Annotated in this window: 72 protein-coding genes, 8 tRNA genes, 3 rRNA genes, 1 pseudogene and 1 other annotated feature (1 of these 85 running past the window's edge); of the genes and pseudogenes, 53 read left to right on the top strand and 31 right to left on the bottom strand. The window is 35.9% G+C overall.

The window, feature by feature from the left end:
• The first annotated feature begins 828 nt into the window (after window positions 1-828).
• From rpmH to jag, 4 genes are all read left to right on the top strand, one after another.
• Window positions 829-963, top strand: coding sequence for a 50S ribosomal protein L34 (gene rpmH, locus AC4BC4_RS15790; protein ID WP_010762140.1), 135 nt, complete (start codon window positions 829-831; stop codon window positions 961-963).
• A gap of 408 nt (window positions 964-1371) precedes the next feature.
• Window positions 1372-1710: a ribonuclease P protein component gene (rnpA, locus tag AC4BC4_RS15785; RefSeq protein ID WP_438757783.1), complete on the top strand. Its 339-nt coding sequence runs from the start codon at window positions 1372-1374 to the stop codon at window positions 1708-1710.
• A 15-nt stretch (window positions 1711-1725) separates the two neighbouring features.
• Window positions 1726-2553 (top strand): YidC/Oxa1 family membrane protein insertase, encoded by an 828-nt coding sequence (locus AC4BC4_RS15780; RefSeq protein WP_438757784.1) that lies wholly within the window; start codon window positions 1726-1728, stop codon window positions 2551-2553.
• A gap of 15 nt (window positions 2554-2568) precedes the next feature.
• Window positions 2569-3345 (top strand): RNA-binding cell elongation regulator Jag/EloR, encoded by a 777-nt coding sequence (jag, locus tag AC4BC4_RS15775; RefSeq protein WP_490476338.1) that lies wholly within the window; start codon window positions 2569-2571, stop codon window positions 3343-3345.
• Between the two features lie 219 nt (window positions 3346-3564).
• Here jag and AC4BC4_RS15770 read toward each other — a convergent pair whose 3' ends face one another.
• The gene (locus tag AC4BC4_RS15770) at window positions 3565-3906 is read right to left on the bottom strand and encodes a hypothetical protein (protein ID WP_490476337.1); all 342 of its coding nucleotides are present in this window, start codon (window positions 3904-3906) and stop codon (window positions 3565-3567) included.
• 312 nt (window positions 3907-4218) lie between these two features.
• Here AC4BC4_RS15770 and mnmE point away from each other — a divergent pair, with 312 nt between their 5' ends.
• Together mnmE and mnmG are read left to right on the top strand one after the other, a co-directional pair.
• Complete coding sequence (gene mnmE / locus AC4BC4_RS15765; protein ID WP_490476336.1) at window positions 4219-5616, top strand: tRNA uridine-5-carboxymethylaminomethyl(34) synthesis GTPase MnmE; 1398 nt, start codon at window positions 4219-4221, stop codon at window positions 5614-5616.
• A 13-nt stretch (window positions 5617-5629) separates the two neighbouring features.
• Entirely contained in the window at window positions 5630-7537 is a 1908-nt protein-coding gene (gene mnmG, locus AC4BC4_RS15760; protein WP_490476335.1) for a tRNA uridine-5-carboxymethylaminomethyl(34) synthesis enzyme MnmG, read from the top strand.
• Between the two features lie 66 nt (window positions 7538-7603).
• On the opposite strand, the gene AC4BC4_RS15755 is transcribed toward mnmG, so the two are convergent.
• The 9 genes from AC4BC4_RS15755 to AC4BC4_RS15715 form a co-directional block, all read right to left on the bottom strand.
• Entirely contained in the window at window positions 7604-8305 is a 702-nt protein-coding gene (locus tag AC4BC4_RS15755) for a site-specific integrase (protein WP_490476334.1), read from the bottom strand.
• Between the two features lie 93 nt (window positions 8306-8398).
• Complete coding sequence (locus tag AC4BC4_RS15750) at window positions 8399-8776, bottom strand: tyrosine-type recombinase/integrase (RefSeq protein WP_490476333.1); 378 nt, start codon at window positions 8774-8776, stop codon at window positions 8399-8401.
• A 152-nt stretch (window positions 8777-8928) separates the two neighbouring features.
• Complete coding sequence (locus AC4BC4_RS15745) at window positions 8929-9195, bottom strand: hypothetical protein (protein WP_490476332.1); 267 nt, start codon at window positions 9193-9195, stop codon at window positions 8929-8931.
• Between the two features lie 814 nt (window positions 9196-10009).
• The gene (locus AC4BC4_RS15740; RefSeq protein ID WP_490476331.1) at window positions 10010-10495 is read right to left on the bottom strand and encodes a hypothetical protein; all 486 of its coding nucleotides are present in this window, start codon (window positions 10493-10495) and stop codon (window positions 10010-10012) included.
• Window positions 10496-10503: 8 nt separating this feature from the next.
• Complete coding sequence (locus AC4BC4_RS15735) at window positions 10504-11220, bottom strand: hypothetical protein (RefSeq protein WP_490476330.1); 717 nt, start codon at window positions 11218-11220, stop codon at window positions 10504-10506.
• A gap of 441 nt (window positions 11221-11661) precedes the next feature.
• Complete coding sequence (locus AC4BC4_RS15730; RefSeq protein WP_086314430.1) at window positions 11662-12003, bottom strand: hypothetical protein; 342 nt, start codon at window positions 12001-12003, stop codon at window positions 11662-11664.
• 15 nt (window positions 12004-12018) lie between these two features.
• Window positions 12019-13806, bottom strand: coding sequence for a polymorphic toxin-type HINT domain-containing protein (locus AC4BC4_RS15725; protein WP_490476329.1), 1788 nt, complete (start codon window positions 13804-13806; stop codon window positions 12019-12021).
• Complete coding sequence (locus AC4BC4_RS15720) at window positions 13797-14150, bottom strand: hypothetical protein (protein ID WP_490476328.1); 354 nt, start codon at window positions 14148-14150, stop codon at window positions 13797-13799. The genes AC4BC4_RS15725 and AC4BC4_RS15720 overlap by 10 nt, the downstream gene beginning before the upstream one ends.
• Before the next feature lie 11 nt (window positions 14151-14161).
• On the bottom strand, window positions 14162-14413 hold the full coding sequence (locus AC4BC4_RS15715; protein ID WP_490476327.1) for a hypothetical protein: 252 nt from the start codon (window positions 14411-14413) through the stop codon (window positions 14162-14164).
• A gap of 1554 nt (window positions 14414-15967) precedes the next feature.
• Here AC4BC4_RS15715 and AC4BC4_RS15710 point away from each other — a divergent pair.
• The 5 genes from AC4BC4_RS15710 (at window position 15968) to AC4BC4_RS15690 (ending at window position 19381) form a co-directional block, all read left to right on the top strand.
• The gene (locus AC4BC4_RS15710) at window positions 15968-16426 is read left to right on the top strand and encodes a hypothetical protein (protein WP_490476326.1); all 459 of its coding nucleotides are present in this window, start codon (window positions 15968-15970) and stop codon (window positions 16424-16426) included.
• A 119-nt stretch (window positions 16427-16545) separates the two neighbouring features.
• Complete coding sequence (locus AC4BC4_RS15705) at window positions 16546-17163, top strand: hypothetical protein (RefSeq protein ID WP_490476325.1); 618 nt, start codon at window positions 16546-16548, stop codon at window positions 17161-17163.
• A 14-nt stretch (window positions 17164-17177) separates the two neighbouring features.
• Window positions 17178-17423, top strand: coding sequence for a hypothetical protein (locus AC4BC4_RS15700; RefSeq protein WP_490476324.1), 246 nt, complete (start codon window positions 17178-17180; stop codon window positions 17421-17423).
• A 554-nt stretch (window positions 17424-17977) separates the two neighbouring features.
• On the top strand, window positions 17978-18322 hold the full coding sequence (locus tag AC4BC4_RS15695) for a hypothetical protein (protein ID WP_438757802.1): 345 nt from the start codon (window positions 17978-17980) through the stop codon (window positions 18320-18322).
• A gap of 294 nt (window positions 18323-18616) precedes the next feature.
• The gene (locus AC4BC4_RS15690; protein WP_490476323.1) at window positions 18617-19381 is read left to right on the top strand and encodes a peptidoglycan amidohydrolase family protein; all 765 of its coding nucleotides are present in this window, start codon (window positions 18617-18619) and stop codon (window positions 19379-19381) included.
• A 733-nt stretch (window positions 19382-20114) separates the two neighbouring features.
• Here AC4BC4_RS15690 and AC4BC4_RS15685 read toward each other — a convergent pair.
• Window positions 20115-24422: an LPXTG cell wall anchor domain-containing protein gene (locus AC4BC4_RS15685; protein ID WP_490476322.1), complete on the bottom strand. Its 4308-nt coding sequence runs from the start codon at window positions 24420-24422 to the stop codon at window positions 20115-20117.
• An 836-nt stretch (window positions 24423-25258) separates the two neighbouring features.
• On the opposite strand from AC4BC4_RS15685, the gene AC4BC4_RS15680 reads away from it, so the two are divergent.
• Both AC4BC4_RS15680 and AC4BC4_RS15675 read left to right on the top strand, forming a co-directional pair.
• A complete protein-coding gene (locus tag AC4BC4_RS15680; protein ID WP_490476321.1) occupies window positions 25259-26086 on the top strand; it encodes an isocitrate lyase/PEP mutase family protein in 828 nt (275 codons plus the stop codon).
• Window positions 26087-26101: 15 nt separating this feature from the next.
• The gene (locus tag AC4BC4_RS15675) at window positions 26102-27151 is read left to right on the top strand and encodes a bifunctional transcriptional activator/DNA repair enzyme AdaA (protein WP_490476320.1); all 1050 of its coding nucleotides are present in this window, start codon (window positions 26102-26104) and stop codon (window positions 27149-27151) included.
• Between the two features lie 58 nt (window positions 27152-27209).
• On the opposite strand, the gene AC4BC4_RS15670 is transcribed toward AC4BC4_RS15675, so the two are convergent.
• The 3 genes from AC4BC4_RS15670 to AC4BC4_RS15660 all read right to left on the bottom strand — a co-directional run bounded on the left by AC4BC4_RS15670 (window position 27210) and on the right by AC4BC4_RS15660 (window position 30242).
• A complete protein-coding gene (locus AC4BC4_RS15670) occupies window positions 27210-28838 on the bottom strand; it encodes a TPM domain-containing protein (protein ID WP_490476319.1) in 1629 nt (542 codons plus the stop codon).
• A gap of 14 nt (window positions 28839-28852) precedes the next feature.
• Window positions 28853-29134, bottom strand: a complete 282-nt coding sequence (locus AC4BC4_RS15665) for a hypothetical protein (RefSeq protein ID WP_490476318.1) — start codon at window positions 29132-29134, stop codon at window positions 28853-28855.
• Window positions 29135-29507: 373 nt separating this feature from the next.
• Window positions 29508-30242, bottom strand: coding sequence for a LytR/AlgR family response regulator transcription factor (locus tag AC4BC4_RS15660; RefSeq protein ID WP_490476317.1), 735 nt, complete (start codon window positions 30240-30242; stop codon window positions 29508-29510).
• 248 nt (window positions 30243-30490) lie between these two features.
• Between AC4BC4_RS15660 and AC4BC4_RS15655 the strand changes: the two genes are divergently transcribed.
• On the top strand, window positions 30491-31198 hold the full coding sequence (locus AC4BC4_RS15655; RefSeq protein WP_490476316.1) for a GNAT family N-acetyltransferase: 708 nt from the start codon (window positions 30491-30493) through the stop codon (window positions 31196-31198).
• Between the two features lie 36 nt (window positions 31199-31234).
• Entirely contained in the window at window positions 31235-32632 is a 1398-nt protein-coding gene (locus AC4BC4_RS15650; protein WP_490476315.1) for a M24 family metallopeptidase, read from the top strand.
• A gap of 426 nt (window positions 32633-33058) precedes the next feature.
• On the opposite strand, the gene AC4BC4_RS15645 is transcribed toward AC4BC4_RS15650, so the two are convergent.
• Window positions 33059-33193: a DUF3850 domain-containing protein gene (locus tag AC4BC4_RS15645; protein ID WP_490477387.1), complete on the bottom strand. Its 135-nt coding sequence runs from the start codon at window positions 33191-33193 to the stop codon at window positions 33059-33061.
• 810 nt (window positions 33194-34003) lie between these two features.
• Here AC4BC4_RS15645 and rsmG point away from each other — a divergent pair.
• The 8 genes from rsmG to AC4BC4_RS15605 all read left to right on the top strand — a co-directional run bounded on the left by rsmG (window position 34004) and on the right by AC4BC4_RS15605 (window position 43508).
• Window positions 34004-34720 (top strand): 16S rRNA (guanine(527)-N(7))-methyltransferase RsmG, encoded by a 717-nt coding sequence (rsmG, locus tag AC4BC4_RS15640; protein ID WP_490476314.1) that lies wholly within the window; start codon window positions 34004-34006, stop codon window positions 34718-34720.
• Between the two features lie 15 nt (window positions 34721-34735).
• A complete protein-coding gene (locus AC4BC4_RS15635) occupies window positions 34736-35497 on the top strand; it encodes a ParA family protein (RefSeq protein ID WP_438757814.1) in 762 nt (253 codons plus the stop codon).
• Complete coding sequence (locus tag AC4BC4_RS15630; RefSeq protein ID WP_438757815.1) at window positions 35490-36383, top strand: ParB/RepB/Spo0J family partition protein; 894 nt, start codon at window positions 35490-35492, stop codon at window positions 36381-36383. Before AC4BC4_RS15635 ends, AC4BC4_RS15630 begins: the two co-directional genes overlap by 8 nt.
• 1077 nt (window positions 36384-37460) lie before the next feature.
• Entirely contained in the window at window positions 37461-38288 is an 828-nt protein-coding gene (locus AC4BC4_RS15625) for a helix-turn-helix domain-containing protein (protein ID WP_490476313.1), read from the top strand.
• Window positions 38289-38324: 36 nt separating this feature from the next.
• A complete protein-coding gene (locus AC4BC4_RS15620) occupies window positions 38325-39086 on the top strand; it encodes a hypothetical protein (protein ID WP_490476312.1) in 762 nt (253 codons plus the stop codon).
• A gap of 17 nt (window positions 39087-39103) precedes the next feature.
• Window positions 39104-40219: a hypothetical protein gene (locus tag AC4BC4_RS15615; RefSeq protein WP_438757818.1), complete on the top strand. Its 1116-nt coding sequence runs from the start codon at window positions 39104-39106 to the stop codon at window positions 40217-40219.
• 600 nt (window positions 40220-40819) lie between these two features.
• Window positions 40820-42031 carry a hypothetical protein gene (locus AC4BC4_RS15610; protein ID WP_490476311.1) on the top strand — a complete coding sequence of 404 codons (1212 nt, stop codon included), beginning with the start codon at window positions 40820-40822 and terminating at the stop codon, window positions 42029-42031.
• Window positions 42032-42404: 373 nt separating this feature from the next.
• Window positions 42405-43508, top strand: a complete 1104-nt coding sequence (locus tag AC4BC4_RS15605) for a tyrosine-type recombinase/integrase (protein WP_490476310.1) — start codon at window positions 42405-42407, stop codon at window positions 43506-43508.
• A gap of 78 nt (window positions 43509-43586) precedes the next feature.
• Here the strand turns inward: AC4BC4_RS15605 and AC4BC4_RS15600 are convergent, their stop codons facing one another.
• Window positions 43587-45095 (bottom strand): AcpB/EbpR/MafR family transcriptional regulator, encoded by a 1509-nt coding sequence (locus AC4BC4_RS15600; protein WP_490476309.1) that lies wholly within the window; start codon window positions 45093-45095, stop codon window positions 43587-43589.
• A gap of 291 nt (window positions 45096-45386) precedes the next feature.
• On the opposite strand from AC4BC4_RS15600, the gene AC4BC4_RS15595 reads away from it, so the two are divergent.
• The 5 genes from AC4BC4_RS15595 to guaB all read left to right on the top strand — a co-directional run bounded on the left by AC4BC4_RS15595 (window position 45387) and on the right by guaB (window position 50989).
• Window positions 45387-45584 (top strand): DUF951 domain-containing protein, encoded by a 198-nt coding sequence (locus AC4BC4_RS15595; protein WP_438757822.1) that lies wholly within the window; start codon window positions 45387-45389, stop codon window positions 45582-45584.
• Window positions 45585-45587: 3 nt separating this feature from the next.
• Window positions 45588-46688 carry a redox-regulated ATPase YchF gene (ychF, locus tag AC4BC4_RS15590; RefSeq protein WP_069640167.1) on the top strand — a complete coding sequence of 367 codons (1101 nt, stop codon included), beginning with the start codon at window positions 45588-45590 and terminating at the stop codon, window positions 46686-46688.
• Between the two features lie 102 nt (window positions 46689-46790).
• Window positions 46791-47474: a DUF1129 domain-containing protein gene (locus tag AC4BC4_RS15585; RefSeq protein WP_438757823.1), complete on the top strand. Its 684-nt coding sequence runs from the start codon at window positions 46791-46793 to the stop codon at window positions 47472-47474.
• Window positions 47475-47669: 195 nt separating this feature from the next.
• A complete protein-coding gene (locus AC4BC4_RS15580) occupies window positions 47670-49337 on the top strand; it encodes a 6-pyruvoyl-tetrahydropterin synthase-related protein (RefSeq protein WP_490476308.1) in 1668 nt (555 codons plus the stop codon).
• Window positions 49338-49504: 167 nt separating this feature from the next.
• Window positions 49505-50989 (top strand): IMP dehydrogenase, encoded by a 1485-nt coding sequence (gene guaB / locus AC4BC4_RS15575; RefSeq protein ID WP_490476307.1) that lies wholly within the window; start codon window positions 49505-49507, stop codon window positions 50987-50989.
• A gap of 50 nt (window positions 50990-51039) precedes the next feature.
• Here the strand turns inward: guaB and AC4BC4_RS15570 are convergent, their stop codons facing one another.
• From AC4BC4_RS15570 to croR, 4 genes are all read right to left on the bottom strand, one after another.
• Window positions 51040-52533 carry a polysaccharide deacetylase family protein gene (locus tag AC4BC4_RS15570; protein ID WP_490476306.1) on the bottom strand — a complete coding sequence of 498 codons (1494 nt, stop codon included), beginning with the start codon at window positions 52531-52533 and terminating at the stop codon, window positions 51040-51042.
• Window positions 52534-52636: 103 nt separating this feature from the next.
• On the bottom strand, window positions 52637-53908 hold the full coding sequence (gene serS / locus AC4BC4_RS15565; RefSeq protein WP_490476305.1) for a serine--tRNA ligase: 1272 nt from the start codon (window positions 53906-53908) through the stop codon (window positions 52637-52639).
• 180 nt (window positions 53909-54088) lie between these two features.
• Window positions 54089-54301 (bottom strand) — a binding site (T-box leader).
• 38 nt (window positions 54302-54339) lie between these two features.
• Window positions 54340-55491, bottom strand: coding sequence for a sensor histidine kinase CroS (croS, locus tag AC4BC4_RS15560; protein WP_438757829.1), 1152 nt, complete (start codon window positions 55489-55491; stop codon window positions 54340-54342).
• Window positions 55481-56170, bottom strand: a complete 690-nt coding sequence (gene croR, locus AC4BC4_RS15555; RefSeq protein WP_438757830.1) for a response regulator transcription factor CroR — start codon at window positions 56168-56170, stop codon at window positions 55481-55483. Before croR ends, croS begins: the two co-directional genes overlap by 11 nt.
• Before the next feature lie 777 nt (window positions 56171-56947).
• Between croR and AC4BC4_RS15550 the strand changes: the two genes are divergently transcribed.
• From AC4BC4_RS15550 to AC4BC4_RS15500, 11 genes are all read left to right on the top strand, one after another.
• A 16S ribosomal RNA gene (locus AC4BC4_RS15550) occupies window positions 56948-58508 on the top strand.
• A 286-nt stretch (window positions 58509-58794) separates the two neighbouring features.
• Window positions 58795-61706: ribosomal RNA gene (locus tag AC4BC4_RS15545) — 23S ribosomal RNA — on the top strand.
• 95 nt (window positions 61707-61801) lie between these two features.
• Window positions 61802-61917 (top strand): 5S ribosomal RNA (rrf, locus tag AC4BC4_RS15540).
• The 16S, 23S and 5S rRNA genes sit together here with 8 tRNA genes alongside, the layout of an rRNA operon.
• A gap of 14 nt (window positions 61918-61931) precedes the next feature.
• Window positions 61932-62004 (top strand) — tRNA-Val (locus AC4BC4_RS15535).
• Between the two features lie 6 nt (window positions 62005-62010).
• A tRNA-Lys gene (locus tag AC4BC4_RS15530) sits at window positions 62011-62083 on the top strand.
• 12 nt (window positions 62084-62095) lie between these two features.
• A tRNA-Leu gene (locus AC4BC4_RS15525) sits at window positions 62096-62177 on the top strand.
• A gap of 35 nt (window positions 62178-62212) precedes the next feature.
• Window positions 62213-62285: transfer RNA gene (locus AC4BC4_RS15520), tRNA-Thr, on the top strand.
• 8 nt (window positions 62286-62293) lie between these two features.
• A tRNA-Gly gene (locus AC4BC4_RS15515) sits at window positions 62294-62365 on the top strand.
• 14 nt (window positions 62366-62379) lie between these two features.
• Window positions 62380-62465: transfer RNA gene (locus AC4BC4_RS15510), tRNA-Leu, on the top strand.
• An 11-nt stretch (window positions 62466-62476) separates the two neighbouring features.
• Window positions 62477-62550 (top strand) — tRNA-Arg (locus AC4BC4_RS15505).
• Between the two features lie 85 nt (window positions 62551-62635).
• Window positions 62636-62709: transfer RNA gene (locus AC4BC4_RS15500), tRNA-Pro, on the top strand.
• A gap of 149 nt (window positions 62710-62858) precedes the next feature.
• On the opposite strand, the gene AC4BC4_RS15495 is transcribed toward AC4BC4_RS15500, so the two are convergent.
• Complete coding sequence (locus tag AC4BC4_RS15495; protein WP_490476304.1) at window positions 62859-64163, bottom strand: ISL3 family transposase; 1305 nt, start codon at window positions 64161-64163, stop codon at window positions 62859-62861.
• A 403-nt stretch (window positions 64164-64566) separates the two neighbouring features.
• On the opposite strand from AC4BC4_RS15495, the gene AC4BC4_RS15490 reads away from it, so the two are divergent.
• The 7 genes from AC4BC4_RS15490 (at window position 64567) to AC4BC4_RS15460 (ending at window position 73542) form a co-directional block, all read left to right on the top strand.
• Complete coding sequence (locus AC4BC4_RS15490; RefSeq protein ID WP_438757831.1) at window positions 64567-65034, top strand: CtsR family transcriptional regulator; 468 nt, start codon at window positions 64567-64569, stop codon at window positions 65032-65034.
• A gap of 4 nt (window positions 65035-65038) precedes the next feature.
• Window positions 65039-67528, top strand: a complete 2490-nt coding sequence (locus AC4BC4_RS15485) for an ATP-dependent Clp protease ATP-binding subunit (protein ID WP_490476303.1) — start codon at window positions 65039-65041, stop codon at window positions 67526-67528.
• Window positions 67529-67838: 310 nt separating this feature from the next.
• Window positions 67839-68759 (top strand): peptidase U32 family protein, encoded by a 921-nt coding sequence (locus AC4BC4_RS15480; protein WP_490476302.1) that lies wholly within the window; start codon window positions 67839-67841, stop codon window positions 68757-68759.
• Window positions 68760-68772: 13 nt separating this feature from the next.
• On the top strand, window positions 68773-70014 hold the full coding sequence (locus tag AC4BC4_RS15475) for a peptidase U32 family protein (RefSeq protein WP_490476301.1): 1242 nt from the start codon (window positions 68773-68775) through the stop codon (window positions 70012-70014).
• 65 nt (window positions 70015-70079) lie between these two features.
• The gene (gene gor, locus AC4BC4_RS15470; protein WP_490476300.1) at window positions 70080-71432 is read left to right on the top strand and encodes a glutathione-disulfide reductase; all 1353 of its coding nucleotides are present in this window, start codon (window positions 70080-70082) and stop codon (window positions 71430-71432) included.
• Window positions 71433-71542: 110 nt separating this feature from the next.
• Window positions 71543-72094, top strand: a complete 552-nt coding sequence (locus AC4BC4_RS15465; protein WP_490476299.1) for a hypothetical protein — start codon at window positions 71543-71545, stop codon at window positions 72092-72094.
• A 143-nt stretch (window positions 72095-72237) separates the two neighbouring features.
• Window positions 72238-73542 carry an ISL3 family transposase gene (locus tag AC4BC4_RS15460; protein ID WP_438755906.1) on the top strand — a complete coding sequence of 435 codons (1305 nt, stop codon included), beginning with the start codon at window positions 72238-72240 and terminating at the stop codon, window positions 73540-73542.
• Window positions 73543-73647: 105 nt separating this feature from the next.
• On the opposite strand, the gene AC4BC4_RS15455 is transcribed toward AC4BC4_RS15460, so the two are convergent.
• The 4 genes from AC4BC4_RS15455 to AC4BC4_RS15440 form a co-directional block, all read right to left on the bottom strand.
• Window positions 73648-74634 (bottom strand): polyprenyl synthetase family protein, encoded by a 987-nt coding sequence (locus AC4BC4_RS15455; protein ID WP_490476298.1) that lies wholly within the window; start codon window positions 74632-74634, stop codon window positions 73648-73650.
• Window positions 74635-74673: 39 nt separating this feature from the next.
• The gene (locus AC4BC4_RS15450) at window positions 74674-75234 is read right to left on the bottom strand and encodes a Gx transporter family protein (RefSeq protein WP_034683622.1); all 561 of its coding nucleotides are present in this window, start codon (window positions 75232-75234) and stop codon (window positions 74674-74676) included.
• Between the two features lie 16 nt (window positions 75235-75250).
• Window positions 75251-75673, bottom strand: a complete 423-nt coding sequence (locus AC4BC4_RS15445) for a NusG domain II-containing protein (protein ID WP_438757838.1) — start codon at window positions 75671-75673, stop codon at window positions 75251-75253.
• Between the two features lie 107 nt (window positions 75674-75780).
• Window positions 75781-77676 (bottom strand): FAD-dependent oxidoreductase, encoded by a 1896-nt coding sequence (locus AC4BC4_RS15440; protein WP_438757839.1) that lies wholly within the window; start codon window positions 77674-77676, stop codon window positions 75781-75783.
• A 263-nt stretch (window positions 77677-77939) separates the two neighbouring features.
• Here AC4BC4_RS15440 and pplA point away from each other — a divergent pair, with 263 nt between their 5' ends.
• The 3 genes from pplA (at window position 77940) to menA (ending at window position 81276) form a co-directional block, all read left to right on the top strand.
• The gene (gene pplA, locus AC4BC4_RS15435) at window positions 77940-78869 is read left to right on the top strand and encodes an extracellular electron transfer flavoprotein PplA (protein WP_490476297.1); all 930 of its coding nucleotides are present in this window, start codon (window positions 77940-77942) and stop codon (window positions 78867-78869) included.
• 365 nt (window positions 78870-79234) lie between these two features.
• On the top strand, window positions 79235-80311 hold the full coding sequence (locus AC4BC4_RS15430; protein ID WP_490476296.1) for an FAD:protein FMN transferase: 1077 nt from the start codon (window positions 79235-79237) through the stop codon (window positions 80309-80311).
• An 11-nt stretch (window positions 80312-80322) separates the two neighbouring features.
• Window positions 80323-81276: a 1,4-dihydroxy-2-naphthoate polyprenyltransferase gene (gene menA / locus AC4BC4_RS15425; protein WP_490476295.1), complete on the top strand. Its 954-nt coding sequence runs from the start codon at window positions 80323-80325 to the stop codon at window positions 81274-81276.
• A 109-nt stretch (window positions 81277-81385) separates the two neighbouring features.
• Here menA and AC4BC4_RS15420 read toward each other — a convergent pair whose 3' ends face one another.
• The 4 genes and pseudogenes from AC4BC4_RS15420 to AC4BC4_RS15405 all read right to left on the bottom strand — a co-directional run bounded on the left by AC4BC4_RS15420 (window position 81386) and on the right by AC4BC4_RS15405 (window position 85024).
• Window positions 81386-82372, bottom strand: coding sequence for a biotin--[acetyl-CoA-carboxylase] ligase (locus tag AC4BC4_RS15420; protein WP_490476294.1), 987 nt, complete (start codon window positions 82370-82372; stop codon window positions 81386-81388).
• A gap of 248 nt (window positions 82373-82620) precedes the next feature.
• Window positions 82621-83293 (bottom strand): annotated as a pseudogene (locus AC4BC4_RS15415) (IS6 family transposase).
• A gap of 112 nt (window positions 83294-83405) precedes the next feature.
• Window positions 83406-83816: a hypothetical protein gene (locus AC4BC4_RS15410; protein ID WP_490476293.1), complete on the bottom strand. Its 411-nt coding sequence runs from the start codon at window positions 83814-83816 to the stop codon at window positions 83406-83408.
• 14 nt (window positions 83817-83830) lie between these two features.
• On the bottom strand, window positions 83831-85024 hold the full coding sequence (locus tag AC4BC4_RS15405) for a lipase family protein (protein WP_490476292.1): 1194 nt from the start codon (window positions 85022-85024) through the stop codon (window positions 83831-83833).
• Window positions 85025-85084: 60 nt separating this feature from the next.
• On the opposite strand from AC4BC4_RS15405, the gene AC4BC4_RS15400 reads away from it, so the two are divergent.
• Window positions 85085-85528 (top strand): DUF1433 domain-containing protein, encoded by a 444-nt coding sequence (locus tag AC4BC4_RS15400; RefSeq protein WP_490476291.1) that lies wholly within the window; start codon window positions 85085-85087, stop codon window positions 85526-85528.
• A gap of 219 nt (window positions 85529-85747) precedes the next feature.
• Here the strand turns inward: AC4BC4_RS15400 and AC4BC4_RS15395 are convergent, their stop codons facing one another.
• Together AC4BC4_RS15395 and AC4BC4_RS15390 are read right to left on the bottom strand one after the other, a co-directional pair.
• Window positions 85748-85918, bottom strand: coding sequence for a hypothetical protein (locus AC4BC4_RS15395; protein WP_490476290.1), 171 nt, complete (start codon window positions 85916-85918; stop codon window positions 85748-85750).
• Window positions 85915-86064: a hypothetical protein gene (locus AC4BC4_RS15390; protein ID WP_438757847.1), complete on the bottom strand. Its 150-nt coding sequence runs from the start codon at window positions 86062-86064 to the stop codon at window positions 85915-85917. Before AC4BC4_RS15390 ends, AC4BC4_RS15395 begins: the two co-directional genes overlap by 4 nt.
• A gap of 199 nt (window positions 86065-86263) precedes the next feature.
• On the opposite strand from AC4BC4_RS15390, the gene AC4BC4_RS15385 reads away from it, so the two are divergent.
• The 3 genes in view from AC4BC4_RS15385 to AC4BC4_RS15375 are tightly spaced (at most 3 nt apart) and all read left to right on the top strand, a layout consistent with a single transcriptional unit that may run on beyond the window.
• Window positions 86264-86566, top strand: a complete 303-nt coding sequence (locus tag AC4BC4_RS15385; protein WP_438757848.1) for a TIGR04197 family type VII secretion effector — start codon at window positions 86264-86266, stop codon at window positions 86564-86566.
• Entirely contained in the window at window positions 86566-86904 is a 339-nt protein-coding gene (locus AC4BC4_RS15380; RefSeq protein ID WP_438757849.1) for a hypothetical protein, read from the top strand. Before AC4BC4_RS15385 ends, AC4BC4_RS15380 begins: the two co-directional genes overlap by 1 nt.
• Before the next feature lie 3 nt (window positions 86905-86907).
• Window positions 86908-87953, top strand: partial view of a T7SS effector LXG polymorphic toxin gene (locus AC4BC4_RS15375; protein WP_490476289.1) — the 5' portion only. Its footprint extends 235 nt past the window's final position; only the first 1046 of its 1281 coding nucleotides appear in the window; it begins with the start codon at window positions 86908-86910; its stop codon lies off the right edge, out of view.

Below are 87953 nucleotides of genomic sequence, written 5' to 3'. Positions count from 1 at the left end.
ATGGTGACCTCCTTAATTTAAAAGCGGAACAAGCCATTTAGCTCTAACAGAAAAATAGAAAATTATGACTAAGATGCTTTTTATCTTATTCATAATTTTTCTTTTTTCCAAAGAGCTAGCTTGTACAGCCAGATAGAATAAAAGCGTAGTGGGCTTGTTTAGCCCAGAAAGCTAGATAATATACGATAATAACGTTCTTCATTTCATCTTGTACTTTGAAACACTAGCACATTTCTTTGCTGTGCTTCAAGTAGATACTTAGTGGACTCGTTCAGTTTTACTAGGAAAATGATCGTTGTAGCAATTTTTGTCACAAATATAGTATAACTTTTTCTATATAAAAACCTGAACAAATATAAATAGATAAGCAAATAGAATTTTAGCATTTTTTTAGAACTTTTTCCACAGGCAAATTGTGAATTGTGGAAAAAAGATACACATAGGGTTATAAACTTATCCACATACAAAGATAAAACAGTGGATTTCTTTTTGTTATTTTATTTATCCACAAGATCTTCTGTAAAACAAACGCTGTCAATCATGGATTTCCAAAGAGTTATACACAAGCTGAAAACGAAATGTGCATAACTTTTTAACATCCTGTTTTTTTGTGTAAAAGTGTGGAAGAAACTAAAAATAAAATACGGCAACAGAAAAAGCTATCCACAACTTATTCACGAATATTTCCTTTTTGTGGATAACTTATTTACATAAGAAGAAAAATTTATTCCAGAAAATTTATTGACAAATCGACCCAATACTAGTTATACTATCAAAGTATGTCTATGTATTGATGGATAGTTACAATTTCAGGAGGTGGAACAAGAGATGAAAAGAACGTATCAACCAAACAAACGCAAACGTCAAAAAGTTCACGGTTTCCGTAAACGCATGAGCACAAAAAATGGTCGCAACGTATTAGCGAGCAGACGTCGTAAAGGCAGAAAAGTTATTTCAGCATAATCTATGTTGACTTTAAATAACGAATCAAGTTTAAACTAAGAACCCTTTATTATCTTCACAATGTATGTGTGGAAATAATAAAGGGTTCTTTTGTTGTGAATCACCAAACGCTTAACAAAAAAATAGCAGCAATGAAAATCGCAATATATAAGAGACTAAAAAACGATCAGGTTATAAATTACGTCCATTGTATTTCAACTTCACCAATTTCTAAAAGCTAACTAACCTCCAAAAAATCTTTCAATCCTATAAAATAAAGTGAAAAAAAACTAAAAAAATGATAAGATATTAAATTAGAGTCATTATCACCAAAATCTCTGGAGATTTTCCATCAAATTTGGAAAAAAAGGGCTGAAATATGCTATTATTGTAGAGTGAGTAAAAAATGAAAGAAACAAAGGGATGCAGATGAAGAAATCCTATAGAGTAAAAAAAGAAAAAGAATTCCAAGCAGTGTTTCAGCATAAACAATCCTGTGCCAACCGAAGATTTGTTGTTTATGTACTTGAAAAACCAGAACAAAAACATTTCCGAGTCGGAATTTCTGTAGGGAAAAAAATTGGAAATGCGGTCGTTAGAAATGCTGTTAAGCGTAAAATCCGTACGTCGATCTACCAATTAAAAGAATCAATCGATCCAACTTGTGATTTTATTATCATCGCAAGACCTGGTGTCGACAAGTTGACATCAGAAGAAATTCACAGCAACCTGACGCATGTTTTAAAACTTGCAAAAATTTTGAAATAAGAGAGGAACAGTTTTGTGAAGAAGTATAAACGCCTATTATTGATGGCAGGTCTAGTAACACTTGTTTTTGTGTTGTCTGCCTGTGGAACAGCCCCGATTAACGAGAGCAGTACAGGAATTTGGGACCGCTATATTGTCTATTATTTCGCGGAAGCGATCAAATTCTTATCCATTTCAGCAAATACTGGTATTGGGATCATCCTATTTACTTTAGTGATTCGAATCATTTTATTACCTTTGATGCATTTTCAAACGAAAAGCATGCGTAAGACGCAAGAATTGCAACCTAAACTAAAAGCATTACAAAAACAATATTCATCAAAAGATCCAGAAACACAACGTTTGTTCCGTGAAGAACAACAAAAATTATATGCTGAAAATAATGTAAATCCGTATGCCGGATGTTTACCATTATTGATTCAAATGCCAATCATGATGGCACTATATCAGTCGATTTCCCGTGTACCAGAATTAAAACAGGGAAGCTTTATGTGGTTGAACTTAGGCAAACCCGATCCATATCTGATTTTACCGATTTTAGCGGCGATCTTTACATTTGCCAGCACTTATTTAACGAGTATGAGTCAAATAGAATCGAATGCGTCATTGAAAATCATGAACTTCGCAATGCCAGTTATGATCTTTGTAATGGGGATGAACTTAGCCAGCGGATTATCACTTTACTGGGTAGTCTCGAATGCTTTCCAAGTAGGGCAAACGCTCTTACTCAATAATCCATTTAAAATCCGCAGAGAGCGTGCAGAAGCAGAACAACAAGTGAAAGAACGCGAACGAGCATTAAAGAAAGCAATGAATCCTAAGAAAAAAAATAAGAAAAAATAAAAGGAGGTTTTCCAGATGCCGGTATATGAGGGAAACACAATTGAAGACGCAACAACTAAAGGCTTAGACGCACTGAATTTGTCAAAAGAAGAAGTGGAGATCAGCGTGATTACAGATGCTAAGAAAGGTTTCTTGGGTTTTGGTAAAAAACTTGCTCAAGTATCGATCGAACCTACTGTCAGTGAACAAATCACAGAAGCAGTTGCTGAGACAGTCGAAGAGATCATTGTGACAGATGAGGAAGTAAAAGTAGAAACAGCAGTTGAAGAACTGCTAGCTGCTAAAACGTCAGATTCTGATCCCTCTAAACCAAAAGTCTTGGAAAATCTAGAAGATGAAGAAACAATCGCTGAATTGGATACGTATTTAACAAGCATTTCAAAAGAATTGAATGCGCCAGCTTCAGTCCGATTAGAACGTAAAGATGGTTTGTTGGTTTTTCATTTAGATACGGACAAACAAGGCATTTTGATTGGGAAACACGGAAAAGTTTTAAATGCATTGCAATACTTAGCGCAAGTGTTCGTTCATCGAGTTGCACTGAACAAATTATCTGTTGTGGTAAATGTTGGTGATTATCGTGAAAAACGTCAAGCAATCTTGCAACGTTTAGCAGAAAGAACAGCAGAAAAAGTCAAACAAACTGGCCGACCTGTTTTTCTAGAACCAATGCCAGCATTTGAGCGAAAACAAATTCATTTTACCTTGAGTAAAGATGATCATATCAAAACGCATTCTGAAGGCGATGAACCTTATCGCTATTTGGTTGTTGAACCTGTGAAAAAGTACTAGCAGACAATAAAAGACCCTTTAAAAAGTAATTTTTTTAAAGGGTCTTTTATTGTTTAAATTGAACAATTACGTGAAAAAAATGCATTGACAAATACAGTTAAACAAAGTATATTTTAAACGAAATCATTCTTATCAACGTATAAAATACGATGATAAAGTAGTTGGAGCATTCGTGCTTCTTCCAGCCTGGTTCTTTTCGAATCAGGTTTTTTTATTCATTTAACCTATCGTTGTTTGAGTAAACTGGACCACGGTGCCATAAGCAAAGATTTCCACGACCCATTTCCCTTGATATTCCACATATTTCTCTTCAAAATGACAATTGATCACAGCATCTGCTTCATATTCAAATGCAATCAATTTAAGTTGACGGTAAACGCCGCTGAAAACATCATTTGGATTGACTTCTGGTGAAAATAAGTCTGTTTCAATTCGATCAGTCGCAAAAATAATATCCCGAACGATATATTTTTTATTCACATTTCCTGTAGACAATGTGATTCCGCTTAAACGATTTTCTAATTCTTGTTCGTTAAATTCAGCTTTTTTTGTTCGTCTCATTGTAGAAACCTCCTCGCCTTATTAAGTTTATTTTAAAGATAAACAAGAAGAAATGCAACGTTAAAGAACGTTTCCAGCAAATAAATAATGTTGCGAAAAAAAAGAAAATATGCTATTCTATGTCATGAAATTAATAGGAATTGATGCAGTGAAAGTGCTAGATCCAACCTGAAAAAACAGGGGTGGAGTGGGCGCTTTTTTTGTAGCCAAAAATAGATGTATACATAGGTTAAAAAATACAAGAGTGGTTTAACGTAGTCATTATTACGAGAAAAACGACTCAATCTATCAATGAAAGGAAGTCTGTCAAAAATGCAACAAATAACGTTAGAATTTGATACGATCGCGGCAATTTCAACGCCTCCTGGAGAGGGTGCAATCAGCATCGTCCGTTTAAGTGGGGATGAAGCAATCGCTATCGCAGATAAAGTATATCATTCTGGTAGTAAACAATTAATGGATGTTCCTACTCACACGATCCATTATGGACATATCCTTGATCCTAAAGATGATAGTTTACTAGATGAAGTGATGGTTTCCGTTATGCGGTCACCGAAAACATTTACCAGAGAAGATGTTGTTGAAATCAATTGTCACGGTGGAATCGTTGTTGTAAATCAGTTATTACAGCTGCTGTTAAGAGAAGGCGCACGTTTAGCTGAACCTGGAGAATTTACCAAGAGAGCTTTTTTAAATGGGCGCATGGACTTATCCCAAGCAGAAGCTGTGATGGATTTGATTCGAGCAAAAACGGATCGAGCAATGCATGTAGCGTTAGACCAACTTGATGGAAATCTCTCTTCACTGATTCGTTCATTAAGACAAGAAATTTTAGAAACGTTAGCTCAAGTTGAAGTTAATATCGATTATCCGGAATACGATGATGTCGAAGAATTAACGACGAGATTGTTACTTGAAAAAGCTGGATTTGTTAAAGCTCAGATCGAAAGCTTACTGACAACGGCAAAGCAAGGAAAAATTTTGCGAGAAGGCTTAAGTACAGCGATTATCGGGCGTCCAAATGTTGGAAAATCAAGTTTATTGAACCATTTACTACGTGAAGAAAAAGCGATTGTGACAGATATCGCAGGAACGACACGTGATGTGATTGAAGAATATGTCAATGTCCGAGGTGTACCACTAAAATTGATCGATACAGCTGGTATCAGAGAAACAGAAGATATCGTTGAACGTATTGGCGTTGAACGTAGCCGTAAAGCATTAGCTGAATCCGATTTGATTTTGCTAGTTCTAAATCAAAATGAGCCGCTAACAGAAGAAGACCGCCAATTAGTAGTAGCGACAGACGGATTAAAACGTGTAATCCTACTGAATAAAATGGACTTGCCTTCTCAAATAGATCGGGAAGAATTAAAACAGCTAGTTAAAGAGGAAGAAATTTTACCAGTATCGGTCTTATCTAATACAGGAATGGAACAATTAGAATTAAAAATCGCAGACTTATTTTTCGGTGGACAAACAGGGGAAAAAGACGCGACATACGTATCTAATACCCGCCATATTGCCTTACTAGATCAATCTACGATAGCGCTGGATGAAGTGATTCGAGGAATCGAAGCCGGTATGCCAGTCGATCTCGTTCAAATGGATATGACCCGTTGTTGGGACTTTTTAGGTGAAATCGTCGGGGACAGTGTCCAAGACGAACTGATCACCCAATTATTCAGCCAATTTTGTTTAGGAAAATAGAGAGGAAGAGTCGATGAATCAATTTAAAGCAGAATCATATGATGTAATCGTAGTTGGAGCAGGACATGCTGGTTCAGAAGCAGCCTTAGCGTCCGCTCGTATGGGCAGTAAAACACTGCTTTTGACAATTAATTTAGATATGGTCGCATTTATGCCATGTAATCCATCTGTCGGAGGTCCAGCCAAAGGAGTTGTGGTCCGAGAAATCGATGCATTAGGTGGAGAAATGGGTCATAATATAGACAAAACATACATCCAAATGCGGATGCTGAACACAGGAAAAGGACCGGCCGTTCGCGCCTTGCGCGCCCAAGCGGACAAACACGCCTACGCTACGGAAATGAAACACACGATCGAACGCACGGATCATTTATCTTTACGTCAAGGGATCGTTGAACGTCTAATCGTAGAAGAGGGTATCTGCCGAGGTGTCGTGACAACAACGGGTGCGAAATACCAAAGTAAAGCCGTGATTATTACAGCTGGAACAGCACTTCGTGGTGAAATCATCATTGGCGAACTAAAATATTCTTCAGGACCTAATAATTCATTACCATCTATTGGTTTAGCGAATCATTTAAAAGAACTAGGACTTGAAATAGATCGCTTCAAAACAGGTACACCACCTCGCGTGAAATCTAGCACGATCGATTATTCTGTTACAGAGGAACAACCAGGTGACGAACAACCCAATCACTTTAGTTTCAGTACACCAGATGATGCGTATAATTTAGAACAACGTTCTTGCTGGCTGACCTATACGAATGAAGGAACCCATGAAATCATTCAAGACAATCTACATCGTGCACCGATGTTTACAGGAATCGTAGAAGGCGTTGGCGCTCGTTATTGCCCTTCCATCGAAGATAAAATTGTTCGATTCTCAGATAAACCTCGCCATCAATTATTTTTGGAGCCGGAAGGATTAAACACAGAAGAGGTTTACGTTCAAGGACTTTCGACGTCATTACCAGAAGATGTTCAAACGGATATCCTACATTCCATTGCTGGTTTGGAGAAAGCTGAGATGATGCGTACAGGTTATGCGATTGAGTATGATGTGGTCGTGCCGCACCAATTGCGTCCAACATTAGAAACAAAAGTGATTGATGGCTTATTTACAGCCGGACAAACAAATGGTACTAGCGGCTATGAAGAAGCAGCAGGCCAAGGTCTGATCGCTGGAATCAATGCAGCATTAAAAGTTCAAGGAAAAGAGCCTTTTGTGATGAAACGCAGCGATGGTTATATCGGTGTTATGATCGATGACTTAGTCACTAAAGGTACGAATGAACCGTATCGTTTACTGACGTCAAGAGCGGAATACCGCTTGATTTTGCGTCATGATAATGCTGATTTACGTTTAACTGAACAAGGACATGAAATTGGATTAGTCAAAGAAGACCAATATAAGGCATATCTTGAAAAGAAAAAAGCAGTCGAAGCAGAAATTGCTCGTTTAAGTTCAGTTAGAGTCAAGCCTACAGCGGACGTACAAGCGTTTTTAGACGCGAAAGGATCTGTTCCACTGAAAGATGGCGTCTTAGCGAGTGACTTCTTAAAACGTCCAGAAATGACCTATCATGAAGTGACACAATTTATCCCCGCATCTGAGGTAGAATTAGACGATAAAGTCATCGAACAAGTGGAGATTCAAATCAAGTACGAAGGCTACATCAAAAAAGCGTTGGAAAAAGTTGATAAACTAAAACGAATGGAAGCTAAACGGATTCCAGAAAATATCGACTATGAAGCAATCAACGGTCTAGCAACAGAAGCAAAGCAAAAATTACAAAAAATTCAACCAGAAACGATTGCCCAAGCAAGCCGAATCAGTGGTGTTAATCCAGCAGATCTATCGATTTTGATGGTTTATATTGAACAAGGGAAGATAGCAAAAGTGAAGACAGAAAAGGCTTGATACTAAGCCTTTTTTTTCATGTGAAACATTTAGAACTCATTGAATGCTATATTGAATGCCATTTGTTTAAAAAGCCATATATTTTGAGAAATTAGCAACAGTCTCAGTTTGTTTAGTAGGTGTGACTTTAACATAAATATCAGTTGTTGTTTTTGTAGATTTATGACCTAAAATTTGTGCCACATCTTTTATACTTGCTCCACTCTCAAATAGTAAAGATGCATTTGTTTTTCTAAAATCATGTACTTTTATTATTTTCATATCTGGAAAGTGTTTCTGTACTTTTGCCATTACATGATTGGGGTAAGATTTTCCAAGATATTGTTTTTCTCTATAAAGTACCGATTGGCTAAAGACTACATTGTCTTCAAAATTATCATTTCTAATGCCCAGAGAGAGTTTACGTTGGAGGATGTTGTTTTTCCATTCTTTTAAGATAGATGCTGTACGATCGTCTATTCTAATTGTTCGATTAGATGAATCAGTCTTTGTAGACTGCACAAGTAGTTTGCCGCTCTGTAACTCCACAAGCGTTTTATCAATAGAGATTACTTGATTTTTGAAATCAATGTCTTTCCATTGTAAAGCCATAGCTTCACCTTTTCTTAAGCCTAAGAATGCTAATACTCTAAAGAAAGTAAAAGTTCGTTTGTCTTCTAACCTTTCTAGGCAGTCAAAAAATTTTTTTAATTCGTCTTTTGTGTAAAAGCTCTCGGCTTCATTTTTGTGGATCTTCAATCTTGATTTAGGTGTAACAGTTCTTATCATAGGATTATCCTTAACAACACCAATAAGTATGCCATATTTGAATACCATGTTTACATAGGTTCGTAATTGCTTGTAAGTAGCAAGTTGCGAAGCCTATTTGTTTAATACTCTTTGGCAATATAATGGTTCAATAGAATTTATTGAAAGTTCACCAAATTTAGGAAGTATGTGATTATCAAAATGTATTCTAATTCGTTGTTGGGTGGTAGCTTTAATGTCTAATGAATGTTGATGAAACCAAATTTCGTAAAGCTGCTTAAATGTTTTAATATTAGTAGAAGAATCATTATACTTTTTTGTTTCAAATTCATTGAGAATTTTATTGAGAACTTTTTTAGCCTCTTTTTTCGTTTTGAAGTCTCTTCTAGTAGTCTTTAGGGACTTTCTAGTCGTTGGATCAATACCTAAATAAGCTTGAAACATCCAACGTACAGAGCCATCCTTTTTTTTATATTGTTTAATAGTTGCCATATCTCTGTATCCCTTCTCTAGTTTAGTTTGACGTAGATGGTAATGATTCACTAGAGAGAAAACTATAACTATAGTAACTATGTTTTAAACATTAATCAATCTTTGTTATAGCTTCACATCTCTAAATCTACCTTGTTTATGAATTGTTTTTTTTATTCTATATTGTTAAGCATAAAACGTTCTAATTCTTTTTTCTGATAATAGACACTGCCATCTTCTATCGGTTTGCATCTTTTTAAACCGTGTTGTTCATACTTATGCAATGTATTGATACTTATTCCATCATAATAATTTTCGACATTTTTTTGTTTAATAAATTCTGGTAAATTATTAGCTTGAATTTCGGCTCTTCGTAGCATGTCCATATGCACTTGTTTAATGTAATTAAACAGTTTTTGTTCAAATTCTGAACTAAACATAGTTTTGTTCCTCCTTTTGTATGTTATAGTAATAATTTTTTTAAATTTTTTCGAACCAAATTTGTAAAAATATGATAACATGGAGAAAACGGTTGCAATACAAAAAATCATAAAAGAAAGCATTCTTTTTGCATTTAGGTAGTTTAAACCTTGTAACAAAGGTGTTTTAGCTTGAAAAAATTTTTTATTTTGACGGTATATGTTTGTGAAATGAATATTCATAAGTGTTGTATACCATTCATTTTGAGTGTTTTTATTTTTTTAACCAGATTTTGTAATTAGAAGTTATATTTTATTTGTATATACTTTCCTTTCTGTTGTTATGAGATCAGATTAATCACATTGTCTACCGAGTTCTTAGTGGGAACCATTCTAAAACTATTAGAAATTGTTTACTGGTCTGTTCTCATTTTCAAAGTATTTTTCCAACACAGGCAACACTTCTTACCATGATTGCGATTGTTCCCATACATCATAAAGCGCATAAATATCTTGGTGACTAATTTCTTTAATTGGTTGCTTATTTTCTATTTGAATTATTTTTTCACTCCTTCAATTTTTTGATATACGAAAAAACGGTATCAGTGGTTGTTTCCTCACTAATACCGTTTCAATAACTTTTACATTTTCTAGTTGAAATGATTGTACACTTAAGAAACGGTCAAAAAAACTAGAAAAGTTCTTTGAATTTTTGTACAATAAATACAGCTAGCTTTCTGTTAGCTATTGGCAACTTGATTAGTGAGCTTGGACTTACTATTCAAGGCTCTATTTTCTCGATTCCCGTCGAGTAGTAGAGTGCCTTTTTTATTTATTAATCCTTTAAATATGATTTAACTATACTTTTTGATGCTGGAATTAAATCATCTTCAATATCAACATGCTTACCATTAATACCAGTGTATAAGCATTCATCACAAAATTTAATAATTTGACTTGTTTTACTAGCTGTTATGGTTAAACGCAAGTTACTATCATGACAACTGGGGCATTCCTCATCTGTCATATATGCACTTAAATCCCAAATAAGCGAAGCAACTTGATTAGATAGTTCTTCTTTATTTAAACCTTTGTTAATTTGATTCATATAGAATGGTATTGCAATCTCAAAATTGTCATCCGAGTGTCCTAAAATTAAATTTTTTGAATCCAATTTTTTAATTGCATCTAAATATTCTAAAGAAGTATATTTTAAAAAGATTGAATCATATTTATTAACATAGCTTATCAATTCATCAAAAAAAGTATCTAGATTATTAATAGAAAAATTGTTATAAATTCTTAAAATTTCTTCTTCCATATATCCTCCTATGGTTTTGGTATAGGATAAGTTGTAATTATATTACCTGCTTTATCCGTTATAATTTTTATCCATGTAGTAGGTTCTCCACCTAAGCTAGGTTTAACTGTTCCAACATTTCTTCCTACATCTACTATCCTTTCAAATCCCCCAGACTCTATTTGTTTCACAGGTGTATTTATAACAGGTTTTGACTGTAGAATATTCTTCAAATCTGTTTCAGGAATAGTAAACTGTCCAGCATTTTTTGATGGGTTAAAATGCCTATCTCTAACATGTTTCATTCCAGCATTTTTTGATGGACTAAATCTCGTTGGATTTTCTGCTACATTAATTCTTGACTGAACAACTCCCACATTCGGTTTCGGAACATCAGACCCACTGGCTTTCTTATTAGTATTTCTAGGTTTAACATTTTGCGTTTTCCCTACATTAACTACGCCTTTGACCATCACACCGATTGTAATCATGCTATTCGCTAACAAGGAAGCTTTTCCAAGCATTTCCGCTTGAGTTAATTTCTTCCCTGTCACGCTATCAATCCCAGTAGCTAATCCTTTTATCAGGGTCGCATTTTGCTCATAGAATAATTCATCTACACCTTTTTGGCGATCGCCTTGAATGAAACTTAAGCCGTATTTATCAATCATTCGACTAAGCCATTTATTATAGGCTAAGGTTACATCAATATCTGCGGCTGTGGCGGAAGTCTTTCCTTTTTTCACCTACATCCACATTTTACCATACCCTAAATCAATTAATCTGTATTCTCGATCACTTACATCCGGTTTTTTGTCCTCATTTAGATTTTTTTCAATTGTTCCCAAATATCATAAAGTGTGTAAATATCTTGGTGACTAATTTCTTTGATTGGTTGATTGTTTTCTGTTTAAATCATTTTTTTCACTCCTTTAATTTTTTGATACACAAAAAACGGTATCAGTGATTGTTTCCTCACTAATACCGTTTCAATAGTCTACAATTAGCTGATTATACTTCAAATAAACATTCGAAAAGACTAGAAAAGTCTCTTGAATTTTTGTACAATAAATACAGCTAGCTTCTGTTAGCTATTGGCAACTTGATTAGTGAGTGTCCACTTACTATCAAGGCTTTACTATCCGACGCCAATCAGATAGTAAAGTGCCCTTTTTATTTTTATGTCGCTAGAAATCTGATGGTTCTGTATATTCAATATAATCTCCTGATAAGCCTTCTGGAAACTGTTCTTCTGGATATTCTCTTTCTAAAAGCTCATTAAAATTCTTTATCGTTTCACTCAACGCTTCCTGCTGAGTTTTACCAAAACCAACAGCAGATTCTGGATAATTATCATCAGATCTCAATTTTATATTAATATCTGTATAACCAGAGAAAGTACCTGAATTATCTTCATAAATTTTCACTTTCATTTTACCATATGGAAGAATTCCTACCATCCATATATTATATTCACCAACACATCGCTCGATTTTTGAAACATTTTTTAAAGATAAATTTTTCCACATAACTTTATTCTCCTTTTATTGTTTTCCAAATGATATTATTTTTCCTGTCGGCTTATGAATATCAATGTATTTCCCATTTTTGTAATATCTTACTACATTAGGTGTAGGATAATCTATTTTTTTTGTTCGTGCGCCTTTTAGTTTACGACTAAAATCTTCCGCTTTATTCAAATATTGCTCAAGAGAGTTAGCTTTAACTTCTGCTCCATGCTTCTCAAAATGCTTTGTCAAAGAGGCTTCCGAATCAGCAAAAGTCCCCTTATGCCATTTATTTAGAGCATCATCACATATGTTATGAACTAATATACTCAAATTAGAAACAAAATAAGTATGAGCATTCTCTACTTCAAAATTATATACCTTAACAGGTTTATTTAAGCTTATAATGTGAATGCCAGTGATTGACAAAGTGTTTCCAAAACGATCAATCAAATCATCATTACATGTTAATTCTTTAGCTTTTATCCAGCCTTTATTTGGCAAATAAAACGGATGCTCTTCCGTTGTTTCAATCATTTCATTGTCAACCGTAATTCTAACAAGTTTGCTAGTTTCACTAACAAATATTTGAACAACTTTTTCATAAGTCTGAACATGAGAATTTTCATGGTTTGCCAAAACTTTTTCACCTATTTGAATAGATTCAATTGGTTTGTGCCCATGTTCTGTTAAAATAAGCGTTCCAGAAACAAAACACTTAGCTCCACTGGCTTTCTTGTTAGTATTTCTAGGTTTAACATTTTGCGTTTTCCCTACATTAACTACGCCTTTGACCATCACACCGATCGTAATCATGCTATTCGCTAACAAGGAAGCTTTTCCAAGCATTTCCGCTTGAGTCAGTTTCTTCCCTGTTACACTATCAATCCCCGTAGCTAATTCTTTTATCAGGGTCGCATTTTGCTCATAGAATAATTCATCCACACCTTTTTGGCGATCGCCTTGAATGAAACTTAAGCCATATTTATCAATCATTCGACTAAGCCATTTATTATAGGCAAGAGTTACATCAATATCTGCGGCTGTAGCGGAAGTCTTTCCTTTTTTCACCCACAGCCACATTTTACCATACCCTAAATCAATTAATCTGTATTCTCGATCGCCTACATCTGGCTGTCTATCCTCATTGAGATCCTTTTCTTTTAATTGATTAAACCAACTCTTATCTGTTCCTTTTGGCAGTTGATACGTCCCGTCACGATTAACAACTGTATTATTCAGTACCATAACACCCTGCATGGCAATCTTCATATCATTTAAGCTATTGGCAAAAAGACCATTAGTCTGTGAAGAAAACTGATGTAGTTTTTCTACCTTCTTTTGTAATTCTCGGATATCATCCTCGAACGTATTCGACATACGATTTAGATTGTTTTGAACATTTAGTAAAGCATCTAAGATTTTCGCAACAGGATTACTTCTTGACAATGCCTTAGCTGCTGCGGCAGAAGCATCAACGGACGCTTTCATTGCTTTTTTAGTGGTAATTTGTTGGTTCAGTTTATCTTCATCTAACATTCCTTCACTTGATATGTTCTGATCAGCGCTCGTGTATGTTTGTAGCTCTTGCTCAATACGATCCATCGCGGATGTTACTTTACTAATAGTCGGTAAAACTAAGTCACTAAAGAGACCTTTTCCTGCGGTATAAGCAGCACCAGAGAGTGTTTTGCCATCTACTGCAGCAATCACTTTTTGACTGCCTGCTTTTAGTTGTTGAGAAGCCTCTTTCCCACTTTGGAGATTCTTTTTTAATGCACTGATTAATTGTGCTGAGTCCGAGCTAGAATAAATTAATCCCAAGGAATTTCACCTCTTTTTCTATAGAGCTCTTCGGTTTCATCATCGAGAATTTTTCTTTGTTTCGTATAACTTTCAGAGAGTTCTTCCACAGCTTCGCTTAATTGACGTTTAAACAAGTGCTCTTGTTCTTCGTTTTTTCTTTGTAATCGCAGGCTTTCTGGGTTTTCACGAAACGCTTCATCATTTAGCATGCTAAGTGTGCGATACCCTCTCTGTAAATCATCTTGCAACTGTTGCAAACTGTCTTCTATTTTTCGTTGGTCATTTTTTAAGTCATCAACGCTGTTTTCTTTCTCGATGATTAAACGATTATACGTTGCTCGTTCTTGTTCACTCTTATCCATGGTACAACTCCTTAAAACTTGATCTTACTATCTTCAATTGCCATAATTTCAGCTATCTTTGGAAATTTTTGACTCTGCTCTTTCACACAATCAATTAACTGCGATAAATCAGATAGTAATTGATTTGTCACTTCAGTTCCTTTTTTCATACTACTGATATTGCTTTTACCTAGAGAAACGTGAGTTCCTTTATTCACGGATACAGCTTTAATTCCTGTGGTTGCTCTAGTGGCAGCTCCAATATCTGAAGCAATATTCACCATGCGTTCCCTCCTTAATCTTGAGCGTAGTTCAAATTAATTTTACCATATAATCAAGATATCTGACATTCGTTGGGAAATTTTTTTACTTATTTCATTCATTTTTCTTAAGATAATTGATAATTTTACTCTGTTTGTAGATTATATTAGAATTATCAGTTTAATTGTTTATACTACAGTTCTTTATTAATCTCCTAAACTCACATTTGCTTGTATTAAATAGCTTCTAAATTTATTTTGATTGCTTTATATTAATCAACGCATTAATTTGTTGTGCTACCAAAAATAAAACAGCTAAAAGATATCATTTAATAGGTTCATCCTTTAGGTGTTCTTTTACTCAGCCGATGATACATTGCTACAAGCACTCATCTTTTAACACTTTCAACTTTCTAATCAACCTCAGCAATTCTTTGTACTCTTTGGTATTTAGGTGTTTTTTTTGAAATTGTTTGCTTTGCTCTACGAGAGTCTGAAACTTATCTATTAGCTTCTGAATGTTTTGTAATTTTTCAATACTTCTATATAATGAAATAATATTAATCGACTATATTAAACAAGGCAAGATAGCGAAAGTTAATAAAGAAAAGGCTTGATATCACTATTCTATTGTGATCGCTAAACAAATAAAAAGTAACTGATTACACAAAATCGTAAAATTAAAAAGACATGTATTTAGCAAAGTTTTTTAGCAGTCTCATTTTGTTTAGCTTAAGTGACTTTAATATAGATACCTGTCCTAATCTTTGTGAAATCTTTTTAATACCAGCACCACTTTAAAAAAGTAAAAAAAATTCGTTTTATGAAAATCATGAGCATTGATTATTTTCATATCTGGAAAATGCTTTTTTACTTTTTTCATTATTTTTATTGGAGTTTTAAGGGCGCTTTATCAACTAATATTGGTGAAGAAAATTCAAAGAATCAAGTCGATTATTATGATTCCTAGAGGAAATTTTCTCTAGGTTTTTTTGTGTACTTGAAAAAAATTTGTGGGTGATAAACAGACCTTAGAGGCGATAGAAGAGGCAAAAATTTTAATTTACTATTATAAAGATAGATAAGAATGATTTTCCTATAGGGATATTAAAAGGATGATTATTTGTAAATAGTTATCAGGGAAGTTTAGCAAAATGCTTAATTTCTCTTTTTTTTAAACATAGATAAAATAATCTTAAAATTGAAAAAAGAATTCCGAAAAAGGAAAAAACAGCCTGTTGCAATGGTGTGATTTTTAGTGGTTAAATATAATTAACAAAAAGTTTTTTTAAAAATGAATAGATTATCAAATGAAATAAAGGAGTAACTGTATGGCAATTGATAGTGGAACTAGTGTTGCTTGAATATTTTGAAGAAGAAAATAATGAATCTCTATGAAATTTAATAATAGACACTATTAGAAAAATTAAATGATAAATATTGTTAGATCAGTATTTTGAAAGCTAGTGAAAGTTAGAACAACGAAACAGAGGTGAAGAATTGAAAAAAAACTGGTGGATAGTAGGAATCGAGGAAAGGAGTTTTTAATAAATAGTACCAGAAAAAGCATTAAGATGGTTGAATCAAGAAGTTTATAAAGTTGATTCTGATTATAAAGAAAATGGAAATAAAATTAAATATACAGATAAAGAAGATAATCAATTGGTGAAGAATGAACGCAACATTGTAAGGAGTCCAGGAGAGGGAAAATTCAAAGTACTTTCAGTTAAAGATGGAGATTACGGATTTCAAGGCATGGCAGTAGCTCCCATAGTGAATGGTACTCCAGACTATGAGCAAGTCACAGTCGTTGCTGCTGGAACGTACCCTAGTGATAGTGAAGACTTTAAAACAGCTGTAAAAGCAATGTCTCCGAACGGTTCTCCTCAAGCAGATGTTGCTTTACAGTATGTAGGTGATCTTATTGACAATAATCCCACTTGGACGATTAATCAATTATCTGGCTATTCCCAATCAGTTTATATGTTAAAAGTTGGCGCTCACTTTAACATACCAACAACAGTTTGTAGCGGCTGATTTCAATATCGTTCCTTAACACCAGCGGAAGAAAAATTTATGAAAGAAAATCATCATTTATTTTTAAATTACCGTCAAAAAAATGATGATGTGACGAAATGGAACGATTTCAATTCTAAATGGGAAATAGTGATGATTTTGGAACGATTGTATGGGTAGATGGCAATAGTCACAAATTAACTAGTTGGGAATTTGATGAAAAGACAGGGAATTTAAAAATTCCGGATAATTTGGGCAATTCTGAAGGTGCCATGATACAAGCCAGTCATTTTCTGATGCATGGATTTTTAGCTCAATTGACGATGTTAGATCAACTAAAAGTCAAACTAAAAGCTAGTGGGGGCGGACTATCAAAGAATGAGAGAATTTATTTAGATGACCAACAGGCATTACTAGCAGTTAATACAGGCCGAGCTACTTATCAAAATGCGATGGCTAATGCCATAAAAGTGTATCAAAATGCTATTACAGAAGCAGAAACTATCTGGCAAGAAACATTAAGGGAAGCACGTTCTCAAATAGAAGTACTATCTGATAATGATATGAGAGACAGTTTAGCAACAGCAGGTGCTACTGAACAACGAATAGTAGGCGAACCAACAGAATTTTTTCAAAAAAAAATCAATAAGGCAAAAACGATGGATGAAAAATTTGAATCGTTAGCGAAAAGAATCAAAAGTAAAATCGACGAAATGGTTCAAACAGATCAACAATTAGCACAACAATTAAAGCCTTAAAAAGGAGCTAATAGATGAAAGAGGAACAGATTACAGCAGATTATCAGCTAAAACGCCGTATGTTAGAAGAGGATGAAGATATTCTAAAAAATACGCAACGAAAAGGAGAACAATTGATACCAGAAACGTTGTCAGATATTTCCCGAATTGTTCAACAATCAGCTGTAGATAGCGAACCTTTCAATCAGGCAAAACAGGCAATTATGCAAGTAGAAAATGACTATCACGAGGAGCTATCAAAGGCAAAAAAACAGCTATAAAAAGTGCTAAACAGGCATTATCTTCTTCCTCTCAAATAGTAGAGAAAGCTGTTAAAGGTCAGTTTGGAAAAAAAGTAACAGAAGTATTTGAAAAGCAACAACAAACTTTAGATAAAATCTAGAGGGAGTTGTTGCTTTTTTTAACAAAAAAAGACTTGCACATCCATTAAAGATGTAGCAAGTTTTCTAGTTGATGAGCTATTAAGGTGTCTCAAGCTCTTTTTTGACTACATTTTTTTAAAAAATTGATCTGTTTGAAAATATATGAAAATCAAAATTCCGACTATATCGAACAAGAAAAAATGGCGAAAATCAACTTTAGACTACTTATGTACCAATATTTACACGCTGTTCAATATAAAACCAACATCTTTCAAACCCATAATTCATTAATAAAATGACAAGAATATAGTCACATTGGGGAGAATAATGACAGTAAAACAAAAGTCTCAAGCGATAAATTTACCGTAAGATGAATACAGGTAAAAAAACGGACGTTCTTATGAACAATTGAAATAGACACACTGGTCAAAATAAAACGAAAGGATAAAACAATGTATAAAATCAAAACAATTGAAGAATTTTGGGAAGCAATAGATGAAATAAGAATCAAAAAAGAACTAAATTGGGCAGACTTAGTGAATGAAAAAGATAAATTAGCTGCAAGTAAAAAGTGGAATCCTACACTGAATCATATCCTTAAAATACAAAAGAAATTGGATGTAGAGCTTATTAGTACTTTGTCTTATCAACTGTTTGAATCAGAGATAGAAATCACTAAAGACCCTGAGACATCCAAGAAAATGAAGCTTATCTACAAATGGATCCAATCAGATGATTGGATGGAGAATGAAGAGATAGTTCAAAAAGTTCAACAAATAGCTGGGACAATTATGTGAGATAAATAATCTAATTGTGCGTGGATGATCTAAAAATTGTTAGAAGTATCTTCATTCTTGTAGTCTGGTACTTAATGGGAACATGGCTATAAATCAGGATACGTTTGTTTCATGTGAAACATTTAAAAATAGATGTAGAAATGCACGTTTGAAAGTGTATTGCTACATCTATTTTTTATGACGGAATAATTTTGGGAGACTTATAACAGAAAATAAAAAGGAATCGGAGAAATATAAAGCGTAAAATTTAGTCATAGATCGTTTATCAAAAAAGATAATAAGGAGTGGAACAAAATGGAGAAAATTGAAAAAATGATTCAATGGATGTCAGATAGACAAGGGAAAATTACGTATTCTATGAATGCTCGCTTAGGCCCAAATAGTTATGATTGTTCTAGCGCCGTATACTTTGCTCTAATTAATGGAAATTTTTTGCCAGTTGGAACAATGGGGAATACAGATACGCTTTTTTCACACCTTGAAAAATCAGGATGGACTCAGATAAAAGCAGATGCAGCAGGTCATTATCCTGCAAAAAAAGGAGATATTTTTATTTGGGGAAATCGTGGATCTTCTGGTGGTGCAGCAGGCCACACTGGAATTTTTATCGATGATCAAGATACAATCATCCATTGTAATTATGGATACAATGGGATTACGAAAAACGATCATGATACAATTTGGGCAATAAATGGGTATCCATCCGTAACAATTTACCGCTATGGGAAAAATGAAAATGATCCGTTAAAACCACAACCAATTACCCCAAAACCGAAACCAGTGCCACAAAAGACACAATCTGAATTAATTCCGATGTCAGGTATTTTTTATCCCGATAGGCAATTAGCAGTAAGTGGAGACACTGATCCAAATGATACAATCAGCCCAGCTCTTGACTACTATTTACCAAAAATGAGTATTCAGTATGATTACTACACACACAGTAATGGATATGTTTGGATCAGTTATAAAGATTTCGGAGGAAATCGACGTTTTGTTGCTGTAGGACCGGATGATGGCCGTACAGATACAACTTGGGGCAAAGGATTTTTTAATTAACAGATGTAACGTAAAATACGATAATAAATAAATGTAGAAATGAACTTTATTGAGAAGAACAAATGAATCGATTAATTCCGCTGAATATTATGAAAAACTAAAAGAAATTCAGATATTTACCAAACAATCGTAATAAATAAACCGAAATTTCAACACAAAAAAGTCACAAATTCGAGTTATTATATATTTATACCAAACAAACAACCCTAACAAAACACTTTTTCATTTTTTAACTCCTTTTCCCACTCTTCCCCAAAGAGTGGGTTCTTTGTTGTGAATCACTACGATTGGCTACGCCAGAGTAGATGATGAACAATACTTGGCGACCAGAGGGAGAGAAGTCTCTTTACTAGTGGATCACGCCACTTCGTTACGATCACATTAAAGCACTAAGAATGGAAGGATTACGACTGGTTTTTCCAGAGTAGATGATGAACAATACAAGGCGTGCAAAGGGAGAGAAGTCCCCTTACAAGTGAACCGCCAAAAGCTTACGTCTAAAAAATAGTAGAAATAAATAGTAACTAAAAAAAGGCCAAACGTACATCATCCTGAATTTGAATTACCAAATATCGTTTCTATATCACCACTTTCAAGGCATTTTAGGACTACGGAAACTAGGTCCTTTAAAATAAAAAAGCCCCGAGAATCAATCAACTTCGCAATGGTTGATTGATTCTCGGGGCTTTTTGTCATTCTAATGATTCTAAAGTATTGAATAGAAAACTAGAACTTATTTACTATGCTTTCCTTTTTTTCTCTTCCAGAAAAGAAGAGATCCAGCTGCTCCTGTCATTAAGGCTCCCATTCCTTGTCCTGTTAGAGAAGTTTCTGTTCCTGTGTTAGGTAATTTTCTTCCAGAACGAGTATTCGGAAGTTTATTACTTGATGGGTCTATGACTGTATTTGTTTTAGTCCCTTCAGTCACAGGGAAAATGGTTTCTTTCTTTTTCTTAGGAGCTACTAGTGGGACAGAAGCTTCAGGTAGCTTATTTGCTACAGGTGCTATTACTGCATTTGGTTCAATTGGTGCGATGATGTTGATCGGTTGCTCTACTGCTGGTGCTATAGGATCCACAGCTTCTGGTGCCGTGATTTCTGGAATAATGGGTATTTCGACTTTTGGCACGTTTTCTAACTCTTTTGGCCGTTCCAAAGGATCTACAGCTGTTACTTCTTCTAAATCATTTAATTCAACAGGAGCGTCAGGTTTAATGCTTCCCTCAGCTTCTTCTGTATTTGGCGTCACATCGGTCACGTCTTGTGAAGTACCCAATTCTACAACGGAATCTGTTGGTTTTGATAGAACCTCAATTGTTAAAGCAGGTAGATTGATACCTGTGATATCTAAAATTACTTTTGTTGAAGCTGTAGTTGGTGCTAAAGCTTTATTTGTTGGTTCTTCTACCGATTTAACTTCTTTAGGCACGCTAATCCCTATTGGTTCCACAGGTTTTATAGGCATATCAGGAACTGTAGGAATATCTGGGGCAGTGATTTTTTTAAGTTCTAATAAATTTAAATCTGGGGTGATAGGTTCTATAGTAAACTCAGGAGCAGGAAGAATAATATCAGCTGCTTGCCCAGTTATGACACCACTATACTCACCGCTTTGTCTGAATTGAGTAGTCAACCACTGATAGATTGATATTGGATAACCTGGTATTACTCTTAGAGGCGTATTTTTCAGACTGCGGATATTCTCAGTAGCAATACTAGAGGTGAGATTACGCATACTTTCAACGGAATTTGGGATAGGATCACCCCAAAAATAATATTCAACCTTACTACCAGTTTGAGTATTAAACGTATCAATTGCTTTTGATAAATCTTCTTGCGCCTGTGCCCATGCAGATGCAACACCTTCTAAATAAGTTCCATAGTTAGAGAAATTTTCTACTTGTTCTAAAATTGCCTTTTCATAAGCATCTACAAATGTATTCCATTCATCTAATGTAGTCATTTTTTGTAGATTTTCTTTTGAGAAGTCTGGAGATATAAGAGTAAAATCTCCTGTATTAAGCGAATTAATAATTGGTTGCCAAAGGTTGGTATAGTCATCGTTAGGATCACCAACATTATTCTTTTGCCAGCCAGAAGTATAGTCTTCGAATGCTTTTTGATAGTTATTATATGATTCAAAATATTGTTGATAAGCATTTGCTTTATCAACATTTTTTTGCATTATTTCTTCCGAATAGGCAATAAAGTCTAATAGTTTATCTTCAAAATTTTCTGGATCATACACAAGATCATATTTATTATCAGGTGCAATTGAGCTAGCATTGTAAATAACATTTTTCGCTTGATATTCTTCAATGATTGGCCAAAAATCTGTTAAAACTGCCGTCAAATCTTGTTTTGATTTGCTATATTCAGCTTTCCAAGTAGCTAAAACATCAGGAATATTTGTTAAGTTTTCTTGTGTAATTTCAGTTGTTGGAAAATTCGTAAGAACTTGACTCATACTAGTAATAGCAGCATTTATTACTCCTTCAGCAGTAACAGCTTTCTCATAAGCTAAAAGAGCATCTTTATAAGGTTTTGCAGCAGTGGTAAAACTTTCTGTCGCAAGGTCATACTGACTCTGTAGTTCATTAAAGAGTTCAAGTGCTGTATCATAGTCAGCTTTAAGTGTAGTAAGTTTGCCATTTGCTACTTTATAGGCAGTATTGGCTGCTTCCCACGCATCATTTGCTTTATTGTATGCTGTATCAATGTCAAGGTAGTTTTTATGAAGTTCTGTAAAAGAGTCGTTTAACTGTTCATACTCTGTTAAAACAGCTTGGTACTCCTCATCATGTGCTTTGTGCTCAACCTCAACTTCACCCAACGTGATCTTTGTAGCGTCATAAGTTTTCAGTGTTTCTTCATATTTCGTTTTAAGACCAACATAGTAAGCAGCTAAATCAGTATACTCTTTTTCGCGAAGTACAAAAGAATCTTTCGCTTTTTCGATAGCTTCTGCTGCACTTGTATAAGCTGTTTTGGCAGTTGTATAGTCTATGCCCAAATCAGCATATTGTTTCTTTATCTCATTGTAATTTTCCATTGTTTCCGTATATTGTGTTTTTAAACCTGTGTATTGCTTTTGCGTAGTTGCTAATAACTCTTCTAAATGGGTGAAAGATGTTTCTGCTAGTAAAAGATCAGATTTTAACTGTGTTAATTCATTCTTTAGTGTTTGGTATTCAGGGAATAGTCGATCATATTCGTCGCGCGCTTGCTCATATTTTTGGGTAACATCTTCATATGTTTTGTTTGCTTCAGTATATTTTTCTGTGGTTGCTTCAAAAACGTTTGAGCCCTCTGTAAACTTCGCTAATAGCGTATTATAGGACAAAGTCAGCTGATCAAATTGCGTTTTTATGTCGTCAGATTCTTTAAGTGCTGTTTTATAAGCTTTTTCTGTTTCAGTGTAGACAGTCATTACGTGAGTATAGCTGGCACTAATTGTTTGATACTCTTTCTCTAATTGCTGATACTTATTTTTGGCTTGCTCATATTGTGTTACAAGAGAATCGTATTTCAGCTTGATTGCTTGATAAGATGTAGCAATTACTTGATACTCACTTGTTGCCTTTTCATATGCTTTGTTGACTTCTTCAAATTCAGCAGTTAATGAATCTACTTTTTCCTTCATTTGCTGGTATTCTTTATTCACTTCATTGTAGCGATCATTATTTTCAGTATAGGCAGCCAAAGCAGTAGCGTATTCAACAGTACCTTCTTCATATTGGGCAAGAATTTTTTGTGCAGCTATACGTTTTTCATTGTAGGTATTCAAATCCGTTTCGTAAGCTGTAAGTTTAGCATCATAGTCAGATTTTTGTTGGTCATAGTTTTTCTTGTCTATTTCATAGGTTTTTGTTTTTTGCTCAAAAGCAGTCTTTTCAGTTTCGTAGGTCGTGCGTTCGGTCTCATATTGACTGGCTAACTCTTTGAGTTGACTTGATAAGGTATCGTAGTTTATTTTTGCTTCTTCGTATGTTTGTTTAGTTGTTTGGTACTCGTCTTTGATTTTATTGTACTCAGTAAGTTTGTTTTCATAGTCATTTATTGATTTTTGTAATGTTGATAGACGCTTTTCATACGTCGTTTTTTCAGTGAGATAGTTTTCTTTCTCTTCGTTATACTCAGTTAACAAAGAATTGTATTCCTTGAGTCCTTGATCATATTCTGTTTTGATTTCAGTGTAATCAGCTTTTGCTAGTTCTAGTTCTGATTTTAAGTTGTTGTATGATGTAGTCGCCAGATTGAATTTTTTTGCTTTTGAATCATACTCCGCTTTTTTAGTAGTATAAGTCTCAAGTAGGTCCTCGTAAGAAAGTTTTTGTGCGTTATAATCCTTCAATTGAGATGTATAATTATCGTTTGCTTTGTTATAGGCTGTTTGAACTGTTTTATAAGCTGTCGCGGCATCTTCATAGATCTTACGCTTATTTTCGTACGCAATACGCAAAGTTTCATATTCTTCTCTTTTTTTCTCTGCATCCTTATTTAATGTTTCATAGTCAGTTTGCGCATTTAAATACTTAGTTTGCATGTCAATAAATGTTGCTTCGGACTCTTCGTAAAGATTTTGCTCTGTTTCATAAGCTTCTTTGGCTGTATTGTACTCATCGATATGTGCTTCATAATCAGACTTGTTTTTTTCATATGTAGTCTTACTTGCCTCATAGCTCTTAGTGGCTTTTTGAAATGCTGCAAATTGTGTTTGGTAGGTTTCTTTTAATTCATCTAAAACTGTTTTGAGCTTTTCTGCCGTTTTATACGTTTTATCTGCTTCACTTTTCGATGTATTATAGTCGTTCAATGCAACAGTGTAGCTTTTTTCTGTTTTCTCGTATTCATTTTTTGCAGTTGTATATTCTTCTAATAAAGTCATGTAATCTTTTTCCAAGACTGTTTGAGTTGATTGGGGTTGAGTGACTAGTCCGACTGTTGCAGCTAATCCTTGTACAGAAGTACCACCTGAGATGAAAAGTGTGCTTGAATATAACAAAAATTTAAACGAACCTTTTCTCCATGAATCATTCATAAAAAAACACGTACCTTCCTTTTTTATCATACTGTTTATATAGTACATATATAAAATCTTTAAGTTTTTTATATATATACAAATGTAATTATACAATAGGTTTAAGTAATTTATTTATCATATTTTTTACTATAATTATAATTTTTTGATAAATAAGGATAAAATATACGCTGAATATAGGAATGATGTTTTTAAGGAATAGGTAAATTCGCTCTTTTAAGAAAAAATAGTAGAGTATTTATAGTACATTTTTCTACTAGGGTATGAATGAAACTTATGTATTTTACAATTATAGAATATAAAAACATTGCAAAATACAATACTCCGAAAAATTCGGATTTTCACCAAACAATCATACTAAATAAACCAAATTTTAAACACAAAATAGTCACAAATTCGAGCTATTATATACTCATACCAAACAAACAACCCTAACAAAACACTTTTTCATTTTTTAACTCCTTTTCCCACTCTTCCCCAAAGAGTGGGTTCTTTGTTGTGAGTCACTACGATTGGCTACGCCAGAGTAGATGATGAACAATACTTGGCGACCAAAGGGAGAGAAGTCTCCTTACTAGTGGATCACGCCACTTCGTTACGATCGCATTAAAGCACTAAGAATGGAAGGATTACGACTGGTTTTTCCAGAGTAGATGATGAACAATACAAGGCGTGCAAAGGGAGAGAAGTAACCCTTGTTCGTAAATCGATAGATGATAAAGATAAAAAATAATAGAAGTGCATATCAACATAAAAAAATTGATGTTCATTTTTCGAAAGAACCTTTTATAAATTAGCAGTAGACTAAAGTGACAATATGAAGGGATGGATGATCAATGAACGAAACTAAAACAGCACAATTCAAAAATGCACATAAAAAAGACAAACCACTCGTCTTACTAAATATTTGGGCTATTACAAGCGCTATTGAACTAAAAAAGAAAAAAATCACGTTGATTCCAACTGGCAGTTACGCAATGTCTGATCATTACGGTTATCAGGATGGTGAAAATATGCCTTTTGACGAACTATTGGGTTATATTGAACAAATGGATACAGTTGCTAACTACGTCACCGCAGATATCGAATCAGGATATGCCAAGAATTTAATAAATCTGTCAGAGAACATTGAAGCACTTATAAATAGCGGTATTGTTGGGATCAATATTGAAGATAAAAGAGTAAATACAGAAATACTTTATTCCATAGAAGAGCAAAAAGAACGACTACTTTGTATCAAACAAACATGTAGTGCTATGAAAAAAGAGCTATTTATCAATGCTAGAACGGATATGTATTTTATCGGAGATATCGCTAAAAATAATCAAGATGAACAGCTCCTGAACCAAACAATCACACGAATCAACGCCTATGAAAAAACAGGAATCGATGGTATTTTTATACCAGGATTAAAAAATAAAGAGCATATCAAGAGAATGACAGCCGAAACAACAGTCCCTCTAAACATCATGCTAGACATTAAAGAAGATTTAATTGCGGATTATCTAAATATAGGAATTTCAAGAATCAGCTTTGGTCCATCGATTTATATGCTTTATAATGAAACTGAAAAGAACGACTTAGATACATTTTATACCTCATTACTAGATGAGCTGATTCAGCGTGAGGAACAGGATCAAATTGAACTGTTCAGAATAAAGTAGAAAGGATAATGCCCGATGATCGGTGAAAAGGAAAAGAAGCAGTATTATCAAGCTTTATTGACAAAAGATTCAACCTATGACGGAATTTTCTTTGTTGGTATCAAGTCAACGGGTGTTTTTTGCCACGCAACATGTCCAGCAAGGAAACCTAAATACGAAAACTGTACCTTTTATGAAACAGCAGAAGAAGCGCTCTTATCTGGTTACAGGCCATGCAAACGATGCAAGCCATTATCTTATCCAAGAGAAATACCGCCGTTGGTTCAACAAATGGTGGAATTAGTAGAAAAAAATCCAGAAAAGCGCTGGAAAGACCAAGATTTCGCAGAATTAGGCATTCACTCAATGACAGCCAGAAGGCAATTTAAAAAAGTCTATGGCATGACATTTGTTCAATATGCGCGTTCAAGAAGGATGGGTATGGCTTTAAAATCTATTAAGAATGGCGAAAAACGAATTGATACCCAGTTGGATGTGGGCTATGACTCTTCCAGCGGATTCTATGATGCTTTTTCAAAAATCATGGGGAGAAATCCAAAACAATCAAAAGAGATTAAAATAGTCTCTGCAGATTGGATCGATACGATACTTGGACCCATGATGAGTATTGCGGATGACGATTATCTATATTTACTAGAATTTGTTGATCGCCGTGGGTTGGAAAGAGAAATCGAGCGTCTGCGAAATCGAATGAATGTGTCAATTGTTCCAGGGAAGACTAAGATCAATGAGCAGATCAAAGAGGAATTAGCGTTGTATTTTGAGAAGAAACTGGACAAATTTCAGACACCTTATCTATGCTTAGGTTCTGACTTTCAGAAAAATGTGTGGCAAGCGTTGACGGAAATCAAACGTGGTGAAACGTCTTCTTATAAAGAATTGGCAGCAGCGATTGGAAATCCCAACGGAATGCGAGCAGTTGGGAATGCCAATGGTGCGAATCAATTGGCGATCATTATCCCGTGTCACCGGGTGATCCAGACGGATGGCAGTATAGGTGGATATGGTGGCGGAGTTGAGCGGAAGAAGTGGCTGTTGAAGCATGAACAGGAATATGATTTGTGAGTAAAAAAAAGCGGTAGCCACGTCTAAATTGTAGCTATCGCTTTTTATGATCATCTATTTACCAGCCGCCAGAAAAACCGCCTCCGCCTGATGAACCACCGCCACCGGAGCTACTCCCACCACTACTAGAAGATCCGCCAGAATCACTACTTCGGTAGCTTGACGTACTAAAATACTGTAGCGTTTGATAATTTGCTAAATTCATGCCAGGTATGGTACCAAGAAATAAACATTTATCAAGATCCATGATCGCTTTTTGATAATAGTCAGATTCGATTTTTTTAAAATCCTTCTCACCTTTTTTAAAAGCTTTGGGCAATTCATTTTCAAAATTACCTGCTTCTGTTAAAAAATCTTCTTTACTGGTATCTTGGCCTTTTAACAGATGATAGGAAACAAGTAAAACTAATAATTTTTCTTTTTGTTTTGTGTAAAATGATTTCGATACATGCTTTTTGACGTAAACTTGCACAATCTTTCTCGTTTCCATGAAAGCAACTCTGGCTTGAACGATTCTTTGTAAAATTTCTAAGTAGTCATTATCTGATTGCTTCAGTTGTAAGTGTAGTTGTTCTTTTGCGTGATTGATTTTCTGTGGGTCTGTGAGGAAATCGCCTAAATATTGGAAATACGCTTCATAGTAACGCTCGCTGATTTCTAAACACATGGTACAATACGTTAGCTTGTTGGCTGGGGTGAGATGATGCATACGATATTTACCAAGTTGTGTTGCATAATCGATGACCTCGCTTGTAAATAAAATTTTAGCTAAGTAGCGTTGTGACGCTTTATATTTATCAAAATTGGCTAGAATCAATACCCAAATAGGCACTTCTTTAATATAAAACATAATCGCTTTTTCTCTCACCGCTACTTTACCGAGCCAACGTACCTGTAATTCTTGGCTAGAATCAAATAGAGGCATCTTCAAAAGCCGTTTTTCTAAGAAACTCCTAAAGGAAAGGAAGCCGATAAACAGAGATACAGCAACAAGGAGCGAAAGGACAAAATGATCCATGATAAAAGCAAAAGCGCTCCCAATATAGTTCGAAATATTCTTTTTTGGTTCTACATAGTGGTATTGATCGTCATCATAAGAGTTATCTGCCTGTTTCAGATCTTGAACTTCATTTTTAGCTGCTTCGTAATTGCCGTAACGTTCATTCACGATCGTTATAATATTGTGGCTGATGATAGTCAAGCCTTGATCATACTTTTCCTCACGAAACAATTGTTCCACGCTTGTAGGCACAATGTCACGCTTCATACTATCTGTGATCACATCTTCTACACCATACCCCACTTCTAAACGATATTTTCGGTCAGAGACTGCAATGACAAATAGAAAGCCATTATCTAAGTCCTTATCGCCGATGCCTAATGTTTGAAAGGTTTCATCTGCGTAAGTTTCGAGCGTTTCGTTTTTAGGTAATTTCTTGATGGTTTTTAAAACAAATTGCGGGCTGCCAGGTAGTTGCTGGAAATCTAATTCGTTTGCTTGGATGATCATTTGTTTTGTTTCCTCACTTAATAGACCAGCTTGATCGTCGACGAAGAAACTTTCGGCTGAGCTGGTTTGTGGGGTGGAGAGAGTGAATAGGAAGAGGGTAGTGAGAAATAGGATTGTTTTAGAAAGGTTTGCTTTGGTAAAGTGTGTGTTTTTTTTATGTGTGTGATTTGAGTTCATTTTGCTCCTTATGATCATTTATTTATCTTTTCTATTTTGTGATGCACATGTTCGAGCTCTATTAATATAGGATCGCTATAATTCCCTGTATCATCAACAAAATGTCTTGTTAAATCCATGAGATTAACATTACTAGTAATTGTTTCACCACCGTCGATTTGTTCTAAAATATGGTTTATGGAACGTTCAATTCTAGCTAAGCTATAGTTTAAATTGTCGTTTGTATGATTGATCTTAATTAATTCTAAAACTTGTTTACAATGATATTCAATATTTTTTAGATTACGAAATTTCATTTTATTACTTACCGTTGAGAACAATTCTTCACTTCCAATCTAATAAAGGGACTTCTAAGGACTGAGGATCTTCTTCTATAAAACCTAACCTGGTAACATATATCTGTTTATTTAAATCTCTCAATATTAAATAATTAATTATTCTATAAACTTCTAATTCTTGTTCGTTTGTCAATTGTATTTGTTGTATGGCCATTAAAACCCTTAAGCTCGTTTCTTATGGCTTTAATTCATTTGAGAAAATGAAAATACGCATTTTTCTGATCAACGGCTTAATCGATATAACATAACAAAAAAATCAGAATAAAAGAGTGAATCCTCTATTCTGATTTTCAATTGATCTAGCCTATCAGTCCTATTTGAAAAAGAGCCATTATAATTTCCTTGTTTTTAGAAATGCTGTATATGTTTTTTTTGGTTCATCTTTAAACGTTCTACTCATCGGTAAAGCAGTCGTTCTTTTTTGTCTCGCTTCATTTTCTAGATGTGTAACAAATACTTCATTTTTAATGATTTTAACAATATAATTTAAGTTCACCACATAACTTCCATGTATCCTAGTAAATATATTTGTATCTAACTTGTCTAGGATTTCAGTCATTGTCAAATATGTTTTGTAAATTTTTTCAGTTGTGTGGATATAGGCGATACGACCGCTTTTAGCGATATAAACGATTTCATTCATTGTTAGTACAATAAACTTTCGATTAAAAGAAAACTCAAAGTAAGCATCAATGGTATTAAAATAATTTTTTGCTCGGTCCATTGTTTCTAGTAGACAGTCATCAGAAACTGGCTTCACTAAATAATCAAACGCGTGGACTTTGAATACATCAGGCATGCGTTGAATATCATTAGATAAAAAAATAATCAATGCATCTAAATCGAAACTGCGTATCTGTTGCGCTAATGCAATGCCATCTATTTCATGTAGCTCAATAGAAATGAAGTAGATGGTATAATTTTCATCAATTTTCTTGAGATGCCTAACTAACTTTTCCCCATTACTAAAAAAATCACATTCACATTCTTGAGAAGTATGTAGATGTATAATTTTTTCGATTTTTCCCATTTCTCTTTGGTTGTTATCACACAATGCAATCTTCAATGTCTCATCTCCCTTGAGTTTCAGATTCGAAATGTATGTTTATATAGTATTTATAATTTTCTGCTTTCTTTTTTTACCAATTCTAATCATATCATATTTTTATTGTAGAAATTCTCAAAAATTTTACTGAAATCCGTTATTTTAGAAAATTTGCTATAAATGCTTATTTTAATGGAAGTAAGTAACGCTGGTTATACAATTTTTCGTCTATTTTTGTTACACTAGAGTAATAGACAGGAGGGGAAGCGATGAAAGAAAAGACTCAATGCAATCAATACAACCAACCAATCGGCTATCCAGTAAACAATTGGGTTAAAAGAAATTATCCGAAAAAAATAATTCTAGAAGGTAGTTACTGTCGATTAGAAAAAATCGATCCAATTAAGCATTTAGATGACTTATATCATGTTTATGGACCAGAAAATAATCCCCAAAATTGGACCTATTTACCAATGACATCTTTTGAGAATAAAATAGAGTTTTCAGCGTATCTCACCTCAATTAGTCAGTCACAAGATCCTTTTCACTATGCAATTATTGATAAAATTAGTGATAAAGCGCTCGGAACAGTGGCTTTGATGCGAATCGATGCAGATCATGGAACAATTGAAGTTGGTTTTGTTATTTATTCTGATCAATTGAAAAAGACGAGAATAGCCACAGAAGCACAATATCTTTTAGCTTGTTATGCGCTAGATGAATTAGGCTATCGACGCTATGAATGGAAGTGCGATGCGTTAAATGAACCTTCTAAACATGCAGCGTTGCGGTTAGGTTTTGTTTTTGAAGGGATTTTTCGTAATGCTACAGTTTATAAAGAACGTAATCGAGATACTGCTTGGTTTTCTATTATTGAAAGTGAATGGCCAAAAAGAAAGGCTCGGATGGCCTCTTGGTTATCTTTTTCCAATTTTAATGAACATGGTGAACAAAAAAGACGTCTGGATGAGTTTTAAGTATAAAAATAATTTATTTGAAGGGAATTCAATGAAATGAAAAAGCCAGAAGTTCAATTAACAAAAATTTCTAAGCCAGTGATTTTTACAAATGTGGCGCCAACTTTTTTAACCGATAAAACGATGGATGAGCGAAAGCAAAAAGTATTAGATAATATGAAAGCAGAAGGGTTTGACGCTTTAGTAATCTATGCAGACAAAGAGCACGGAGGAAACTTTGAATATTTAACAGGGTTTATTCCACGGTTTGAAGAAGGATTGCTTGTATTAGAGGCTACAGGTGAATGTACACTGATCCTTGGAAATGAGAACCTGAAAATGGCGAAAGTTTCCCGAATCGACAATAAATTGATTCATTCACCGCTGTTTTCTTTACCAAATCAACCGATGGATAATGAAGCAAGACTTGAAGAGATATTTGAACATGTTGGTTTATCTAGTAAAAATAAGATTGGCGTTGTTGGCTGGAAAATGTTTACGACAACGGAATCAGATAATGATGCTTATTTTGATTTACCATATTTTATTATTCAAGCACTTTTAACAAGTAAAAAAGAACAAGCAGTGCTTAAAAATGCAGCGCATCTATTTATTAGAGGTGATAAGGGCGCACGTACGACGAATAATGCGAATGAAATTGCACATTATGAGTATGGCGCAAATCTGTCTTCCAGCTGTATGCTAAATGCGATGGATGCAGTTGAAATCGGTGTAACGGAAGCGAGCATAGGGAATGACCTGACTGGGGAAGGGCAAACCAATACCGTTGTAACGATTGCTGCAACAGGGCAACGTTTTGAATATGGGAATGTCTATCCAACACATAAGCAAGTAAAATTGGGAGATCCATTATCTTTAACGACTGCATTCAAAGGTGGTCTATCAAGTCGAACAGGATTTGTGGTAGAAAATCAGACGCAGTTACCAGAGGCACAGCAGGATTACTTAGAGAGAGTTGCCAAGCCTTACTATCAAGCTGTTGCAACTTGGTTAGAGACAATAAAAATCGGAATGCCTGGCAAAGAGCTCTACCAAACGATTGAAACAGTTTTTCCTCAAGCGGAGTACCATTGGCATCTGAATCCAGGACATTTAGTATCAGACGAAGAATGGATGTCTTCACCAATATATGCTGACTCCGTGGAACGATTGAAGAGCGGCATGATTTTACAAATTGATATTATTCCATCTGTGGCAGGGTACACAGGAGTAAGTGCGGAAGAATGTGTTGCCTTAGCAGATAAAAAATTACAACAACAAATCCAAGAAGATTATCCAGAGCTATGGCAACGTATCATGACAAGAAAAAATTACATTAAAGAAACACTGCAGATTGATCTAAGTGAAGATATTATTCCGATGTCTAACACGGTTGGGTATTTAAGACCATTTTATCTGGCAAAGGATCAAGCTTTTCTATGGGGGAAAGAGTAAGTAGAAAGAAGGGTGTGGGACAAAAGGAGCAGTCACTTTTGTTTCACACCTTAAATGCGAATAAATGGAGAAACGGGGTTTCGAAGGCGTGGCTTCTGCTCCAACCGTTTATTCGGATTCCTTAAGATTAGCTTCTTCTCTTGCTTTTATCCTGAAAATACAGTGTTACACGTGAAACATTTGTTTTATTTTCTGTAAAATAATTTTAGATTTCAATGTTTCGACATTCTATAGAAACATATCCTGCAGCTTTTTCAAGAGCATTACTCATCCTATAAGTTATCGATAGCTACATGCATGAGTTCCAAAAACTAATACTAGGAGGGAAATGATGGAACATGATATTAAATTGAACATTCACTATTTCTGCTATTTTAGTATTTGGTATTTTAGTTTTGAATAAAAGTTGTTCAACTAATTTTCTACCTATATACGTCTATACGTCACCTTTTCAAATTCTCTCAAATTTACGATATCATCGACTTTGAAAGTCCTATCATTTCTCCTGATTTCAAAATTTTTCAAGCCTTGAATAACAGCTTTAAGATATTCTGGTGCAATCTTTAAATCGTGATCCGCTCTATTCTCTAAACATGGACTGCAAAGATTATCAGTAACCCAGTAGCAACCGACTACACATGCATTATTCTACACATAGCCACAATCATCACACTTTCTTGTATCTTCAGCAAAAATGGATTCCATTATATTTATCTCTCCTTTATTTTGCTATATCAAAAACCGTCGTATATCGTAATATTAATGATTCTTCTACTCTAGGTTTAATGTAAACACCTGAATAAGCTTATTTTTAATTCATCGATCTAATCATTTAAAAAAAGGCGGTTCTATTTTATTTACTTACTAGAAATTGTATTCGAGATAAATAAAATTATTTTTGTATAAATAAATAGTCCAACATCTTACCATCTTTATCGTTGTAAGCTAAAATCAACTATGTATTTCCAGAAGTAGCGGGTCTTATTACTGCAAAGACACCTGTAATACTTAGTAGGTGGCAAGTATTTACTTCTACAAAATTTTTGAAAAGTTCTATTGCCAAAAAAGTTAAATTCATCAATAAAAAATCTAAATCTTGCAAGTTTTTTAGATAAATTAGTAATGACTACATCTACGGTTTTAGGTCCTCTGTTATCACGAGTACCAGCTTATTGTGCGTCAATTGAACTTGTACATACTCAGATACATTTACACTATTTAGACTAGAAAATGTAAAAATACTGATCTAGTCCAACTACATTTAATAGGAGTTAAAATACGACTAAAACCATTGCAAGTTATACTAATTTACGTTAAAGTAAGAAAAGAGAATTGTGAAACATTTTCTGTTTCACGCAAGGAAGGAAGCCTATGACACCAGAAGAATTTAAACACTTACTAAGTCAAAAAGAGATCCAATTATCGGATAAACAAATGGAACAATTTGTACGTTATTTTGAATTACTTGTTGAGTGGAATGAAAAAATGAACTTAACTGCGATCACCGAAGAAACAGATGTGTATTTAAAACATTTCTACGATTCGATTTCGCTCGCATTTTTTGAAGATTTTTCAACAAATAAATCGATTTGTGATGTAGGAGCCGGTGCGGGATTTCCTAGTATTCCGTTAAAAATTGTTTTCCCTACACTACAAGTAACGATTGTTGATTCATTGAATAAACGAATCACATTTTTAACAGAGCTAGTCAACGAATTGAAGTTAGAAGATGTTTCTTTGTATCATGATCGAGCGGAAACGTTTGGGCAAAAAGAAGAATTTCGTGCAGCATTTGATTACGTAACAGCTCGTGCGGTAGCGCGTTTGAATGTTTTGAGTGAGTTATGCTTACCGTTAGTTAAGAAAGAAGGCTTTTTCTTAGCATTGAAAGCTGCTAAAAGTGAAGAAGAAATTATTGAAGCAAAGCCAGCAATTGCAACTTTAGGTGGTAAATTTCAAAAAGAAGTTTCATTTGAGTTGCCAATAACAGAGGACGAGCGACATATTGTAGTGATTCAAAAGAAAAAAGAAACACCAAAAAAATACCCAAGAAAACCAGGATTACCAAATAAACAACCAATCAAGTAAGATGGAGGGACACAAATGGCACGAATAATTTCTGTAGCAAATCAAAAAGGTGGTGTGGGTAAGACAACCACTACTGTGAATCTAGGTGCGTGTCTTGCCTATTATGGTAAGAAAGTATTACTGATCGATATTGATGCTCAAGGAAATGCAACTAGCGGTATCGGTGTCCGTAAGCCAGATGTTGCGACAGATGTTTATGACGTATTAGTAAATGAAGAGCCAATCAAAAATGTAATTCAGCAAACATCTAGAGAAAATTTAGATATTGTTCCAGCAACCATCCAGCTTGCCGGAGCCGAAATTGAATTAACATCAATGATGGCTAGGGAGTCTCGTTTAAAAGCAGCTATAGAAGAAATAAATGATATGTATGACTTTGTTCTAATCGATTGTCCGCCATCGTTAGGACACTTGACTATCAATGCTTTTACAGCAAGCGATTCGATTTTGATTCCTGTACAATGTGAATACTACGCACTAGAAGGATTAAGTCAGCTATTAAACACTATTCGTTTAGTTCAAAAGCATTTTAATCCTGAATTACGTATTGAAGGTGTATTACTGACTATGTATGATGCGCGAACTAATTTAGGTGCTGAGGTAGTGGAAGAAGTTCGTAAGTATTTTCGTGAAAAAGTATATGATACGATTATTCCTAGAAATGTTCGATTATCTGAAGCGCCAAGTCATGGTTTGTCAATTATTGATTATGATCCTCGTTCACGTGGTGCCGAAGTGTACCAAGCACTAGCAAAGGAAGTGTTGGATAATGAGTAAAGGAAAAGGTTTAGGTAGAGGTATTGATGCATTGTTTCAAGATTTTGCTAGTCTGGAAGATGTTGATGTTCAAAAGGAAGAAGTACTTGAAGTTCCATTAAATGAACTCCGTCCGAATCCTTATCAGCCAAGAAAAACATTTGACGAAGCATCCCTTCAGGAATTAGCAAACTCAATTCAGCAATCAGGTGTTTTTCAGCCAATCATTGTTAGAAAATCAGCTGTTAAAGGATACGAAATCATTGCAGGAGAAAGACGTTTTCGCGCATCAAAATTAGCAGATAAAGAAACAATTCCGGCAATTGTCCGTGAATTCGATGAAGAAGCAATGATGCAAGTCGCAGTGTTAGAAAACTTGCAGCGTGAAGACCTTAATCCGCTAGAAGAAGCAGAAGCGTATGATATGCTGATGAAAAACTTGAAGTTGACACAAGTAGAAGTCGCAGAGCGTTTAGGAAAAAGCCGTCCATACATTGCGAATTATTTACGTCTATTAACATTGCCGACACAAGTCAAAGAAATGGTTCAAGGCGAAATTTTATCAATGGGACAAGCAAGAACACTACTTGGGTTAAAAGACAAAGACGTGATTTTAACATTAGCAAAACGAGTAGTGAAAGAAAACTTAACAGTTCGTCAGCTAGAACAAATCGTCAATGATTTAAATGAGAATCAAGGCAAAAAAATGCCTAAAAAAGAAAAGAAGGATACAAAAGATAAACCTTACTACATTCGTGAGAGCGAAGATCGTTTAATGGATAAATTTGGTACAACTGTTGCGATTCAAGAAAAAGAAGGCAAAGGAAAAATTGAAATAGAGTATCTTTCACAGTCAGATTTGGCTAGAATTTTAGATATTTTAGAGATTCATTTTGATGAAGTTTGATTAATCAAATGAATAATTGAATAAAAAGCGTAATGTAAAACTAGACAGTAGTTTTACATTACGCTTTTTTGTATATGGATTTTTAAATCTTGGCAATAAACACAATAGCACTAAGAAAGTAATTACATCATCTATCTATTGTTTTCTATATAATTCTATATTTTTGACACCTATGTATTTATAAAAATCTTTATATGTAAAAATAACGTATTTTTTCTTGTTTTTATATAAAATAAGAAAAATCTATAATTGTTTAAATTAAACCTTAGGAATCTTGTTTATTCAGATACTCAAGTTAAGTAACCTATACTATGAGTATACAATAAAGAATTTAAGCATGTCAATGAGGAATGGAAAATAACAATACATTTAACTTATATAAATTACAACCTATACAGCATATAAGGGTATCAAATAACGAAAATACAGTGAAAATAGCTTTGCTATTATAAAAATTTAAAGTAGACTGTTCCTGTTTTTTTGCAGTTTATGCTAGATAGAAATGTACAATGAATTTACTTATTTTCTTAAGCCGTCAAATGAACCGTCAACTATAATAGTTAAAATCAGCTAGTTTTCTTTCGTATAGTTGAAAAAATAGTCTATATGAAATCGTTAATTTACTAATAAATAGTTCGGAAAGATCATGATTTTCCGTATTTTTTCAAATTCATTAAAAAATGTGAACTCTCCTCAAGGATCTGAAAAAAATAGTCAAGTGTCGTTGTAATATAAGTGATGCTGAATGAAAACAAATAGAACAGTTAATACCCTTTTTTTAAAGTTATAGATTTTTTTTGATTCGTTTATTTTTATAAAATTCATTATTTTTCAGTTATTTTTTAATAGGCCGTCGATTAACCGTCAACGATAAAGTAAAAATGTTTGTATACCAAACTTTGAAAAATCATTTTTCTTATTTTATATAAGAATAGGAAATTTCTATTTTTAATATGTACAGCTTTATGTAGTACATCATTAAAAGTTCTGTATAACATTTATCTGTACAAGGAATTTTATCAAAAAATAAATGGTTGGAATTTACTATATATAAAAATTAAGAGGAGGATTTTCTTTATGAGGAAAAAAATTATTATATTGACCGATACACTAAGCGCTAATGGACTATTACAAAATAGTTTATTAAATATGGATTATGAAATAATGGTTTCAAAAGATATATTGACGCAACCAAAAGATAAAGAGTTTTATTTTTTGCAAAATTTTGATCTCATTATCTATCAACAGTCTATGTATAGCAGTTTAAAGGAGTCGTTTTTAGATAACTTAGCATTATTGAACAAACCAATTATTGTGTTGACGTTTGAATCGGAACAGGGCAGCAAATCTAAGTATCTGAATAACGCTAATGTGAGTTTTGTACGCTATCCAATATCTGTTACGAATCTAGCCAGCAGATTGGCGACTATTTTTGAGGATGTTACCAACCGCTCTGGCAAAAATAATCAAGAAAGAGAAGTAAATTCTTCTATAAAGAATGAAGGAGCTTCTCGAAATACATCATCAACTTCAAATTTAGTCAAGGTAAAGAAACAGTATTCTTTCCAATTAAAGGACCGTACATTGATTATCGATAACTGGCTGATTCCATTGACTAAAAAAGAACATCAAGTACTAGAACATTTCATTGAATCTGATCAAAGAGTTTTTTCAAGTCAAGCACTATGCGAAGCGATTTGGACAAATGCTAATCAAAAAAACAAACAAGCATTGTTGAGTAATTTGATTAATCGTATCAAGCAAAAAATAATGGAAAAAACATCGATTTTTGATCCATTTATTCTAAATAAAAAAGGGATAGGCTATTACTTGAACCAAGAATTTGTGTCCCTAGACGAACAAAATGGCGAAAAGATTAAAGATCTACTGGTAGGTAGTGTCTAATTTAAACTGGATATGATAAGAAGGGAAGCGAAAAAATTGGCAATATTCACTAAAAAAAGCAAAAAAAGCAATCATGATGGTGAGTACGAAGAATACTATGATGAATATGACGAGTACGATGAGTATGAAGAAGAACCCTATGAGCCACCTAAAAAAAGCCGTCCAGATACTTCAACGAAAAGAGAGCGTTTGGAAAATACTATGAGAAAAAAAGAGAAAGAAACACAGCAAGAACAAGCAGCAGTAATTGCACATTTAAACAATGAAAATCAACAATTTCAAAAAGAGATGCAGCGTCAAAAAACAATGGCTGAGCGCTTGAAAGCAGAAGTTGGAAACAAACAGCAAGAAATCGATCAATTAACAATGCGTCTAACAAGCTCATCTAAGTCGAAAGACAGAATCCTTTCACTCGAAGGTCAAGTAAGTCAATTAGAAGAGTTGAGGGCCCAATTAGACGAACAACTGTTAGATGAACGCAATAGAAATGCAGAGACTGAAAAACAACTACGGCAACAAGATCAAATGAAAAATCAAATTGCAGAAGTTTTAATGGAAGCGAAAGAAAAAGCTCAGCAAATCATTGAACATGCAACTATTGAAGCTGATCGAACAGTAGATGCAGCTAGACATGAAACCCAAAAAGCAGTTTCAGAAGCTTCAATTGAGTTAAAAATGATCAATCAGGAAGCTGAAAATTATCATACACGGATTCTTCGTTTGCATAGTGAAACGAATGCGCTGATGGAAGATTTATTAAAAAAATCCAGCCGACTAGCTAACCAATCACTAAATTAAGGGAAGGGGACTAAGAAGTGGTTTATCAAAATATTATGGTTGACATCTACCAAGCCGCTTCTCCAGCAGTAGGTGAACGTCTTTTTGATGATGATATGTTGCGGGATATCTATTATATTTGCGAAGAGATTTTTCAAAAAAGGAATAAAAGAATTCCCTATCCTCAAAAAGAAGTGGAAGAATATTTTGAAGAATTTCATACCATAATTTCTTTTTTTAAACATGTAGAAATTACCTTGGATCTTGTAGATCTTGACTGGTCCGCTTTGCTAGATGAGCTGATTCATACATTTCCTCAAATTGCTTGGATTGGCGGATCTAAAGAAAAAGAGGACAATCGTGTCGTTTACTATATAGATTTTGTGCCTATTGCATATAGAGAGACTGGGTTTCCTTTCATAGTTAATTTATTAAAATCGTTAGATCAGCAGTTATTTTATGAGAATAACGATGTATTGGAATCATTTATTTGTGAGATTGAAAAGCTCGTAGCCAAGTTTATTAAACCTATTGAAGCGTCTGATTTTAGCTCTGAAGAAGAAGCCGAAATTGCAGTACCTAACGCAAATTACTTAATAAAAATAGAGGAAGCGGTCAGTAGAGAACGGTATGCAAAAGAAAGGATGCGACTGGCAAATAAGAAATTGGAAGTTGTAATTGATCAGATGGAGCGACAAAATCTAAGTAGAGCTATGAAAGAATTAAGTCAATCTAATAGCGATGAAAATGAAAATTGGGATCATATATTAAAAGTTGACTTGAGAGAATATTCTCAACTAATGCAAAAAGCTAAATTTTTAGAACAGTCTTGGATAATGAATAAAGAATTAATGACAAAATCAGAAAAGATGACGATTTCAGATAATCAATTGACCTACGAAAGAGAACAGGTAAGAAGCTTTAAGGATTCAGTTTCTACAAATGAAATTTACTTGATTTTAGACGAGTGTAAGTTAATTGAATCAAGAATAAAAATCAAGAAGAAATCTTGGTTTCGTCAACCTCATGTTCGAATCATGAAGATGGATTATGACAGCATATTGAATAAAGCGGCTTATTTTGATCTTATACAGGGAGAAAATTACTTACTTGAACAGGTTGTATTACATGAGGATTCAATTATTGAGGATTAAAATAGTCCTATTATTGGATTTCTATGAAGAATAATCTGTTTTTGTTTAAAGACGCAAAAAGGATTGGGAAGTCACTTTTCCAGTCCAGTACTACATAATGAATTCAACTATCTGCTCAGGGATAAATAAGACAAAAATCTCACTAATATAGCGAAATTATCAAATGTAGACATCAATAAATTAAAAAGAAGATCAATTAAAATAGTAGGTGAAAATAACCAGTAGTATCTATTATTTCAATTGATCTTCACAATGGTGATACTTTCTTATTCAAATTTATACATACGATTTTACTATTCCATGGAGCACTCTCCTGCTCATTTTAAGAAAATAAGAAAAGGAAAAAAAATTCTATAGAATCTAAACCACTATAAAAATAGAATTTTAGAAACATTTAAATCAGATTACAACTTCGGAAAAGAAGTGAGTCTTATATTAAAATGATTTTCACCGGTTAGGTAGTATATTTCTTATTTACCAAAAAAGAGATAAAACCAGTTGTTGCGGTTCTAAATATAAAATTGATTATCCGAAATTGATCAATCATCTTAAATCATGAAAATTGGCTATATAGTATAAAGATTTTAGGAGTTGTAGGATATGAGCGTAGCTGAACAAAATACCCAAAAACAAGGAAAAAAAATAATAAAAAAATATATTCTCCATCAAAAAGTTAATCCAAGACTTCTAGGAGTAGAACTTTTTAACAATCGCTTATTTACACCTCAGGAAGCCTATCTATCCTGTAAATTGATTTTCAAAAAAGATGTTCACTCATTGAGGGAACTCGAATTAGTTGCAGAAAAAATATATGAAATGTGGACTGAAGAAAATGATGGATTGCCTATTAAAAGAATCAACGTTTATACGTCAACGGCATATATCATATTAACATTTACCATCGGGTTTTACGAAGAAGTACAGATAAAACAGCTGTGGAGATTAAAAGAATGTGCCAAAGAATTCATTGAAACATATGATGATGTGATTAAGCGGGAAAAAGAAGCTGAACATAAGAAAAAAGCAGAAGAAATCCATGCTGTTTTAGAAAAGTTCGATCAGCTCGCTAAGAAGATGGATGGTCTAGAAAATCGTCTTATGAATAATGAATCAATCGTTGTAGATTCTGGAGAATTGCTAAAAAATGACCTTATAAAGGTGAGTCAAACGATTAAAGAGCAAATGAATCAAACTGAAAATAACATAAAAGAGAGCCAAAACGATTCTGAGAACGAAGAACAAGCAATGAAAGTAGCAAAAACAAAACGCATAAAGAAAGAGATCATAAGGAAAGAAAAAAAACGTGAACGTAAATATAGTATGGATCGATCTAAACAATTTCCAGTCAATTTAAAAATGAAAACTTGGCGATCAGATCGATTGCAAAAAAAGATGGTCAAAGGAAAATCGGACCAGATTAAAGCAAAGACGTTGAAAGAACCAATATCTCAACTTGAAATGGACATTTTGATGTATTTTACCGAAAATAAACAATTGCCAAAAAAACGAATGATACCAAAAAAACAATTTTTAACTTTAAAAACGAAAGTAGAATTTATCGATTATTTATGGATGTTATTGGAGTTGGAAGGAAATGATGAACTTATCATTGCCGATGAGCTAAGCTGCAGAGAGCTTATCGAAGAGTTAGGTCAGTTTATGAAACTTGTAGAAAAAATTGCTGTAGGTCCAACAATTTTTAATTACTGGATATATTGCTCGCAAGAAATACTGGTAAAACTGGAAGGGTACATAGCATTAAAAGATTTTTTGATCAGATCCTTAAAATTGAGCAACAATACTCTGATATAAGAAGGATGGATCACTGGTTATTTTGAAGAAAAGGGGTAGTGTACAAGAAACTAGAAAAGTTTCAGATGTATAAGACCTCTTTCTGTTATCTTTAATATTATATAAATAGTATTTGCATAACAAATATAACAGACAACTCACTTCCAAAAATTTTCTTTTTTAGGGGAAATTTTGAAACTAAGTAAAAAAGAATATACTGCATACTTAGTTAATAAAATTAAACGTATTGTAATGTCTCGTTTGAGTTTGGTAGAGAGTAAATGGGGAAAAATTAAATATACAAATTTTAAATAAGGGATTATACGTCTGAAAAAACATAGTGGTGGCTAATAATTTTATTTTCTTAGATTAAATTTCAGAAAGGATCTTAATTATGGCAAGAAGAGGAGAAAATATCTACAAAAGAAAGGATGGCCGTTGGGAAGGTCGATACATAAAAGGTAGACAACAAAATGGAAAAATTCATTATGGCTATATATACGGCTACAAGTACGTAGAGGTAAAGCACCAACTTATTTTGATGAAATATGAAAAACAGACAAGTAATAGTAAAAACTTGCTTCCCTATGAAGGGAAATTACTAGATTGGACAAATTATTGGTTAGCAACATTCGTTCGGCCAAAAGTAAAAAGTAGCACATATGCTAGCTATAAGAATAAAATGGATGTCCATGTATTATCAAGAATCGGTTCAATCAAATTACAAAAACTAAAACGATCAGACATTGAGTCTTTAATTAGAAAGATGGATAAGACACTGAAAGCAAGTTCAATCAGATCAATATTTTCAGTATTGAAAAATTGTTTACGCAAGGCTATATCCTTAAATTTGCTGGTAGAAAATCCATGTATGGGTTTGGAACTTCCAAAAACAAGAAGAAAAACAGTAAAAGCCTTGTCTATTAAAGACCAAGACAAATTAGTTAAAGAAATCAATACAAATCAAAAATTTTTTTCTATTATGCTCGCTTTACAGACAGGACTACGAATTGGCGAGATATGTGGGTTAAAATGGGAAGATATAGATTTCGAAAACAACACACTAGGTGTTAATAGAACAGTGCTGAGAATTCAGGCAAAAGATAATGCTGGACCAAAAACGGAGATCATAGAAGTCACGCCTAAAAGTGACAACTCACAACGAAAAATACCAATCAATAAGTCTTTAAAGAAAAACTTGTTGGAACTTCAGAAGGTGTCAACGAGCGACTACGTTATTTCCAACAAGCGTAAAGCACTGGAACCTCGCACGATTGCCTATCGTTTTCAAATTATTCGTAAAAAAATTGGATTAGAAAAATTTTCGTTCCATTCTTTAAGACACACTTTTGCTACGCGTTGCCTAGAAGCGGGTGGAAATATTGCAACAATAAGCTCGTTATTAGGACACTCTTCGACAAAAATGACATTAGATTGTTATACAAATTCATTTTTTTCTGAAGAACGTCAGCTTGTGGAAAAACTTAAGTTTATTTAATCTAAAATCTAGAGGGTGAAATAAAACACTTTTCCCATTTTTTCACCCCTAGTTATTTAAAAAGAGTAACTAATTTAGTTAATAATAAGAATAAATGTCATATAATAACTGATCCAAATCGGAGATGTCCTTTTTCTCATTGTAATTGGTCAAAAAGAAAAAATATTTTCCTCTTTTTTTTAGGTAGGAACAATCGACAGTACTAATAACTAAATCATAAAATTGATTCGAAGATAGGGGCTCTGCTTGGGCAAAAGTAGTCAAGCCAATATAGTTGATCCATCGTTCTGTAAATTTTTTCTTGCAAAGTAAATCACCTTCAATAAATATTCCGACAGATAATTTTACTTTGACGCATTCTTCATAAAAGCTTAAGGCATGAGCGTATTTTGTAATAAGAACAGTATCATGGATATCATCTATGAAAAGTACTGGGTATTTTTCTTTTAAGCAATCAATAAATGAGAGAATCGTTTCAGAGTGTTTCTCTTTTTCTCGTTCTATATAATTTAGTTTCCAATAATAGTCAATATGTCCTTTAAATATCAAATGGCGATAGCTTATAGCATTTAAGTAGTAACGAAGCATTTTATTTTGGGAATGATTTAAGCAAGTATTTGGGTAACAAGTTGTCATAAAATCAAAAAATTCTTTATTTAGAGCCAGTATGAAAAATCCACTGTATTTTTCAATTAAATCAAGTTCTTTTAAACAGTGAGAATTAGCTGGAATGATTTCTTCGCCAAGCATGAAAAGAAGCAATAAGGTGGTTTCGTCAGGAAGCATTTTAAAAGAATAATAAACTAAGAATGACTCAAGTATAATAGTGATTTTTTTAAATATGTGAGAATTTTTAAGTGCCATTATAAATCTTTTTTGACTCGGTATATCGGATTTGTTACTGAAAAAAGGTTCTTGGTCACTATAATTGGTTATGTTTTTTTGTGCATTTCTTCTTTTTAATAGGCTTAAATAGATAATCAGTTTTTTTCGTGAAAAGGTGGATAATGGGCTACCTAAAACCTGTTGAATAGCATTGACCGTTTCGTAAATTCTAGGATCAATATTTGGGACTTTTAGTTGACGCTTAGGATCTGTGACATTGTAAAGAGAGACATAAAAGAAACGAATTTGTAGTTCGGAACCTAATAGAAAGCCATTTTGGATAGTTAAATCAAATTCTTTCAATAAAACGTTCAACTCGTTTATTTTTCTAAAATAAGTAGAATGACTGATTCCGATTTTTTCGGATAAACGAGTGATATCAATCGTCCCATAATGCAGTAAGTCTTCTAAAATTATATATTTTGGTGCAAGAATGATCAATTCATTATATAAAGTATGAAGAGAATAGTCAGGTTTTGTCTGAAAGGTGATTGTTTGTTTATTTACTTCAATGGATAGGCAATCATTCGATTTTTGGGCGGAGGTCATTAATTCTTCGAGTAATTTTGATAAAAAATACTCGCCTATATTTAAATATTGCAAAAGCTCCTTTTTTGTTGCGGTACCGCCAACATTACTTAGATGAATCAATACGTTAATTTGATGACCTTCAAATTTTTCTAGTAAGTCAAATTTTATCATGGTAATACTCCTTTAGATATCGGGATAGAGAATAGTTTCTATTTGTGAAGTGAGCTGCTCAATATTATCCAATATAAATCCAACAAATACAACAGTATTTAAATCGCTTTATTTTTACTTTTTTGAAAAATAACCACAGTACATATTTTGTGTTCCTATGTTAAATATAGATTTAAGGCAAATCAATAAAATAGCTTTGCTTGATTGCCTAAAAAATGGTATTGTATCTTTGTATGTTTATGTCTGATTTCATGAATATTGATGACTATTTTTAGAAGGGACATGTCTGTTATGTATGATCTTGGTGATATTATAGAAATGAAAAAGCCCCATGCTTGTCAGGCAAACCGTTGGGAAATTATCCGAATGGGCGCTGATATTAAAATAAAATGTACGAAATGCGGTCATATCGTTATGATGACACGCCGTGATTTTGAAAAAAAGATGAAGAAAATTTTGGAAAAAAAACTGATAAAGGATAGTGAATAATCAATGGCATTAACAGCTGGAATCGTAGGTTTGCCTAACGTAGGGAAATCTACTCTTTTTAACGCAATTACAAAAGCAGGAGCAGAAGCGGCAAATTATCCATTTGCAACTATTGATCCAAATGTGGGAATGGTTGAAGTACCAGATGAGCGCTTGCTACGTTTGACAGAGTTAGTGAAACCAAAAAAAACAGTACCAACAACTTTTGAGTTTACTGATATCGCCGGAATCGTTAAAGGTGCAAGTAAAGGGGAAGGTTTAGGAAATCAATTTTTAAGCCATATTCGTCAAGTAGATGCGATTTGTCACGTGGTACGTTGTTTTGATGACGATAATATCACCCATGTTGAAGGACGTGTAGATCCATTAGCAGATATTGATACAATCAATTTGGAATTAGTATTAGCTGATCTTGATTCTATTACAAAACGCTACACACGTGTAGCTAAGATAGCTAAAACAAAAGATAAAGATGCAGTAGCTGAGCTCGCTGTGTTGGACAAGCTTAAACCAGTTCTGGAAGAAGGACTTTCTGCTCGTACGATTGAATTTACGGAAGATGAGCAAAAAATCGTTAAAAGTTTATTCTTATTAACAGCAAAACCTATTTTATATGTGGCAAATGTGTCAGAAGATGAAGTAGCGGATTCAGATAATAATCCTTATGTTCAACAAGTTCGGACTTTTGCTGCAAATGAACAAGCTGAAGTAATCGTAGTTTGTGCGCGTGCCGAAGAAGAAATTGCAGAATTAGATGATGAGGATAAAGCAGATTTCTTAGAAGCGTTAGGTATCGAAGAATCTGGTTTAGATCAACTAATTCGTGCTGCCTATGATTTATTGGGATTGGCAACTTACTTTACGGCAGGCGAGCAAGAAGTACGTGCCTGGACTTTCCGTAAAGGAATCAAAGCACCTCAAGCAGCGGGAATCATCCATACGGACTTTGAGCGTGGATTTATTCGTGCAGAGACTGTTTCGTTTGATGACTTGAACACGTATGGGAATATGCAAGCAGCGAAAGAAGCAGGCAAAGTTCGTTTAGAAGGAAAAGAATATATTGTCCAAGATGGCGATGTTATGCTTTTCCGTTTCAATGTATAGGAAAAAAATTGCTAAAAACTGTTTTTCTCCCTAAAAAATGTGTTAGAATACTTTTTAGGTAAAGACTGTCCCGTTGGCTACGGGCGAGGAGGACGCAAAATAATGGAATCAGAAGCACTTCGAGACATTGTTTCAGAAAATCGTGAACTTGAACAACAATTGACAAAGAGAAACGAACAATATATTTTTGACTTAAAAAAATCATTAGTTGCTGCTAACCTTTCAGAAGAAGCGCAGACACTTGCTTTGCACGAAATTTTACCTCATTTAGTAGAAGGTCAAAAAAGTGGAAAAACAGCGCGTCAGCTTTTCGGAACAGTGGCTGAACGTACGGAGTCTATTTTAAATAAACCAGAAGAACTTCCAGAATCAACACCAGCTTTGATGTGGTTGGATAATACATTATTATTATTCGGTGTGATGACGATCATGTTTTCAGTTATGATGATGTGGTCTAAAGGAAAATCTCAGCCATTAGGTTTATTGACATTGGTTCTAGCATCAATGGCTGGAGGGTATGTATTTTATTTGATGTATAAATATGTATATCAATATGATCGTCCTGGCATGGATAAATCTAAACGCCCAGGTTGGTTTAAAACAGGACTTATCTTAGTTGGTGCGATGCTTTTATGGCTCGTCGTCTTTACAGGTTCTGCAATGCTACCAGTAGTTATTAATCCAGTATTAGATCCAGTGGTCGTCATCATTATTGGTGGGATTGCTTTGGGTACTCGTTACTTGTTAAAGAAAAAATACAATATGCGTAGTAGTTTGGCGCGTTAATAAATAAAAGTAAAAGAGTCTTAGACAAAACGCTCAGTCGTTTTGTTTAAGACTCTTTTTTTTTACGATAAATAAATAACTTACTAAGCAGCATAAAAATAAAAGGGTTCATGTTTGAAAGAAAAGCTTCAGCACGGTACCATAGAAACTAATAATGAAATTTGCAATTAATTTTCATATTAAAGAGGTGGAGCAATGAAAAAATGGATCAAACAATACAGTCAGTTACTTATATTGCTAAGTTTTTTTGTATTAAGCGTATTGTCTTTGTACATTGTATATATTAAAAACGGTCATATTATGATAGGTGATGATTACCATTTTCATCAAAATCGAATTGAAGGTTTGGCGGAGTCTTTAAGAAATGGCTTATTACTGCCGAAAGTCAGCTACTTTTTCATTGGAGGATATGGCTATGCATCAAGTTTATTTTATCCAGATTTTTATCTGTATTTGCCTGCAATTCTGCGTGTTTTTAATTTTTCGCTCGCGACTAGTTTTGTTATTTTTGCTATTGGAATAAACATCGTTACTTTTATTTTAACCTATGTATCTGGCAGATACATGGGATTAACGAAAATAAAAAGTTACTTATTTTCATTATTGTATACTTTGTCGATTTATCGATTACAAGACTTTTTTAATCGACAGGCTATTGGAGAGTTATTGGCAATGAGCTTTTTTCCATTAGTTTTGGCAAGTCTGTATCTATTGAAAAACGGTAAAGAGAATAAATGGCTATTGTTGACAGTGGCTATGACGGGAATTGGTTTAGCTCATTTCATTTCATTGGAAATCATCAGCATTTTTATAGGCATGTATATTCTTTTAAATTCGAAGAATTTTTTTAAGAAAGAGGTCATCGTTGCGCTATTGAAGGCCGCTGGAGTTACTGTTTTATTACTCGCCTTCTACTTAGTACCCGTTTTTGAACAGATGCACCATGTTACATTTCAAGTGACATCTAATCCGTTGACATCGATTTCAGATAGAAGCTATTCTTTGAGTGAACTAATCGCCAACAGTTTTAAAAATAGCGTATTTCACGCGTCCTCAGCGAATATAGGTGTCATTCTTTTATTTGGTTTGACCATCTACACAGTGATGATTTTTAAGCAAAATTCATCCAATCGCGAGTTGATCATCCTTGCGTTACTATTTATGTTTATGACGACGAATCTTTTCCCTTGGCAGCTTTTTGACAATACTCCGCTTAATACAATTCAGTTTCCTTGGCGCTTTTTATCGATCGTGACTTTATTGCTAGCGTTTCTTATTGCAAATGACAGTATAGGATTATTTAAAAAATTTCCAAGTAGTCAGATAATATTAGTTATGGTTATTTTAATTGGAGTTGGATTGTACGAAAAAGAAAGTATTGATACTGAAGGGAAACGTATCTTATCACGCAAGACATACGATCAAACAAATAGTTATTATATTGGAGCTGGACATGAATATTTACCCAAAGAAGTTGATTATGACACTATTAAAAAGAATAAAGATCGAAAAGTCGTTTATGATGATTCTGAAATCGAAGTAGCCAATGTCAAAATGAATTTTGACTCAGTAGCATTTGACTATCGAACGAACGACACGCAAAAAGCAACAGTTACAGTTCCGTTTATCTACTATTATGGCTATCAAGCTCAAATAGTAAATGATGGAAACAAAAAAACAATTCCAGTATCATTAAATAAACGAAACGGATTAGTCGATGTTCAGTTATCTAAAAAAGGAAGTATCTCTATCGTTTACCATACAACTTTGGCTCAAAAAATTTCGTTGGGTATCTCTGTGCTTACTCTTTTCGTTTGTGTAATATGGAAAGTGACACCTAAGCTTTCAAACAAGTTTAAATGAAAGAAATGCCTATGTTTTTAATTGTATTTCGATAATAAAAAAATGAGTAAACGCTCATGTTTGAAGGATTGAAAAGAAAATCTTGATAAACAGGAAAATGCGGTTGACTTACCTTTTATTATCTGTTATTTTCTTATATAAAATTAAATAGAGGAGTGGTCTGAAAAATGTCTAACTGGGAAACAAAATTCGCGAAAAAAGGTCTTACATTTGATGATGTTTTATTAATTCCAGCAGAAAGTCACGTGTTGCCCAACGAAGTGGATATGAGTATCCAACTAGCAAAAAATATTAAGTTGAATATTCCTCTAATCAGTGCAAGTATGGATACAGTAACGGATAGCAAAATGGCCATTTCAATGGCTCGTCAGGGTGGTTTAGGTGTTATTCATAAAAATATGAGTATCGCGAAACAAGCAGATGAAGTTCGTAAAGTAAAACGTTCTGAAAGTGGTGTCATCATTGATCCATTTTTCTTAACGCCAACGAATTTAGTAGCAGATGCTGAAAATTTAATGAGTAAATACCGTATCAGCGGAGTACCGATCGTGGAAACGATGGATAATCGTAAATTAGTTGGGATCATTACGAACCGTGATATGCGTTTTGTAACAGATTACCAAATGAAAATCGACGAAGTGATGACAAAAAATAACTTAGTTACAGCTCCAGTTGGTACTTCTCTAAAAGATGCTGAAAAGATTTTACAGAAACATAAAATCGAAAAATTACCAATTGTTGATGAAAATAATCGTTTAAGTGGCTTGATTACGATCAAAGATATTGAAAAAGTAATCGAATTTCCCAATGCAGCGAAAGATGAGCATGGACGTTTGTTAGTTGCAGCAGCCGTTGGTGTCACAAGTGATACTTTTGAACGTGCGGAAGCTCTATTAGATGCAGGAGTAGATGCGATCATTATCGATACAGCTCATGGTCATAGTGCAGGTGTGATTCGTAAGATTAAAGAAATTCGTGATACATTTCCAGATGCGACATTGATTGCTGGAAATATCGCAACAGCTGAAGGGGCTAAAGCACTTTATGATGTAGGTGTAGATGTCGTTAAAGTTGGGATCGGACCTGGTTCTATTTGTACAACTCGTGTTGTTGCAGGTGTAGGTGTTCCTCAATTAACAGCTATCTATGATGCAGCTTCTGTTGCTCGTAAATATGGTAAGGCCATTATTGCTGATGGAGGGATCAAATATTCAGGCGATATCGTAAAAGCTTTGGCTGCCGGCGGACATGCAGTTATGTTAGGCAGTATGCTCGCTGGAACCGATGAATCACCAGGTGAATTTGAAATTTATCAAGGCCGACGTTTTAAAACATATCGTGGAATGGGTTCACTAGGTGCCATGGAAAAAGGTTCAAGTGATCGTTATTTCCAAGGCGGTGTCAATGAAGCCAATAAATTAGTTCCAGAAGGTATTGAGGGCCGTGTTGCTTATAAAGGGAGCGTCTCAGACATTGTTTTCCAATTGATTGGCGGCTTAAAATCAGGTATGGGCTATGTCGGTGCAGCGAACTTGAAACAATTACGTGATGAAGCACAGTTTATCCAAATGAGTGGTAATGGATTGAAAGAATCTCATCCGCATGATGTACAAATTACGAAAGAAGCACCTAATTATTCTGTAGAACAATAAATCAAGATAAAAAAAATTCCGACGTCGCTTGTGACATCGGAATTTTTTATTTATTGAACAAGGCGTTCATCTTCAGAACCATAATACATATGAAGTGGTTTAGCTTTTTTTCCTAGTAATTCTTTAGACGGTAAAATTTCATACCCTTCTTCACGTAAGTGATCGATCACAGTTGCTACAGCATTAACAGTTTCGGGATGAATGTCATGCATCAAGACAATCGTGTCATTATAGGCGGTGTCATCGATACGTTTAATGATGGATTGTGCATTATTACTTTGCCAATCTTGCGAATCGACAGACCACTGAATAATAGGTTTACCAATGATGGCTGCAACATCTTTATTTACAGCACCATAAGGCGGTCTAAAATCAGTTGGTAGCTTGCCAGTAGCATGATAGATTACTTTGTCTGTATTTTGAACTTCCTCTTTTACTCTTTGAGCATCGACGCTAGTTAATTGTGGGTGGGAATAAGAATGACTTGCAACTTCATGCCCGTCTTCTGCTACTTTTTTTACAAGTGATTCATATTTTACAACATTTTGACCTAGCATAAAGAATGTTGCTTTGACTCCTTTTTCTTTTAGAATATCTAGAAGTCGTGGAGTGGTTTCAGGATTAGGTCCATCATCAAACGTTAGTGAAATGTATTTCTTTTTTGGATCTAGAGGTTTGGGTAATGCATCTTTAATCGACGTTGGATCTACAAATTCTGGATTTACGTAACCAGCAATTTCTTTATAGGGCAACGTGATTTCTGTTTTACCAGTTGGATTTTCTGGTAGGTTTAAGCTGATTTTGTCGGAATAATAGGTAAAAGCAGTTCCGTCTAACGAAATATTTGGCATGTTGAGAACACCATCGATAATGGCATTACCATCAGGACTTTCAGAAAGTAATTTTTGCTGAATGACTTGCTGAACTGCTAAAATATTAGGTTCATTCATGAAAATATCTAGCAAAGTTAGTGGTTGTTTTGTTTTTTGATTGACGCAAGCTGTATATTTACCCGTTTCAGTTTTCTCAGACCAATCTGCTTTTTCTTGATTCCAAGTGTAAGCTTCAACAACAGGTTGGTAGCTGACCACTTGTTCAGTGATTTTTTTTAGTTTCACATAACCGACGAGTTTGACTGCTGTCTCTTTTTGGTTGCTCTTTTGAGCAGTTTCCATCAAAGTAGTTAATTCGGTTTTGATTGCTGGTAGTTGAGGAATAGAGTTAGTTGCGGCTGGCTCATAAAAAAGTGTTTGAACATTGCCAGCTTTTTTTTCTTGCTCTGTTGTCTTAAAACTATCTTGATTTTTAGATTTCCGAATTTTTTCTAGCAACGAAGCCTCTTTTTGTTCAAATTGTTGCTCATCTTCACGTGTGCTGGCTTCTTTGGGTTTATGCTGTATAGCATAGGCAGCATAAATACCACCGCAGATCAAAATGAATGAAAGTATACAAACGGACACAAAAGCCATTTTTTTTGAAAAACTGTGTTTATTCCGTTTGCGTCGACTGTTTCGAGTTCTTCTTGGGTAATTATCTCTGTCCATAACGTTTGATCCCTCTAATTTTATAAAATTTGATTGTTTACAGTAATTAACTGTATCATGCTTGTTTTGGACTTTCAACAGCAAGAGAATTAAATTAGATATTTTATTTAATTATTTTCAAATTACCCATATAAGGAACTAAAGCTTCTGGAATCGTTACGGTTCCATCTTCATTTTGATAATTTTCTAATATAGCAGCGACAGTCCGTCCCACAGCTAGACCTGATCCATTTAATGTGTGCGCATATTGCACTTTATCATTCTCATCACGATAGCGGATCATCGCACGACGAGCTTGAAAATCTTCACAGTTTGAACAAGAGCTGATTTCGCGATAGGCATTTTGGGCTGGAATCCAGACTTCTAAGTCATATGTTTTCGCAGCTGAGAAGCCCATATCGCCTGTAGCTAGTGACATGACACGATAAGGAAGGTTTAATTTTTGCAAAATATCTTCTGCATTTGCCGTCATTTTTTCTAATTCCTCATAAGAATGTTCTGCATCACTGAATTTCACCATTTCTACTTTATTAAATTGATGTAGACGAATCAAGCCGCGTGTATCACGACCTGCACTTCCAGCTTCAGAACGAAAAGATGGACTCAGTGCGGTAAAATAGATAGGTAAATCTTTGCCATCTAAAATTTCGTTATTATAATAGTTTGTCAAAGGAACCTCTGCAGTTGGGATCAAGGTCATATCTGTTCCTTCTAATTGAAAAACGTCTTCTTTGAATTTAGGAAATTGACCAGTACCGAACATAGAATTACTGTTTACGATATAAGGTGTCATCATTTCAGTGTATCCATGGTCATAAACGTGCATATCCAGCATAAAATTGTATAATGCTCGTTCTAGTCTAGCACCTAATCCTTTATAGTAGACAAAACGACTTCCTGAAACTTTTGCTCCACGTTCGAAATCAAGAATATCTAGTTTTTCAGCTACGTCCCAATGTGGTTTTGGTTCAAAAGCGAAATTTCTAGGCTCGCTCCAACGACGTACTTCAACATTATCGTCTTCATCTTTCCCCACAGGTACTGAATGATGAGGGAGGTTTGGTAAAGTTGTAGAAATTTCATGTAGTTTGACATCGATCTCTTCGATTTCAGTGTCCATTGCTTTAATATTACCGCCAACTTCTTTCATTTCAGCAATTTTAGCTGTAGCATCTTCCTTATTTCGTTTTAACTGGGCAATTTCTGCTGAAACATCATTTCTGTATTTTTTCAGTTCTTCTGATTTTACTAATAAATTCCGACGACTTTCATCTAAGCGTAAGAATTCTACTAATATTTCTTCTTTTACACCACGGGTTTTCAATTTTGCTTTTACATCATCAAAATTTTGACGAATCATTTTTACATCTAACATAAATACTCCTCCTTAAATTTAAAAGCATAATGGGCTTGCTCGCTTTTTTCCGATGGCCTTCAATTCGTGAAGCTTTAGCTCTTAGGAATGGGAGAGATCGGTTCAGAGCTCAACAATTAGTCCATGTTGCTAGATAATAGTGTAGAAAAATAAAAAGCCACTCCATCCCTAGAAAAAAATTCTTGGGACGAAATGACTTGAATTTCGCGGTACCACCCAAGTTCAGCTATAACGCTGCCCTTGTAATGCAGATAACGGCTGCAGCCGGTTTGACTTATTTCATCAAACGCATGTAATAGAGACGGACTTCTTCATAGCAGAATATTTGCTCTCACCACCGCAAACTCTCTTTGATTCAACACTATAAATACTTTTTCTCTTTGCTTGTCATTAGGATACAAAACTTTCGTTTGGATGTCAACCTTAGTAAATCAATTTCTCTTTAAAGGCAAATGAATAATGAAAGACGTCCAGTGATTATCAGAAGTTGCATAGATATACCCGCCATGCAAGGCTACAATGCTTTGTGCAATTGCCAAACCAAGGCCTGTTCCACCTGTTTCTTGGGAACGTGATTCCTCCACACGATAAAACCGATCGAATAATTGATCTAACGATTTCTTAGGAATTGGCGGACCATCATTTCTAACAGCAATGACAGCTTCAGTCCCAACTTTCTCTACATCAATGACGATATTTTTACCGCCTTTGCCATATTTCAGTGCATTTGATAATAGATTATTGAAGACACGAACCAACTTCTCAGTATCTCCATCCATTTTAATTGATGAAGGTGTCGCATTGACGTGAATCGTCATATTGTTTTTATCTGCTTCCAACTCAAAATCAGCAGCCAATTGTTCAATCAATTGCGCCATGTCGAAACTGATCGTATTTATAGGAACTGACGGCTGGCGGACTTTAGTGTACTCAAAAAGGTCGTCTACGAGTAGCTTCATTTGTTTGGCTTTTACATAAGCAGTATGCGTGTATTTTAGTAAATCTTCTTCATTATGAAATTGTCGATCTTCAATCAAGCCTAAGTATCCTATAATAGAAGTCAAAGGAGTTCTAATATCGTGGCTGACATTTGTAATCAATTCATCCTTTGATTTTTCTATTTTACGTTCATCTTCAATAGCAGCTACAGTACTATCAACTAATCCGTTGATGCTAGTGACGACTTTTGCCAAATCACCGCTCAATTCGAAAGGAATACGGTGGTCGTAATTACCATCAGCGATATAATGAAGCTCACTGATGATATGCCGTAATTGCATTTGTCGATAACGACGAATCAAACGCCAGTATAAGACAGCAACATCCACTATAAAAAATATTGGGATAACAAATTTACTTAAACTCCAAAATAAATCTGTATTTAACTCTTGAGCAAAAGCACCCTTAGTCGCCCAGATAATTCCCTTTAAGGTTTCGCTGGCACTTAGAATAACTGTAATTGAGACATTTAATAGAAGTAACAGGATAATCGTGACAATTCCTTCAGCAAGTAATTCGCTAATTTCCTTTGATGTTAGAGTGATTCGTTTCTTCTTTTCAATTTTCTTTTGTCTAACGAGCATCGATCTTATATCCAACTCCCCAAACTGTTTGAATGACTTTTTCTCCACCAGTTGCTTCTTCTATCTTATCTCTCAAGTGACTGACATGAACCATGACTGTTTTTGCAGAAACAATACTTTCTTGTTGCCATACACGCTCAAAAATCTCATCGGCACTAAAAACACGGTTAGGATGACTAGCTAATAGATACAAAATGCCGAATTCTAAGGCGGTCAATTGAATTTCCTTCCCATCAACTGTCTTCACTTCATGTGAATCCTTATTGATGATCAGTGAGCCAATTTCAAGTACATCTGGTTCGTCTGCTTTAAGCTGCATTTGGCTGCGTCTCAAAATGGACTTAACACGAGCCATGATTTCTAATGGATTGAAGGGTTTAGTCACATAATCATCTGCGCCAGCAACAAGTCCTTTGATCTTATCCATATCAGTTGTTTTAGCAGTTAGCATAATAATTGGAATTTGAGATTCTTTTCTTAACTCTTTCACTACTTGCATACCATCCATGATTGGCATCATGATATCCAAAATAAGTAAATCAATATCTGATATTGTCCGGATCTTCGACAAAGCCTCTTTTCCGTCATAAGCTTTCACCACTTCATAGCCTTCATTGTGAATATAAATACTCAGTAGTTCCACGATCTCTTTATCATCATCAGCAACTAAAATTTTCATATCATTCTTTTCCTCCATATATATAGTAGAATTCTTCTTCTACATTCTAACAAAAAAAATGAGAAATTGACAAAAACAAAGAGAAATTACGGGAAATTTAGAATATGTTACTAAAAATTAAAAAATAAGTCTAAAATCACTATTTTCCCTGTTAGAAACGAACAATAAAGAACAAAAGTAATAAAATAATCGGCAAAGAAAAAAACTTTAAAAAAAGTGCAATTTTTAGTTGACCTAAGCCTAGAAACTTGGTATATTATATCTTGTCGCAAGGCACTGATGTAACACGCCGAACGATGAGGATAAGATAACAATCCAAGTTTGAAAAAAACTTTGGAAATCAGTAAAATAGTTATTGACAAACAACGACTAGCCTGATAAACTAGTGTAGTTGCCTCAAGAATCATCGGCAATTGAAACGAACATGAAATAACAAATCAAGTTCGAAAGAAACTTGAAAAAACAGGATGAAAGTTGTTGACAAATAACAAACAACCTGATAAACTAATGAAGTTGTCGCGAAACATTCGATAACATCAAGCAGAGAAAACTTTGAAACTTTTTTAAAAAAAGTGTTGACATCGAATCGAAGATTTGATATGATATAAAAGTTGCTGCAAGGTAACACAGTAGACCTTTGAAAACTGAACAAAGTAAGACGAACCAAATGTGTAGGTTGTTTTTACAACGGTAAAAACAAACAACAATTTTTAACAAAGCGATGCAATATGCTAGCAACCAAATGAGCTTAACAATCTTCGGATTGTGTTCAACTTTTATTATGAGAGTTTGATCCTGGCTCAGGACGAACGCTGGCGGCGTGCCTAATACATGCAAGTCGAACGCTTCTTTTCTACCGAGTGCTTGCACTCACTTGAAAAGAGGAGTGGCGGACGGGTGAGTAACACGTGGGTAACCTACCCATCAGAGGGGGATAACACTTGGAAACAGGTGCTAATACCGCATAATAGTCGACACCGCATGGTGCTGACTTGAAAGACGCTTTCGGGTGTCACTGATGGATGGACCCGCGGTGCATTAGCTAGTTGGTGAGGTAACGGCTCACCAAGGCCATGATGCATAGCCGACCTGAGAGGGTGATCGGCCACACTGGGACTGAGACACGGCCCAGACTCCTACGGGAGGCAGCAGTAGGGAATCTTCGGCAATGGACGAAAGTCTGACCGAGCAACGCCGCGTGAGTGAAGAAGGTTTTCGGATCGTAAAACTCTGTTGTTAGAGAAGAACAAGTAGGAGAGTAACTGCTCTTACCTTGACGGTATCTAACCAGAAAGCCACGGCTAACTACGTGCCAGCAGCCGCGGTAATACGTAGGTGGCAAGCGTTGTCCGGATTTATTGGGCGTAAAGCGAGCGCAGGCGGTTTCTTAAGTCTGATGTGAAAGCCCCCGGCTCAACCGGGGAGGGTCATTGGAAACTGGGAGACTTGAGTGCAGAAGAGGAGAGTGGAATTCCATGTGTAGCGGTGAAATGCGTAGATATATGGAGGAACACCAGTGGCGAAGGCGACTCTCTGGTCTGTAACTGACGCTGAGGCTCGAAAGCGTGGGGAGCAAACAGGATTAGATACCCTGGTAGTCCACGCCGTAAACGATGAGTGCTAAGTGTTGGAGGGTTTCCGCCCTTCAGTGCTGCAGCTAACGCATTAAGCACTCCGCCTGGGGAGTACGACCGCAAGGTTGAAACTCAAAGGAATTGACGGGGGCCCGCACAAGCGGTGGAGCATGTGGTTTAATTCGAAGCAACGCGAAGAACCTTACCAGGTCTTGACATCCTTTGACCACTCTAGAGATAGAGCTTTCCCTTCGGGGACAAAGTGACAGGTGGTGCATGGTTGTCGTCAGCTCGTGTCGTGAGATGTTGGGTTAAGTCCCGCAACGAGCGCAACCCTTATTGTTAGTTGCCATCATTCAGTTGGGCACTCTAGCGAGACTGCCGGTGACAAACCGGAGGAAGGTGGGGATGACGTCAAATCATCATGCCCCTTATGACCTGGGCTACACACGTGCTACAATGGGAAGTACAACGAGTCGCTAGGCCGCGAGGTCATGCAAATCTCTTAAAGCTTCTCTCAGTTCGGATTGTAGGCTGCAACTCGCCTACATGAAGCCGGAATCGCTAGTAATCGCGGATCAGCACGCCGCGGTGAATACGTTCCCGGGCCTTGTACACACCGCCCGTCACACCACGAAAGTTTGTAACACCCGAAGTCGGTGAGGTAACCCTTGTGGAGCCAGCCGCCTAAGGTGGGATAGATGATTGGGGTGAAGTCGTAACAAGGTAGCCGTATCGGAAGGTGCGGCTGGATCACCTCCTTTCTAAGGAATATCACGGAAACTTACACATTCGTCGACACTTTGTTCAGTTTTGAGAGGTTTACTCTTATATAAAGAAGTTAATCATTAGATTTTCTTTCTTTTTATATGATTCTCTCAAACGAATTGTTCATTGAAAACTGGATATTGAAGTATAAAAGTAATCAAAACAAACCGAGAACACCGCGTTGAATGAGTTTTTTAATTAAAATAGTTCGAAGCTTATTTTATTGGTCACGCCTCTATCGCTAGAGAAACGAGCCAAACAAAACCGATCGTAAGATCGTAAGGTTAAGTGAATAAGGGCGCACGGTGGATGCCTTGGCATTAGGAGCCGATGAAGGACGGGACTAACACCGATATGCTTTGGGGAGCTGTAAGTGAGCTATGATCCAGAGATTTCCGAATGGGGAAACCCAGCATCTTTTATAGGATGTTACTATTCAGTGAATACATAGCTGGATAGAGGTAGACGCAGAGAACTGAAACATCTAAGTACCTGCAGGAAGAGAAAGAAAATTCGATTCCCTGAGTAGCGGCGAGCGAAACGGGAAAAGCCCAAACCAACAAGCTTGCTTGTTGGGGTTGTAGGACTCCGATGTGGTAGTCTGTCAAGATAGTCGAAGAACCTGGAAAGGTTCGCCAAAGTGGGTAATAGCCCCGTAGACGAAATGTTGGCAACACCTAGGAGGATCCTGAGTACGGCGGAACACGAGAAATTCCGTCGGAATCCGCGGGGACCATCCCGCAAGGCTAAATACTCCCTAATGACCGATAGTGAACCAGTACCGTGAGGGAAAGGTGAAAAGCACCCCGGAAGGGGAGTGAAATAGATCCTGAAACCGTGTGCCTACAACAAGTCAAAGCCCGTTAATGGGTGATGGCGTGCCTTTTGTAGAATGAACCGGCGAGTTACGATTGCATGCGAGGTTAAGGTGAAGAGCCGGAGCCGCAGCGAAAGCGAGTCTGAATAGGGCGAATGAGTATGTAGTCGTAGACCCGAAACCATGTGATCTACCCATGGCCAGGTTGAAGGTGTGGTAAAACGCACTGGAGGACCGAACCCACGTACGTTGAAAAGTGCGGGGATGAGCTGTGGGTAGCGGAGAAATTCCAAACGAACTTGGAGATAGCTGGTTCTCTCCGAAATAGCTTTAGGGCTAGCGTCGAAGTTAAGAATGATGGAGGTAGAGCACTGTTTGGACTAGGGGCCCATCTCGGGTTACCGAATTCAGATAAACTCCGAATGCCATTCATTCATATTCGGCAGTCAGACTGCGAGTGATAAGATCCGTAGTCGAAAGGGAAACAGCCCAGACCACCAGCTAAGGTCCCAAAATATATGTTAAGTGGAAAAGGATGTGGGGTTGCACAGACAACTAGGATGTTGGCTCAGAAGCAGCCACCATTTAAAGAGTGCGTAATAGCTCACTAGTCGAGTGACCCTGCGCCGAAAATGTACCGGGGCTAAACATATTACCGAAGCTGTGGATCACACCTCTGGTGTGATGGTAGGAGAGCGTTCTAAGGGCGTTGAAGGTCGATCGTGAGGACGGCTGGAGCGCTTAGAAGTGAGAATGCCGGTATGAGTAGCGAAAGACGGGTGAGAATCCCGTCCACCGTATGACTAAGGTTTCCTGGGGAAGGCTCGTCCGCCCAGGGTTAGTCGGGACCTAAGCCGAGGCCGATAGGCGTAGGCGATGGACAACAGGTTGATATTCCTGTACCAGTTGTTTTTGTTTGAGCAATGGAGGGACGCAGGAGGCTAAGGAATGCATGCGACTGGAAGTGCATGTCCAAGCAGTAAGTCTTGAGTAGAGTCAAATGCTTTACTCTATACGGACAAGCTGTGATGGGGAGGGAAATAATAGTACCGAAGTTCCTGATGTCACACTGTCAAGAAAAGCTTCTAGTGAGAAAACAACTGCCCGTACCGTAAACCGACACAGGTAGTCGAGGAGAGTATCCTAAGGTGAGCGAGCGAACTCTCGTTAAGGAACTCGGCAAAATGACCCCGTAACTTCGGGAGAAGGGGTGCTGACTTCGGTCAGCCGCAGTGAATAGGCCCAAGCGACTGTTTATCAAAAACACAGGTCTCTGCAAAATCGAAAGATGAAGTATAGGGGCTGACGCCTGCCCGGTGCTGGAAGGTTAAGAGGATGGGTTAGCTTCGGCGAAGCTCAGAATTGAAGCCCCAGTAAACGGCGGCCGTAACTATAACGGTCCTAAGGTAGCGAAATTCCTTGTCGGGTAAGTTCCGACCCGCACGAAAGGCGTAACGATTTGGGCACTGTCTCAACGAGAGACTCGGTGAAATTTTAGTACCTGTGAAGATGCAGGTTACCCGCGACAGGACGGAAAGACCCCATGGAGCTTTACTGTAGCTTGATATTGAGTGTTTGTACCACATGTACAGGATAGGTAGGAGCCGATGAATCCGGAACGCTAGTTTCGGTGGAGGCGCTGGTGGGATACTACCCTTGTGTTATGAACCCTCTAACCCGCACCACTTATCGTGGTGGGAGACAGTGTCAGGTGGGCAGTTTGACTGGGGCGGTCGCCTCCTAAAGAGTAACGGAGGCGCCCAAAGGTTCCCTCAGAATGGTTGGAAATCATTCGCAGAGTGTAAAGGCAGAAGGGAGCTTGACTGCGAGACTTACAAGTCGAGCAGGGACGAAAGTCGGGCTTAGTGATCCGGTGGTTCCGCATGGAAGGGCCATCGCTCAACGGATAAAAGCTACCCTGGGGATAACAGGCTTATCTCCCCCAAGAGTCCACATCGACGGGGAGGTTTGGCACCTCGATGTCGGCTCGTCGCATCCTGGGGCTGTAGTCGGTCCCAAGGGTTGGGCTGTTCGCCCATTAAAGCGGCACGCGAGCTGGGTTCAGAACGTCGTGAGACAGTTCGGTCCCTATCCGTCGCGGGCGTTGGAAATTTGAGAGGAGCTGTCCTTAGTACGAGAGGACCGGGATGGACTTACCGCTGGTGTACCAGTTGTTCTGCCAAGGGCATTGCTGGGTAGCTATGTAGGGAAGGGATAAACGCTGAAAGCATCTAAGTGTGAAGCCCACCTCAAGATGAGATTTCCCATTTCTTTAAGAAAGTAAGACCCCTGAGAGATGATCAGGTAGATAGGTTGGAAGTGGAAGTGCAGTGATGTACGGAGCGGACCAATACTAATCGGTCGAGGACTTAACCAAAGAAACGAAATAAAAAAGTAGATCGGACAGTTTGATTACAACTTCAATCCAGTTTTGAGTGAATAATCACTCAATTGAATAGCAACAACACCCAGTGTGGTGGCGATAGCGAGAAGGATACACCTGTTCCCATGCCGAACACAGAAGTTAAGCTTCTTAGCGCCGATTGTAGTGAAGGGTTTCCCTTTGTGAGAGTAGGACGTCGCCACGCTAAAGTGTTGTCTTGGAGGTTTAGCTCAGCTGGGAGAGCACCTGCCTTACAAGCAGGGGGTCGGCGGTTCGATCCCGTCAACCTCCATTTTTTGAGCCGTTAGCTCAGTTGGTAGAGCATCTGACTTTTAATCAGAGGGTCGCAGGTTCGAGCCCTGCACGGCTCATAGGAATATTTTGCGGGTGTGGCGGAATTGGCAGACGCACTAGATTTAGGATCTAGCGCCTTACGGCGTGGGGGTTCAAGTCCCTTCACCCGCATTTTTAGTCTCGTTTTATAACTAGGCGAACATCACGCCGGCTTAGCTCAGTTGGTAGAGCATCTGATTTGTAATCAGAGGGTCGAGGGTTCAAATCCTTTAGCCGGCATCCAGACTGCGGAAATAGCTCAGTGGTAGAGCACCACCTTGCCAAGGTGGGGGTCGCGGGTTCGAACCCCGTTTTCCGCTTAGCTTGTTCTTTCGCCGGGGTGGCGGAACTGGCAGACGCACAGGACTTAAAATCCTGCGGTGAGTGATCACCGTACCGGTTCGATTCCGGTCCTCGGCATTAGAAATGTAGCACCCATAGCTCAACTGGATAGAGTGCTTGACTACGAATCAAGAGGTTAGGGGTTCGACTCCCTTTGGGTGCATAGTTAAAGTATTTGACTGCGGATTAGAAGGTTCAGAGAATTTAGTTCCTTTTGAACGTTTAGTCTTTTTTTATTATTATAGCTACGGGAAGTAGCTCAGCTTGGTAGAGCACTTGGTTTGGGACCAAGGGGTCGCAGGTTCGAATCCTGTCTTCCCGATTATTTTAATTTGTATGAACACCACTCATTTTTTGAGTGGTGTTTTGTTGTTTTATAATATTTTAAAAGATTGAGGCTCTTTGTCAACTAATGTTGGTGAAGAAAATCCAAAGAATTAAATCAATGATGAAGCCTAGAGGGAAATGCCTCTAGGTTTTTCTATTTGGTTGAAAAAGAACAGACCCAAAGCATAAAGTAATTCTCAATTTAAAATTATAGAAGTTACGGAAGCCGTAGGCATTTCTCTTTAATACTTTGATATGGTTATTCAAGCATTCTAACGGTCCGTTGGAATAAGGCAAATCCAACGCATTTTTAATGCCCGTTTGAACTTTTTTAAAGGTAGTAATTGTTGTTTGATAATAAGCTGGAAGCCTAGAATAATCTTGTTCTAATAACACGTGAAACCGTGTGTAATCTCTTGTTTGTATGGCATAGAGAAAATCCTGATAACAGGTATAGCCAGCTTTTAATTCTTCATCATAGGCAAGTAATCGATCCACGAGTTCGGTTTCTGTTAAATAAGCACGGAAGGAAGGACGCCATTGGCGTTTTTCAAAATGGAGCTTCGATTGATTCTTTTGAAGTAGTTTCCAGTATTTCTTCAAGTGACGGTATTTTTTTGCTTCTACAAATCCTTGATGGAGAAAGGTATTCATTCGTTGAATGCGGTGTTTTAAGAACGTTCGCCCAATGTGTTGCACAATATGAAAGCGATCAAGAACAATCTGAGACTTGGGAAATAGTTTCTTAATTAAAGAAAAATAAGGCGCATACATATCGCAAACAATGTATTTTACACCTTCACGAACAGATAAAGAAAATCGTGAGAAATAGCGTTCTAAAAAAGGCAACTGGCGGTTTTCAACGACATCGAGTAATTGCGTTGTTTGTCCATCCATCATAATGAAACTCATAGAGGCAGCGACTTGTTTCACTGATTTAAATTCATCAAAACAAAGAACTTCTGGCAAGATGAGTCGATTGATTTTTTGGGGTTCGTAAAACTGTTTCAATACGCGATAAACAGAGGAAACAGAGACCTTCTTTTGACGGGCAATTTCGGTCATAGACGAAGTGTTTCGTAGACGCTCGGCAATCGAAAGCTTAACTTTCTTAGAGATCGAGCAACACTTTTCGATAAGACTTGTTTCAGCGACAAAAGTTCTATCACAAGAATGGCAGAAGAAACGACGTTTCTTCAAGCGTAAGTATGTTTGGTATTCAGAAACATCATTCAGTAAAATCAGACAGGTTGTAAAGCTCCAACGAATAATCGATCCGTCTTCATGGGCGCCACAATGAGGACAGGAGTGCGCTAAATAGTCCAACGTACCAGAAAATTCCTGGCAGATCCGTCCTTTAATGCGTTCTTTTTTTAAAGAATTTTCATTAAAAGTAATGTTTAAGTCTAGAATATCTAAGGTTTCTTTGATAAGATTTGTATAGGACATCTTGATTTCCCCTTTTGATTGGTTTTAGACGACTTAATTCTAAAGGATATCAAGGTGTCTTTTCTATTATTTTGCATTAAAAAAGATGCCGGTGATTGTTCACCAACATCAAAAAGTATAGAGCCAAAATTGATTGAAAAGAACTGAGCGGATAAAATAGAAAGAATTGATTTTTGAGGTTACCAATGGAATAGCTTTACGATAATCATTGTATCTCTGGGAAAGTTCTAGAAAAGTATGAGGTTGGGACAGAAGCGTTTAGCTTACTTCCTAGCCTTATACTTTAAATTTATTAAAAGCTGTAAATAATCTTTTCTTATCAAATTAGGCATTCTCCTTTATTAAACACTTAAAATTATGTATAATTAAGGTCAGTATTAGTCAAGGGAAAAGGATGAGTGTGATGAGTAATCAAAATACTTCGGATTTAATAGAAGCATATTTAAAAAAGATTCTTGAAGAAAGCAGTAAAATTGAGATTCGTAGAGCTGAAATGGCTCACTTATTCAATTGTGTTCCCTCCCAGATTAATTATGTTATCAACACGCGTTTTACAATTCAACGAGGATATTCTGTGGAAAGTAAACGTGGCGGTGGTGGTTACATTAGGATTGCTAAAGTCCAAATTTCTGATAGTGATCAATTATTAAAGCAAATGGCTCAATTTACGGGTAGTGAACTTTCAGAAAAAGATGCGTTGATTTTCGTACAAAAGTTGTATGAAGAAGAAGTTATAACTAAAAGAGAAGGAAATCTGATACTGTCTGTTCTTGGTAAACAGGTTTTAGGTAAGACAGGATCAAATGAAGATTATTTACGTGCTCAATTGATGCATTCATTTTTAGAACGTTTGAGTTACGAGGAGGAATGATAGTATGGATGAATTATTTACTGAAAGTGCCAAGGCAGTATTAGCTATTGCACAAGAAGAAGCAAAATATTTTAGGCATCAATCTGTTGGCTCAGAACATTTATTGTTAGCATTAGTCTTAGAGCCAAATGGAATTGCCGGGAAGTCATTGCGTCAATTAAACGCAGATAAGAATGATATTCGTGAAGAAATAGAACACCTAACTGGCTACGGAACTGTTAAGGGATACCCCAAAGGTGCATATTTGCCTTATTCTCCTCGTGCAAAACAAATTTTTGCTTATGCAGGTGATGAAGCCAAGCGTTTAGGAGCACCAAATATCGGAACAGAACATATTCTACTAGGATTGTTAAGAGATGAAGATATATTAGCTTCACGTATTTTATTAAATTTAGGTTTAAGCTTGTCTAAAATGCGTCAGTTAGTGATGAAAAAAATAGGCATTACTGATCCACAAATGAGTGGTAATGTGGGGCGTCGTCGGAATAATCAAGCACAAAAAGCAGCGCCTAAAGGAACACCAACATTGGATTCATTGGCGCGTGATCTAACGAAGTTGGCTCGTGAAAACAATCTAGATCCTGTAGTTGGACGTTCGCAAGAAGTTAGACGTTTGATTCAAATTTTAAGTCGTCGTACTAAGAATAATCCTGTTTTAGTTGGTGAACCTGGGGTCGGTAAGACTGCAATCGCTGAAGGATTGGCGCAAAAAATAGTGAACGGTGAAGTTCCTGAAGATATGCTGGAAAAACGCTTGATGATGTTAGATATGGGTGCTTTAGTTGCGGGTACCAAGTATCGCGGTGAATTTGAAGATCGACTAAAAAAAGTCATCGATGAAATTTATCAAGATGGCGAAGTGATTTTGTTTATCGATGAATTGCATACTTTAATTGGTGCAGGTGGTGCTGAAGGTGCGATCGACGCATCAAATATTTTAAAACCAGCACTTGCAAGAGGAGAATTGCAAACAATCGGTGCAACAACATTGGATGAATACCAAAAATATATCGAAAAAGATTCAGCATTGGAACGTCGTTTTGCTCGTGTACAAGTGGATGAACCAACTCCTGAAGAAGCAGAAGAAATTTTAAAAGGGCTGCGTTCACGTTATGAAGAGCATCATGGTGTAGAAATTACGGATGATGCATTACATGCAGCAGTTCAATTATCTGTACGTTACATTAATTCTCGTCAGCTGCCAGATAAAGCAATTGATCTGATGGATGAGTCTTCAGCTAAAGTTCGTCTAGATTTAGCGGATGAACCTTCTGAAATCAATAATTTGCGTATAGAAATCGCTCGTTTAGTTCAAGAGAAAGAAGAAGCGATTCAATCACAGTCTTTTGAAAGTGCAGCAAGACTACGTCAAAAAGAAAAGAAATTGGCGCGTAAATTAGAAAATATTCTACTGCTGGAAGAAAAAGAAGCTTCTGGTTATGCGAATCGTGTAACTGAAGAAGACGTTGCAAATGTTGTGTCACAATGGACAGGTGTACCGCTACAGCAATTAGAGAAAAAGGAAAGTGAACGTTTGCTTGAATTAGAAAGTATTCTACATCATCGAGTAGTTGGTCAAGATGAAGCCGTTCAAGCTGTGTCGCGTGCCATTCGCAGAGCGCGCAGTGGGTTGAAAGATCCTGATAGACCAATTGGTTCATTTATGTTCTTAGGCCCTACGGGAGTAGGTAAAACCGAGCTTGCAAAAGCTTTAGCTGAGACAATGTTCGGTAGTGAAGATTCCCTTGTTCGAGTGGATATGTCTGAATTCATGGAAAAATATAGCACGAGTCGCTTAATTGGTTCTCCTCCAGGGTATGTTGGATATGAAGAAGGGGGTCAATTAACTGAAAAGATTCGTCAAAAACCTTATTCTGTCATTTTATTGGATGAAGTAGAAAAAGCCCATCCAGATGTATTCAATATTCTATTACAAGTACTGGATGATGGTCATTTAACTGATTCTAAAGGCCGCAAAGTTGATTTCAGAAATACAATTTTAATCATGACGTCAAATATTGGTGCAACTGCGATTCGTGAAGAAAAAAATGTTGGTTTTAATGTAAAAGACCTGACAAAAGACTATGATGCGATGCAAAAACGGATTATGGAAGAATTGAAAAAAGCCTTCCGTCCAGAATTCTTGAACCGAGTGGATGAAACAGTTGTCTTCCGTTCCTTGGACCAAGAAGAAATCCATGAAATCGTGAAAATCATGAGTAAATCGATCATTAAGCGTTTGAAAGAGCAAGACGTTAATGTGAAGATCACCGCAGCTGCTATTGAAGTGATTGGAAAAGTTGGCTTTGATCCAGAATATGGTGCAAGGCCGATCCGTAGAGCATTACAAAAAGAGGTAGAAGATCGTTTAAGTGAAGCATTACTATCGGGTCAAATCCATCTTGGAGATAAAGTAACCATTGGTGCAAGTAAAGGTAAAATAACGTTGAATGTTAAATCACCTAAACAGGAACAAGTATTACAAACAATTTAATGACTAAATGTTCATTCGCTGTGCAAAACGAATCTGTTTTGCACAGTTTTTTTCTTTAATGAAAGTAAATGGACGGTATTTATTTTGTGAAAAATAAGCGTTAAAATATAGAGAGGTTATTGGAAAGATTGTGAACTTGTGCTACTATGGAACAGTTGTTAGAAAGCTGTAGGAAATAAAAAATATTGTTTTAAATTTAGTTTTTTAAGGACTGAACGAGCTCATACAGCTTTAAAACTATCTAGCTTTATTGGCTAGTCCTAGTAACAAATAGGGAATAGCTTACGCAGTTTTTAGGGGAGGATACAAAATGATTGAACTTATTGCAACTGCTGAGTCGATTGAACAGGCAAAGGCGCTGTTATCAGTAGGAGTAGACACGCTATACATTGGAGAAGAAATGTTCGGATTGCGCTTACCGACATCGTTTTCTCGTGAAGAACAGCAGATCATTACCGAAAAAGCACACGATTTCGGTAAAAAAGTGACTGTTGCGTTAAATGGGATCATGCATCCAGAAAAAATGAAGAAGGTTCCAGAATATTTAGCATTTTTGCAAGAAATCAAGGTAGACCAAGTAACGGTCGGTGATCCTGGAATTGTTTTTGTAATGCAGCGTGACGGAATCGATATCCCATATATATACGATGGTGAGACCTTAGTTACCAGCTCTCGTCAAATAAACTTTTGGGCAAAACGCGGAGCAATCGGTGCAGTATTGGCACGTGAAGTACCTTTTGAAGAGATGAAAGCGATGAATGAAAACTTGATGGTTCCTGCGGAAGTTCTTGTGTATGGTGCCACATGTATCCATCAATCTAAACGTCCATTGCTGCAAAATTATTACAATTTCACTAAAAATGCTGAATCAGCAGGCAAAGAACGCGGTTTGTTTATATCGGAACCTAAAAAAGAAGAGACACATTATTCAATTTATGAAGATAGCCATGGCACACATATTTTTGCGGACAATGATGTAAATTTAATTGGTGAACTTGACAAGCTTCATGAACATAATTACACAAAGTGGAAACTTGATGGAATCTACACACCAGGAGAATCTTTCGTGGAAATTGCTACGTTATTTGTCGAGGCAAAAGAAAAAATTGAAGCAGGTCTTTGGTCGGAGGAACAAGCACAGAAAGCAATTGAGAAGATAGAAGAACTTCATCCAAAAAACCGTGGCTTAGATATCGGATTCTTTGATTTAGATCCAGACGAGATAAAATAAGGAGAAAAAATACATGACAAACGAACGAACATTGAAGCGTCCTGAGGTCTTAGCACCAGCAGGGACGCTAGAAAAACTAAAAACAGCGATTCACTACGGAGCGGATGCAGTATACATTGGCGGAAACGCTTATGGTTTGCGCAGTCGTGCAGGTAATTTCACAAAGGAAGATATGATCGAAGGTGTAGCTTTTGCTAATGAACATGGTGCAAAAGTTTATGTGGCGGCAAATATGGTCACGCATGAAGGGAATCAAGAAGGAGCAGGGGACTTTTTTAGAGAAATACGAGATGTTGGTATTTCTGCAGTAATCGTGTCTGATCCAGCTTTGATTGAAATTTGCGCAGCGGAAGCACCAGGATTACCGATTCATTTGTCAACGCAAGCATCAGCTACGAATTATGAAACATTAGAATTCTGGAAAAATGAGGGGCTAGAACGTGTTGTGTTAGCACGTGAAGTATCGATGGATGAAGTGGCAGAAATCCGAAAAAATACAGATGTAGAGATTGAAGCATTTATCCACGGAGCAATGTGTATTTCTTATTCGGGTAGATGTACGCTGTCTAACCATATGTCGATGCGGGATGCAAATCGTGGCGGATGTTCTCAATCTTGTCGCTGGAAATATGAACTTTATGATATGCCCTTTGGTGGTGAACGGACAAGTTTGACTAATAAAGGTGAAGTCGAAGAAGAATTTTCAATGAGTGCTGTTGACATGGCGATGATCCAACACATTCCTGAACTGATTCAAAACGGTGTCGATAGTTTTAAAATCGAAGGACGGATGAAATCAATTCACTACGTTTCAACTGTGGCGAATGTATATAAAAAAGCTGTCGATACGTATATGGAAGATCCTGAAAATTATGAATGCCAACAAGAATGGATCGATGAACTTTGGAAAGTGGCGCAAAGAGAGCTTTCAACCGGATTTTATTATCATGTACCGACAGATGAAGAACAATTATTCGGCGAACGCCGCAAGATTCCTCAATATAAATTTATTGGAGAAGTCATGGCATATGATCCCGAAACAAAAGTTGCGACGATTCGTCAGAGAAATCATTTCAGTGTAGGCGATGAAATCGAATTTTACGGTCCTGGGTTCAATCACTTCCATCAAACAGTAGAAGTTATGTATAATGAAGAAGATGAGTCAATCGATCGTGCACCGAATCCAATGATGATTTTAACGATGCCGGTTGTACAGCCAGTTGCAGTTGGTGATATGATTCGTAAGAAAAAATAAATAATAGGATTGAGGGATCGGCTATAACAGCCTATCCCTTTCATTGCAGAAAGGAAAAGTGGATAATGTCAAAGCAATATGATTATATCGTGATTGGTGGCGGCAGTGGTGGAATTGGTTCTGCTAATCGTGCAGGGATGCATGGTGCTAAGGTTTTGTTAATCGAAGCTGGAGATATTGGCGGAACATGTGTCAATGTTGGCTGTGTACCAAAAAAAGTGATGTGGCAAGCAAGTTCAATGATGGAAATGATGAGGCGAGATACACAAGGATATGGATTTGACGTAGATGTAAAAGAATTCAGCTTTAAAAAACTCGTTCAAAATCGTGAAGCCTATATTGATAATTTGCATACAGCTTATCATCGTGGATTAGATAGTAACAAGGTAGAAGTTTTATCTGAATATGCAACATTTATTGATGATCATACAATCGAAGCAGGTGGTGAAACTTATACAGCACCTCATATTTTGATTGCTACTGGTGGGCGTCCTAAAAAATTGGGGATTCCAGGTGAAGAATATGCGATAGATTCTAATGGCTTTTTTGCTTTAGAAGAACTACCAAAAAGAGTAGTGTTTGTTGGTGCTGGTTACATAGCAGCTGAACTTGCTGGAACGATCCACGGATTAGGTGCTGAAACGCATTGGGCATTTAGAAAAGAGCGTCCGTTACGAGAATTTGATGAAATGCTTTCTGAAAAAGTAGTAGAGCATTATATGGAGGACGGTATGCATATTTACCCTCATTCAACACCGCATTCAATTGAAAAGTTTGACTCTGGGGAATTGATGATCACTTTTGAGAACGGCACTAAAATTACGGCGGACAGTATTGTTTTCGGAACTGGACGTCAACCAAATACGGATCGTTTAGGACTAGAAAATACACAGGTTGAGTTGACAGATAAAGGTTATGTAAAAGTGGATAAATTCCAAAATACAACACAGTCTGGTATATATGCTGTTGGCGATGTGATTGGTAAAATCGATTTGACTCCTGTTGCTATCGCAGCTGGAAGAAGGTTATCTGAACGACTATTCAATGGTAAGGAAAATGAGTACTTGGATTATGAAACAATTCCTACAGTAGTCTTTACGCATCCTCCTGTTGCTACAGTTGGTTTAACCGAAAAACAAGCAAAAGAAAAGTATGGTGATGAAAATATCAAGATTTATCAATCAACTTTCACTCCAATGTATTTTGCATTAGGCGAATATCGCCAAAAATGTGATATGAAGTTAGTTTGTGTTGGTGAAGAGGAAAAAATCGTTGGATTGCACGGGATAGGTCTAGGCGTAGATGAAATGCTGCAAGGATTTGCAGTTGCGATTAAAATGGGCGCTACGAAAAAAGATTTTGATAATACGGTTGCGATTCACCCGACAGGTTCGGAAGAATTTGTGACGATGAGGTAAAAAAATGGGATGAGAAGAAACTGATTTTTAGTTTCTCTCATCCTTTAAATCTCGACAATTCAGTGCGATTTAATTATACAGATTAATTATATTAGGAGTAATGTTTCGGTATGAACTTTATAAATAGCTATGTTAAAAAAATAGTTAAGAAAACTATTTTCCTTAGTACAGCACTGGTATTTTTAATGGCAGTCAGTTTAGTTGTTATATCTGCTGTTAATGGGTTAAAAATACCTCATGCTAAAAAAGAAGATATCTTACTATTTCTTATTTTTATTTTTTCAATGCCAACTATAATTTCGGGAGTAGCAATCGGATTACCACTTTTAAAAACATATTATCAAATCAATAAGTATCTTGGTGAGAGTTCAAAGGAAGAACAGGAAGAATTGCACGGATTACTGAAGAGAGAATGCTCAGAAAAAGAGGCCAGGTGGCATTTTCAAGCGCGTTATAGTGAGCAATTTATGGTTTTTTTACCAGATGTTGTTATAAAAAAGGATGAATTATCATCCTGCAAGCGGTTAGGCACAAAGAGGTATTGGAAAGGTGGGACGTATGATCAGGTAAAAGTTATTTTCAAGAGCGGTAAAAAGAAAGTAATTGATTATTCTACGTTATCTAGTGTAGATACTACGATCAGATGGTGGAAACAAAAATAGGTCAGGCCGATAAATAGGCTCTATACTTTCTGATGTTGGTGAGAAATCACCGGCATCTTTTTTTAATGCAAAATAATAGAAAAGACATCCCGATATCCTTTAGAATTAAGTCGACTAAAACCAATTAAAAGGAGGAAATCAAGATGTCTTACACCAATCTTATCAAAAATACCTTAGATATTCTAGACTTAAACATTACTTTTACTGAAAATTCTTTAGAAAAAGAACGCATTAAGGGACGAATTTGTCAGGTATTTTCTGGTACATTAGACTATTTAGCCCACTCCTGTCTTCATTGTGGAGAGAAAGAAAAAGGAAAGATTATTCGTTGGGGCTATACGACTTGTCTTATTTTAATGAACGATGTGTCTGAGTATCAAACGTATTTACGCTTGAAGAAACGCCGTTTCTTCTGTTATTCCTGTGAAAGAACGTTCGTCGCTGAAACAAGTCTGATCCAAAAAGGGTGTTCGATTTCTAAGAAAGTGAAGCTATCCATTGCCGATCGATTAAGAAAGGTCACGTCTATGAGTGAGATTGCGCGTCAAAAGAAGGTCTCTGTTTCTTCTGTCTATCGCGTCTTGAAACAATTTTATGAACCGAAAAAAATCAATCGCCTGACCTTGCCTGAAGTCCTTTGTTTTGATGAATTTAAATCGGTTAAACAGGTCGCTGCTTCTATGAGTTTTATCATGATGGATGGTCAAACAAAGCAGTTAATTGATGTCATTGAAAACCGTCAATTGTCCTTTTTACAACGTTATTTTTCACGATTCTCTTTGTCTGTTCGTGAACGTGTAAAATATATCGTTTGTGATATGTACGCTCCTTATTTTTCTCTCGTCAAAAAATTGTTTCCTATGGCTCAGATTATTCTCGATCGCTTTCACATTGTCCAACACATTGGACGAACCTTTTTAAAACACCGCATTCAACGAATGAATCTGTTTCTCCAGAAAGGAACTGTAGAGGCAAAAAAATATCGACACTTGAAGAAGTACTGGAAACTTCTTCAAAAGAACCAATCGAAGCTCGATTTTGAAAAACGCCAATGGCGTCCTTCTTTCCGCACCTATTTAACAGAAACAGAACTCGTTGATCGACTCCTTGCATATGATGAGGAGTTAAAATCTGGTTACACCTGTTATCAGAACGTTCTTTATGCGGTACAAACACGAGACTACACAAGATTCCACTCGCTATTAGAACAAGATTGTTCTGGACTTCCCGTCTATTACCAAACAGTTTTTTCTACCTTTAAGAAAGTTCAAAATGAAATTAAGCATGCTCTAGAATTATCCTATTCCAATGGCCCATTGGAATGCTTGAACAACCATATCAAAGTGTTAAAGAGAAATGCGTATGGGTTTCGTAACTTTTATAACTTTAAATTGAGAATTGCTTTATGCTTTGGTAACGTTCTTTTTCAGCCAAATAGAAAAACCTAGAGGTATTTTCCTCTAGGCCTTACAATAATTGATTTAATTCTTTGGATTTTCTTCACCAACATTAGTTGACAAAGAGCCGATAAATAATTATGGCCTAACCTATTTTTAACTTGTTCGTGCAAGAATTGCTTGTGTGATTGCTAAAAGTTCATTTTTAGCATCATTAGATGTTTCGGGTAACTTGTTGATACCCTTTAATGCTTTTTGAGTATATTTTTCCGCAAGTTTTTGTGCTTTAGCAACACCGTCAAATGAATGGACGAGTTCATAGATTTTATTTGTCTCAGTCTCAGTCAATGCTTCTCTTTTTTCTAGATAAGGAAGTAAGGTTTCACGTCCTTCTTCTAGAGCGTATAATAATGGCAATGAATAAACTCCTTGGCGGACATCTTCAAGTACAGGTTTCCCAATTTGTTCAGGACTTTGTGTATAATCTAAAACATCATCGATGATTTGAAAAGCAAGGCCAATGTTTTCACCAATTTTTCCGCAATTTTTAGCAAAGCGTTCAGAAGTTCCACTTTCATAAGCACCGACAAAGCAACTTAGTGAAAAAAGCTCAGCTGTTTTACCAGAGATATTTTCAAGATATTGATCGATCGTCGTATTAAGATTATAACGGTTGTCCATCTGCCCTAACTCACCGCTCAATATTTTTTCCATACTTCTAGAATTTAATTGAATACTTTTTAAAGAAGATGAATAGTCAGCTAGTAGTTTGAAACAGCTGACAAATAAATAATCACCAGCATAAACGGCGGTACTATTACCGAACTGAGAACGAATCGTAGGCAAGCTGCGTCTAATATCTGCATCATCTACGATATCATCATGTATCAAGGTTGCAGTATGCAGTAATTCAATAGCTGCAGCTAAAGCAACAGCTTTTTTAGTGTCTCTTTTTTCACCGAATTGTGAAAATAACAGTTGGTAGGCTGGTCTCAATAATTTACCGCCAGAATGGATCATTGACAGGACTGCGTTTTCGACTTCTTTATTTTTTAAAGTAACACTATTTTCCATCAGCTTTAATGTACTATTTAAATCTTTTGCTAGTTCAGGATATTTTTTCCACATTGGATGAATGTTCATAAAATGACTCCTTTGATTATACTCGATCAGACGATACTATTACTGGAAATATTGACTCCATTTATGTTTAGTTGTTGATTCATAATTTAACTGAAATTGTCGTAAAGTTTGAACGTGACGTAGCAAGTAGTTTGCTGCAATCCCTATTGCGATACCGGATAATAGACCGATAAATGAAAGAAAAGGTAGGTAAAGCATCGGAGCCCACGATTGAGCGAAGAAACAAGTAGTCAATAACTGTCCAACATTGTGTAAAAATCCGCCAGCTGCACTAATGCCGATAATGCTGACACGCTTTGGTCCTAACTGCATAATGATGAGCATACCAAGATAACTAAGTAAAGCACCGCTAGCACTGTAAAAGAAGGTAGAAATCGTTCCACCGAGTAAGGTCGTTAAAATCAAACGCATGCAGACTAAAAAGAAGCTATCTCTTTTTCGCATTGTAAAAATGGCAATGATCGTAATCAAGTTAGCCAGTCCTAATTTGGCACCTGGAGCGAAAGCAAAAGGATAAGGAATCATATTTTCAATCAAACCAATGATCACACCTTGGGCAACTAACATTGAAATGTAGATGTTTTTTTGTAATTTACTCATAATATATTGGCAATGTTTAGTAAATCAAACTGCCATCCTCACTCCCGTCAGCAGCTTCAACTGTGATAAATAAATTGTGCGGTAAACAAGCAATTGGTGTTTCTCCTGCTTTAGATATCCATCCTCGTTGTACGCAAATTTGATCTCCGCAGTTGGTTTCAACCATACGGATTTTGTCTCCGCTGACTTCAATTAAGTTATAATCACCATCAGCCGCTTCATATTTATATGTATAAGTTGGTCCATCTTCTTTTAAATCAAAGACTTTGATGACTTCACCATTTACTTTTAATACTGCTTGTTTCACAGCGTCGTCTTGCGCCGTGTTTTGTATGCCAAAAACAACAAGGGGCAAGAAAGAACTGATGGTTAAAAGCAAAATAATAGCAATATCCCATGGGCGTATGTAACTTTTTTGAATAAATTCTTTAAAATCCAACTCTTTCCTCTCCTTTGTAGTTTTTAGTTAAATATAGTTTATCATAATGAGAAAAGAAAGTTCTAGGAGTAAACCTAGAACTCTCTTAGATCTTTCTATAAAGCTACTTATTTACTGCCATATCTAGATTTAGGTGTTCCATACCACCATTTACCTAACGTACGTTGTACCCAAGGGATAACCCAGCGGTCTAAACCAAGTGAACGACCAGAACCGTTCATCAAAGCAAACGCTACGAAGATAAACCAAATATTTACCCAGTAGAACATACCTGAAAGACAGAAAGCAATTGTTAAACCGATTGTTGCAGCACTACTCAACCAAGTGAATAATCCAGCAATCAATGCTAACGCAATCAAGATTTCAACAATGGTCATGAATTTTTGCATGAATAAAGCAACTTCTTGATTTGGCATCATGAATTTCATTACACTTTCAAACCATTTAGGCATATGTTCAAAAACTTGCATTGGCTCTTCACCATAGGCATAGCTTAAACCAAATGTAGCTTTAGCGGTTTCTGTTGTAGCTTCTCCTGCCGCAGAAGCTCCTGTAGTAACTTGTTCTTGCAGCCAAGGGAACGGGAAGGCAACTTTATCAGTAAACCATGAACCTTCACCAAACCAAGTGCTTGGTTTTAAGTAATCGCCAGTTCCGACAATTTTTTTCATTGATTCGACTAGCCAAACCATACCGTAGAATACACGTAGAGGAACGCTCCATAGAACATTACCGTAACGAGAAGAATGTCCGCGTGTTACATTGCGGTCGTCTTTAATATGGAAAAACTCGTGCATGATATATTGGAACATATAATAACCAGAACGGATATCAAAGAAATATTTCAAATTCACGATATGCTTCATAATGATAGCTAAGAAACCACTAAGGTGAATTTTATCAAATAAGTTTGCCACACCCCATTTAGAGCCGACAGAAACCATGAAACCTTGATAATTCCCTTTAAACTTGTGTTTTTCACTACCTTTGATGTCAGCTACGATATTAGCAGCGGCTGTGTGACCTGTTTGTTCAGCTGCTTGAACGATTTGCGGCGTTGGTGTTTCAGGAAATTCTTCGTAATAAACCAAGTCACCAACGATATAAATATTTTTGTCTTCATATCCTTTAGCTTGCATAAATTCATTTGCAATTAGACGATTACCACGAGCTGATTCCAAACCGAAGTCAGCAGCATCAGAAGTGGCTTTAACACCAGCAGTCCAAATTAATGTATGTGTTGGAACTGTAGAACCATCTTTTAGTTTGATGTGATCTGCAGCTACTTCAACGATTGGCGCATTCAGCAACAATTTAACATTTTTCTTCTCTAAATAACGTTCAGCTTTGGCTGCATCATTACGAGAAAGCATGTTTAAGATTGTCGGCATTGCTTCAACGACCATTAATGTAAATTCATTAGGATCAAGTTTGAAGTCTTTGGCAAGACGATCTTTCCAGTCGATTAGTTCACCGATCATTTCGATACCAGTAAATCCTGAACCGCAGACAACAAATGTCAGCATTGCTTTGCGAACTTCTGGATCTGGTTCGATAGCTGCTTTTTCAACTGTTTCCAAGATATGTTCACGAATTTTCAGAGAGTTTTCAAACGACCATAAAGTAAATCCGTGCTCTTTAACTCCAGGAGTACCAAAATCATTTGGTTCGCCGCCCATACCGATGATCAATTGGTCAAATTCATAAGAACCTAACATTGTTTGAACAACTTTTTTGTCTTTGTCGATACCAGTTACGGTATCTGTTACAAGAGTGACATTCTTTTTACGTGAAAATAAACGTTGCAAGTCATATTGGATCGCAGAAGGTTCAACGCGTCCTCCAGCTACCTCGTGCAACTCAGTCATCATGGTGTGGTAAGAATGACGATCAATTAAAGTAATCTCAACGTCAGAATCTTTTTTCAATTTTTTGGCTAAAAATTTAGTAGCTGAAACTCCAGCATAACCAGCTCCCACAACGACAATTTTTTGCTTTGTCATTGATAATCCGCTCCTTAAAAAATAAAATAAAAATTGATAATAATTACACAATCGTATCTATTATATAGCGATATTCAGGTTTTGTCTAATAACATTTCTTAAATATAGGAAATAAATTTTTTTTATTAAAAAAACGTGAAAAATGGGTAAATTTTTCTTTTTTATTATAACTTTAATTGACATAATTTTAATTTTCGATAGAATGTATATTGTATCACAAACTTAATTTGTTGAATACATAAGAAAAGGAAAAGGTGACTAACATGAAAATGAACAAAATTGTAAAGGGCTTCACAGCTATTGCACTGACATCTCTTTTATTAGCAGCATGTGGATCAGATGACAAGAAAGACACAACAAAATCTTCTGACTCAAATACTGCAACATCAAAAACAGCTGAATCTTCTACAGTAGCAGAAAAAGAAGCTGGTGGTGATTTACAAGACGGCACTTATAAATTAGAAGAAAAGAACGAATCTAACGGTTACCGCGCAACATTTGAAATGACTGTTAAAGATGGTAAAATCACTGAATCTAAATACGATAATATCAATGCTGATGGAAAATCAAAAGCAGATGACAAAGAATATGAAGAAAAAATGAAAGACAAATCTGGCGTAGGGCCAGCTGAATATATCAAAGAATTAAACGAATCTTTTGTTGCAGCACAAAGCGCTGATGGCGTAGAAGTAGTAACAGGTGCGACTCACTCAAGTGAATCATTCCAAAACTATGCACAACAATTGATCCAAGCTGCTCAAGCGGGAGACACAAAAACAATCGAAATCGATAATGGTGCTGACCTTAAAGACGGTACGTATTCATTGAAAGAAAAAAATAATTCAAATGGCTACCACACAGAATTTTCAATTGTTGTTAAAGACGGTAAAGTAACTGAATCTAAATTTGACAGCGTAAATGATGAAGGTAAATCTAAAAAAGACGATGCTGATTATAACAAAAACATGAAAGAAAAATCAGGTACAGATCCTAAAACATACATTCCTGAACTAAATGATGAACTTGTTAAAGCGATGAATGAAGAAGATGGCTCTCCTGCAAATGTAGAAGTAGTAACAGGTGCAACTCATAGCTCACACTCATTCGTAATATATGCAGAACAATTAGTTAATGCTGCTCAAAAAGGCGATACTAAAGAAATTGTTATAGACAATATCGTAATGAAAAAATAATTTTTCATAGGATAAATTGAAAGATAATTATGTGCAGAATTCAGATATTTGTCTGAGTTCTGCTTTTTGCTGTCCAACACTGTGACGGAATTTACCAGAGTGGATGTTGGCAACCCAAGAGAGAGAAATAACCTTACTAGTGAATGGTCAAGAATCAAAGCCAGTTTATAAACAGATGATCATCAGTATAAGGTAACTTGCAGATGGTCTTGCTTTATTACCTTGATGTATACAAATAGAAGATTTCTCAAATGGATAGCGCGTCAATTTATTAAATAACATCAAAAACAAATAGAAAATCCTTCCCATTCACGTAAAAAAGCGCTACTATATATAAGATAATTTTTCTATTCAGAAAGAGGGATATGATGAAAAACAAAAAATTACGAATTATTTTAATAGCAGTTCTATTTTTAGTCATTTTAACAGGGTGCAATACGAAAACTGAGAAATCAAAAATCAATAAAGAACCGTATTCAGACCAGCAGTCGTTGCTAGGAACATATGTACAAGTGAAAATCTATGACAATGGCAAAGAAGATGTGTTAGAAAAAGCTTTTGATCGAGTAAAAGAGTTAGGAGATAAGATCACTGTAAATGAAAAAGGCTCAGAAATAGATGAAATCAATGAACAAGCTGGAATCAAGCCAGTCAAAGTATCTGATGATATTTATCCATTAATAAAACGGGCATACGAATACAGCGAAGATTCTTCTGGTGGCTTTGATATGGCGATTGGGCCAATCACACAGCTATGGCATATTGGTTTTGACGATGCGCGCAAACCATCACAGGAGGAGATCGATCAAGCCTTAAAATTAGTTGATTATCACAAAGTAAAATTAAATGATGAAGATAAAACAGTCTATCTTGAAGAAAAGGGCATGGAACTTGATTTAGGTGCGATTGCCAAAGGATATATAACGGATGAAGTCGTGAAAGTATTAAAAGACAATGGTGTAACGACCGCAATCGTGGATCTCGGTGGAAATGTTTATGTTCTTGGACATAGCCCTCGTGGTAAGGATATGGATTGGAACGTCGGCATTCAAGATCCTAATAAAGCACGTAATACTGTGGTCGGAACTGTTCAAGAAAGTAACAAGACGTTAGTAACTTCGGGCATATATGAGCGCTTTTTAGAAGTTGACGGTGAAAATTATCATCACTTATTTGATCCTAAAACGGGTTATCCTTTTGATAATGACATTGCAGGTGTGACAGTCATCACAAATGAATCAGTTGATGGGGATGGACTATCTACAGCGGTATTTTCTATGGGTGTAAAAAAAGGGTTAGAGTATGCTGAAGGACTAAAAGATGTCGATGTGATTTTTATTACAAAAGAAGATAAAGTATTTGTAAGTAAAGACATTGAGAAAGATTTTGAGTTAGGAAAAGATTCAGGTTATACAATGGGTGATCGTAAAGACCTGAAATAAGGAGAAGGACTATGTCGTTGAAAGTATTTTTGCAAGTTGTGGAAATCCAGACAAAGTTAGCAAGTCTATTTCCCTTTGCAGTTGGGGTATTATTTTCTGTTGCTTATTTTAATCAATTTCAACTAGGATACACAATTTTGTTTTTTGTTGGAATGGTTGTTTTTGATATGGCGACGACAGCGATCAATAATTATATGGATTTTAAGAAGGCGAAATCTGAAGTGTACAAATATGAAGAGAATATTATTGGCAGTTCAGGGATCGCTCCTGCTCTTGTTAAAAATATGATTTTTGGAATGATTGCTTTTTCAGCACTGATTGGACTCATATTAACAGTTAAAACAGGTTGGCTATTTTTAGTGATGGGCGGTGTGTGCTGTTTTATTGGCATATTTTACACATTTGGGCCAATTCCGCTTTCCCGAATGCCGTTAGGAGAAGTTTTTAGCGGTTTTACCATGGGGCTCGGGATTTTCGCGATGACGATTTACTTGAACGTCCAAGTAAGCCGCCCGTTTTATTTACAACTTGATTGGAGTAGCGGAACATTTGCTTTGACAGGAAGTTTGTGGGCGGTATTCGCAATCCTTTTGGCATCTTTACCGATGGTGTTTACGATTGCGAATATCATGTTAGCAAATAATTTAAGAGATTTAGACACTGATATTGAGAATCATCGGTATACATTGGTCTATTATATTGGGCGAAGTCAAGGTGTGATTTTATTCCAATTGTTGATGTTCGCGTGTTATTTGGTTGTTTTGGTTGGATTACTATTTGGTGTTTATCGCTGGCCGATTTTGACTGTATTCTTCTCATTCCCAATTGTTTGGAAAAATCTCCAGTTGTTTAAAAAAGAGTTGCCGCATCCTAAAAGTTTTGGTTATTCAATCAAAAATTTGATGGCATTTAATGGGAGCTATTTGTTAGGCTTGTTACTAACGATCGTATTAGAAAAAATATAATTAAAAAAGAAGAAAGCCGTATGAACCAAAACGACGCTGCTTTCTTCTTTTTTTGTACTATTCATTATTGTCTGCAATGGTAATACGACGTAAAAGTAGTGTAAAAAGGTTAAGTAGTCGTATTTATTCTATTTAAACTGATTTCTCCAGATGAAAGAATTTTTTCTGTTTGATCGTTTAGCGTGACAACAAGTTCACCATGATCGGTGATTGACGTGGCCATTCCTTCATAATCTATCCCTGCCTGTGTAAAAGAAACTGTTTTGCCAAGCACAAAGGATTTTTGACGATATTCTTCTAAAAAAGCTTGTTTAGGAAGTTGGTGCAGTATATTATAAAATTGATTCCAAATGGCTCCAATCAATTCGTTGCGTGTAATTGTAGAGTCTTTATCTGGGAATAAAGAGGATGCTTTTTTTCTTAGTTCTTCTGGGAATTCGTCTTGTTTTACAGAAAAATTGATTCCCATGCCAATAATGACAGTTGAAATTTGCCCAGATTCAACATCGCTCATTGCTTCTGATAAAATACCGCAAACTTTCTTTCCGTTGATATAAATATCGTTGACCCATTTGATTTTGGTTTGTATTTTAGAGAAATTATCCATTGCGCGTGCAATCGCTACAGCCGTTATTACAGTATATTGTGCCATTTCTTCAAAGTTTTGATTGGGTCTTAACAATAGGCTCATATAGATGCCGCTACCAGCTTTTGAGAAGAAAGGGCGTCCAAATCGTCCTTTTGGTGCTTCTTGGATATCTGCTACGATCAGTGTATTATCTGGTTCTCCATTCATTGCTGCTAGTTTAGCGTCTTTCATCGTAGATTCTGAAGAATTTAGAACTGTGATCGAAAGAGTTGGTGTTTTGGAATCAAGAGCCAAACGAATTCCTTCAGCAGATAAAATATCAGAGTTGTCATAACAATACCCTTTGTTTCGGCTACTTGAAATATGGTGTCCTTCTTTTCTCAATTCATTGATTGCTTTCCAAATCGCCGTTCGAGATAAAGAAAGCTGTTGTGCCATTTCTTCACCTGAAATATATGTTAGTTTTTTTTTCATTAACAAGGTCAATACCTGACTTTTCGTAGACATAGACTTCTCTCCTTTATGGTAGTTTCATTGTATCTGATGGGAAGAAGCTGGGTCAACCATAATAAGACTGAAAGAGGAGTGAAAAATCCTTCTTGGGATGTATGATTTCTCTTTAAAGACTTGCTATACTTAAGAAGTAGAAATAAAGAACAAAGCGTTATGTTCAAGAAATAAAGAAATTTATAGAGATGGAGGGTTCTGTTACAAAGTTGTAAATAAGAAAAGTCTACGCTTCTTAACAGGCTATTTTAAACCGCTATTCCCATTAATTGTTTGAGTTCATCGCATACTGAAAAGTCGAAGAGATTTCTTCGATTTTTTTGTATAAGGCATGGACTGTTTCTATCCCTTTAATTGTATCTGATGCGGTCCTTATGGACCGGTATAATTTGTGTCTTTTCTTGATAGGTCGATGGTCCTGTTCAATGATAATATTCATGTATTTACTGGTTCGATGAGTAAGTAGAAGTGGAATTACCTTCTGATTTGAACTGTTTAAACGCGCAAGAGAGCGATGGTGCATTATCCGTGACAAGAATCCTGGGTTCACCAAATTGTTTAACTAACCGTTTGAAAAAGCGTAAGCTGCTTGACTGTCGCGTTTCTTACGTAACCTAATGTCTAATGTCAACCCAGAAGAATCAATTGCGCGATATAAATAATGCCATTTCCCCTTTACTTTAATGTAGGTTTCATCCATTCGCCAAGAATCGCTTGCCGTGCGATTTCGTTTTCCCAAAGGTAGTAAGCAATTTGACTATATTCTTGAACTCATCGGTAGACAGTTGTATGGCAGACGCCAATTCTACGTTCAGGAAGGATTTCTGAAACATCACGAGAACTTAAGTTATACTGTAGATAGTAGCCTACGGCTACCATGATAATGTCTTGTTTGAATTGTTTGCCTTTAAAATGGACCATGATTGTTCCCATTAGATTCCGTTTCTTTCCATTTTACATTATATGACCCCTTTAGAAAAACTTTGCAACAGAACCGTTTTATCTTATAACTATCTATTTATAGATGATCGCGTTAGCTAAAAGAATGACTATTAAATTCAATGGTATTAACTGAGTTGCGGACAGAAACTAAGGATTGTTCCAATTTTTTACCACTTTTCCCTTTAATCATTTGTTTTCCTTTTATCGCAACAACTTTTTTACTTGCATTTTGTGCATCTGAATTAAGATTTTTTTTAGTTTTTTTAGCTTCAGGTTTGTATTCGTTGCAGACGGTTTTACATTCTTGTATTAACGCTAATTTTTGTACTCTCCTTTTCTCTTGTTTTTTGTAGTAATCGAGCTCTATCTTCAACAGAGTAACATTCGTAGTTTTGTGTGTTAAGCTTTGTTTATCACTAGGTTTCTGAGCTTCTCTATTGTATTCATCAATTTTTCTCTGATAATAATTTATATTTGATTGATAAGATGCGTCTAATTTCATAGTCAATAACCTCTTTACAGTTTGAATGAATGGGCTTCTGCTCTATCCTCGTCTACAGCTTTTGTAGCAGAATTCTGCATAGCAATGCCTATTTTCCTAATATTTTTACTTGCTTTTTGTATATTTGCTTTTAATTCAAGTGACACGTCAGTATTGTAGGTGCTTGGAGTATTTCCTTTGCAAAACGGGAAAACTGATTGAATAACTTCGTTCACATCTGAATCAGATAATTCAGAATAACAGCCACCATTCAGTCCATTTTGAATCGATTTCATTAAATTCATAATAGTCATACCTTCACGCTCTTCAAATTTTTGAAGTTGCCGTAATGTCTTTAATAGAGATTCTGAAAGATTTATAAAATCTCTTCCAGACGCATTTAAAGTAGAGGGATCATAGAATATTTTAATACTCCCATCAGAATTGAATATACCTAAGAAAGATTTGCTCATATGACCTACTAATGGAAATTTTGCAGAATTTGACTGCACTAAAAAACGCTTACCTATTGTTTTTCCTAGAGGAACAAATCCAACTGGATCAAGTTCATGCCTATAATCCCTAATCTTATTATTGTAGTATCCCTGATCTACTAAATCTCGATATTTTTTAGGCAAAATACGATAACTACGAGCGGCAGAAAAAGTTGTCGCATTTTTATTATTCATAACGCCCATAAATTGAGCTAATGCACCACCTAAACTGTGACCAGTAAAACTATAATCAGCAGGTTTTCTATTCTTGACTACTTTATTTACCCATTTTTCATATTCAATAAATTGATGATTATCATTGGAAGAACCTTTACTCCAGCCAGATAATGAATGAGAAAGGATAGGATTTTTAATAGTATTCGCTGCATTGTCTGCAATAAATCTTATGTATTGTGTTTTGGAAGAATTCTCTTTTATTTTATCTACTGACAGGTTTGTTCCTAGTTGATTAAAATTTGTCGTCCAATCCTTTAGTTCAGAAGAGCCACGAGAAACAAAGATAATATTATCAGGCTCTCCACCTTTTTGAATTTTGTCATAATCAGCTTGATTGACCACTGCAACTGCTTGTAGTCCTGATTCTTTATCAATAGAATTAATTACAACAAACTTTCCATCTACAGTTCTAATAACACTGCCTACTTTTAAAAGTCTATCTTCGTAACTATCGAAAGATAATTTTGAAAAAGTTTCATCTTTAATTTTATTAGACATCGAGCCCTCCGTGTATTATCATTTAGTAATTAATAACTATACTATCACAAGAGGTGTGTTATGATAAGAAAAAAATATATATGGTTAAGTATTTTAATGATGATGATTGTACTATTGTTTGGAGGGTGTAAAAGTATGGAAAAAAGCGAAATGGATTATTACATGAAAGAACAGAAGCCAAGAATTGAAAAATTTTTAAAATATCACTATAATAACATCGATTCTGTAACTTTAACAGGTACTCAAAAGAACCCTATGGGCGGTTTTTTTATACAGGGATATATTAACGGAGATGAAAATCTATCAATATCTGTTCAAGGAGAAGTTGGAACAAATATTGAATATGTTGATGGGCTCAATATTGACTTTGATAAAAAAAATAATAAATCAAACAACAATAAATCAGTTTCTGAAATAGAAGCAGAGGAAAAAACAACAATGTCTTCTTCCGCTAGAATGAGCTTATGGAAAGAAAAATATGGATCAAAAACAACTTTATTTTAAAAGAGAACGGAGGTAGATAAAGAGGAGTCGACGATCAAGCCAACTCCTCTTTATCCTCATCCTGAGAAACATCAATTGCTATTTTCTGCACGTAAGAACGTTTCTTTGATTTTTAACATGTCACTCACAGCGTTTGATGAAATGTGTTTTGCTTCCCACTGCTCTTTTGACACAATCCACACCTCTTTATTTAATTTAGCGGTCGAACATAGTCTGGGGTCATTCGATAGTCTCTATCGGTTCGGACGTGGCAGGATCACACACTTCATACGTCAGTTCAAAATAAGACGATTCTGCTCGTGTAACGAGCCAATCTGTTGCCCAAATTTCCGCTAATTCATTTGTAAAGGCTTGTTGCTGACTAATGACTTGCTGATCGACAACACTCAATTCATTTTTTTAGTTTGAAGAACTTGATCCATTTCTTTAATGGATTTTTGGTTGTCTTTATATTCTTCAACGATCAATTGTTTCTGCTCACTGCCTTTGATCCCGCGCTCAATCTCATGTCCTCGTTCCTGAAGATAGTGGGGCAATTCGTAAAAAATTGGATTCCATTTCTACATTTGTAGAAACTCCAATCCAAATTTTTTTACGCCGATTCCTAGTCAAAAAAAGGGTGAAGCGAAAAAATGTCTCCCCCTTTCTCGAGTAATACAAATATCCTATTTTCTTTTGGATCTGAAAACGTTAAACTATATAAGACAACATGTTAGTAAATATAAGGAGGATTTTATGGGAATTAAAAGTAATGTATCTGTCGCTGGGAATGTCTCCGCTTCTTTTAGCAAGTCTGCGACGGCTTTAAACACTATTAATGCTTCTACGAGTGTCGCTTCTCGTACAAATGTGACAGGCAATGCCTCTGCTAAGCAATCAACTATTGCATATGGAACCACATTGAAAAGTCTCTCTTCTAGCATTGTTTCGGCTGGAGATAAGATTCATTCTGTCGCGAAAGACTTTGCGCAAATTGACCAAAAAGGAGCACAAGACTTTCAAAAAAGTCTTTCCCCTATGAGTAAGTGGGGACTTTAATGGACGTGACAAGTAAAACGCAATTAGAAGCGATTCAACAAGAACAATCTGTATTGAAACAAGAGATAAAAATGCTCCAACAACAACAAGAAGCGTTTTTTCAACTTCAAAAACAAGAAGATCGACTGTATACAGAATTGATTGATACAAGTGCACCAGAGGAACGCATTTTCTTTCGCAATAAAGGCGAAGATAACCGCTACTTAGCGAAAAAAGCACAGAATCAGTTACGCGAACTAGAAAAGCAATTAGAGCAACGAAAAAAAGAATTAACTACACAAGAACTTGAAGCAGAGCGAATGTATCGAGAAGCACAACGAATAGAAGAGGAGGAGTGAGGCGTGGGGTTACAATTTTATGTCGGTGAAGTCCAGGCACAGATAAATGAAGCCAATCGAATGAACAACGAAGCAAAGCAAGCTATATCAACTTTACAAAGCAGTATTTCGCAATTTTTATCAGCACCTCTTTCAGGAAAAGCCTATGATTCAGCCAAACGCTATTTTAGCGTTGTTTACACACCGTTGTGTCGTTCGGCTACCATGACAGGCGAAGCCTTAGTTCAAGCGCATAAAAAGCTTTTAAGTGACTATCAAGGGTCCGTTAGTAGCATTGATACCATTGAAGACCAAATCAATCAACAAATTAATCAACTAGAAGCGTTAAAGCGAGCGATTGAAGCTCAAATGCAGACGGCGAAAACGATGCGACCTGATTTAGAACGACGCTATGTGAATGCCTGTGATAGTATAGCTAAGAAGCGAGAAAAACTACAGAAGTTTCATGACTATAATTCTCGGTCAGCTAGTATCTTTTCAGAATTTGATGCGTCTCAACGAGAATTTGCTCGAGGGGTCGCACAAGTTCAAAATTCTAAGGCGTGGAACTCATCAAGTGGAACATTTGATTTAGGTAGACTAGATATGTCTTGGGCTGTTTCGATTAATGAGCGTTGGGAGCAACGGGAAAAAAGAAACGAACAAATGAGAAAGATAATGGTTAAAAATGCACTAGGGAAATTAGAAGGATATACCATTATTCGAACAGAATTAGGTGAATGGTACCTAATGAAAAATGGCAAATATATTATGACAGATAAGTACCCAGATCTTTATGCAGAGCTAGAGAAGTGCAAAAATTATCTGACAAAAGACCAATATAGTGATGAAAAATTAAAAATAAATCGAGACGAAATTACATTTGTTCCTGGTCTTGGTGGTGCAGGATTACTAGGGAGAGGCGTAGATATTCTTAGAAAAGGAACGGGTATCATTAAAATTGGGAAAAATATTGTTGATGCGATTAATAATGCGCCAAGCCTAAGCTTATCAACCGAAAAGAAAGTCGAAGAAGTTTTGAGTGATGCAAAAGATACCACTAGAAAAAA

The organism is Enterococcus sp. AMC1086 (genome assembly GCF_058216575.1).
This window is presented reverse-complemented; position numbering and strand designations above follow the sequence as displayed.

What these genes read in the sequence shown, in the direction of transcription:
- AC4BC4_RS15610 (WP_490476311.1), top strand. Translation starts at nt 40,820, where the DNA reads ATGAGCGTAGCTGAACAAAATACCCAAAAACAAGGAAAAAAAATAATA.
- croR (WP_438757830.1), bottom strand. Translation starts at nt 56,170, where the DNA reads ATGAAAATTTTAGTTGCTGATGATGATAAAGAGATCGTGGAACTACTG.
- AC4BC4_RS15420 (WP_490476294.1), bottom strand. Translation starts at nt 82,372, where the DNA reads ATGTCTACGAAAAGTCAGGTATTGACCTTGTTAATGAAAAAAAAACTA.
- AC4BC4_RS15680 (WP_490476321.1), top strand. Translation starts at nt 25,259, where the DNA reads ATGAACGAAACTAAAACAGCACAATTCAAAAATGCACATAAAAAAGAC.
- AC4BC4_RS15600 (WP_490476309.1), bottom strand. Translation starts at nt 45,095, where the DNA reads ATGATAAAATTTGACTTACTAGAAAAATTTGAAGGTCATCAAATTAAC.
- AC4BC4_RS15740 (WP_490476331.1), bottom strand. Translation starts at nt 10,495, where the DNA reads ATGGAAGAAGAAATTTTAAGAATTTATAACAATTTTTCTATTAATAAT.
- AC4BC4_RS15635 (WP_438757814.1), top strand. Translation starts at nt 34,736, where the DNA reads ATGGCACGAATAATTTCTGTAGCAAATCAAAAAGGTGGTGTGGGTAAG.
- AC4BC4_RS15655 (WP_490476316.1), top strand. Translation starts at nt 30,491, where the DNA reads ATGAAAGAAAAGACTCAATGCAATCAATACAACCAACCAATCGGCTAT.
- croS (WP_438757829.1), bottom strand. Translation starts at nt 55,491, where the DNA reads ATGCTCGTTAGACAAAAGAAAATTGAAAAGAAGAAACGAATCACTCTA.
- AC4BC4_RS15705 (WP_490476325.1), top strand. Translation starts at nt 16,546, where the DNA reads ATGGGAAATAGTGATGATTTTGGAACGATTGTATGGGTAGATGGCAAT.
- AC4BC4_RS15480 (WP_490476302.1), top strand. Translation starts at nt 67,839, where the DNA reads ATGATTGAACTTATTGCAACTGCTGAGTCGATTGAACAGGCAAAGGCG.
- rsmG (WP_490476314.1), top strand. Translation starts at nt 34,004, where the DNA reads ATGACACCAGAAGAATTTAAACACTTACTAAGTCAAAAAGAGATCCAA.
- AC4BC4_RS15770 (WP_490476337.1), bottom strand. Translation starts at nt 3,906, where the DNA reads ATGAGACGAACAAAAAAAGCTGAATTTAACGAACAAGAATTAGAAAAT.
- AC4BC4_RS15595 (WP_438757822.1), top strand. Translation starts at nt 45,387, where the DNA reads ATGTATGATCTTGGTGATATTATAGAAATGAAAAAGCCCCATGCTTGT.
- AC4BC4_RS15440 (WP_438757839.1), bottom strand. Translation starts at nt 77,676, where the DNA reads ATGACAAAGCAAAAAATTGTCGTTGTGGGAGCTGGTTATGCTGGAGTT.
- AC4BC4_RS15405 (WP_490476292.1), bottom strand. Translation starts at nt 85,024, where the DNA reads ATGTCTAATAAAATTAAAGATGAAACTTTTTCAAAATTATCTTTCGAT.
- AC4BC4_RS15695 (WP_438757802.1), top strand. Translation starts at nt 17,978, where the DNA reads ATGTATAAAATCAAAACAATTGAAGAATTTTGGGAAGCAATAGATGAA.
- mnmE (WP_490476336.1), top strand. Translation starts at nt 4,219, where the DNA reads ATGCAACAAATAACGTTAGAATTTGATACGATCGCGGCAATTTCAACG.
- AC4BC4_RS15730 (WP_086314430.1), bottom strand. Translation starts at nt 12,003, where the DNA reads ATGTGGAAAAATTTATCTTTAAAAAATGTTTCAAAAATCGAGCGATGT.
- AC4BC4_RS15670 (WP_490476319.1), bottom strand. Translation starts at nt 28,838, where the DNA reads ATGAACTCAAATCACACACATAAAAAAAACACACACTTTACCAAAGCA.
- AC4BC4_RS15485 (WP_490476303.1), top strand. Translation starts at nt 65,039, where the DNA reads ATGGATGAATTATTTACTGAAAGTGCCAAGGCAGTATTAGCTATTGCA.
- AC4BC4_RS15460 (WP_438755906.1), top strand. Translation starts at nt 72,238, where the DNA reads ATGTCTTACACCAATCTTATCAAAAATACCTTAGATATTCTAGACTTA.
- AC4BC4_RS15455 (WP_490476298.1), bottom strand. Translation starts at nt 74,634, where the DNA reads ATGAACATTCATCCAATGTGGAAAAAATATCCTGAACTAGCAAAAGAT.
- AC4BC4_RS15465 (WP_490476299.1), top strand. Translation starts at nt 71,543, where the DNA reads ATGAACTTTATAAATAGCTATGTTAAAAAAATAGTTAAGAAAACTATT.
- AC4BC4_RS15570 (WP_490476306.1), bottom strand. Translation starts at nt 52,533, where the DNA reads ATGGACAGAGATAATTACCCAAGAAGAACTCGAAACAGTCGACGCAAA.
- AC4BC4_RS15495 (WP_490476304.1), bottom strand. Translation starts at nt 64,163, where the DNA reads ATGTCCTATACAAATCTTATCAAAGAAACCTTAGATATTCTAGACTTA.
- AC4BC4_RS15625 (WP_490476313.1), top strand. Translation starts at nt 37,461, where the DNA reads ATGAGGAAAAAAATTATTATATTGACCGATACACTAAGCGCTAATGGA.
- AC4BC4_RS15755 (WP_490476334.1), bottom strand. Translation starts at nt 8,305, where the DNA reads ATGATAAGAACTGTTACACCTAAATCAAGATTGAAGATCCACAAAAAT.
- AC4BC4_RS15685 (WP_490476322.1), bottom strand. Translation starts at nt 24,422, where the DNA reads ATGAATGATTCATGGAGAAAAGGTTCGTTTAAATTTTTGTTATATTCA.
- AC4BC4_RS15430 (WP_490476296.1), top strand. Translation starts at nt 79,235, where the DNA reads ATGATGAAAAACAAAAAATTACGAATTATTTTAATAGCAGTTCTATTT.
- rpmH (WP_010762140.1), top strand. Translation starts at nt 829, where the DNA reads ATGAAAAGAACGTATCAACCAAACAAACGCAAACGTCAAAAAGTTCAC.
- AC4BC4_RS15585 (WP_438757823.1), top strand. Translation starts at nt 46,791, where the DNA reads ATGGAATCAGAAGCACTTCGAGACATTGTTTCAGAAAATCGTGAACTT.
- AC4BC4_RS15385 (WP_438757848.1), top strand. Translation starts at nt 86,264, where the DNA reads ATGGGAATTAAAAGTAATGTATCTGTCGCTGGGAATGTCTCCGCTTCT.
- pplA (WP_490476297.1), top strand. Translation starts at nt 77,940, where the DNA reads ATGAAAATGAACAAAATTGTAAAGGGCTTCACAGCTATTGCACTGACA.
- AC4BC4_RS15665 (WP_490476318.1), bottom strand. Translation starts at nt 29,134, where the DNA reads ATGAAATTTCGTAATCTAAAAAATATTGAATATCATTGTAAACAAGTT.
- AC4BC4_RS15605 (WP_490476310.1), top strand. Translation starts at nt 42,405, where the DNA reads ATGGCAAGAAGAGGAGAAAATATCTACAAAAGAAAGGATGGCCGTTGG.
- AC4BC4_RS15450 (WP_034683622.1), bottom strand. Translation starts at nt 75,234, where the DNA reads ATGAGTAAATTACAAAAAAACATCTACATTTCAATGTTAGTTGCCCAA.
- guaB (WP_490476307.1), top strand. Translation starts at nt 49,505, where the DNA reads ATGTCTAACTGGGAAACAAAATTCGCGAAAAAAGGTCTTACATTTGAT.
- AC4BC4_RS15410 (WP_490476293.1), bottom strand. Translation starts at nt 83,816, where the DNA reads ATGAAATTAGACGCATCTTATCAATCAAATATAAATTATTATCAGAGA.
- AC4BC4_RS15745 (WP_490476332.1), bottom strand. Translation starts at nt 9,195, where the DNA reads ATGTTTAGTTCAGAATTTGAACAAAAACTGTTTAATTACATTAAACAA.
- gor (WP_490476300.1), top strand. Translation starts at nt 70,080, where the DNA reads ATGTCAAAGCAATATGATTATATCGTGATTGGTGGCGGCAGTGGTGGA.
- mnmG (WP_490476335.1), top strand. Translation starts at nt 5,630, where the DNA reads ATGAATCAATTTAAAGCAGAATCATATGATGTAATCGTAGTTGGAGCA.
- AC4BC4_RS15380 (WP_438757849.1), top strand. Translation starts at nt 86,566, where the DNA reads ATGGACGTGACAAGTAAAACGCAATTAGAAGCGATTCAACAAGAACAA.
- AC4BC4_RS15475 (WP_490476301.1), top strand. Translation starts at nt 68,773, where the DNA reads ATGACAAACGAACGAACATTGAAGCGTCCTGAGGTCTTAGCACCAGCA.
- AC4BC4_RS15400 (WP_490476291.1), top strand. Translation starts at nt 85,085, where the DNA reads ATGATAAGAAAAAAATATATATGGTTAAGTATTTTAATGATGATGATT.
- serS (WP_490476305.1), bottom strand. Translation starts at nt 53,908, where the DNA reads ATGTTAGATGTAAAAATGATTCGTCAAAATTTTGATGATGTAAAAGCA.
- rnpA (WP_438757783.1), top strand. Translation starts at nt 1,372, where the DNA reads ATGAAGAAATCCTATAGAGTAAAAAAAGAAAAAGAATTCCAAGCAGTG.
- AC4BC4_RS15650 (WP_490476315.1), top strand. Translation starts at nt 31,235, where the DNA reads ATGAAAAAGCCAGAAGTTCAATTAACAAAAATTTCTAAGCCAGTGATT.
- AC4BC4_RS15715 (WP_490476327.1), bottom strand. Translation starts at nt 14,413, where the DNA reads ATGGTGAATATTGCTTCAGATATTGGAGCTGCCACTAGAGCAACCACA.
- AC4BC4_RS15750 (WP_490476333.1), bottom strand. Translation starts at nt 8,776, where the DNA reads ATGGCAACTATTAAACAATATAAAAAAAAGGATGGCTCTGTACGTTGG.
- ychF (WP_069640167.1), top strand. Translation starts at nt 45,588, where the DNA reads ATGGCATTAACAGCTGGAATCGTAGGTTTGCCTAACGTAGGGAAATCT.
- AC4BC4_RS15675 (WP_490476320.1), top strand. Translation starts at nt 26,102, where the DNA reads ATGATCGGTGAAAAGGAAAAGAAGCAGTATTATCAAGCTTTATTGACA.
- AC4BC4_RS15580 (WP_490476308.1), top strand. Translation starts at nt 47,670, where the DNA reads ATGAAAAAATGGATCAAACAATACAGTCAGTTACTTATATTGCTAAGT.
- menA (WP_490476295.1), top strand. Translation starts at nt 80,323, where the DNA reads ATGTCGTTGAAAGTATTTTTGCAAGTTGTGGAAATCCAGACAAAGTTA.
- AC4BC4_RS15490 (WP_438757831.1), top strand. Translation starts at nt 64,567, where the DNA reads ATGAGTAATCAAAATACTTCGGATTTAATAGAAGCATATTTAAAAAAG.
- AC4BC4_RS15720 (WP_490476328.1), bottom strand. Translation starts at nt 14,150, where the DNA reads ATGGATAAGAGTGAACAAGAACGAGCAACGTATAATCGTTTAATCATC.
- AC4BC4_RS15630 (WP_438757815.1), top strand. Translation starts at nt 35,490, where the DNA reads ATGAGTAAAGGAAAAGGTTTAGGTAGAGGTATTGATGCATTGTTTCAA.
- AC4BC4_RS15690 (WP_490476323.1), top strand. Translation starts at nt 18,617, where the DNA reads ATGGAGAAAATTGAAAAAATGATTCAATGGATGTCAGATAGACAAGGG.
- jag (WP_490476338.1), top strand. Translation starts at nt 2,569, where the DNA reads ATGCCGGTATATGAGGGAAACACAATTGAAGACGCAACAACTAAAGGC.
- AC4BC4_RS15700 (WP_490476324.1), top strand. Translation starts at nt 17,178, where the DNA reads ATGAAAGAGGAACAGATTACAGCAGATTATCAGCTAAAACGCCGTATG.